Below are 115,343 nucleotides of genomic sequence, written 5' to 3'. Positions count from 1 at the left end.
TGCCAAGATACATATTATGTAGGAAATTTTAAGGGTATAGGTAAGGTTTATTCTCAGGTATTTATTGATAGCTATAGCAGAGTAGCTGATGCTAAACTATATACTGATAAAACAGCTTTAACTGCTGCTGATATGCTTAATGACCGCGTGTTACCATGGTATGAAACTCAAGGCATACAATACTTCGTATTCTGACAGATCGCGGGTCAGAATATAAGGGAAATATAGAGCATCATGCTTTTGAATTATTTCTAAGTATCGAAGGTATAGAACATACTATTACTAAAGCATATTCTCCTCAAACAAATGGTATGTGTGAACGTTTTAATAAAACTATGACACAAGAATTCTTTGATACAGCTATGCGGAAAAGGATCTACACTGATCTTGATGATTTACAATTAGATCTTGATATTTGGTTAGAGCATTTCAATAATGAGCGACCACATTCAGGAAAATATTGTTATGGTAAAACGCCTATGCAAACTTTTAAGGATAGTAAGAAATTAGCTATTGAAAAGAACAATGAAATCTTATATCTTGAATACTCATCTGACAGTCATAATTTATCAGATATTCAGATATAATTTTTATAGTGTCTGTAAGATCAAATCTTGACTTCTACACATAAGTAATATTTTAGCTTTACCTTTAATTGAGTTATCTATTCAGATTAGCAACCTTATGAATAAAAATGGTTATTTAGTGTTATCTGGTTTTCTTGACAATCAAATAGAAGAGGTTAGAAACGCTTATGAAAAAATAGGTTTTGAGATTAAAAAAGTAATTCATAAAAATTCTTGGATAATATTGATTGCAGTCTATTATAAATAATCATCATGTTTGACTTTTCTAACATATTTTAGTATAATACCTATCTTTGAAACAAATAGAAAAATTTAATTTATGAGTACTACGAAAAGCGATAATTATATCTCGGAACTAAGAAAAGTAATTTGGCCTATTGAAAGGTATGAAAATAAAAAGTTCTTACCAATGGCATTTATGATGTTTTGTATTTTACTGAATTACTCAACACTTCGTTCAATTAAAGACGGTTTTGTAGTAACTGATATAGGGGCTGAAGCAATAAGCTTCTTAAAAACTTATATAGTACTTCCTTCGGCGGTAATTGCTATGATAATTTACGTTAAACTATGCGATATTTTAAAGCAAGAAAACGTATTTTACGTAATTACTTCTTTTTTCCTAGTATATTTTGCACTATTTGCATTTGTTCTTTACCCTAATCCTGATTTAGTTCATCCAAATCCTGATACTACAGAATCTTTAAGTTTAGCTTATCCTAATTTTAAATGGTTTATAAGAATAGTAGGGAAATGGAGTTTTGCATCTTTCTATACTATTGCTGAGCTTTGGGGAACATTAATGCTAAGCTTATTATTCTGGCAATTTGCTAACCAAATTACTAAAACTGATGAAGCTAAACGTTTTTATTCGATGTTTGGATTGCTTGCTAATTTAGCATTGCCTGTAACTTCCATTATTATAGGTTATTTCTTACATGAAAAAACCCAAATAGTAGCAGAGCATTTAAAGTTTACCCCATTATTTGTTATTATGATAATAAGCAGTTTGGCTGTAATACTTACGTATAGATGGATGAATAAAAATGTATTAACAGATCCTAAACTTTATGACCCTACTCTTGTAAAAGGGAAAAAGGCTAAAGCTAAGATGTCGTTAATAGAGAGCTTTAAGATGATCTTTACTTCTAAATATGTAGGTTATATTGCATTACTACTTATTGCTTATGGAGTTTCTGTAAATCTAGTTGAAGGTGTTTGGAAATCAAAGTTAAAAGAATTACACCCGACAAAAGAAGCTTATACTATGTATATGGGGCAGTTTCAAGCTTATCAAGGTTGGGTTGCTATAGCCTTTATGATTATAGGAAGTAATATTTTAAGGAAAGTATCTTGGTTAACTGCTGCGATGATTACGCCTTTAATGATGCTAATTACTGGTATTGCGTTTTTTGCGTTTATCTTTTTTGATAGTGTAATTGCTATGTATCTAACAGGTATTTTAGCATCAGGTCCTTTAGCACTTGCGGTTATGATCGGTACAATTCAAAATGTTTTAAGTAAAGGTGTGAAATATTCTTTATTTGATGCTACTAAAAATATGGCTTATATTCCACTTGATAAAGATTTACGAGTCAAGGGACAAGCTGCCGTTGAAGTTATTGGTGGAAGATTCGGTAAATCAGGCGGTGCTATTATTCAATCCACTTTCTTTATTTTATTTCCAGCATTAGGCTTTGTAGAAGCAACACCATTTTTTGCTTCTATATTCTTTGTGATAGTAATATTATGGGTCTACGCTGTTAAAGGGTTAAATAAAGAATATCAAGTTTTAGTGAATATCATTGAAAAATAGTATCAATATAAGAAAATAGGTTTTTAGAGGCTTGTTTTCTTTGTAATTATAGGATTTATGATATGAGAAGTACAAAATCTGAAGTTAAGATTCCAAGAACACCATATGTTAAGAAATACAACAGTTGGCGAATAAGGGTTTTGTACTCTATCATTATAGGTTATGCAACTTTTTATTTTTGTCGTCAAAATTTTAATATAGCAACACCGGCTATTAGAGAATATTTTGATGTTACAAAAACTCAAATTGGTTGGATATTAACTGCTTCTTCCATAATGTATGGAGTTAGTAAATTTTGTAACGGATTTATCAGTGATAAAACTAATGCTCGGATATTTATGGTTCTGGGTCTTCTGTTCGTTGGTATTATCACTATTCTAATAGGTTTTTCAGATTCTTTATTCCTTATTGGTATTTTGTGGATAGCAAGTAATTGGTTTCAATCAATGGGTTGGCCTCCTGCTACAAAAATGTTGACTCATTGGTTTGCTTCTAAAGAGCTTGGAACTAAATGGGCAATGGGAACAACTTCTAACCAAATAGGTGGTGCTCTTGCTATGGTGAGCTGTGGTTACCTAATTGATAAGTTTGGTTGGAGATCTGCTTTTTTTGTACCTGGGGTGGTTGCTTGTGTAGTATCAATTTTTTTATATAATAGACTTCGCAATTCTCCAAAAGAAGTAGGTTTGTCTACAGTTGAAGAATATAAAAACTACCCTCCTGAATTAATAAGTGATTATGGTACATTGCCAACTACTGAATTACTTAAAATAGTATTTTGCAATAAGTTAATATGGTATGTTTGTTTAGCAAACATGTTTGTATATATAATACGTTTAGGAGTAATTTATTGGGCACCCACATTTTTAAAGGATTTACAAGGTATAAGTCTTTTAAATGCCGGTTTACAAATAGGTTTGTATGAAATGATAAGTATTCCAGGAGCATTAATAGCGGGCTTTTTATCAGATAAATTATTTCAAGGAAGACGAGGTCCTGTAAGTACAATATGTATGCTAGCACTTAGTTTATTGCTAATCTTATTTTGGAAGCTTCCTATCCAAAGCGAGTTGCTAAGTATAATAATTCTTTCTCTTGTTGGTTTTTTTGTCTCAGGTCCACAACTACTTGTAGGTATTGCTGCGGCTGATTTTAGTACTCGCGGGGCTGTTGGTACAGCTAACGGATTATCAGGTTTGTTTGGTTATTTAGGAGCAGCAATTGCAGGAGTTGGTGTTGGATGGATAAGTGATAATTATGGATGGGACGGAGTATTTATATTTTTTAGTATTTCTGCTCTTTTAGGAAGTAGCTTATTCGCTTTAACATGGAATCGTTCGGCAAAGAAATAAATTTAATAATTATATAAATAGGTTAAAATGACAATACAATATACTTTCTCAATGATCAAGCCTGATGCTATTAAAAGGAATAAAATAGGGCAAATTAATACTTACTTAGAAAATGCTGGATTAAAAATAGTAGCTCAAAAAATGACAATTTTAACTAAATATGAAGCAGAATGTTTCTATGATGAACATAGAGCAAGACCATTTTTTGATAGTTTAGTTGAATATATTACTTCAGGTCCTGTAATACTGCAAGTTCTTAAAGGTATGGACGCTATAACTTTAAACCGTAAAGTTATGGGAGCAACTAATCCAGCAGAAGCTGAAGTTGGAACTATTAGAAAGGATATAGGTGAATCAATTGAAGCTAATAGTATTCATGGTTCTGATAGTGAAAATAGTGCAAAAAGAGAAATTAAGTTTTTCTTTAAAAAATCTGAAATTATAGAATAATTAATGCAAAAATATGACGTAATAGTGATAGGAGGTGGGCATGCTGGTGTCGAAGCTGCTGCCGCCTCCGCACGTCTTGGAGTTTCTACTCTATTAATTACGCCAAAACCAGAAAATTTGGGTGAAATGTCCTGTAATCCTGCAATTGGTGGAATTGCAAAAGGTACATTAGTTAAGGAAATTGATGCACTTGATGGATTAATGGGATATGTTATAGATCAAGCTGGTATACACTATAAAATGCTTAATGAAACTAGAGGACCAGCAGTTTGGGGACCTAGAGCACAAGCCGATAGAAAGCTTTATAAAAAAGCAATGTATCGAGTACTAACAAACTACCCAAATTTAGAAATACTATATGCAAAAGTAGAAGATATTGAGATTAAATCTTCAGAAATAAAAGCAGTTATCTTAAATAATGGTAGTAAAATACCGTGTCAAAAAATTATATTAACTACAGGTACATTTTTATCAGGGCTAATTCATATTGGATCAAAAAAAATCCCTGCTGGTAGAGTAGATGAAGAACCATCTTATGGGTTATCAAATACCTTAAAGAGAGTAGGTTTTAAACTTTCTCGATTAAAAACAGGAACACCTCCAAGAATTGATGGACGTACTATTGATTGCAGTAAAGTAGAATCACAACCCGGAGATAAAGTACCTAGACCTTTTTCAGAATTAACTAATACTGTAAATGTTCCTCAAATAAATTGTTTTGTAACAAAAACTACTATAGAAACGCATGATATTATCCGAGCAAATCTTGATAAATCCGCAATGTATTCTGGTCAAATAGAAGGAAAAGGTCCACGTTATTGTCCTTCTATAGAAGACAAAATAGTTAGATTTAGTACAAAATCAGAGCATCGTATTTTTTTAGAGCCTGAAGGGTTAGATGACCATACAATTTATCCAAACGGAATTTCTACTTCTTTACCTGAAGAAGTACAAAGTCAATTAATAAAAACTATCCCAGGCTTAGAGAATGTAATAATTTTACGTCCAGGTTATGCTATAGAATATGATTATGTTGATCCACGTGAAATAAATAGTACGCTAGAAACAAAAAAAATAACAGGTCTGTATTTTGCAGGTCAAATTAATGGTACTACAGGATATGAAGAAGCAGCAGGGCAAGGTATAGTAGCAGGCATTAATGCTGCTCTAGCTGTAAAAAATCAACAGCCTTTTGTATTAACAAGAGCAAATAGTTATATTGGAGTAATGATAGATGATTTAACGTCGTTTGGAACTTTGGAGCCATATCGTATGTTTACTTCGCGTTCAGAATATAGATTATCTATAAGAGCAGATAATGCTGATTTACGTTTGACAGAGATGGGAATAAGTATTGGTGTTATATCTGAAAAGCGTAAAGAAATATTTACGACAAAATGTAAAAATATAGAAAGTACAAAATCATTATTAAATATTTTATCTTTAACTACTAGTAAACTCGCTAAAATTGGGATTCAAGTTGCACAGGATGGTGCACATAAAACAGTGTTAGATTTATTTAAAATACCTAATTTTGATGTTGAACAAGCTATTAAAGTTTTTCCTGTACTTAAAGATATAGATAATAATATTTTACAACTACTTTATATTGAAGCTAAATATGCTTCATATTTAGCCAGGCAATATGCAGACATTAATTTATTCCAAAGTGAAGAGGCTCATTTAATTCCTAAAAATATTGACTATTTTAAAATACCAAGTATTTCATTAGAAATACAAGAAAAACTTTCTTATCATAAACCCATTACTATTGTTGCAGCACGACGAATTTCTGGTGTTACTCCTGCTGCAATTACTGCTATTATAATTTATCTGAAGACTAAATATAATGATAGAAGTTCCACATGAAGTAATTGAAAAATTACAAATTTTTCAGGAATTAGTACAAAAGTGGAGTAAAGCTATTAACCTTATATCAGAAAATAGTACGCAAAATTTTTGGAAACGTCATATATTAGATTCCTTGCAATTAATACAGTATATTAACGATAAAGAAATACATTTAGTTGATATAGGAAGTGGAGCAGGTTTTCCAGGTATAATATTATCTATCGCTGGAGTAGCAAAGACAAGTTTAATAGAAGCTGATTTACGTAAATGCATCTTTTTAGAGAAAGCAGCAAAAATATCAAATAATAATATACAAATAATTAATCAAAGAATTGAAAAAACAGAAATAAGATGTAATATATTAACCTGTAGAGCTTTTTCTAATTTAAATACAATATTTGATTGCACAAAAAATATCTCGGTGCAAAATAAATTTTTGCTTCCAAAAGGAAAAAGCTATTTATCTGAAATAAAAGAAGCTAAAAAAAATGGTTATTTAATTGTTTAATAAACCAAAGTATAACTTCAAAAGAAAGTAGAATTTTAGAAATTAGCGACTTAACAAAAATAATATGACTGTAAAAGTAATTTCTGTAGTTAATCAAAAAGGAGGGGTAGCTAAAACTACTACTACTGTAAATTTAGCTACTGCTCTTGCAGCTATGGATAAAAAAGTTTTGGTAATAGACCTTGACCCTCAGGGCAATAGTAGTACTGGTTTTGGTGTTAGTCAACAACAACGAAAAAATACTATATATCAAGCATTAACAAATATAATCAAATTAAAAGATACAATAATCTTTACTAATATTCCAAATTTAGAAATAATAACCTCAAATACTAATTTATCTGCTGCTGAACTAGATTTAATAGAATTAGAAGAACGAGAATATATTTTAATGAAGTTATTAGAAGAAATAAAATTATCATATGATTATATAATTATTGATTGTCCTCCTTCATTAAATTTACTAACAATAAATGCTTTAGTTGCAGGCGATGAGGTATTAATTCCAATGCAATGTGATTTTTATTCTTTAGAAGGGTTAAGCCACTTGCTAAAGACAGTTGAAATTGTAGAAAAAAGATTAAACCCTAAGATAAAGATTGCAGGCATATTATTTACAATGTATGATAGGCGTAACCGTTTAACTGAGCAAGTAGAAGAGGATGTAAGAAGTTGTTTAGGAGAATTAGTGTTCAAAACTGTAATTCCTAGAAACATTAAATTATCTGAAGCTCCTTCATATGGAAAACCTGCTATTATATATGATTATAAATGTGCAGGGGCAGTGGCGTATATGGAACTTACAAAAGAAATTTTGGGAAGATATAATGAAAAATAAAGGGTTAGGTAGAGGCTTGTCTTCATTATTAGGTGAAGAGGTTATATCTATAGAAAAAGAAAATTTAGAAATAGTACAAATCGTAAATATTGATAGAATAAAACCAAATGAAAATCAGCCTAGAAAGCATTTTGAATATGATAAAATAAAAGAATTATCGGATTCTATATTAAATAATGGTTTACTACAGCCTATTATTATTGATAATAGTTTTCAGATTATAGCAGGTGAAAGACGCTGGCGTGCATGTAAATTAGCAAAAATTTCTGAGATACCAGTAATTATAAAAAATTTAGATCCTAAAGAGAGTATGGAAATAGCATTAATTGAGAACATACAAAGATCGGATTTAACAGTCATGGAAGAAGCTCGAGGCTTTAAATATTTGGTGGAAAATTTTGGTTACACGGCAGAAAAGCTAGCAGAAAGACTTGGTAAAAGCCGTAGTCATATAGCTAATTTGTTGAGGCTCAATAATTTACCACAATCTATCCAAAAAAAATTAGATGAAGATACACTTAGTATGGGTCATGCTAGATGCTTAATAAATCATGAGCATGCAGAAGTAATAGCAAATCATGTTATAGATAATGATTTAAATGTACGTCAAACAGAGGAACTAGTAAGACAATGGTCTCAAAATGAATATACGAAGTATCCTGATAATAATAAGCTAGGAAAACGTCTTTTTAAACAAAGAACAGAAAATGACGACTTGCAGTCATTAGTAAAAGTTTTGTCAGAAAAATTTAATATAAAAGTGACAATAGAGAATTATTCTTTAGGAGGAAAGTTAATATTTCATTATAAAGATTTAAAAGAATTAGATAAAATTTTGTTAGAGTTAAGTTAATACAAGGAAATAAATAATTTATGTCATCTCAATATATTTATGAAATAAATGGTTTAAGCAAAACTATAAACGGTAAAAAAATTTTAAAAGAAACAAATTTATCTTTTTTACCAAGTGCTAAAATTGGAATAATAGGACCAAATGGAGTAGGTAAGTCTACTTTATTAAAAATTATGGCAGGTATAGATAAGGAATTTGATGGTAAAGCAATGGCAGCACTAAATATAAAAGTAGGCTATTTACCTCAAGAACCGCATCTTAATCCAAATAAAAATGTATTTAATAATATCATGGAAGGTCTGCATGAGAAAAAGAAACTTATCGATGAATTTAATGAAATAAGTAATAAGCTAGCTACTGAAATTTCTGATGAAGAAATGAATCAACTTTTTAATAAACAGGCAGAATTACAAGAAAAAATAGATAATTGTGATGCGTGGGATTTAGAGCGGGAAATAGAAATTGCAATGCTAGCATTGCGTTGCCCATCAAAAGAGGCAAATATTAATGAAATTTCTGGAGGAGAAAAAAGAAGAGTTGCTTTATGTAAACTTCTTTTAGAGAAACCTGATATGTTATTACTTGATGAGCCGACAAATCATTTAGATGCAGAGTCAGTTTCTTGGCTTGAGAACTATCTTAAAGAATATAAAGGTACTGTAATAGTTATTACACATGATCGCTATTTTTTAGATAATGTTACAGAATGGATATTAGAAATAGATAGAGGTCATTGTGTACCGTGGGAGTCAAATTATAGTTCGTGGTTGGAACAAAAACAAGAAAAATTGGCTCTAGAAAGTAAAGAAGAAGACGTTAGAAAAAAACAATTAAATCGTGAGCTAGAATGGATTCGTCAAACTCCAAAAGCAAGGCAGTCTAAAAATAAAGCTCGTATTACTGCTTATCAAGAGTTGTTAAACAAACAGCAGGAACAAAAAAGTGATCCTACTCAAATAATTGTACCTAATGGTCCGCGTCTTGGTGATTTAGTTATTGAAGCAGAACATATAGCCAAAAAATACAATGATAAAATGCTCTTATCGGATTTTAGTTTTAAAGTTCCACGTGGAGCGATTGTAGGAATAATTGGACCAAATGGTGCAGGTAAAACTACATTATTTAATATTATTACAGGTAAAGTAGAACCTGATAAAGGCTCTATTAAAATTGGTTCAACAGTAAAATTAGGATATGTTGACCAATCGCGTGATCATTTGGATGGTAATAAAACTGTTTGGGAAGAAATTGCAGAAGGATTAGATGAATTGCAGCTTGGTAGCAGAATAGTTAAAAGTAGAGCATATTGTGCAGCTTTTAACTTTAGAGGAGGTGATCAGCAAAAGAAAGTTGGACAGCTTTCTGGAGGAGAGCGTAACAGAGTGCATTTAGCAAAATTATTAAAAGAAGGGGCAAATGTTATATTGTTAGATGAACCATCTAATGACTTAGATATTGACACGTTAAGAGCTCTTGAAGATGCAATTTTAGATTTCGCAGGTTGTGTATTAGTAATTAGTCATGACAGGTGGTTTTTAGATAGGATAGCTACTCACATTATTGCGTATGATATAAAAGGTAATGCCACTTGGTTTGAAGGAAATTATCAGGATTATCACGAGTATATGTTAAAAATAAACGGAGAAAATACTTTAAATCCAAAATATAAGCACAAAAAATTAATTTAAATATGTCACTAACACAAACATTAATAGTTTTTTTTATAGGATTGTTTGTAATAAAACCTGATGATATCCCGATGCTTATTAGGCAAATAAAACAAATCAAATCTTATTTTAGTAATGTTGGTTCATCAGAAGTGGAACAATTAAATTTCTACATACAAAAAATTATTAGTATAGAGGGATACTATGATGGTGACTATAATTTAGCTGCAATGAAAGAAAAGTATAATAAATTAGTCAAATCAGTTATAAATAATGATTTAAACAATATTAATGTGTAATAGTTGAGATTTTATCTTACATTTAGTAAAATAAATTAATTATTAAATGGAGATAAGAAATGAACTTAAATCAAAAAATAATAAAGCCAAAATTAGGATTACTAGAACTCGCTAAGAGTCTTGGTAGCATATCATCAGCATGTAAAGCGATGGGCTATAGCAGAGATAGTTATTACAGATTTAAAGAACTGTATGAAACTGGTGGTGAAGAAGCGTTGTATGAAATTAGTCGAAGAAAGCCAATAATAGCCAATAGAGTTGATCCAGCGATAGAGAAGGCAGTAATGGATATGGCAATAGAATATCCAGCATATGGTCAGCTAAGAGTATCAAATGAGCTTAAGAAGAGCGGTATACTTGTATCACCTGGAGGAGTGAGATCAATTTGGTTACGTAATGATTTAAACAATATCAATAAAAGGCTTAAAGCATTAGAAGCAAGGATGGCTCAGGATGGTATTGTACTTACTGAATCTCAGTTACAAGTACTAGAGAAACGACGTAGCGAAAAAGAAGCCCATGGCGAGATTGAGACACAGCATCCAGGTTATCTAGGATGCCAAGATACATATTATGTAGGAAATTTTAAGGGTATAGGTAAGGTTTATTCTCAGGTATTTATTGATAGCTATAGCAGAGTAGCTGATGCTAAACTATATACTGATAAAACAGCTTTAACTGCTGCTGATATGCTTAATGACCGCGTGTTACCATGGTATGAAACTCAAGGCATACAATACTTCGTATTCTGACAGATCGCGGGTCAGAATATAAGGGAAATATAGAGCATCATGCTTTTGAATTATTTCTAAGTATCGAAGGTATAGAACATACTATTACTAAAGCATATTCTCCTCAAACAAATGGTATGTGTGAACGTTTTAATAAAACTATGACACAAGAATTCTTTGATACAGCTATGCGGAAAAGGATCTACACTGATCTTGATGATCTACAATTAGATCTTGATATTTGGTTAGAGCATTTCAATAATGAGCGACCACATTCAGGAAAATATTGTTATGGTAAAACGCCTATGCAAACTTTTAAGGATAGTAAGAAATTAGCTATTGAAAAGAACAATGAAATCTTATATCTTGAATACTCATCTGACAGTCATAATTTATCAGATATTCAGATATAATTTTTATAGTGTCTGTAAGATCAAATCTTGACTTCTACAATTAATGAATAATACAGTTCAACATTTTTTGGTTCATTTTATCTATTACTTAAAGCTGCATTGCAAATAAGATAAAATTATTATATAATTCCTTAAAACAATACCAATGGTTATTTTATATTATGTTAGACATACTTCTTTTTGTACATATTACTATCGCAATATTATTGATTATAGTTATTCTAATGCAACGTAGCGGTTCAGATGGAATTAGCAGTATAAGCGGTGGAGGAAATATGGGAGTGATCAGTGCTAAAACAGCAAATAATTTTCTTACTAAGAGCACTGTAATACTTGCGTCATTATTTTTAATAAATGCAATAATACTTGCTAATCTTTCTTCTCAGAAGAAACCGGATTTAGTATCTAAAATCAATGAAATTGAAGAAAATCAAGTAGATAATAGTCTGCCTATAGCTAAATAAATTGAAATAAAAAATTATGCAAAAAATAATAAAGTTAAAAGATTTAAAAATAGGCAATAATTTACCTTTTACTTTGATTGCTGGACCCTGTCAAATTGAGGGGCTAGATCACGCTTTGTTTATGGCAGAAGAACTTATTAAATTAACTACTAAACTTAATATTTCATTTATATATAAGTCTTCTTTTGATAAAGCTAATAGAACTTCTATAAACGGTGCTAGAGGTCCTGGAATTGATAAAGGATTGGAAGTTTTAGCAGAAGTAAAAAGAGCATTCAACTGCCCTATAGTTACTGATGTTCATAGTGAAAATCAATGTGCTGAGGTAGCTAAAATAGTTGATATGTTACAAATCCCAGCATTTTTGTGCAGGCAAACAGATTTACTTCAGGCAGCAGCTGTAACCGGAAAAATAGTAAATGTTAAAAAGGGACAGTTTCTAGCTCCTTGGGATATGAAAAATGTACACAAGAAATTAGAATCGTTTGGAGCAAAAGACATATTATTAACAGAGCGTGGTACATGTTTTGGTTATACTAATTTAGTATCCGATATGCGTAGTCTTGCGGTAATGGCTGAACTAAATGCTCCTATAATTTTTGATGCTACTCATTCTGTGCAGCAACCTGGTGGGCTTGGAGGAAGCACTGGAGGAGAGCGTAAATATGTAGAATTGCTTGCAAAAGCTGCGGTTGCAGTAGGGATTGCTGGTCTTTATATGGAAGTACACCAAGATCCGGATAATGCTCCAAGCGATGGTCCATGCATGATTAGGTTAGATAATTTAGAGCGTGTCCTTACAAAGCTCAAAAAATATGATGAAATTACTAAAGAAAAACAGTAATGATAACCTACAAAGAATTTGAGAATGTTCAGCTACATTCAGGAACAATTACTAAAGTAGAAGAGTTTCCAAGAGCCAAAAAGCCGGCATTTAAAGTTTGGGCTGATTTTTGGTAAAGAAATCGGAATTTTGCAAACATCCGCACAAATAACAAAGCATTATACCTCTCAAGAATTAATAGGCAAATCCATAGTCGGCTGTGTAAATTTAGGAGAAAAGAATATTGCTGGCTTCTTATCTCAATTTTTATTAATAGGGTTTCCTGATTCTAATAATGATATATGTTTAATCACGATTGATCCTAAAGTACCTAATGGTCAAAAATTGTGTTAAAACTTAAAACCCTCCTCAAATTAATCGTATTCATTAGTATATTTTTGTTTATTTATATTTTGCAATGGCAAAGTCCTAAAGTAAATAATGAGGTAGCTGAAGATATAGGAAAGTGTTTATATAAAAGCAATTATAAGAGTCTTGAACTAAATTCTTTGCAAGGGAAATTTAACGTTTCCTATATCCCAAATGCCGAAAAAAATTGTTTTAATCCTTCTTTTCCTATTATTCATATTAAGCTTAAGCAAGAGCATAATGCTTGGCTTCAGATCGTTCACACTGATTCTTTAGATAAAAAATTACAAAAATTTATAGATACTAATGTAGAATTACATGCAATAGTTGAGATTTTATCTTACATTTAGTAAAATAAATTAATTATTAAATGGAGATAAGAAATGAACTTAAATCAAAAAATAATAAAGCCAAAATTAGGATTACTAGAACTCGCTAAGAGTCTTGGTAGCATATCATCAGCATGTAAAGCGATGGGCTATAGCAGAGATAGTTATTACAGATTTAAAGAACTGTATGAAACTGGTGGTGAAGAAGCGTTGTATGAAATTAGTCGAAGAAAGCCAATAATAGCCAATAGAGTTGATCCAGTGATAGAGAAGGCAGTAATGGATATGGCAATAGAATATCCAGCATATGGTCAGCTAAGAGTATCAAATGAGCTTAAGAAGAGCGGTATACTTGTATCACCTGGAGGAGTGAGATCAATTTGGTTACGTAATGATTTAAACAATATCAATAAAAGGCTTAAAGCATTAGAAGCAAGGATGGCTCAGGATGGTATTGTACTTACTGAATCTCAGTTACAAGTACTAGAGAAACGACGTAGCGAAAAAGAAGCCCATGGCGAGATTGAGACACAGCATCCAGGTTATCTAGGATGCCAAGATACATATTATGTAGGAAATTTTAAGGGTATAGGTAAGGTTTATTCTCAGGTATTTATTGATAGCTATAGCAGAGTGACTAACGAATATTAGAATTCCCTATGACGAATATTAAAATTACCTATTTTTGAGTAAAAAATATTGTCTAGTGTATTATATTATTATCCTCCAATTTTATAGTTAATTTTTTTTCTTTTGCTGTAGCGATTCTATAACTTTCAGTATTCAGTTCAAGAATTGAAGAATGGTGAACCAATCTGTCAATGGCTGCTGATGTAGTCATTTCGTCTTTAAAAATGGAATTCCATTTTGCAAAAACTAAATTGCTAGTAATTAATACACTACGCATCTCATAACGTTCAGCTAATAAGGTAAATAAAACATCAGTTTCCTCACGATTATATGGTACATATGATATATCATCAATTATCAATATTTCAAAATAATCGAATTTTTTAATAATTTGCTTAAGTTTTAAACTAAGCTTTGCTTCTAGTAATTGTTGAACCAAATTAGCTGCTGTTGTATATAATACACGCCTACCGGCAAGACACCACTCACGTGCTAAACCTATACTAAGATGACTTTTGCCAGTACCAGGATTACCAAAAATAAGTATATTTTCATAGCGATCCATAAATTCTCCTTGTGCAAGATATTGGATCTTAGTTGACGATAATCCTGGGATACGCTTAATATCAAAGTTGCTTAATAACTTATCTCGAGAGAGTTTTGCTTGCTTTAGCAATCTGGCGATACGTTGCTGATGTCTATGTTCTAACTCACGTATGGCTAACTCTTGTAGATAATCTATATATGTTTTCTTTTCTTGCTCAAAGCTTTCTGCAACTGATTTATAGCATGATGCAAAAGTAGGTAAACAAAGGTTCTTGAGTAAATTATTTAGCGGTTGCGGAGTTATTATCTTTTTACTCATGCGACCTCCATTGTTTTAAAGCAATGTAATTGATCATATTCGGACAGTACTGGTTGATTAATTTTTACTGAACAAACAGTTTTAGTCTGACTATTTAGTAAATCTGTAATATGATCAATTATTGGTTCAATCTTCTCTTCTACTAGCATTTCTAATGCAGCAACTACATTCAATTCTCCATACATTTTTGCTAATTGTAATATTTTAAGATATATTTTATGCCCCTTATATGGATATATAGATATCAGCTGGTCATATACCTGACGAAATATAGCACGTGGAAATAAAGCTTCATAATATTGATATTGGGCAAATGCTCCAGGTTTACGTACTAAACTATCAATGATATGTCTATAATCAATAACATAGCCATTGCTGATTCTAAACATTTTTTGTAAACATTTGTTACCATAGTAAAGCTCTATTTCTTCAGAATAAATATAAGCTTTTAAAGTATAACCTATTAAGCGACTAGGCACAGAATAAGCTACAGATAAAATACTAACTGTACTGCTTGGGTTAACACGTACTGATAATATTGTAGGTGCATTCCATTTCCTGATTGGTAACTCTTTTAAATAAACTAATTCTTCAGCTAATTTTTCTTTTCTACAGCTATTGCGCTTTTCTTTAATTTGTGTAAGGAATAATTCATAAGCTTTTAAATCAACAAAATTACGTGATCCACGTAATAGCAAATGTTGATTCACTGCTTGCTTAAATGTATCATGACTTTTTTCAACAGAACCATTTTCATGACTGACACCGGGATTATTTCGCGATGGTGCAACATCGTAATAACCAAGCAATTCTTGCCATTTTTCTGTAAATTGTCTACTATTACCACATTGCTTGGTAGCTGCACTTAAATTATCTGTACGATGCTCTGGTAAAACTCCACCTAACTCCCATACAGCTTTTTCAAACCCTGATGCTAATGTATCAAAACTTTCACTATGGCATATGCTGAAAGTTTCCCAACATGAATAAGGCAATATAAAATGAAATAGTAAATGAGAATATGGTTTCCCATCAATACAAATACCTAATTGATTCATATTGGTCCAATCAGACTGGCTTTGTTTGCCAGGAAGAATATTTTGTAAAAAGATGACTGGCTTATCCTTACCATGTTCAGCTCTCCATTGTTTCAACCTTTTCTGCAAACAGCGTAATTGCTTTCCATTATAATTTCCATGATACTTTTCTGTCAAATATGCTAATATGGTAGTTGCTTGCAACTCCGGTGCTGATCCTAGCATTGATTCTATTTCATCCCAGTGCTTAACAAATGGATCCTTACGTGTCCTATATTTACGTACTGTTCGTAATTCGCTTGGATACTTATTAACACCTAAATATTTACGTGCTGTTTTTACACTCATACCTGCTTTTGCAGCAGAAATTATCTGATTATATTTTTTGATCTTTTGCATTAAAATACCTACTTGTTTATTTGTACATGTCATCAGTAATTCTCGAATAATAAATAAATCTTAAAAAGAAATTTTTATTCGATATTACTGTCCATAGTTACTTCTTTTTTATAGGTAATTTTAATGTTCGTTGAGGGTATTTCTAATATTCGTTAGTCAGCAGAGTAGCTGATGCTAAACTATATACTGATAAAACAGCTTTAATTGCTGCTGATATGCTTAATGACCGCGTGTTACCATGGTATGAAACTCAAGGCATACAATACTTCGTATTCTGACAGATCGCGGGTCAGAATATAAGGGAAATATAGAGCATCATGCTTTTGAATTATTTCTAAGTATCGAAGGTATAGAACATACTATTACTAAAGCATATTCTCCTCAAACAAATGGTATGTGTGAACGTTTTAATAAAACTATGACACAAGAATTCTTTGATACAGCTATGCGGAAAAGGATCTACACTGATCTTGATGATTTACAATTAGATCTTGATATTTGGTTAGAGCATTTCAATAATGAGCGACCACATTCAGGAAAATATTGTTATGGTAAAACGCCTATGCAAACTTTTAAGGATAGTAAGAAATTAGCTATTGAAAAGAACAATGAAATCTTATATCTTGAATACTCATCTGACAGTCATAATTTATCAGATATTCAGATATAATTTTTATAGTGTCTGTAAGATCAAATCTTGACTTCTACAAATTACATCCTTTTTATACTTTGGAGCAGGATTTCTACGATGCTCCTTTATGGTCTTATACACTTTTTTCTAAGCCGTTAACTTATTGGTCTGCCCATACTTATGCAGTAAAAGTAGATCATCAAAATAAAACTATTAAAGTTATTGGAGGAATTAAATGAGGATTTAAGTTAAATTATTTCTCTATTAAGCCTCAAATGATTTTACCTTCAAGTCTTGATGCTAATGATTGGCTGAAAGATGTAGAAATATTTAAGCAAGCTTTAGCAGGTTATAAAATAGATTAAGGACCGTTTAATGAAGAAATAAAGATAGGTATTATATATTTATAGGTATAATATGCAAGAGTTAGACCTAGAGCAGTACCAATAACTATAATACGAAATTTTGCAGGGCTAAAAATTAAAGCAACAATTCCAAGAACTATTGCTATTTTTACTATATCTGATGTCGTATAAGCTCTATTATTTATGGCATAAACATTAAAACTTATACTTAAAATCGTTAGTATAAATAATAAATTTTTAAACATATTATACCTCAATAGGACCGGTAGTTAAGCCGTTTATAAACTGCTTTAAGTAAGGATTATTACTATTACGCATTTCGTCTTTGCTACCATACCACTTAATTTTTCCTTGATAAATCATTGCTATTTCTTTAGCTGTTTTTTCAGCACTAATCATATCATGAGTTATAGTAATTGTAGTTGCTCCTAGCTCTTCTTGGATTTTTATAATCAGCTCATTAATAACATTCGCCATTATAGGATCAAGTCCTGTTGTTGGTTCGTCAAGGAATAAAATCGATGGAGTGCTACAAATTGCTCGTGCAAGTGCTACTCTTTTTTGCATGCCTCCTGATAATTCTGATGGATATAACTCAAGAATTCTAGGTGATAAACCTACTGAGTTAAGTTTTGCTCCGGCAAGATCGTTCTTTTCTTTTTTAGATAATTTATTAGTATCAAAAGTAATATTATCGCGTACATTTAAAGAATCAAAAAGAGCACCACCTTGGAATAAAAATCCAATATCTTTTATAACCTCAAACCTTTTTTTGCTTGAAATATCTTGAATTTCTGCATTATCAATAAAGATTTTACCTTGATCAGGCTTAATTAACCCTATTATATTTTTAATTAGGACCGACTTACCGCTACCTGAACCGCCTAAAATGACTAAAGAGCTACCTTTTTTAACATCTAAATCTATTCCGTCTAATACTTTATGGCTATTAAAAGACTTGTATAACGATCGAATCTTAATTTTTATTTCTTCTACACTCATATCTTTTTTATACTTTAAAAAATAATTCGGTTATTAAGTAGTTACTAATTAGGATTAAAATGGAAGAATTTACTACTGCTGAAGTAGTTGCTCTTCCAACACCTTTAGCTCCTTTACCTGAATAATAACCACTATAGCAACTTATTATAGAAATAATAAAGCCAAAAACTCCAGCTTTAACAAGACCAGATATTACATCTATTGGCTCTAAATATTGAAAAGTACTAGTTAAATAAGTGCTGCTGTTAAAGTCAAGCTTATATACGCCAACTAAGTAACCTCCCATAACCCCGATTACATCGCCGATTAAAACTAGACAAGGCATAGTAATAATAGCTGCAATTACTCTTGGGAAAACGAGATATTTAATAGAATCTGTAGATAGAGTATATAAAGCATCTACTTGTTCGGTAACTCTCATAGTACCTATTTCCGCTGCAATTGATGCTCCTACTCTTCCTGCTACCATTAACCCCGCAAGCACTGGTCCAAGTTCCCTAGTTAAGGATAGCACTACTACAGTTGCGATAGAACTTTCAGCAGAAAAACGAGAAAATCCTGTATAACTCTGTAATGCCAATACTGCACCTGAGAAAAAGGTAGTCATGGCAACAACAGGCAGCGAATAAAAGCCAATAAATAATAATTGTTTGATAATTAAACTAAAATATAAAGGTGGTCTTATAATGCTAGTAATGGCAGCTAAGCTAAATATAGAAAATTTGCCGATACTTTGTGCTAGTTTTATGGTGCGTTCACCAATAGAATTAGCTATATTTAATAACATGTGTATTATTCATTTTTATATTTTAAATTATTAATGTTATTTTAGCTGTCATGCCGTGGACAAGCAACTAGACGACAATAAGGTTATAACATTATCAAGTGTAAATTCTCTTATATCTATTACCAAGGCTAGTTAATATCTCATATCCTATAGTACCTATAATATCTGCTATTTTATCAGGAGTGCAATTATTTCCAATAATTTCTATTTCTTGTCCTAGAAAAATATCCGAGGATGGTAGATCGGTAACATCAATATTGACTAAATCCATTGATATTCGTCCTATTATTGGGACGTTGCGACCATTAATAAATACTGTACCTTGATTACTAAAATTACGACTAAATCCATCAGCATAGCCAAAAGGCAGAGTCGCGATTAAACTATCACGCTTGGTTGTAAAAGTCATATTATAGCCGATACGACTCCCATATGTCAATTTTTGTAAGTGAATTATAGGTGCTTTTAATGTTACAGGGTTTTGCATCGGATTGGGTTTGTTATGGTTTAAAGGATTTAAACCATATAAAGCAGCACCAGGTCTTACTAGATTAAAATGATAATCTTTCCCTAAAAATATACCGCCAGAATTAGCAAGACTTGCTTTAGCAGTTGGGAAATATTCCAAATAAGCTTTAAATTTGTTCAGTTGCTCTAGGTTATAAGGGTTATCGCTATCCTCAGAAGCTGATAAATGGCTTATGATATATTCCACATTCAACCCTTTTAACAAATCACGATTATTAATTAGCTGTTCTATCTCATTATGGTTTAGCCCAAGGCGATTAATACCAGTATTAAAATGCAGGTAGCAAGGTAGTAATTGATTTTTTAGACTACTAAATTTTTGCCAAATCTTGATTTGGTTTAAGTTATTTAGAACAGGTATTAAATTAACTTCTATAAGTTCTAAAGCATCATGTTCAAATACGCCGTTAAGAATAAGAATATTTACTTCGTTGCCTATAGCTTTACGCAAAATAATTCCCTCATTGCTTGAGGCAACAAAAAAATATCGGCAATTTTCTTCTAGCAAGGCTTTAGTAATTTCTATTGCACCGAGTCCATAAGAGTTAGCTTTAACTGCCGCTCCTACTTCAGTCATTTCACAAATATTTTTTAATAAACGATAATTAGCTTTTATAGCTGACAAATTTATTTCAAGAGTGCATAAACTCATATTATATTTTTTAACTCTTTTACTAAGACAGGTAGTATAGGTATTATATGAAATTTAGAAGATAAGTCATCTGTTTCTATAGTATCGGTAATAAAAATACAGTCTAATACTGCTGTAGAAGTCAAGATTTGATCTTACAGACACTATAAAAATTATATCTGAATATCTGATAAATTATGACTGTCAGATGAGTATTCAAGATATAAGATTTCATTGTTCTTTTCAATAGCTAATTTCTTACTATCCTTAAAAGTTTGCATAGGCGTTTTACCATAACAATATTTTCCTGAATGTGGTCGCTCATTATTGAAATGCTCTAACCAAATATCAAGATCTAATTGTAAATCATCAAGATCAGTGTAGATCTTTTTCCGCATAGCTGTATCAAAGAATTCTTGTGTCATAGTTTTATTAAAACGTTCACACATACCATTTGTTTGAGGAGAATATGCTTTAGTAATAGTATGTTCTATACCTTCGATACTTAGAAATAATTCAAAAGCATGATGCTCTATATTTCCCTTATATTCTGACCCGCGATCTGTCAGAATACGAAGTATTGTATGCCTTGAGTTTCATACCATGGTAACACGCGGTCATTAAGCATATCAGCAGCAGTTAAAGCTGTTTTATCAGTATATAGTTTAGCATCAGCTACTCTGCTATAGCTATCAATAAATACCTGAGAATAAACCTTACCTATACCCTTAAAATTTCCTACATAATATGTATCTTGGCATCCTAGATAACCTGGATGCTGTGTCTCAATCTCGCCATGGGCTTCTTTTTCGCTACGTCGTTTCTCTAGTACTTGTAACTGAGATTCAGTAAGTACAATACCATCCTGAGCCATCCTTGCTTCTAATGCTTTAAGCCTTTTATTGATATTGTTTAAATCATTACGTAACCAAATTGATCTCACTCCTCCAGGTGATACAAGTATACCGCTCTTCTTAAGCTCATTTGATACTCTTAGCTGACCATATGCTGGATATTCTATTGCCATATCCATTACTGCCTTCTCTATCGCTGGATCAACTCTATTGGCTATTATTGGCTTTCTTCGACTAATTTCATACAACGCTTCTTCACCACCAGTTTCATACAGTTCTTTAAATCTGTAATAACTATCTCTGCTATAGCCCATCGCTTTACATGCTGATGATATGCTACCAAGACTCTTAGCGAGTTCTAGTAATCCTAATTTTGGCTTTATTATTTTTTGATTTAAGTTCATTTCTTATCTCCATTTAATAATTAATTTATTTTACTAAATGTAAGATAAAATCTCAACTATTGCATATATAACTTCTTGAAAGTACAGCATGCGTAATAAAAGCATTGACCGATAAAGCTCCGTGTTGCTTTAAGAAATTGGCAGCTTTATAAATAGTTTCACCGCTATCGATAATATCATCAATTAATATACAATTTTTGCCCTCAACATTACCTGCTATAGATATCATATTACAATTATTGTTTATATCCCTTTCTTTAATTATATAAGCTACATCTATGCTTAACAAGTTTCTAATGGCTTCTACCTTATGTATGCTTCCTTTATCGGGTGCAACTATAATACAATTTTTATAATTTTGCAAAAATGGTAAGTATAATTCGATAGGTTTGAGATTAGAAATAGGGAGGTTAAAAAGTTTTTCTATTTTGTCAGAATGCAAATCAATGGTAATTAAATGAGTTACTCCTAGTTTTTCTAGAAAATTAGCTATTAATTGTGCTGGCATAGCAGCTTGATTTGATGCTTTATCTTGCCTTGCATAACCAAAATAAGGCATCACTAAAATTATTTTATTTGCTCCTGCTTTTTTTTGCAGTATCTACAAGTAAAAATAGCTCAATTAAACGATTATTAACAGGTTTTGAAGTAGATTGTACTATGATGATATCTTCATTATGTAGCGATTCTTGAATTTCTACCTTTATTTCTGAATCATTAAAACAAGTGATTTTAGGTTCAATATACTTGATGTTTAACGTTATAGCTAAACGTGTTGCAAGTAGCTTATTACTACTGCCGGCTATTATTTTCATGTTAAGTTAGTTATAATGCAAATAGCGAATTATTAAATAATCCGCTATTTGGTTAGAAATTTTTATTTTATGGTTAGCAAATTACGAAAGTACTTGTTTATTAGGAATAATTATATAAAAAGTGGAAGTCGTTTTCCACCTTTTATATTCAGATTTTAAATATTTAATGTTACTATGAGATGCTTCTATGTGATAGCCAGGATCGGCATTACCTATTTCTACTACTCCGCCATTTTCATGGACTTTATATGTTAAATAATTATAATGCCCACTATTTACCGGTAAAACATATAATTCATTGTGATAAGCAATTAGTGCAGGATAACTCGGATTATGACAAACTACAGGTTGATTAGGTACAGCTAATTTTACTAATTTACCACTTATATCATAGTTAACTTGAAGATAAGCAGTATCATCTGCACGTATTTTTTCACCATTAGGACAATTTAGCTCAAATCTTAGCTCAAATTTTTCTCCTGGTTATGGTACTCGGAATAGTAAATGATTTATATTTTGTTACCTCAATAATTTTTTTATCATTAAATTTATATTTCAGCATAGTATTTATAGTGTCTTCTTGTACTTCACCATAATATTTATTTTGTTTATTAATAAGAGGTCTAATCTTATGGTCCTCGGTATTAACAGTATTACTATAGGTTTAATAATAACTTTGGTTTTATCTCCTGCATCCGTAACAACTTCTTCTGTTGTGCTAGTAGTTAATTTATAAGCACTTGTTAATAGCTCGCTAGCTGATCTACTCTTTTTAATTCCTTTTCCAATCCATTCTTTTACTTTTTCTCTTTTAGAAAATGTAGGGCTTTCTTGAGATTCAGTAAGTGTAGGACCATATTCAGGAGCTTTTTCTATAATATTTCCTTGGTTATCGGTATTTACAATTTCTACTTCTCCTTTATGCAATTTACGAGCATTTATTACTGTTTTACCTGCTATCTTTCCTCCATCCACAGCCATTTTCCCGCCTGCTATAGCAGCTTTTCCAGCAAACTTTACTCCTTGATATGCTGCATAACATCCGATTACTATTAATGTCCCAAGTAGTTCTCCATCATCACTACCAGATGAAGATTTATTTCTCTGCCTACTATGCTGCTCATCAGCAGCGTAGATTTTTGCTCTTTCTCTTTCTTGTTCGCGATGATTTTCCCATTGTGCTGCACTCCACATAAAATATCCTCTATTTATAGTTAAGTAGAGCTATTTAATCATTTAACAATCAAAAGTCAAATATTATTTTTAGAAATTCTACTTATCGTTATATTTGTGGGAAAAATTTTGTAATTATTTGGAGATATTCATCAAGTATTTTTTGATTTCTTTCAACAAATTTTAGTGAATTTTTTTGATAGTTTTTTAACTCTATAGAATTACTAGGATCAAGCAAATATTCCAGTGTATTTAATAACTCTTGATCGTTTCTGATTTGAATAGCTGCTTTACTTTGCAACACACCTTTAGCAATATCAGTGTTTTTACTCATGTCAGGACCAAAGATAATACAATTAGAAAAGTGTGCCGCTTCTAAAATATTATGCCCGCCTTGTTTGAAAGAGCCGCCAATGAATGAAATTGATGCTACAGAGAAAAATAAACCCATTTCACCGAATTTATCAACTATATAAAGATCATCGGTTAAAACAGGTAAGTCATTCTGTGATTTAGCAGTAGCTAATAAATCTTGTGCTATGCAGTTATCAAGAATTGATTTAATACGCTCAGGATGTCTCGGGATTAAGATAATATAGCAGTCTGTAACTTGTTTTTTTAAGTTTTTTATAATAGGTAAAATAATTTCCTCATCTTCCGGATGAGTACTAGCAAATACAATAACTCGCTTGTCTTTTAGATGTTCACTCAGCTTTACAAGCTCTTCTTGATTAACCGGAAGCTTTTCATTGGCAAATTTAATATTACCTAGATTAGTTGTGTTTGATATTCTAAGCTCATTAAATTTTTGTAAATCCCGTTCACTTTGCACAATAACTTTACTAAAATTTTTAACAATAAGCTGAAAAAAGCCTTTTCTTTTTTTCCAAGATTCAAAGGATTTATCGGACATACGAGCATTCACAAGTAGTAATTTACACTCTTTTGCTGCTTCATTGATAGTAGCGGGCCATAATTCCGATTCTATGAAAATACCTAAGTTAGGTTGCCAGTTTTTTAAAAATATTTTAGTGAAAATAATATTATCTATTGGAAGTAGCTGATGAATAGCTATTTTAGGTAATTTGCTACTTAATATTTTAGCGGAAGATTGTGTCCAAGAAGTAACTAAAAAACGGATATCAGGATAACGCTTACTTATATTATCAACTAAATTTAAAGCAATCATAGATTCGCCGACGCTAGCCGCATGAATCCAAACTAAAAATCTATTATCTTGCCTATGTTTACCGATGGCAAAACGCTCCTTAACACGTCTTATATCTTCTTTGCCTATTAATAAGCGAATGAAGATTATAATAAAATAAATAGGTAACAACAAAAAACTTAAAAAGTAATATAAACGCATCATTTTATTAAGTTCTCAGTTAAATTAACTAAATATTTTTCAAGATTCATATGATTTTGTACCTTATTATCTGTCAGTTTTAAAGGTGACCCTACTATTATTTTAATCGTACCAAATGGCAAAGGTATTATTAGCTTATCCCAGCTTTTTAACCTAAAACATCTGGAAGTAGTGCTAACGATAGGAATTAGTTTTTTGTTGTATTTATAAGCAATTTCGGTAATTCCGCTATTTACTTTATATACAGGACCTTTAGGACCATCGGGCGTAATTATTACATTTGCACCTTGAGAAAGCTTTTCGATAATACTCCGTAATGCTCCAAGCGGATTTTTATTGCTAGAGCCGACTATAACTTTGCAGCTAAATTTACCGACTAAATCATTTAAAATCTTGCCATCTAAATGCGGAGATATTAATGCGTAGACATCTCTATGTCCTTTAAACATAGCAGGACTCAATGCAAGCATATTATGCCAAAAAGCAAAAATTGCTCCTTGTTCGTTTAAAAACTTTTCTTTATTGCCATTGTCGTAAAATATAAATTTTTGTTTTGAAGTGAAATAAACAAACCGCAAATACCAATATAGTAAAATAGTAATTAAACTGAGTATAAATTTGTTACGTTTTAAAAATTTTTTAAAAGCTTCACGCATTGATTTTTTATTAGTTTAGTAGTTGTAACGTCATTGCGAGGAAAATTATAAAGTAATTTGACGAAGCAATCTCAGGAAGTTCGATAAGATTGTCGCGTCGATGTTACACATCTCCTCGAAATGACGCTATAGAATTACAAGCCCTTTCAATTCTCAAACAAGCCTCTTCCAACTCTTCCATAGAAGTAGCATAAGAAATCCTGAAATACCCCTCTAATCCGAAAGCAATGCCTGGTACTACGGCAACTTTTGCTTCTTCGAGTAAATATTCACCAAAACCGTTACTATTATTAATTACTTTGCCTGATTTAGTTTTAGCTCCAAAAATCTTATCGCATTTAATAAATAAGTAAAAAGCTCCCTCAGGTTTATAACATTCAAAATATTTCACTCTTTGTAGAATCGACAAAGCAAGATCACGTTTTTTCTCAAAATTTAAAGCATTTTGCACAATATAACCTTGCACGCCATTTAGTGCCTCAACAGCTGCTGCTTGGCTTATTGAGCAGGGGTTTGAAGTACTTTGTGACTGAATAATAGTCATAGCTTTGATTAAAGCTTTCGAACCTGCACCATAACCTATACGCCAACCTGTCATAGAATATGCTTTTGATACTCCGTTAACAGTAAATATCCGATCTTTTAAATCAGGTGCTATTTCTGCTAAAGTATAAAATTTAAAACCATCAAAAGTAATATGCTCATAAATATCATCAGACATGACGTTTACATGCGGATGCTTTTTTAAAATCTCAGCAATATTTTCTAACTCTGAATGGCTATAGCTTGCACCTGTCGGATTGCTAGGCGAATTAATAATAAGCCATTTTGTTTTAGGCGTAATTAACTGCTCTAAAGCCTTACCACTTAGTTTAAAGTTACTTTCAATACCGCAATTTGCAAAAACCGGAGTACCTTCAGCAAGTAAAACCATATCTGGATAAGATACCCAATAAGGAGCAGGAATAATAACCTCATCACCTTTATTTAAAGATGCCATAAATAGATTATATATAACTTGCTTGCCACCGGTGCTAACTATTATTTCATCAAGATCATAATCTATATTGTTTTCTCGCTTAAATTTAGCCTTTATTGCTTCTTTTAAAGCTGGCATCCCTTCAACATTCGTATATTTAGTAAACCCATCTTTAATAGCTTTGATAGCCGCTTCTTTAATATTATTAGGTGTATCAAAATCAGGCTCACCTGCCCCAAGTGCAATAATATCAATGCCCGCTCTTTTAAGATCAAGCGTTTTCCTAACAACTGCAAGCGTTGTAGATGGTTTTATAGCATTTAATCGAGTAGAAATAATTGACATAACGTTAGTCCGTACTTAGGATTATTATTTGGTTTTTTATTATAGGCTTATGGCTTAAACTCCCATATTGTCATTCCGTGGCTTGTCCACGGAATCATATAGACAATAAAAATACTAATAATTATTAGTTATTTTACCAGATCTAATTTCCAAGCCACGGAATAACACACTGCTGGGAATGACATTAAACACTTTTCCAAAAGAAATAATATATTAACTTCATCAATATTAAAATTATTTTATTTAAAAATTTATAAAGATATGCTTTATTATATTGGATAATATTTAATTTAAAAATAGCTATGCTTAGTAAAATAAAGGATAAAATCAAACATTTTTGCTTAACGATAATAAATATACCAAATTTTATTAAAAACAAAATTCTAGAATTTAAAAAATATTTAAATGATTGTAAATATAAAATGAATCATTTAAGTGAAACCAATTATGAGCTTGGACTTGAACATTTATATAGAGGTAATTTAAACGATGCGTTACTTAGATTTAAATTAGTTGATAACTTTTTTAGTCCTAATGATTCTAGAGTATATTACCAATTAGGTTGGACTTATTTTTTAAAAAATGACTATCCAAAAGCCATAAAATATTTAGAAAAATCAAATGAAAAATATAAAACAATTTTTATAAATTTTTTAAAAAATTATAAAAATGCTACCGAAATACCTGTGGAAATTTGGGTAAAATACAGGGACTTAACTGCAAAAAATTATCCAAGTATTTTTAACAATGATAAAAATATTCATTTGCCTTATAGATTTATAAATGAGAGCTTGAAGCAAATAACTGACCTGCCAGATGATTATTCTATCCTAGAACTTGGTAGTAATATAGGACTTGTCGGATACGAATTAGAAAAGCGTTTTCCGGAGAGCTTTACTTTAACAGCTGTAGAAATTTCTAATTTAATGAATGATATTCAAGAAGAATATTATGCCAACCTTAAAATTTATGATCAGATATATAATGTTTCCATAAGTGAATTTCTAAAACAAAATTCAAATAAATTTGATATTATTTTAAGCTTTTGTGGATTAACTTTTACTAAAGATCTTTCTGCATATTTCAATGTAATATATTCATCGCTTAATAAAGATGGGTATTTTTCTCTTTGTTTACCTACTAATCCTAATACGCACTTTTCAGTAAAACGTAAAGAATTTATTTTTAATTTAAATGAAATAAATAATTTTTTACAAAAAAATAATTTTGTTATATTAACTTCTGAAGAAATAATACTAGCAGAAAATAATAAATACGGTATTATTGTATGTAAGAAGCTATCTGTAGATATATCTTAACGCTAATTAAATTCTTTTTTGCTACAAATTATAAGATTTTTTTGAAATATGAATAACTATTCCTTCAAAAATCTTATTAATTTTCGCTAAAAAAGCTCTTTAATTATCAATCAAAATATATCTACAGATAGCTTCTATAAGAAAACTGAAAATAAATCATGAGAACACTAATTATACTTTCGATTATCATATGTTCATTATTCGCAAAAGCTGATCTTGAATATGTGGACGATGACATATACAACTATAATGGTAGCAGTAATATTAATGGTTGCCGAGAAGTTTACGATCCATACGAAAAATTTAACCGTAAAATATTTGCGTTTAACTCAGTGTTAGATTATATATTCTTACGTCCTTTAGCTGTTGGGTATAAAAATCTTACAAATGATTATATGAAAGCAAGGGTTAATAGTTTTGTTGGTAATATTGATATGCCTCTTACTACTGTAAATTACGGGTTGCAGCTTAATTACGATAAGACTATGAAAAGCTTATGGCGATTCATTATTAACACTACGCTTGGTGTTGGTGGGTTATTTGATGTGGCTAGTAAAGTAGGGCTGACATCAGATCGTCAGACTTTTGGTAATACTCTTGCACATTATGGAGTAGGTCCAGGTCCTTATTTGGTGTTACCGATAATAGGTAGTACTAATGCAAGGGATATGACTGACCCAATATTTACTAATTATGCACTTAATCCTTTAATGTATTATACCCATAAAGATTTTGAATTAAGTGTTTTAGCGATTAGTAAAATAAATGATAGATATAATGTATTATCATTTAGTGATTATGTTATGAAGAATTCGTTAGACCCTTATGCTACTATCAGATCGGCATTACACCAAGCTCGTGAAGCATCTGTTCAATATCCCAAAAACTTTAAATGCCCTAACCTAAAAACATAAATTTTAATTAAAAGAGGTTCTTATGCAAAAAATTATTACTAGCTTATTTTTATTGATTTTTACATTTTCATCTTATGCAGACGATAATGCACCTGCGGGTTTAAATGATTATGTTACTAACTTAGTAAATGAAGCTTCTACTACCTTAAACAACCCTAACTTATCCCAAGATGTAAAAGTTGCCAAAGCACGTGAACTAATGCATAATAATCTAGATTTTGATTGGATGGCTAGGTATACATTAGGACGTAATGGGGTGCAAACTTTATCTAATGAACAAATTGCAAAGTTTACAGAAGTTTATTCTAAATATGTTACTAAAGCTTATACTGATCTGATAAAAGATTACAAAGGTGAAAAACCTCAAGTAACAGGAGTACGTGTTTTAAGCCCAAAAGATTCTATGGTTAGCATGAATATTAATAATAAAGGACAAGATATTAAAGTAGAATATTTAGTGCGTAAAATGGAAAATGGAAAATTTAAAGTTTCCGACGTTATTACAGAAGGTGTAAGTCTTATCGGTGCTCAACAACAAGATTTTACTTCGACTTTAAAAGACCAAGGTTTTGATGCTTTAGTACAAAGCCTACAAAGCCGTTCTTAAAAATTCGTCTATGCGTTCTTGCATAGATCAGTTTTCCTCTTGTCAACCCGTGGCTTGACCACGGGGTTCAGCTAAAAAATACTAATAAGATTAGTATTTTTTATTATTTATAGAAATAACATTTGAAAATATAGCCTTTAAAAATTGGGGTGTTCTACTTTCATTAATAGCTTTTTGGTGGTATTTCGTTATTATATAATTATCGTGTGGTTTTGCATAATTATCCTCATTAGTAATTTGAAAATTACCATTTTGTTTAATTAACTCTACTACTTCCTCAAAATAATTTTCAATATCAGAAGCAAAGATCAAGCTACCTTTATTTTTTAGTTTAGTTTGTAGAATCGTTAAGCGTTCTTTATTCAAAATACGTTTCTTTTTCTGCCTATTTTTTATCCATGGATCGGGAAATAAAATATAAATTCCGTCTAATCTATTATCCGGTAAATCATGTAATATAAAATCTAGATTGTTAGGAAATAACAAAAAATTTGTAATATTTTGCTCTTCTGCAAGTTTTAAAACATTTGCAACGCCGTTTAAATATACTTCCACACCGATAAAAAGCTTATCCGGATTCATTTTAGCTTGATTGATGAAATGCTCGCCCATGCCGAAGCCAATCTCTAGAAATATACTCGTTGAACTTGAAAAATTGGCTACGTCCTCTTTGTAAGTCCTCAGATGCTCACGTATTTTTATACGCTCCGCTCCTCGGCTTACAGACTCCTTGCTCTTTTCCAAGTTGAACTTCGTATAATTACTTTTAATTTTACAGGAGTTATAATTTTCACCAATAAGCTTTTCTTTTGAAAATAAATATTTTGGCAGTTCGTTATCTAATAAATTTTGTTGTATTCCTGACAGGCTCTTCCCGATGCGTCTTGCATATGAGCGATTTAGCTGAATTAAAGATATTTCTATTACTCTATTATGTGATTGTAAATCTTGATGGATATTATCAATAATATAACCGTGATCTAAAAAGATTTGGCTAACTTGCTTTGCCTGCTTATAGCCTAGTTCTAATATAATTTTACCATTTTGCTTTAAGAATTTTTTAGCATTCTCTGCAATAATTCTATAGCCCTGCAAACCATCTTCTTCGGCGAATAAAGCAATATATGGCTCATAATTTATTGTCTCTATTGCCATTTCTGATTTTTCGGTCTCAGATATATAAGGTGGGTTGCTAATAATCAAATCAAATTTTCTCTTTTCAACGTTCTCAAACCAATTACTGTGAATAATCTTTAAGCGATCTGCTACGTTGTGCTTTACTGCATTACTTCTAGCAACCTCTATCGCATCAAAGCTTATATCGGTTGCAGTTACTTGACTATTTGGTAGCTCAAGCAATAGACTAATAGCAATACAGCCGCTTCCTGTACCGAGCTCGAGGATTCTTGTATATTCGTCATTGCGAGAAGACACTATAGGTGTCGACGAAGCAATCTCAGGCAGAATTCTCGAGATTGCCACGCTCCTTGCAGTCGCTCGCAATGACGATTTTATACATACTTCAACCAATAACTCCGTATCACTTCTTGGAATTAGTACATGTTTATTAACGATGAACTCATGTGAGTAGAATTCTTTTGTCCCTAAAATATAAGCTATCGGCTCGTGCTTTAGCCTTCTTTCTAATGCTTTTTCGAAAGTTTCTATTTCTAGCTGGTTTAGTTGTTTTTCAGGATTAGCAACCAGATATTCATGAGGTTTATTTATAGCATGCTGCAATAAAATTCGTGTTTCTAATTGCGATGATTTAATGCCTACTTTATTTAATTTATAAGCTCCTTCGTTAAGAAACTCTTGTATAGAATATTGCATGGAAATTATTTTCTACCTAGATTTTTCATCTCTAGAATATCCTCTACGCTACCTAAAGGAACTTGTTTTTTAAGCTCAATAAATTTATGCAATGTATTGGCAGCTATAATTTCCTCCATATCATCAGGCAAATCGCAAGAAAATTCCATAACTTCGTTACTGGTTGGATGAGTAAAGCTTAAGTACCAAGAATGCAGGGCTTGGCGTTTAAAATTAACTAATTTTGCTTTTAGTTCCGAGGGTGAATGATTAATTTTTCGATCGTTATTGCCGTATGTTTGATCACCAACCACCGAGTGCTTTAGGTTGCTTAGCTGCACTCTAATCTGATGAGTTCTGCCGGTAGCAAGCTTACATTCTACCATACTAATACTACCTCCATAAAATAGTTCTAGAGTTTTGTAGTAGGTCACGGCCTCTTTCCCGCCATATTTTAATATTGTCATTTTTTGCCGATCGCTTCGACTACGACCTATATTATTCTTAATAGTTCCCTCTAGCGGATTAATTACGTCCCAAACTAAAGCCTTATATTTCCGTACGACCTGCCTTTGTTCAATCTGATTGGCAAGCAACATATGTGCCTTATTATTTTTAGCAACTACCATCAAGCCTGTTGTGTCCTTATCTAAACGATGCACTATGCCAGGTCTTTCTGATGAGCCGATATCAGATAAATTTCTTGTGTGGTGGAGTAGGGCATTAACAAGCGTATCGTCATGATGTCCTGCTCCTGGGTGGACAGTCATACCGGCAGCTTTGTTGATAACTATTAAATCTTCATCTTCATAAACTATATCAAGTTTTATATCAGCTGCCTCTATTGTTAACTCTTCTGGTTCTTTGAAAGAAAATAATATAATATCATTCTCCTTGACCAAAATATCAGAATCGAGAATAATCACATTGTTAATTTGTACACAGGAACTTTTAATTGCTTTTTGGATTTGATTCCTTGATACATTTTCAAGAAGCTGAGATAAAGCTTTATCAAGCCTTAAGCCAGATAGTTCGATAGGTACGGAGTATTTTAACATATTTTATTTAAGATAATGAATGATACATTTAAATGGTTAAATGCAATCGGTATTGAATATTATTGCTCAGAGCATCCGCCAAAATTAAAAGCAAGCGATAATACCAAACCGGTTGAAAAATCACAAGCAAAACCTATGCTTCAAAAAGAAATTGAGTTCAATATGAATGATAAAACGCATGATAATATAAGTCTTGCAAGATCACTTGCCGATAAAGCTAATAATATAGCAGAACTAAAAGAATCTCTACTAAATTTTAACGGCTGTGAACTTAAGAAACTTGCTACTAATACTGTTTTTGGTGATGGTAATCCGGCAGCTAAGATTATGTTAATAGGTGAAGCTCCTGGCAGTAATGAGGATTTAAAAGGTATACCCTTTTGCGGTGAAAGTGGTAATTTACTTGATAATATGCTGCGTGTAATCGGGATTTCACGAAAAGATAATGCTTATATTACCAATACAGTGTTTTGGCGTCCACCTGCCAACAGGCAGCCGACTTTAGAGGAAGTTGACGTTTGTAGACCTTTTGTTGAGAAGCATATTGCTTTAGTTAACCCAAAACTCATTATTTTAGTCGGTAGTACCGCTGCAACTAGTCTACTTGGGAAAAATGCCGGTATTACCAAAATTAGACAAGAATATTATTTTTACACCAATAAATATCTAACCGCTCCTATCCAGACTACGGCAATTTTCCACCCTGCCTATTTACTTCGACAACCTAGCCAAAAACGCACCTCTTGGTATGATTTGCTGAAGATCAAAGAGTATCTTGAAAGTAAGAATTTGGTAACTGGTTAATTTTAGTTGCTTTATACTAATTGGTGTGTATATTCAACCTTTGATTACAAATGTGTCATCTATTTGCTTTACCACGAGGGCACTGTTGCGTGGTTTCGATGTCATTCCTGCGAAAGCAGGAATCCAGGAAAAAAAAGCATAAATACAGCAAATTTTTAAGATTAAAAGCTTAGGTTATCTTGCTTTATACTAGATTCCTGCTTTCGTAGGAATGACATCCAGGACGTTTTTTGATCCACGCAGGCAATGCCATCACGGGATGACAATAATAACAATAATAGTTAATATGACAAAAAACGATTTTATAAGTTATAAAGGTTATTTTGGCTCGGTGCATTTTAATGCTTCGGAAGAAATATTTTTTGGTAAAATAGAATTTATAAGAGATTTAGTAAGTTACGAAGCCTCAGATGCTAAAACTTTAATAAAATCATTTCATGAAGCCGTGGATAGTTATCTAGAAGATTGTAATATATTAGGTAAAACCCCAGATAAACCGTTTAAAGGCAGTTTTAATGTTAGAATTGATCCTGAGTTACATAAAGAAGTAAGTTTATATGCTATGCAGCATGGTGATAGTTTAAACGGAATAGTTAAAAAAGCTTTAAACGAATATATAAAATGTTAGTTGCTTACTATAAAAAGTATGATAAGTAATGCATAATTTAACAAATTTATTAAAATAATATAATACTAACTCGGGTTTATTAATTGATGAATTTCTTAAACAAAAATATAAAGAAAAAGAGAACCATAAAATGTGGCTTAACAAAGAAATTCAGGTAGGCTTAGATCAAGCAGCTCAGGGTAAATTAGTTTCTTGGGGAAAAAGTTCGACAGGATATTAAGCAGCTTTATTTGGAGCAAAAAATACCTAAATAATAATCCAGTTCTTGATTGACTTTTTGGTGTTTATATATAGAATCTTAAACGAAATAGCTCATGCTATTTTGGGGCGTAAGAACCTCTTAATCAACGTGGTATTATATCAACCATAGAATGGTATAATCTCGACTTTATTATGGTCGAGGTTATAATAGTCATGTCCAAGGTTTAAACCCAAAAACTATTATGACTGTCGTTGATGGTTTTCTTACTTCCCCGATGATTGTGTTCGAGAAGTCAAGAGAATATTTTATATTGGTTTTGCCAAGGTCGTTTGTTTTTAACAATGTTATTGACAATTATTACTATTTTTCTCATTACTGCAGTAAGAGCTAATTTTTTAGCTTTTCCCTTTTCTACAAGTCTTTTATAAAAAGGTTTAACTGCGGGATTACATCTTACAGATGTAACAGCAACCATATATAATGCCGCCCGTACCGTTTTCCTACCACCTTTAGTTTTTGCTTTAAATCTTGTTTTACCGCTTTCCTTACAGTGAGGTGCTACTCCTACTAAAGAAGCAATTTGTTTACAATTTAAATTACCAAGCTCTGGCAACTCTGTAATTAAGGTTATTGCTATAATCGAGCCAATATCCGGGATAGTAATAAGTAAATTATATATTTCTTTATAACTTTCTATATTTAAAATATGATATAATATAAGCTTTTCCACTTCTTCTTTTTGATCATTAAGTAAATTAATAACACTATTTATACTATTAATTATTTTTTGATTAGTAACTCTACGTAAGCGATTGCGTTCAGATACTATCATAGTAATTAGTTGGTTACGTCTAGCTGTAAGCTCTTTTAATTCTTTTTCTATTTCATTCGCCACTTTTCTAGATTCAGGATTCATTTTTTCTGCAAATAATGCTAACATTTGTGCATCAATAGTATCGGTTTTGGTAAACTTACCTCTCATAGTTCTAAACGCTGATGTAAAATAAGGATTAACTACTGAGACTAAATATCCAACTTTTTGTAAAGTATTTGCTGCTTCATATTCAAGTCTTCCGGTAGCTTCAATTACAATTTTAGCAATATTATAATCCGCTATATATTCGACTAGCTCATTAATTCCTTTTTGGTTGTTATCAAAAACTTTATATTTATTCAACGGGTGTAACCATATATCTAAAGTATCCTCAGATACATCTATACCTATAAAAATATTCTTTGTCATGTTTTCTCTCCTGTTCTATGTACGAGCTAAGGGGTTATTCACGATCAACCATTAAGATCAAGTGAATAACCCCTTGCTCTATTGATTGTTCGGAACCAAAGGAAGTAAGGAGTAACATATCGGGGCACGGTTCATTAATTATAATTATATTAATAACCTGACCACCATCGTTACCTCCTTACAATATCTAAAACTATGCATCATTTTAGATACTTATTAAATACATAAACCACCATGAATGTTTTGTGGTGGTTAAAACTTGAGCAATTTAAGTTTATATTCATTGGGGACACATGCTTGATACCAAAAAAATAATAATCTTCCTTACACCTATCTCAAATTCTAAAAATCGTAAACGCCACAGAGAGCTTATAAATAATTACTGTTAGCAAAATAATTTCCAAATATCAAAGATCATAGAGCAAAATTCATTTCATCATACTTATATACGCAAATTAATTGATGAAATAAGAAACGAGCCTAAAGGGACGTTTACTATTCTAATTGAGGATATAATACTAAACGATCCAAATAGTATAATTTTTACCTCAAGCCTTGGAACTTTATATTTGTTTGGGTTTATTCATACAGAAATATATAAAAAATCTTTCCAAGAGATAAAATTATATGATGGTATAATTTGTAATAGTTGAGATTTTATCTTACATTTAGTAAAATAAATTAATTATTAAATGGAGATAAGAAATGAACTTAAATCAAAAAATAATAAAGCCAAAATTAGGATTACTAGAACTCGCTAAGAGTCTTGGTAGCATATCATCAGCATGTAAAGCGATGGGCTATAGCAGAGATAGTTATTACAGATTTAAAGAACTGTATGAAACTGGTGGTGAAGAAGCGTTGTATGAAATTAGTCGAAGAAAGCCAATAATAGCCAATAGAGTTGATCCAGTGATAGAGAAGGCAGTAATGGATATGGCAATAGAATATCCAGCATATGGTCAGCTAAGAGTATCAAATGAGCTTAAGAAGAGCGGTATACTTGTATCACCTGGAGGAGTGAGATCAATTTGGTTACGTAATGATTTAAACAATATCAATAAAAGGCTTAAAGCATTAGAAGCAAGGATGGCTCAGGATGGTATTGTACTTACTGAATCTCAGTTACAAGTACTAGAGAAACGACGTAGCGAAAAAGAAGCCCATGGCGAGATTGAGACACAGCATCCAGGTTATCTAGGATGCCAAGATACATATTATGTAGGAAATTTTAAGGGTATAGGTAAGGTTTATTCTCAGGTATTTATTGATAGCTATAGCAGAGTAGCTGATGCTAAACTATATACTGATAAAACAGCTTTAATTGCTGCTGATATGCTTAATGACCGCGTGTTACCATGGTATGAAACTCAAGGCATACAATACTTCGTATTCTGACAGATCGCGGGTCAGAATATAAGGGAAATATAGAGCATCATGCTTTTGAATTATTTCTAAGTATCGAAGGTATAGAACATACTATTACTAAAGCATATTCTCCTCAAACAAATGGTATGTGTGAACGTTTTAATAAAACTATGACACAAGAATTCTTTGATACAGCTATGCGGAAAAGGATCTACACTGATCTTGATGATTTACAATTAGATCTTGATATTTGGTTAGAGCATTTCAATAATGAGCGACCACATTCAGGAAAATATTGTTATGGTAAAACGCCTATGCAAACTTTTAAGGATAGTAAGAAATTAGCTATTGAAAAGAACAATGAAATCTTATATCTTGAATACTCATCTGACAGTCATAATTTATCAGATATTCAGATATAATTTTTATAGTGCCTGTAAGATCAAATCTTGACTTCTACAAGTATTGCGGCTTTTAGTTTATACTATACTTTAGAATCCCATAAAGACAAAAATAATTTCTCATTTTCTTAAAGTAGGTTTATACTTCTAGTATATAACAACATTAAGGGTGTATATGACCAGTGAAAATAATAATACAGAATTTGCTGAATTAAAGATTAGAGATAAAATATTCAAATTACCTATATTAAAGGCAAGTATTGGGCAGGATGTAATTGATATTAGTAAAGTATATTCTGAAGCGGATTGCTTTACTTACGATCCGGGTTTTATGTCTACTGCTTCGTGTAGATCAACTATAACTTATATAGATGGCGATCAAGGGATTTTGCGGCATCGTGGTTATGATATAAAAGATTTAGCCGAAAAAAGCGACTTTTTAGAGGTGGCATATTTATTGATTTATGGAGAATTACCAAATAGTAAGCAGTATAATGATTTTACTAAAAAGGTTGCTCATCATGCGTTAGTTAATGAAAGATTACATTATTTGTTCCAAACGTTTTGCAGCTCTTCGCATCCTATGGCTATTATGCTTGCGGCAGTTGGTTCTCTTTCTGCATTTTATCCTGATTTACTGAATTTCTTTAAAGAAGCAGATTATGAGCTTACAGCTATTAGAATGATAGCTAAAATCCCAACTATTGCGGCTATGTCTTATAAATATTCTATAGGTCAACCCTTTGTCTATCCTGATAATTCTTTAGATTTTACCGAAAACTTTTTGCATATGATGTTTGCAACACCTTGTGAGAAATATAAAGTAAATCCGGTGGTAAAGAATGCCTTAAACAAGATATTTATTTTACATGCTGATCATGAGCAAAATGCTTCTACTTCAACAGTTAGAATTGCTGGCTCTTCGGGGGCTAATCCTTTTGCGTGTGTCAGCACTGGTATTGCATCGCTTTGGGGACCTGCTCATGGTGGAGCTAATGAAGCCGTGATAAATATGCTGAAAGAAATAGGCAGTGTAGAGAACATTCCTAAATATATCGCTAAAGCTAAAGATAAAAATGATAATTTTAGGCTAATGGGTTTTGGTCATCGTGTATATAAAAATTATGACCCACGGGCGGCAGTACTTAAAGAAACCTGCAAAGAGGTGTTAAAAGAACTTGGGCAGCTAGATAATAATCCGTTATTACAAATTGCTATAGAGCTTGAAGCAATCGCTCTTAAAGATGAGTATTTTATTGAGAGAAAATTATATCCAAACGTTGATTTTTATTCAGGTATTATTTATAAAGCGATGGGTATACCTCCGCAGATGTTCACAGTGCTTTTTGCCACAGCAAGAACAGTAGGCTGGATGGCACAATGGAAAGAAATGCATGAAGATCCAGAGCAAAAAATCAGTAGACCAAGGCAGCTTTATACCGGTCAAGTTCATCGAGAATATAAGACTATTAAAGAGAGATAAATTTTGATATAATGTGTTTTTAAACAGCGTATCGTCATTGCGAAGAGTAGAGAACGTTTTTACATGTCTTCTATGTCATTCCCGCGAAGGCGGGAATCTAGAAAAATAAACATACAAACAATAGTAAGATTTACATTAAAAGCTCGATTTCTCTCGCTTTATGCTGGATCCCGTGGACAAGCCACGGGATGACACAACAATACAACAACACCAAGATATAATAAAGAACATATGAATTTTATTGATGAAGTTAAGATATATATAAAAGGTGGAAATGGCGGCAATGGTTGCGTTAGTTTTCATCGTGAAAAATTTATTGACCGAGGTGGTCCTGATGGTGGTGACGGCGGACGTGGTGGTAGTATTATTTTTAGAAGCAATCACCATCTCAATACGCTAGTAAATTATAGATATAAGCAGCATTTTATCGCAGATAGTGGTGAAAATGGTAAAGGCTCAAATAAAAGCGGTAAATCTGGTAAATCTCTAACTCTTGATGTGCCGATCGGTACGCAAATTTTTGCAGAAGATAGCGATATATTACTACATGATTTTACTGAAGATGATCAGACTTTTGAAATAATTAAAGGCGGAAATGGTGGTCTTGGCAATAGCCATTTCAAAACATCCGTCAATCAAGCACCAAGACGTAGAACAGAGGGAGAATTTGCTGAAGAAATGTGGATTCAGTTAAGCCTAAAGCTTCTTTCCGATGTTGGGCTTGTTGGTCTTCCTAATGCCGGTAAGTCTACCTTTTTATCAGTGGTATCGGCAGCTAAACCTAAAATCGCCGATTATCCATTTACTACTTTAGTGCCGAATCTTGGAGTAGTGTATATTGATGATGAAGAGTTTGTTATAGCTGATATTCCAGGCTTAATAGAGGGAGCTAGTCAAGGGCATGGTTTGGGTGATAAATGCCTAAAGCATATTGAAAGATGTAACGTGCTGATTCATTTAATAGATGGCAGTAGTGAGGACGTTGTGGCTGATTATAATATAGTACGCACGGAACTTGAATCTTATTCAGATTATTTAAAAGATAAAACCCAAATTATTTGCCTTAACAAAATCGATGTTTTAACTGATGAGGAAATAGAAGCAAAAATAACTGAGTTACAAAAAATCACCGGTAAAGAAATTTTCCCTATCTCTACCTATACCAATACTGGTATCACAAAAATAATCAAACTAGCCCTTCAGACTATTAAGGATTAGTACGTTTATATGTCATTCCTGCGAAAGTAGGAATCCAGCATTCTAGTTGTCATCCCGTGGACAAGCAACTAGGTGACAACAAACTTTCCTCGCAATGACACCTTTCTAATTCTTGTTGTAAATTTACTTATTTATGAAAATTTTTTTAAGTAGTGTTAATATTTATTTATTCAACTTACAGATCAAAGATGATTTTATTTGTAATGGTAAATATTTTAGAGTTAATGCCATGTATAAATTGATGACTAGTTTTATTGGAAGTCCTAAGCAAGAACATAAAACAGAAATAGAGAAAACAGTAAATAATATAGACGAATTTCCAGAATATTTTAATTATTTATTTAGCAAAGAAAAAAATAAGGATGATACAGCTCAGTCTAGGATAGAAAATATTAATATTAGAAAGATATTAACTCCTGAATCAATATCTCATAAACCTCCAGCAAACAAAGATGTTATTAATTATTTATTTAATAATTTTCGTAATAAGTTTAATAAAAAATTAGAAAAACCAGCTGGTGCTATTGAAAAATTTATTTCTGCTACATCTTTTGAGTTTAGTTATAATTCCTCAATAAAAGAAGATAGAGAACTTTTAGCAGACTGCTTAAGGAATAATATAACTATTGAAAAAGTAGTGTTAAAATATTGTAATTTTGATGATGGAGATGCGAGATATTTTGCAAATATTTTCTGGTATAATGATAAGATACGGCATCTATCTTTAGCAGACAATGAAAAAATAACTGCGTTTGGAATCAAAACTTTATTAAATATAAAAGAATACAATAAAGTATTACAAGAATTACTAGTTCATCTCCCAAATCAATATAAAAATCGTATTGAGTTTTATTCTATAGAGAATACTTCAGATAAATTTCGGATAAGTAATAATAACGGAATAAATATTTTTGATAAAGAAGCCATAAATGCTTATCTAAAAAAATTACAAGAAAAAAATTTAGACTATACTATTGAAAGTAAAAATTTATGAGTTAATACAACACGTTCTGCGTTAGAAGAGAAAGTACATAAGAATGCTGGGATACTTTTTAGGCTTATTACGGAAAGTTATAATGAAATTATCGGGAGAGGAAATTTAGATAAAGTATTGATGTTATTTGGACTAGAAGAAGTGGGAAAAACAGTAATTGGGTGTCAATTAAGCGATTCTACAGATGCAGAAAAATTTACAGTAACAGAATTAAATAAATTAAAACCTATAGATTCTGAATATTACAAAAAGATAAGGCATAGCCAAATCATCGACAATAATCCAAATAATCAAAGCAATCAAAACAACCCAGTTAACCCAGATAATACAAATAAAGAAGATGATTATAAGCGTGTTAATAATTTTTTAAATAAAGATTTGGCAATAAATATTATGGAATGCTCTGGTATACATGGCGGGGCAATAAATCAAGTGCAAGAAATTTTAGACTTATATTCTTATTGGCAAATAATTAAATTGGCAGCAAAAATTAAATTTGGAATAATTATCACAGATAATAGTACGAAGCCAATAATTACTTATACTATAAACGAATTTATCAAGTTTTTTAAAAATGAAACTAATGAATTAACTAAAGAAGTTCAAGAAGATCTCAACGATGCATTATTTTATATAGTAAATCTTGCAACTGAGTGTGGAACAAAAGAAAAAAAAAGATAATAAAGTTGTACAAATAAAAAAATATTTAGAAAATCTTATTAATTACTCAAAAGGTGCAGAGCAAAATTTTATAATATCACAGTTAATTAAATCTGTTCATTTATTCAAAAAAGCAACTTCTAAAGAGCCTTTTTCTGAGTCACTGAATTTTAAGGATTTATTAGAAACAGATAAATGGTGGGGATTAAAAGAAGTATATATAAGCCCTATTTCGTATAAAAACAATGTAATAGAATTACCAGAAGTTTTATCTAAAATGATAAATGATAATATTGCGGTAATAGGTAAAATTATCATAAAGTTTTTTGAAGCTAATAAAGAGTTTATAGAGAATCCTATTTTTTCGTTTTTTAGGCTTGATCTACAACAAGAATTAGCTTCAGAAATGTTTTCTAAGCATTATGATTTGCTAAAAAGCTATAGCTTAATGCGATAAGGTAGTGACTTTTTTAAGAGCATAGTAAACCGCATCAAAAAAGTGCTCAAAATTATAAACAGTTTTTCTTATTTCGTTCTTGATTTTAAACCAGTAATGCTCAATAGGATTTAAATCAGGAGAGTAAGTTGGTAAAAATAAAATACTGCAACCAACAGATTCAATTAACGTTTTCACTTTTGTACTTTTATGAAAATTAATATTATCCATTACTACTATCTGACCAGGCTTTAACTCTTTGATCAATATCTCTTGTACATAAGTTTCAAAAATGTCCTTATTACATGTCCCATCAAATATTATTGGGACAATAATATCTTTGGCAGACACCCCAGCAATCATACTAATCCGTGATTTATGTTGATAGACCCTTTCACCATAACATCTTTGACCGATAATGCTCCACCCGTGTTCTCTACAGCTATTATCTTCTATCCCAGATTCATCGATAAATACTAAATCTTGTTTGTCTATAGTTTTTAGTTTCAATATAAACTCATTCCTTAGACCAACATCTCTTTTGGGATGAAGAAAAGTTTTTTTTATAACTATAACCTAATTTATTAAGCAATCTTGATATCGTACTTGCAGATACTTTTTGACTCCAGTTGTTAGCTAGTTCCATGGTGGTTTTATCAAAATTTAATTCTATAAATTTTTTAAATCCTTCTATGTCTCTTATTATTCTACGATGTCCTGTATGATAACCACTTTTTGCTTTGATATCGCCGGTTTGTTTCTTTAATTTTTTCCATTCTATTATAGTCTTCCTACTAATAGAGTATATCTCAGAAGTCTCTTTTATTGTTTTACCATCTGTTAAACTTTTTATTACTCGTATTCTTAAATCGTATGAATATGCCTTTGCCATAAGTTTTTCATTTAGTATAATCTAACTCATACTCTAAGTCACTATCTTATCGCATTAAGCTATATCTACCAAAAACAATATTACCAGAAGCAATAAGCCCTATAAAAGTAGTTAATAAAAAAAACTTTTCCAGCATTACAAGAAATAAAAGAATTGAAAGATGTTTATAATAACAACATTAATGAGCATTTTAAAATGATTCCTGCATTTCTGGAAATTATAAGGAAGTTTTATAATATAAAAGGGACTGCTACTAATGAAAAATAAAACCTTTTTCAAGAAAAATTAGGAAATTATGTATATTTTATAAAGCAGCAATTGGAAGCTCTATCATTCTGCAAAAAACTCTTCCCTCACTCCGCAACATTTGAACCACTTAAAAAAGCTGTTGATATTGCAGGAAAAATTTTAATTGACGTAGATTTGTTAAGTAAGGCTATTTTAGATATAAAATTAGAACCTTATAATGTTACTAATAACAGAGAAAATAATCAACAGCAATTTGATTATTATAAAGAAGTACTAAGTTGGCTTAATGATTTTAGTGCAGGAAAATTTTCAAAAACAGAACAATATAGTGCTAATTTTACTGCTAATGTAATGAAAGCTAAATCTCATTATTTTTTAGGTGTGTTATATGAAAATAATATTGATCTTGTTGGCAGTACTAACGTTGAAGATAAATATTTAGGCATATCATATAAAAATAATAATTGGCTTGCTGCAAATGAGAAAAAGCTATATTCGCTTTTAGCAATTAGAGAATATATTTAAGCTTTAAAAATAGAACTAAAAGAATATTGTGAAAATACAAAAGCTGAAAAAGATTATAGTTTTATGTATGGTTCTGGAGGGTGGAAAATTACTTTTCCTGTTATTTGTTCAAAGATAGGTAATTTACTTTTAAACTTAGGTAAATCTTATTATAGCACAAATCAAAGTGAGCACTCCATTCCTTTAATTTTGGAAGCCATAAAATATTTTATGATAAGCGTAAATTTGAGGTATATTGAAGCATGCGACACAATTCTTACAGAAATTTTTGATAAACAACCAAGAGATATAAAGGATAAATTACAAAAACAATTATGCGAATTTTTAGGAGAATATTTATTAAAATTAGGTTTATTCAAAAAAGCAGAGTATAAATTTCAAGAAGCCCAGGGGCTCACTAACGATAGTAAAGAGCAAATAGAACTAGAAGTAAAAATTAAGGAAATTAGAGGGATAGAGTCAAATCTTTCTTTCCTTAAAGCTAAATGTGAAAAAGGTGAGTTCGAAGACCTTAGTATATTTAAAGAGAAAACCTTAGGAAAGTTATTTTTGGTAGGAACTAAAAAGTTGCTTAATAATTTTACTAAAATACCTCAAGAACCGCAATATAAAGATCTATATGATGAAATTGATCCACCACAACCACAAGCAGTGCTTCAGCCAGAGCCACAACCGCAGCCGCAACAAGCACCAGAGCCACAGGCACCAAATCCACCAGTAAATGAGAATGTATAGCTTAATGCGATAAGATAGTGACTTAGAGTATGAGTTAGATTATACTAAATGAAAAACTTATGGCAAAGGCATATTCATACGATTTAAGAATACGAGTAATAAAAAGTTTAACAGATGGTAAAACAATAAAAGAGACTTCTGAGATATACTCTATTAGTAGGAAGACTATAATAGAATGGAAAAAATTAAAGAAACAAACCGGCGATATCAAAGCAAAAAGTGGTTATCATACAGGACATCGTAGAATAATAAGAGACATAGAAGGATTTAAAAAATTTATAGAATTAAATTTTGATAAAACCACCATGGAACTAGCTAACAACTGGAGTCAAAAAGTATCTGCAAGTACGATATCAAGATTGCTTAATAAATTAGGTTATAGTTATAAAAAAAACTTTTCTTCATCCCAAAAGAGATGTTGGTCTAAGGAATGAGTTTATATTGAAACTAAAAACTATAGACAAACAAGATTTAGTATTTATCGATGAATCTGGGATAGAAGATAATAGCTGTAGAGAACACGGGTGGAGCATTATCGGTCAAAGATGTTATGGTGAAAGGGTCTATCAACATAAATCACGGATTAGTATGATTGCTGGGGTGTCTGCCAAAGATATTATTGCCCCAATAATATTTGATGGGACATGTAATAAGGACATTTTTGAAACTTATGTACAAGAGATATTGATCAAAGAGTTAAAGCCTGGTCAGATAGTAGTAATGGATAATATTAATTTTCATAAAAGTACAAAAGTGAAAACGTTAATTGAATCTGTTGGTTGCAGTATTTTATTTTTACCAACTTACTCTCCTGATTTAAATCCTATTGAGCATTACTGGTTTAAAATCAAGAACGAAATAAGAAAAACTGTTTATAATTTTGAGCACTTTTTTGATGCGGTTTACTATGCTCTTAAAAAAGTTACTACCTTATCGCATTAAGCTATACCACCAATTAATCAAAGCGAAGTTGATTGTTTAGGAGGCAATAACGAAATACAGAGTCATATAACTTGAAAACCACTCTTTGTGTCATGCGGTGGGGACATTATTGCGTGGAACAGTTTTCCAGTTGTCATCTAGCTCACTTGTAGCGGGATCCAGTTAAAAATACTAATAATATATTTTAGCTATATTCTTTTACGTGTAAATAAATATAATCCTATTGATAAAATAAAGAATATATTCAAGTAACAAGCAGTAATAAAAGCTAAATTTTTTGAAGCAAAGTTTTGTAGTGTAAAGTGAGCAGAAGTAGCTATTAATACTGATAAAGCAGCAAATAATATCGGCATGAAAGTTGTTTTTTTACTATAAGGATATTTTAAGAAAACTGCCAATGCTAAAAATGGTAATACAAAATTATATAAAGGCCAAATGATTCGTTGATGGGCTTCGGCAATTAATTTAATTTTTTTCATAGGGTTTAGATCAATAGGAGGTGCAAGCAATTCGTCAATATAATATTCATTTGCTTCTTTATTATGTGTTGTTCTTTGTGATATTAACGGATTATCATTTTGTAGCTTTATCATCAATGAATCAAAAGTTAGCTGCGTTATATTCCCATTTATATCATATTCTTGCCTACTACCCTTACTAAGCTCAAAAATAGGATCATTCTCGTATATATCAAGTATTCCAGAATTTGCAAATACTACGGATGGGTTATCAGTATTGCGGTTATCAAATATGATTACTCCTTTCATAACATTCCCTACAGATTTTTTATCTATATAAACAGTAATATCTTTTGTTATTTTGTTAAAAGTCTTTTCCTCAATCATACTTGATATATAGTTATTCTTTATAAAGCTTAAACGTGATTTTAAATTTATATGAGATAAAGGCATGATGGTAGAAGATATGTAATAAGCAAGTAATGCAACTATCAATGCTACATATAAAGCAGGTAGTGCTAATTGTAGGTTACCTACTCCCGAAGTTTGTAATATAATTAATTGTCCCTCAATTTTTAGGTTATTATAAATATAAATTATTGTAATAACTGTTATGATAGGTAATAAAATAAATAGTAAGGTAGGTAGGACTAAAATTATTAAACTCAGGAAATCCATAACTTTTATACCTTTGTCAAATAAATATAAAAGCTTTAATACTTGAGTAATCCATACCAAGCTAGTCATTGAAAAAGTAATGACTATAAGCAGAGGTAGGATATTTTTTATAAAATATTTTCGATATAGTAACATATATTTATTCCAAATGTGTGTCGTCCCATGACTTAATCGCCGGCATTGCGAGGAGGCATTGTTGCGTGGATCAATTTTTCCTCTGTCATCCCGCGAGCTTGTAGCGGGAACCAGCTTAAAATACTAAAATTGTTAGTGTTAAGATTTGCTTTTCTGGATATCGTGGTCAAGCCACGGTATGACTACCTTAGGGCGTTTTTTGATCCACGCAACAATGCTTTGCAAGGAGCCGTAGCGACGTGGCAATCTCGTGAAGCAAAACTCCTGAGATTGCACACGTACAAAACTTACAGTTTTTCCTCGCAATGACTAAGAATAAACCGACCCACCCACTTTATTACATTATTTTTAAAAATTCGGTAAATTAGCTTACCAATTAATATTGTTATAAGTCCGGTTATAATACCATAAATTATGTCGCTTGGATAGTGCATAGCAAGACTAATGCGAGATAAAGATACTAATATAATAACACAAATCATTAATATTTTAACTGGTAATTTAATATAATTCCAAATAAAATACGTTACTAAAACGCTAAGTGCCGTATGGCTACTTGGAAAACTCGATAAACATCTTTCACTTGTAGTATTTAATATAGTGATAAAACTTCCTTCATGGAGGCTGCAATAAGGGCGTGGTAAATTAACAGTAAATTTAAGAGCAGTAAAGACCAAACCAAATATGCCGTATATTATCCCAACTTCGACTAATTTATTATAATTATGCCAAAATTTATTTTGTCGCTCATTATCATTTTTAATTTTCTTTAGTTGAATATAAAGATATATACAGTATAAAATATATATAATGGCAAAATTAGCGATATTAAAACAAAAAGAAATTATTCTTAAAAAGTAAGCAAATAGCCCAATATTAGTAATTTTATTTAAAAATAAGAATATTTCTTGATTTAAGCCGCAAAAATTATAAAAAACTTCAAACATTATTTTATTAGTTTATGTTACAAGTAACAATACTGGGCTGCGGAGCATCTATAGGCGTACCGGTTATCGGATGCGATTGCTCTGTATGTCTATCAGATTCAAAGTACAATAAAAGAACTAGATCAGCAATATATATCAACGATGAAAATAGTCAAATATTAGTTGATTTTGGTTTTGATATTAAACATCAACTAATAAGAGAAAAGGTAAATAAACTTGATTGTGCGATATTAACGCATTATCATTCTGATCACGTTAATGGAATTGATGATTTACGAATATTTTCTTTTATGGAAAAAAAGGCACTAGAAATCTATACAGACGAGAGTACTGCGGCAAATTTACATAAGAAATTTGACTATTTATTTAATTCTGATTTATTTGTACAAGGTCAGATATTTGAAACTAAACAAGTTAATTTTTCTGACAAGATTAAGATTAACACAATTGAAATACAATTTTTTAGGCAAAATCATGGTCCTATTGATAGTTTAGGTTTACGGATAGGTGATTTTGTGTATTCGCCTGATGTTATTAATTTCCCGCCAGAGTCAGAAAAATTTTTGCAAAATATAAAAGTATGGATTTTAGATTGTATGGATTTTACTTCAAATAAAAACCATGCAGGGCTTGATAAGGTCTTAGAGTGGCAAGAGAAATATAAACCAGAGCAAATATTATTGACAAATATGCGGCATACTATAGATTATCATGAAATTATAAAAATACTTCCAGATAATGCTAAGCCACTTTATGATGGTTATAAATTTAATATATGATTATTTTAGAAAAAGTCTGTAAGCGTTACGGCAAAAATTACGGAATAAAAAATATAGATTTAAGTTTTACTGCTAAAGAAACCACTGTAATAATTGGTCCGTCAGGAGGTGGTAAAACTACTTTGTTACGTGTTTTAAATAATTTAGAAGAGCCAACTAGTGGAACTTTGCTTGTAGATGGCAAAAAGCTATTGCCAAAAGATAGAAGAAAATTGCGGCTAAAAGTTGGGATGGTTTTTCAGAATTTTAATCTCTTTCCGCATTTAAGCGTGGGTGATAATCTGATTTATACACCGGTGAATGTTTTAAAAATTCCAAAAGATGAAGCTATATCAAAAGCAAAGGAATTGCTTGAAAAGTTTAAGCTAAGCCAGAAGTTTAACTCGTATCCCGCAAATCTATCAGGTGGGCAGAAGCAGCGTATTGCAATAGCAAGGGCTTTAATGATGAAGCCGGAAATTTTATTGTTTGATGAGCCAACTTCAGCGTTAGATCCTGAAAATATTAAGGATGTGATCGAGAATATTAATTTACTAAAAGAGCAGATGAGTATGGTAGTAGTAACCCATCACTTAAAATTTGCCAAACTAATAGCTAATCGTATTATTTTTATGGATCAAGGACAGATTTTAGCAAATCAGCCGGCACAAGAGTTTTTTAACAAACCAGCTTCTCATAGGGCTAGGTTGTTTTTAGAAAATATCGGGGATTTTTTATAAAGAAGTGCATTTCTGCACCTCCTTATGGAAAAGAATAAATCAAAAAGTATCAAAAATAAAAGGTGACTTCCACTTTTTATATTAATTGTTATACTTTCAATATGGACAGAAAATACATAAAACTTATATTTATAATTTGCAGTACTATATTCGTAACTGGCTTAGCATACAAATATATCAATCAGCACTATCCAAAGTTTTTTAAAGAGCCACAGAATATCGGAAGTTTTTGTGCGTCGTTATTAATATTATTTAGTGTAATTTATAGCACTATAAGTCAAAATGAAATACGTAAATTTTGCTTGCAGTTAGCAGCTTGGGCAGCAGTTTTTTTAGTTATAATTATCGGTTATGCTTTTAGATTTGAGCTAAATTATGCTTACCAAAGAGTAGCATCAGTGTTGATTCCATCATATAATTGGTCTACAGAAGCTGGCGAAATAATCATAGCTCGTAGTGGAGATGGACATTTTTATATTGATGCTGATGTGAATAATGTTAAGATAAGCTTCATGGTTGATACTGGAGCAAGTGATGTAGCTTTAACAAAAGAAGATGCTCAAAAATTAGGATTTGATCTAACTCAGTTAAAATATACTAGAACCTATCTAACTGCTAATGGTGAGAATAAAGCTGCTCCTATAAAATTAGATAGTGTAGTAATCGGTAAAGAATTTAAGAATGTTAGTGGACATATCGGACTTGGTGATCTTGATGTTTCTCTTCTTGGTATGTCAGTACTTGAACGCTTTAAAGGCTTTAGAATTGACAAGGATCTACTAATTTTGAATTACTAGAATAAAGCTTATTTAAAGCCTATAGTCCTCAAACTAATGGAATATGTGAACGATCCCACAAAACTATGCAGAAAAAATTTCATCATATTTATCCCGTAAAAAGTTTTATTCCACCTTATAAGAATTACAAATTGATATAGATAATTGGCATTGAACATGAGAATATTAGTAATTGGAGCTAACGGCTTTATTTGATCATATATTACTGCTGCATTATTAAAAAGTAATTATAAAGTAGTATGTGCCGTTAGGGATATTGAATCCACTAGAAAAAATTCCCTACTACAGAAATTATACATTGTGATTTTAATACAGCTCTTAGCCCTCAAGATTGGATAAATAAATTAGAGAAAATAGATATAGTTATTAATGCCTCAGGTGTATTAACGTCTAGTCGTGCTAATAATATTGAAAATGTTCATGTTAATGGTCCAAAAGCTCTATTTAAGGCTTGCACTATTACTAACGTAAAAAGAATTATTCATATTTCAGCTCTTGGAATAGATGATGAAAAAAACACTGCTTATGCTTTAACCAAAAAAGTAACAGAAAGATATTTACAAAAATTAGAAAATATAGATTGGGTAGTTTTACAACCTTCTCTCATTTATGCGAACGGTTGCTATGGTGGTACATCATTATTTAGGGCTTTAGCAACATTACCGTATTTTATTCCTCTAATAGGTGAAGGTTTACAACAATTTCAACCTATCCATATTTAAGATCTAACGAAAGTAATCATTCATTGTGTAGAAAGAAAAGGAAAAATTTGTAGATTATTAAAAATAGTTGGACCTGATATAGTTACTATGAAGGACATCTTGATTGAATTTAGAAGATGGCTTGGGGTCGAACCTGCAAGACTGATAAAAATTCCTTTAATATTCATTAAAATAGCCTCTAAGTTAGGGGATTTTTAGGCTCTGTCCAAATAAGTGTGTAAATTTCCCAAAGGTTATATAAAAGAAAATATAACAAAAAGAGAAATTACAATGATAGAGAAACAAAATGCTGCAATGGATCAAGCGATAGATTTATTGATCAATAATGATACAGACGTATCAACTTTATTTGCGTAGGATGGTTTATTAAAAGAACTGACCAAGCGTCTTGTAGAGAGAGCTTTACAGTCTGAGATGAATAATCATTTAGGATATAGCAAGTATAATGTGTAGAAGTCAAGATTTGATCTTACAGACACTATAAAAATTATATCTGAATATCTGATAAATTATGACTGTCAGATGAGTATTCAAGATATAAGATTTCATTGTTCTTTTCAATAGCTAATTTCTTACTATCCTTAAAAGTTTGCATAGGCATTTTACCATAACAATATTTTCCTGAATGTGGTCGCTCATTATTGAAATGCTCTAACCAAATATCAAGATCTAATTGTAAATCATCAAGATCAGTGTAGATCCTTTTCCGCATAGCTGTATCAAAGAATTCTTGTGTCATAGTTTTATTAAAACGTTCACACATACCATTTGTTTGAGGAGAATATGCTTTAGTAATAGTATGTTCTATACCTTCGATACTTAGAAATAATTCAAAAGCATGATGCTCTATATTTCCCTTATATTCTGACCCGCGATCTGTCAGAATACGAAGTATTGTATGCCTTGAGTTTCATACCATGGTAACACGCGGTCATTAAGCATATCAGCAGCAGTTAAAGCTGTTTTATCAGTATATAGTTTAGCATCAGCTACTCTGCTATAGCTATCAATAAATACCTGAGAATAAACCTTACCTATACCCTTAAAATTTCCTACATAATATGTATCTTGGCATCCTAGATAACCTGGATGCTGTGTCTCAATCTCGCCATGGGCTTCTTTTTCGCTACGTCGTTTCTCTAGTACTTGTAACTGAGATTCAGTAAGTACAATACCATCCTGAGCCATCCTTGCTTCTAATGCTTTAAGCCTTTTATTGATATTGTTTAAATCATTACGTAACCAAATTGATCTCACTCCTCCAGGTGATACAAGTATACCGCTCTTCTTAAGCTCATTTGATACTCTTAGCTGACCATATGCTGGATATTCTATTGCCATATCCATTACTGCCTTCTCTATCACTGGATCAACTCTATTGGCTATTATTGGCTTTCTTCGACTAATTTCATACAACGCTTCTTCACCACCAGTTTCATACAGTTCTTTAAATCTGTAATAACTATCTCTGCTATAGCCCATCGCTTTACATGCTGATGATATGCTACCAAGACTCTTAGCGAGTTCTAGTAATCCTAATTTTGGCTTTATTATTTTTTGATTTAAGTTCATTTCTTATCTCCATTTAATAATTAATTTATTTTACTAAATGTAAGATCAAATCTCAACTATTACATATAATATGTTACTTCAACCTAATATTGCCAATAAAAATGATTTTATTGATTTTACTTCTATAATTCCTAGAAACTTGCAGCAAGGTCTTACAATAGAACCTTTAACCGTACAATCTATATGGCATGCTAGGCTTTATTTTCTAAAACCTATAATAAAAATTGCCTTAGGGTTATTTTGGATAATGACAGGAATTATTTCAAGTATTTTTGCTTATGATGCTAGCAAGCAAATTATAATATCACTGGGTTTTAATAAGCAAATAGCACCTTACATATTATATGGAAGCTGCTTTATGGATATTATTCTGGGAATTTTACTAATTATCAAGAATAAAATAAGCAGTATATGTAGTTTACAAATTTTACTAATATTATCTTATACTTCACTATTAACGTATCTTAAGCCAATATTATGGTTGGATCCTCTCGGTCCAATACTGAAAAATATTCCGATAATATTACTTACTTTAGTAATAATGGCTATAGAAAGAGATAAATAATGTTATATCTTTTTATAAAAACTATTCATATTATTAGCTCTACTATTTTATTTGGTACTGGCATTGGCACTGCTTTTTTTATAATCTTTTGCTGGCACACCCTTATCTGACAGTCTGTTAACAATAAGCTTTATCAAAAGATACTATATTTATCCGTTTTGTTATTTTAATCAAGAGCTTTAACATTATTCTTTTGATTCAGTTGAATCTGCTTTTTTTTCTTGCTCTTGTTTCTCTGAACTCTTCATTAAGTCCCTTGCCTTGCCTAATAATGATTCAGGATGGTCTAGTGCCTCCTTAGCGGTGTCTAATATTTTTTGTGTTGTATAGCTTAATGCGATAAGATAGTGACTTAGAGTATGAGTTAGATTATACTAAATGAAAAACTTATGGCAAAGGCATATTCATACGATTTAAGAATACGAGTAATAAAAAGTTTAACAGATGGTAAAACAATAAAAGAGACTTCTGAGATATACTCTATTAGTAGGAAGACTATAATAGAATGGAAAAAATTAAAGAAACAAACCGGCGATATCAAAGCAAAAAGTGGTTATCATACAGGACATCGTAGAATAATAAGAGACATAGAGGGATTTAAAAAATTTATAGAATTAAATTTTGATAAAACCACCATGGAACTAGCTAACAACTGGAGTCAAAAAGTATCTGCAAGTACGATATCAAGATTGCTTAATAAATTAGGTTATAGTTATAAAAAAAACTTTTCTTCATCCCAAAAGAGATGTTGGTCTAAGGAATGAGTTTATATTGAAACTAAAAACTATAGACAAACAAGATTTAGTATTTATCGATGAATCTGGGATAGAAGATAATAGCTGTAGAGAACACGGGTGGAGCATTATCGGTCAAAGATGTTATGGTGAAAGGGTCTATCAATATAAATCACGGATTAGTATGATTGCTGGGGTGTCTGCCAAAGATATTATTGCCCCAATAATATTTGATGGGACATGTAATAAGGACATTTTTGAAACTTATGTACAAGAGATATTGATCAAAGAGTTAAAGCCTGGTCAGATAGTAGTAATGGATAATATTAATTTTCATAAAAGTACAAAAGTGAAAACGTTAATTGAATCTGTTGGTTGCAGTATTTTATTTTTACCAACTTACTCTCCTGATTTAAATCCTATTGAGCATTACTGGTTTAAAATCAAGAACGAAATAAGAAAAACTGTTTCTAATTTTGAGCACTTTTTTGATGCGGTTTACTATGCTCTTAAAAAAGTCACTACCTTATCGCATTAAGCTATATTTATTAAATTTTTTGCTCCTTCTAATAATGATTCTTTTGAATCATTTTCTGATTCAGACATAATATTTCTCCTTTGTTAGTTTGTTTTATGATATTAACAAAATATTTTTTAAATTCTAGGTAGAAATATTAAATAGAGTTAGCAATTATAAAAAAATATTTAAATTGTGTTAAATAAGTGATGTGTATTTAATCAGAAAGTCTACTAGTAATTTGCACTATATAGTAAATGAAAACGTGCTATGTCATTCCTGTGGAGGCATTGTTGCGTGGTTCCGATGTCATTCTTAGCTAAAAGCAGGAATCCAGGAAAAAAAGCATAAATACAGCAATAATATGTGCTACTTTTAAAAGCAAGAAATATACTTCTCTATCATGCGAGTAACGGAGCGTTCTAGTTCTACACCTAGTTGTGGATAATCAGCAAAACTAAACCACTTTAGTTCATGTGACTCATTGTTTTTTATGAAATTATCATTATCTATTATTTTTAATAAAAAACGTATATCATAATGATAGTGTGAAGATTCTTTGGAGGTTTGAGGAATATAATGAACATCTATATCAAAAATATTATTACTTACAGCTTCAATCTCATTAATTCCTGACTCTTCTTGTGCTTCTCTAGTTGCTTCAGCTAATATATTATCACTTTCACAATGCCCACCAAGTTGTTGCCATTTATTAAACTTCTTATGATTCATCAATAGAAACTTAGTTTGATCATGATTAAGCAAAAAAGCCGAAGCAGTAAAATGCCCTGCAACGTCATTCAAAAAGCTTGATACAAGCGAATTTTTTGATATTTGCCTTTGCTCACGTACCTTTGTACGCTCCGCAGGCTCATCTTCAAATTTATCTTGTCTGAAGCTTTTTGAATTTAGCTGCATTTTTAAGTCACTTCTAACCAAATTTAAGTGCTTATCCAAAAACTCTAGCATTTTTTCTTTAGAAATGATTTCTTCAGGATGGATACTGTTATAGTTTTGTAATAAAGATTTAAGCTGATTTAGCACGCTTTAAACCTTTCTTAAGCGTAATCTTGACTTGTTTTAAGGAACGTGGGTTAGCATCTGTCACCTCAATTTCAATATTTTCTGAAACATTTATTTTAGTACCCACAGCGGGAACATTGCCCATTTTCGTAAGCACTAAACCGCCTATGGTATCAAACTCATCATCATCGTCTTTTAGTTTCTCGCCGATTATCTCTTCAAGCACCTCAACTTCAACACGTGCGTTTGAAATAATTGTTGAATTATTAATGACCTTATAGTTATCATACTCTGATTTCTGATCATGTTCATCATCGATTCGTCCAACTAATGCTTCCATAACATCTTCAATCGTAACTAAGCCATCAGTACCGCCATACTCGTCAATAACTATAGCAATATGGGTTTTCTCACGACGCATTTTTGCAAGCAAATCTAATAGCTTCATAGAGGGAGCAGCAATTATATGCTTACGTATTAGCTTTTTTAAGCGAAAATTTTGTTTTGTAACTAATGCTTTAAATAGATCTTTGATATGAATAAAACCAACTATACTATCCAAAGTACCATCATATATCAGAGTTCTGGTATGCGGAATTTTTACCTTAATAGATTCGTTTAATTCTTCTATATTTGTAGTAAGTTTTATTGCTGCAATATCAGAGCGTGGTACCATTATATCTTCAGTGGTTTTACCTTTTAATTTTAACAAATTAGCTAAAATATTACGTTCATCTAAAGTCATTTTCTGACTATTAGTTTTTAAACGTTTTATAACGCTAAAGAAATCATCCGCTACTCTATTTGAAAATAAAGATTTTATCGGTGAGAATAATTTTCGTAAGTGAAAAATTGACTTATTATCGTGATTCTTTTTATTGTCATCTTCTTTTTTTGAAGATTTTAACATAAATTTTTTTATTTAGTTAATAAATAGGGAGAGGATATACCAAAATGTGCTAATATTTCGATTTCTAGATTTTCCATGATATTTGTTTCTGTGTCATTTTGATGATCGAATCCAATTAAATGTAAAATACTATGTATTAAAAGGTGAATAAAGTGATTCTCAAAAGTTTTTTGTTGCTCGTATGATTCATTATATATTACATCATAGCAAAATGCTATATCCCCTAAATGCATATAATCAGAATCCCCTAAATTTTCAAGGATAATAGGCTGATTACTAGATGCTATCTTATTACCGCTAAAACGTAAATCTTGCCAATTTAATTCATTGGCAGGAAAAGAAAGAACGTTAGTTGCTTTTTCTATATTACGGAATTGCTTATTTAAGGTCAATATTTCTTCGTTATTTGTTAGCAAAATCGATAGTTCGAATTGTTTTATTTCACTAAAATTATCAAATTGTGATAAGGTTTTTTGAGTAATTTTTTTAATCAAAGCCTTATTTATTTGCTTATGCTCACGCCATTTATTGTAGTTTTTTATAATCTCTACGTTTATCATTATTTTATTTTTTGTCGTCATTGCGAGAAAAAACTGTAAGTTTTGACGAAGCAATCTCAGGAACTTATACTGTTTTATAAGATTGCCACGTCAAGGCTTCGCCTTTCCTCGGAATGACGATGCCTATAATTTTCTTTTAACTTTTCAAAATCCTCGTCAGCATGGTATGAAGAGCGGGTTAGGGGGCTTGCAGAAACCATCAAAAATCCTTTTGTGCGTGCTACTCGCTCTAAATATTTAAATTCTTCGGGCGTAACATATTTTGCTACTTCGGCATGATTCTTCGTAGGTTGCAGATACTGCCCAATAGTTAGGAAGTCAACCTTTGCCTCCCTTAAATCGTCCATAACTTGTACTACTTCGCTGATTTCTTCTCCAAGCCCTACCATCATACCGGATTTTGTAAAAACTTCCGGTGATAATTTCTTGATGTTATGGAGTAAGCTTAGAGAGTTGTAGTATCTTGCACCTGGTCTAATTGTTTTATATAAAGACGGAACAGTCTCAACATTATGGTTAAAAATATCAGATTTTGCGTTTGCTATTATTTCCGCCGCTCCATCTTTTCTTAAAAAGTCAGGTGTTAAAATCTCGATTGTGGTATTTGGTGAAGATTTACGAATTTCACTAATACACTCCGCAAAATGCGTAGCTCCTCCGTCTTCTAAATCATCACGATCAACCGAAGTAATCACCACGTGCTTAAGACCTAGCTTTTGCACTGCCTCAGCTAGCCTTTGCGGTTCATGCGGGTCAAGCAAATCCGGTCTGCCGGTTTTAACGTTACAAAATCTGCAAGCTCTGGTACAGACAGAGCCTAAAATCATCACAGTTGCATGTTTTTTTGACCAGCATTCACCGATATTAGGGCAAGCAGCTTCCTCGCACACAGTATTTAATTTTAGATTTTTGATTAAATCTTTTGTATTATAATACTCTGAAGAATTAGGAGCTTTAACCTTAATCCAATCAGGTCTTTTTAAATCAGCCATAAAATGGAAATAATTTAATTAATTTTGTTACTTCGCTTAATACTTTCTGCTCGGCTTTGCTATTATCTTCGCTATTCTTTAAGCCATCTAAAATATCAGCTATTAAATGACCAACTAATACAAAATCTTTTTCCTTAAATCCTCTAGTAGTGCAGGCTGGTGTACCAAGCCTAATACCTGAAGTAATAAAAGGAGAAGTTTCATCAAAAGGAATAGCATTTTTATTGCAAGTAATACCTGCTCTATCTAAAGAATTAGCAGCAATTTTACCGGTAATGCCGTCTTTTCGTAAATCCACTAGCACAATATGATTATCAGTGCCACCTGTTAATATATCATATCCTCGCTCTTGCAAGCTATTAGCTAGTGCCTTAGCATTACTTATAACTTGTTTTATATAGCTTTTATATTCCGGCTGCAAGCTTTCTAAAAATGCTATAGCTTTTGCTGCTATTATATGCATTAATGGACCACCTTGCAGACCAGGAAATAAAGCAGAATTTATTTTTTTGCCTATCTCTTCATCGTTAGACAAAATTAAACCACCCCTTGGTCCTCTAAGCGTTTTGTGAGTAGTTGAAGTAACAATATGAGCGTGCGGAATAGGGCTTTGATGCTCACCTGCCGCAACTAGCCCTGCAATATGAGCGATATCAGCCATGAGATACGCCCCTACCTTATCGGCTATCTCTCTGAATTTAGCAAAATCAAGGTTGCGTGGATATGCAGAAAAGCCGGCTATGAGCAATTTTGGCTTATGTAAAACCGCTAAACGGAGAGCTTCGTCATAATCAATTAAATAAGTCTCTTTATCCACACTATACGAAACTGCATTAAACCACTTACCTGACATATTAGCAGCTGAGCCGTGTGTTAAATGTCCGCCGCTATCTAAGGACATACCAAGCACAGTATCGCCTGGCTGCATTAAAGCAAGATATACGGCTTGATTTGCTTGCGAACCTGAATGAGGTTGCACGTTGGCATATTTACAGTTAAATAGCTTTTTTGCTCGTTCTATCGCCAAATTTTCAGCTTTGTCTACTTCTTCACAGCCATTATAAAAACGCTTACCTGAATATCCTTCAGCATATTTATTAGTCAGGACTGATCCTTGAGCTTCAAGCACCGCAGGGCTTACGAAATTTTCCGAAGCAATAAGCTCAATCACACTATTTTGACGGTTTTTTTCATGCTTAATTATTTCATAAATTTCTTTATCTATTTCTTGTAGTTCGTTATTAAAAATGTTCATTTATCCTCATGTATTTTTTGGTCTTGTTTATGATTCCTATGTTATTCCTGTATAGATATGAGTCAATTCTACTCCTGTCATCCCGTGATTTATTCACGGGATCCAGTTAAAAATACTAATAAAATTAGTATTTTTTATTATTTTCTGGATCTAGTTCCCAAGCCACGGTATGACACCGAGGACGTTTTTTGATCCACGCGGGCAATGCACCACGGGATGACAATAAAAAATTCTGAGATTGCCACGCAGCTTACGGCTGTTTGCGATGACATCCATTTACAAAATTAACAGTGATCTCAATCCCTCTACCATCTATTGAATGGGCAAGCCTAGTTAATTTATGCCTGCTATGAGGTATATGATATTTGGATAAATAGTGCGAGGCGTTATACATTTCATTAACGCTTACCACATCATCTAGCTCTCCATGAATCAAACATATAGGCGTAAGTTTATTATTAATCTCAACAGGTGGAATTAATGCACCTGAAAAACCTATGGTAGCATAAAACAGCTCTTTCTGAATGAGAGTTAAATATAGCCCGATCATAGTGCCTTGCGAAAATCCAATAATTATCGTATCTTTATTGGTTAAAGTTAGTTCTTCTTGTTTTTGTTTTATTATATCTTCTAGCTTAGAAATATTTTTTACAAGAAGCTTAGATATAATATCAGGGTTACGATCCTGCAAACTAAACCATTGTCTGCCATATGGAGCCATATCATAAGGCTCGATGCCGTGCGGCGAAATAAAATGACAATCAGGCAAATTATTTTTAATATAAGGTACTAACCCTATTAGATCATGACCATCTGAGCCAACACCGTGCAGTAATACTACTAATTTTTTTGCCGGCTGCTTTATACTTGCTATTTCAGGATATTCAAAGTTTTTGTTCATGATTCAAATTCGACATACCGCGACTTGATCGCAATATCTTTTTAAATTATTTCTAGATACCGCAATCAAGTTGCGGTATGAAAATATTATTTCAGCATCTTTTCTAATTCACCACTACTATATAATTCTGATACGATATCGCAACCTCCGACTAATTCACCATTAATATATAATTGTGGGAATGTTGACCAATCACTAAAAACTTTTAAAGACTCACGTAATTCAGGGTCTGATAAAACATCGATATTATGAAATTTCGTTCCTAGCTTAGTCAAAATAGCAACTACTCTACCGGAAAATCCACACATAGGGGCTTCCTTAGTGCCTTTCATGAACAACACTACTTTATTATTTTTTATTTCATTTTCTATAAATTTAAAACTTTTATTTTCTGACATTAAAAACCTAATATATAAGATAAGATTATTTATTCTTAGTATTATACACCATGCAAGCACAGATAGTTAATAAAATTTTTGAGGTTTTTAGTAAGAATAACGAAAACCCAAAAACCGAGTTAGTTTATAAAAATGATTTTACCTTATTAGTAGCGGTAATATTATCAGCTCAAGCAACAGATGTGTCAGTAAATTTAGCCACTAAATCTTTGTTTGAAATTTATGATACACCGGAAAAAATTTTAGGGCTTGGTGAAGAGGGTTTAAAAAAAAACATAAAATCTATTGGGTTATTTAATAGCAAAGCAAAAAATGTTATTGCCTTATGTCAAATATTGATAAGCAATTATAACAGCAAAGTACCGAATAACTTTGAGGAGTTAGTTAAATTGCCTGGTGTTGGAAGAAAAACCGCAAATGTTGTGTTAAACTGTTTATTTGGCTTACCAACAATGGCAGTTGATACGCATGTATTTAGAGTAGCGAAGAGAATAGGGTTTGCTAAAGGTAATACTCCTGAAGTAGTGGAAAAAGAGCTACTGCAAATTATTGATGGAAAATGGCTAAGCCATGCTCATCATTGGTTAATTCTGCACGGCAGATATATATGCAAAGCAAGAAAGCCCGACTGTGATATCTGCCCTATCAGAGAATATTGTGAGTATTATAAATTAACGACTAGATGACGCCTATGATTTAACTAAATCTATTATTTTTTGGAAAACCCATAGGTGGTAATTTACCGGTGCTGCCTCGTTTGCCTAAAAATGCAATAATATTCTTCTCAAGTTTCACTTTCCCGTTACTATTCCAGCTTAAGCCATCTTCCCTATTAAATATTTTAATATCTAAAAGCTTTGCATTTTTAAACTTTTGCAGCGTTACGCCTTGTCCCTTTTTCATTTCAGGTATTTCGTCGAGATTAAACACCAAAAGCTTACGACTTTCACCAATGCAAGCAACACTATCACCATTAACTGGCAAACAAGCTATACATGTATGACCGCTTGGCACATTCATAATTTGCTTACCTGTTTTTGTTTGAGCCATTACCTCGTTTGAATTAACAACAAACCCTTTACCTATGCTACTTGCAAGTAATAAAAGTTGGTCAGATTTATAAACTAAAATCTCAGTAATATCATTATTGCCTATATCTACAAGTAGCTTTATAGACTCACCCGTACCTTTACCTTTAGAAATATTATCGGCAAGGAGGGTAAAAAATCTTCCCTCTGAGCTGATTATCAATATTTTATCGGTTGTGTAAGCTTCTAAGATAAACTTTTCTGCATCCCCCTCTTTATATTTAATACTTGATAAATCATTATTATGACCTTTTAGCGAACGCACCCATCCCATTTTTGAACATATAATTGTGATCGGTTCTTTAGTAATAAAAGCCGTTATGTCAACTACTTGATTCGTCAGTGTCACTTCTTCAAAACTAGTTCGTCTTGCCCCTATCGCAGTGTTTAAGCCAAATTTAGCCTGCACAGCTTTTATTTCTTTTTTGACGACTTTCCATAACTCTTTTGGATTATTTAAGATTTCCTCAAGTATTGCTTGTTGCTTTTGCAAATTACTATGTTCAGCTATAATTTCTTGCTCTTCAAGTTTACGAAGCGAACGTAGGCGAGTATTTAATATTGCCTCTACCTGAATTTCGGTTAGTTTAAACCGCTCAATCATTATCGCTTTTGGCTCATCCTCTTCACGGATAATTTTAATAATCTCATCAAGGTTTAGATAAGCTATTCTAAGTCCTTCTAGAATTTCTAAACGATGCTTTATTTTATTTAAAAGATAAGTCGATCTACGGGTAATAATATTTTGTCTATGGCTTAAGAACTCTTGCAGAACTTCTAAAATATTCATTACTTTCGGTACGTTATTACTACCGATGACATTCATATTTAGCTGAATTCGGCTCTCTAAATTCGTTAGCTTAAATAGAGACTCCATCACTATTTGCGGGTCGCAGCTACGATCTCTTGGCTCGATAACAAGCCTGATAATATCAGTTGACTCATCCCTGATATTACTAACAAGTGGTATTTTTTTATCCTTAAGTAATATCGCAATTTGCTCTATAAGCTTTGACTTCTGAACTTGATAAGGTATTTCGGTTACAACTATCTGATAAGTACCATAGCTTAGCTCTTCTTTTTCCCATCTAGCCCTTACCCTAAAGCTACCGCGTCCCGTCATATAGGCACTAGTGATAACATCAGTTTTATCAATAATTATACCGCCAGTCGGAAAATCAGGTCCTTTAATGAAATTCATCATGTCGCTAATTTCAGATTTTGGATGATCGATTAAATGCATTAAAGCATCGCAAAGCTCATGCAAATTATGCGGTGGGATATTAGTTGCCATACCGACCGCTATCCCCTCCGAGCCGTTAGCAAGCAGATTCGGAAAGCTTGCCGGCATTATGACCGGCTCTAAATCAGAATCGTCATATGTCGGGCGGAAATCTACCGTATCCTTGTCGATATCTTCCATAAGAAGCGTACATATTTCCGTCATACGTGATTCGGTGTAACGCATTGCTGCCGCATTATCGCCATCGATAGAGCCAAAATTACCCTGTCCGTCAATTAAAGGATAGCGGAGCGAAAAATGTTGAGCAAGACGCACTAAAGTATCATATACCGCAACGTCACCGTGTGGGTGATATTTACCAATTACGTCACCGACTACCCTTGCACATTTCTTATAGCCCGAATTCGGTTCAAGTCTTAGCTGCAACATTGCGTACAATAATCTGCGATGTACAGGCTTTAACCCATCACGTACGTCAGGAAGTGAACGTGACATAATCGTTGACAATGCATAAGCAAGATAACGCTCAGATAAAGCACTACCAAAGTCAATATTTTCTATTTTAGCTTCTTTCATAATTGTAACAATCTTTGCGGTGTCCTATTGTTAATATTTGAATAGTAATACCTTCGATCTGATAAATTACTCTATAATCACCTACTCTTAAAGAACGACAATTTTTAAAGTTATATCTTAAAGGTTTGCCAAACTTTACTGGATCAAGAAGTAGTTTTTCATCAATAGCAGACTTTATAATAATTCTGATAGGAGAAGAAAGTCTTGGAGCATCTTTAAATTTAACATGATCAGAATAAATAATATTATACATATTATTTCCAAAAATCTTCGTGCTTTATCCAATGTTTAGTTTCTTCCAATCTTTTATCTGCTAGTCTTGAAAAATACATATCTTCTTCTAGATCAAGACTATCCATAATAAGCTTTTTTGCTATTTTAGAAGAAGATAATTTATTAATTTTTGCCAAATTTGTAATGTCATCAAAAGTTTTTTCATCCAAAGAAACTAACAATCTTTTAGCTGTCATAAATTACCATAATTTGTGTGAACATTATTAAACATAGTATCACATTTGATACATTTATTCAATTTCAATTTTGTATTATTATTTCAACACACAGCTTTGCTTATTCTGTGCCAGTTTCTTACAGACTGCTTTCGCTTGACTCAGATTATCATAATTACCGGCTAATATTAAATAGAAAAATTTTCCATCGTCACATTTAACTTTTTGAGTAGTAATAACAGCATTTTTTAGAATTTTTGGAAATTTCTTTTTTATTCTCTCACCTTCATTTATTGCATCTGCTTCCGATTTTACTGAACCAAGCTGCACTTTATAACTATTAAGGTTATTATAACTTTTTATATTTTTATTGCTATCTGTACTTTCTTTATCACGTTTTATTATATTTAAATCTGTCTCATCTTTTTGTGAAGCATTATTTGGTTCTATTAAAGAAAGCAGATTTGATATGTCATCCGAAGAATCTATATCAAAAGGGTCATCATTTTGATTGCGTGAATTTATATTAACAGGCTTTTCAGGTTCAGGAAGAAGTTTTGCATTTTTAAGGTTGGTATTTTTAGAAATAAGGTTGTCATATATAGTACTATGCACCGCAGACGACATAATATCTTCTGCTTTAGAGGGTTTTATTTTTGTAGGTAGTTCGTCTGCATAAATAGTAATTACTGGCTTACTATCTTGGTAATATTGATAAGCAAAATAAATAGCAGCAACGCTTATTAAAACTCCTAGACATATTTTAGTAAAAATATTATTGATCATAATTAATTAGTAAATGATAAAGTAGGTACAGGTAGACGAAGCTCAATTTGGAAAAGAGCAAGGAGTCTAAAGCCCTCGGAACGGAGCGTATACTTAATACGTGAACACCGCAGATCTTATAAGACGACGTAGCCAATTTTTGAAATTCATCGAGTATACAGTTACATCCTTTCCATCGGTTCTACACCTATAACCTCAAGACCACTAGCGATAATTTTTTGTATGGCTTTGGCAAGAGCAAGACGTGCTGTTGTTAACTCTACATTATTTTCTATTATGAACCTGTAATCGTTATTTTCCTTACCAAAGTTCCATAAAGCATGAAATTTTGAAGCTAGATTTATCAAATAAAACGCTACTCTGTGCGGTTCAAAATATTTTGCTGCTGTTTCCAAAGTTTTCGTCCAGCTAGCTAAGAGCTTTATTATCTCAATCTCTTCTTCCGATGATAATAGCGATAAATCATATGTGCCAGCTTCAAAGCTATTATAAGATTGCGGAATCGTTTCCATAGCTTTCGATAATATCGATAGCGTTCTAACATGTGCATATTGGACATAAAATATAGGGTTTTCTTTAGATTGTTCTTTTACTTTTACTAGGTCAAAATCAAGCGTTTTGTTATTTTCTCTTGTTAACATTATAAACCTTATAATGTCTTTGCCTACTTCATTATTTACGTCTTGCACACTAGCAAAAGTTCCAAGACGCTTTGACATCTTAACTGGCATACCATTTTCAACAAAATTTACTAATTGGCAGATTTTAACATCAACTTTAACCTGCTCTTTGCCTAGAGCTTTAACAATAGCTTCGATTCTTTTGACATACCCGCTATGATCGGCACCAAGTACATAAATTAAGTGATTTGCTCCTCTATCTATTTTATCTTTTGCATATGCAAGATCGGAGGCAAAATATGTCCAACTTCCATCGGCTTTTTTTATCGGACGATCTTGATCATCACCATATTTAGTAGATTTAAATAATTCTTGAGTTCTGTTTTCCCATTCTGCGTGGACCTTACCTTTAGGAGCAGGCAGGCTACCTTCATAGATTAGCCCCATATCAGTTAGTAATTTAACAGTTTTTTCTATCTCGCCATTATCGTGTAATGTCTGCTCAGAAAAGAATATATCGTGCTTGACACCCAGCTCTTTTAAATCTTCTTTATTTAAATCTAGCATTTTTTGGATAGCAAAATTTTTAACTATTCTAAACCTTTCCGGCTCATCCATACTTAATAATTTATCACCATATTCTTTAGCTAAAGCTTGCCCGACAGGAATTAAATACTCTCCTGGATATAACCCATCAGTAATAATAATTTTTTCGCCTAAAGCTTCCCTATAACGTAATATTACTGTACTTACTAAATCATTTATTTGTGAACCTGCATCGTTAACATAATATTCTTTTGTAACAGGATATCCTACTTTTTTTAAGATATTAGCAAGTACGTCCCCATATACCGCACCTCTTGCATGTCCTATATGCATCGGTCCGGTTGGATTAGCTGAAACATACTCAATATTAATGTTTTTGTTTTTATCTATGTCAATTTCAAAAAATTTAGATTCGTTTTGTAAAATATCTTCAATTGCAGTGTGCCAGCTATCGGCTTTGATAGTAAAATTAATAAACCCTGGTCCTGCTATTTCTATGCTTGCGATATATGGTAGTTCATTAAGAATTTCTTTGAATTTTAACGCAACTTCACGAGGAGGAATGTTTTCTTTGGCAGCAATAATCATTGCGATATTACTTGATAAATCGCCGTTAAAGCTATCTTTTGGGGTTTCAATACTAGCATTATTTGCTATTTCAGAATTATTATATAACTGCGTACTTGCAGTAATTATGTCGTGTTTTAGTTTGTTAAATATATTCATGATTAAATGTTATTGAAATTTAAAGAGCAAAGTTGGTTATATTCTTGAATAGCAAAGCGGTCAGTCATACCAGCTATATAATCGGCAATAATTCTAGCTTTACTATTTGGATCGTTAGAATCTATTTGTATCTTCCAATTAACAGGCAGTAAGTTAACATCCTCCATATAAACCTTAAATAAGCCTTGCACGATCTTAGTACATTTAAAGCTGATTGCGGTATTTCTATTACTTTTATAAACCCGCTCATGTAGAAATTTTTTAATCTCTTTAATACGCTCATTAGTTTTTTCCGTAAAATCGACTATTTGATAATTTAAGTTGCGTATTTCATCTATATGAGTAATTTTTTCTTTCTTTATATTAGTTTTAGTTTGCCATAATAAATCGGTAATTAGTTCATGCATTAGTTTGCGTACTACTTCATAGATCAAGCAAGAGGAGCTTATATTCTTATATTTTGATTTAAGTTCAAAAACCTGCTGATCAATATATTTAAGTTCAGCAAGATTATTAAAATCGATAATTTTAGCACCGATACTATCCTCCAAATCATGCGAAATATAGCTAATATCGTCGGCAAGTGCTGCTATTTGAGCTTCAGCAGAAGCGTAAGTATTAAGCTCTAAATCATTTTGGCTATTATACTCGGCTATATACTCGTTTACCTCACCGCTTATAGGACCATTATGCTTTACTATACCTTCTAAAACTTCCCAAGTAAGATTTACCCCTCTATAAGCAGCATATCTTTTTTCGAGTAAGGTTAATATTTTTAGAGATTGAGCATTATGAGAAAAGCCATTATGCTCTTTCATGCACTCATTCAAAGCTCTCTCTCCTGCATGACCAAAGGGCGTATGTCCCAGATCATGAGCAAGTGCTATAGTCTCGGCTAAATCACTTGACAGATTTAAAGTATTAGCAATCGAACGAGCAACTGTTGAGACTTCTAAAGAATGAGTTAGCCTATTTCTATAATGATCGCCCTCATGATTAATAAAAACCTGAGTTTTATACTGCAAACGCCTGAATGCATTAGTATGGATGATACGATCACGATCCCGCTCAAATTCATTGCGGTAAGAAGTCGGTATTTCCCTGTATAATCTTCCTCTGCTTTTAAGCGGATCAGAAGCATATGAAGCTAGCATTGTTAACCTTTATTTGGTTTCTATCACTTTACGATTTGTTTGGTGTTATTGTATAGCTCAATTTTTCCATGTCATCCCGTGGCGGCATTGCCCGCGTGGATCGAAAAACGCCCTCGGTATCCAGAAAATAATAAAAAATACTAATTTTATTAGTATTTTTAACTGGATCCCGTGAATAAATCACGGGATGACAGGGGAGAATGATCCACACGGGCAATGCCGCCACGGGATGACACCGATTCTATAAAATCAAGCCTAACCCTAATTTTTTGAGAGCGTTCAGGTAATTCGGTTTCCATTTAGATATTTATTTCTTGGGTTCGTAGTCAAGTTAGTATTGTATGGCTCATTTTCCCGTCATTGCGAGGATATGCATAGCATCGATGCGGCAATCTCATAAAGTAGTATAATATTCCCGAGATTGCCACGCTCCTTGCAGTCGCTCGCAATGACGATCTAGTATCCACCTTGAAAAAATACAAAATATTAGGTATATTATACAATTTATAAGATTTTTACAAGGTTATTTTAGTGACAATCACAATTACCGATAGAGCTTTTGAGCGAGTAAGTGAATTAATAGAATTAGAAAAAAATAAAGATTTAGTGCTACGAGTATCCGTTGATAGTGGTGGTTGCTCTGGGCTAATGTATAATTACGAACTAGTTTCCAAAGATACTATAGAAAAAGACGATTATGTTTTTACTAAATATAATGCTACTGTTATTATCGATCCTATTTCTCAAAAATTTATGCTAGATTGTACTCTTGATTTTATAGAAGAGCTAGGCAGTTCATATTTCAATGTCAGTAACCCACAAGCTAAAGCGAAATGCGGTTGCGGTAATTCTTTTGCGGTGTAATGTTATCCAGTGGGTTGTTGTATAGATCAAGAATCGTCATTGCGAGGAAGGCATTATTGCAATCTCAGGAATTTTATACTACCTCATGAGATTGCCGCGTCGAAACTTGCAGTTTCTCCTCGCAATGACTTTTATTAGAACTTAAGTTTTGTACCGATTAAACCAAGAGTACCTTTAGTTTTCTTATTAGGAGCTTCAGGATAATATACTGGCTTACCTTTTGCTTGGAAATGTGAAATTTCTGCATATGGTAATAAACCTGGCATAATTTTATACTCCGTAGCTACAGTTATAGTATCAATAGTATTTTTATATCTTGAAGATTTAAAATAGCTAAGGCTTGTTTTAATAGGACCTTGACCATAAGCGACAGCTCCGTTGTAATAATAAGTATTACGACCATTTTTGTGGTATTCAGGAGTTGTTAAACTTTTTCCTAAGCTACCATAAGAAGCACCGCATGAGAAATTACCATATGTAAAAACTGCACCAAGATTATAAGCTTTTAAGTTAGATAGTTTATAAGTATTTAATAGTTTATAAGTATTTAATACTGTATATGTTGTACCTATTCCTTTAGAACGAACAGCAAGGCGAGCAGGTTTACCATATTCACCGGTAACAGATAATTTTAAATCTGCATCTTCACCTAGTGCATGCTCATAAGTTAAACCACCAGATACTGAATCTGTAACATTTTGATTAATAGTAATAGCTTCGTCGTTTTCTACGATGTTACGCTTTATGCCAGTGCGGACATTAGTAGTGCCAGTAATTGAATTATCAAATATGACATTATTTATATTTTTATTACCACCTGTGTTAGCAGAATCAGGAGTATAAGATATACCGGCTTGAAAACCTTTCATTTTAGGGGTGTAGAAGCTGATCTTTCTAGTTGCCTCAGCTTTAACATTAAATTCATCAAAATTGTTAGAAAATGATTCTATATAAAAGCTAGGACCGGTATCAAAATCGGGTTTTAATTTGTTATATTGCATGTATTGACTACCAACGTTAATATATCTCCAATATCCACCTGATCCAGCAGCTACTTGACCACCAGTAATACGAAGTTTATTACCTGCATCATAAGGAGAACCTAGTTCTACTTTACCATAACTAGTTTCAATAAAGATGTGAGAACCATTATAAGATGTAGATGTTTTTGATCTTGTAGTAGGTTGTAATACTATTTTAACCCCACCTATTACATCATTTATAGTTTTAGTTATAGTAGCCGCAAATGCTGCCTCTGTATAAAACGCTGTTTTTTTCCTATTATCACTTAAATTTTCATATTCACCTAAACGATTTTGATTCGAAAAACCACTTTCAAATAGATAAAAACCTTCTAATTTTATTTCAGTATCGGAGTTAGAAATAACAGGAGTTGTACTTCCTGATGCAAAACTGGTAGTAGATGCAAGACCGATAATACTTGCTAATAATAACTTTTTCATTTTAAAACCTCATATATTTAGTGAAACTATATGCTATAATTAAGGTTGTTATGTTATAGCGGCTAAATTAATTTATGCTGAATATAATATAATTTTTAAAACTTACAATAAATAAACATATTTTAATTTGTAATTATTTATTTATAGATGTATAATGTTGTATTATTACAACTTATATTATCAAAGTGGCTTAAAGTTAAAGCAATTACAATTTTAAATAAACATAATTACTTTGTATTAAAAATAATTATCAGTTATATTTTATAGTTTATTAACTAAATAATAAATTTATTATGCCTATAATGTCGGATAAATGGATAAGGGAAGCCGTTATAAATCATAAAATGATTGAGCATTTTGCAGAAAAGCAAGTAAGAATTAAAGATTCAGAAAAGATTATTTCATACGGTTTATCTTCTTATGGTTATGATGCTAGAGTATCAAATGAGTTTAAAATATTTACAAATATAAACTCTACTATGGTTGATCCTAAAAATTTTGATAAATATAATTTAGTTGATAGAGAAGTGGATGTATGCATTATCCCGCCTAATAGCTTTGCACTTGGAAGAACTGTAGAATATTTTAAAATACCACGTGATGTATTAGTTATTTGTGTCGGTAAATCTACTTATGCAAGATGCGGTATAATAGTAAATGTTACGCCTCTAGAACCAGAATGGGAGGGGCATGTAACGCTAGAGTTTTCAAATACTACACCGCTGCCGGCTAAGATTTATGCAAATGAGGGGGCTTGTCAATTTTTATTTTTAAAAGGTGATCAAATTTGCGACTTATCTTATGCAGATCGTCAAGGAAAATATATGAAACAATTAGGTGTAACTCTACCATTAACATAATTGTTACTTTTTTTTGTTGCAAGATACATGTAAATTATTTTATATAAAAGCATGTTAATTTTTACTTTAAGATAACATAAAGTATAATTTTTTATAATATATTTAATAACAATTTTTCTTAATAAAGGATTTTATGAGTACAATAAATACCGATGCAAGCGAGGCGATGCCTCATATTTCTGTTAATGTACAATATATAAAAGACCTCTCTCTTGAGAATCCTGATGCTCCATCTTCCTTGGCAGCTTTAGAACATAGACCTCAAATTGATTTGTCTCTTGATATAAATATCACTAACCTATCAGAAGAAAATTTTTATGAAGTTGAATTAAATATTGAAGCAGTAGCAAGAAACGAGAAATATAAACTATTTCAAGTAGAGCTAAAATATGCAGGTGTATTTAACCTAATTAATATTACTTCTGATCAGCATCAAATTTTGCTATCAGTCCATTGTCCGGCAATGATATTTCCATTCGCTAGAAAAATTATAGCAAGTTGTACCCAAGATGCGGGATTTCAACCTTTAATGATTGATCCGATAGATTTTGGAGCTTTATATCATAAGAAAATGTCTGAGCATCAGAACTAAAAACCGCTTAATTATTATGAAATCTTACCTTTTACTTAATTAATTGGCATGATTTTTAAATCACAAATATACTTTAATAGTAAAAATTTTATCAATATAATTAAAAATTCTTTACTTACGTTGCTAATAAATGTATAAAGCACTAATAAAAAATTATAATTTATTTAACAATAATTAACTGTAATTAAATTATAGCACGAACATAAAAATTGAATTTTAGGAGAAAATAAAATGAGAGTTTTATTAATTGAAGATGAACCAGAAATGGCTAATCTAATTGAGCTGACTTTAGCTTCAGAAGGAATAGTTTGCGATAAAGTTTCGGTTGGTTTAGAAGGTTTAAGGCTAGGTAAACTTGGTCGATATGATCTAATGATTTTAGATTTAATGTTACCTGATATTAATGGTTTCGAAATATTACTAAGATTGCGTGCAGCAAAGATAAAAACCCCTATCTTAATCTTATCTAGCTTAACTGATACAGATCAAAAAATTACTGGGTTTTCTTCAGGGGCTGATGACTATTTAACCAAACCATTTGTTAGGGAAGAACTAATCGCTAGAATTAAAGCTATAGTTAGACGTTCTAAAGGGCATGCTGCATCAGTATTTAGATTTGATAAAGTCAGTGTAAATTTAGATACTAGAAGCGTTGAAATTGATGGTAAAAAAGTACATTTAACCAATAAAGAATATGCTATTTTAGAGCTATTAATATTGCGTAGAGGGACAATTTTAACTAAAGAGATGTTCTTAAATCATTTATATAGTAGTCTTGATGAGCCTGAAATGAAGATTATCGATGTATTTATCTGTAAATTGCGTAAGAAATTAAGCGATGCTGCTGGTGGTAAAGACTATATAGATACAGTTTGGGGACGTGGTTATATGTTAAAAGAGTATGATGAGAATGGACATAAGGAAGCTTTAGCCCAAGGAGCATAATGTATTTTCATTTAGAAATAGGTGTTGTTGCGTGAATACTGAATCGTCATTGCGAGCAGCTGTAGGCTGCGTAGTAATCTCATGAAGTGGTATAAAATTCCTGAGATTGCCGTATCAATGCTACGCATCTCCTCGCAATGACAAAAAAACTTTTCATTTACTCTAATATATTATGACATTATCTAATTCCGCTCTTGGAAAAAAAAGTACTTATAAAGATACTTACGATCCAACTTTATTATTTAAAATCCCACGCATAGATAATCGTAAAGAATTAGGCTTTGTTAATGATAAGCTTCCATTTTATGGTGTAGATATTTGGAATGCTTATGAGCTATCTTGGCTTGATAAAAAAGGTAAGCCGTGCGTTTCGATCTTTACCTTTTTTGTGCCAACAACTTCTTCTCATATCGTAGAATCTAAATCAGTAAAATTATATCTTAATTCTTTTAATAATTTCGTTGTTGATTCCATCGATGAGTTAAAAAGAATTATTTTGCAGGATTTAAGTAAGTCTACACATGCCGAAGTGACAGGAGAAATATTTCCTATAAATACAAAGATAGAATTTGGTAGCCCAAGCGGTGTCAATATTGATGATTTAGATATAGAGTGTGATAGCCCTGATTTACCTGATAATAGCTTAGTCAAATGCGAGAATGCTATTGTAGAAGAGGAACTTAACTCTAATTTACTAAAATCAAACTGTTTAGTAACGGGGCAACCGGATTGGGGAACAATAATAATAAAATATAAAGGAAAAAAGTTAAAACACGATGCACTTTTAAAATATTTGGTATCTTTTAGAAATTGTAATGAATTTGCCGAACAATGTGCAGAGCGTATTTTTACTGATATCAAAAATGCTATAAATCCAGAATTTCTTTCTATCTATATAATATATACAAGACGAGGTGGAGTAGATATTTGCCCTTATCGTACAACTGATTCAAACTATACTCTACCGAGTTCTAAAAGACTAATTAGGCAGTGATATACCTGTTTAATTGAAAAATTGGCACAAAGTTTTATAAGTACTCCGGTACCTAACTATGATACCGGACAATTTTATTATTATAAGTATGTTAAGCGGCTTCAAATCGTCATTGTGAGTAATACTAATAATTATACTTTATCCATTAAATTCTTAGCTATGTCAGTTTCTGAGAGATTATTATTTTTGGTTGAGTGAAAATATTCTGAAACGAGTTTAACAACTTCATCAGAAAATTCATCTTGTAATTCTTTACTTGCTAATAATTTTTGACTTTCAATTAATTTAATAGTTTCAATTTTCTTATGCTCTAAAAATTCTTCAATTTCTTTAGTTTTTTCTTGAACTATTTTTTCTGTGATTTCGTTATTTTCTTTTGTCATTTGAAGTTGCAAAGCTTCTAAATTTTTTATTTGCTCTTCAGTTTGTTCAAATAATAATTTTGCATCATCTTTTAGTTTTTTAGCTTTTAGAACTCTCTCTTGTACTTCTAAAATTTTCGTATCTAAAGATTTTAAAATTGCTTTTTTTGCTGGTCTATAAATTAAGCACACAAAAATTATAAAACTAATAGCAAGCCAAAAGCTTTCGTCTAGAAAATGCATTATTATTGTATTTTATATTTTTTAGTAAGTTTATATCTGCTTTATTGCCAGTGATTTTTTCGATAATACTAGCAGCAAGAGTTATAGTTGCATCTACGTTACTAGTTCTAAACTTTTCTGCAACTAATTTTATATCTTTAATATTTTGATTTATTAGCTTTTTTAGGTTTTGTTCTAAATTACTTTTTTTAATCAAAAATTCTGCTTCTAAAGAATCTATTTTTTCTTTTTTTAACCTATCTATTTCAGTACTTATTCTTGTTATTTCTTCATTGTAGTATTTATTTAACTTTTCGATTTCTAAAGCTAATTCATCGGCTTTTGCAATATTATCCTGAATATTGGATTGTCTATTATTTAAAACTCTTTCAATTTTAGGAACTATAAATTTGTAGACAAAAATATATAATAAGCTAAAAGTAACTATTAGCCAAAAAATTTGTGAATAATATGTATTAATATCAAATTGAGGCATATTATTTAAAAGCAAATTTTAGGAAAAAATAAGTAGCATTGCAATTACAAAAGAAAAAAGCCCCATTGCTTCAGCAAGACCTGCACCAATAAGTGCCATTCTCTGAAGCTGTTCGGTAGCTGAAGGATTTCTAGCTATTGAACTAAGTAGTGAACTAAATATATTACTGACGCCTAAAGCTGCACCAAGCATTCCGATAGCCATACAACCAACACCGATGAACTTTAAAGAAACCATATCCATAAAAAAACTCAATTAATTAATTAAAAAATTCTAGTGTAAATTAACTGCATCATTAAGATATACACAAGATAAAATAGTAAAAATATAAGCCTGAAGAATTGCAACAAAAATTTCAAACCCAATTAATATAACCATAAGAGGTATTGGTAGAAATTTCAAGTAAATCATCAATGTTACAACAAAGCTAGCAATTACTTTTAATAAAATATGACCTGCCATCATATTTGCCGCAAGCCTTAGGGATAAACTAGCCGGTCTTGCTAGATATGTAAATAATTCAATTATGATCATTAGTGGAGCAAGCCATAAAGGCGTACCATGAGGCAAGAAAAGAGAAAGAAAATGCATGCCGTGCTTTACAAAGCCAACTATAGTCACCATTAAAAATACTAGAATTGCTAAAGCAAAAGTAATAATGATATGGCTGGTAACAGTAAACCCATAAGGTATCATGCCAAATAAATTACAAAATAAAATAAAAACAAATAGCATAAAAATTATAGGAATAAATTTGCGTCCTTCGCTGCCTACATTCTGATTTAGCATATCAGTTACAAGATTATAGATTATTTCACCACTTATTTGTAATCTTGATGGAACTAACTTAGAGTTTGAAAAAGCTAAGTAAAAATAAGTTGAAGCTAAAACACTAGCAAGTAGCATATAGGCAGCTGAATTAGTAAAGCTGATATCGAAATCCATAACTCTGATTTCTATTAGTTTTTTTATATCAAATTGTACTAAAGGATTATGAAGCATTTTGTTATTTCTTACTGATTAGTCTTTGCCTGACTATATTAAATCCTGCTATAATTCCGATTATAGTAAATATAATAATAAATAAAGGTTTAGAATGGAAGAATTTATCAGTTAATAAACCAATAACAAACCCTATCATTGTTCCGGAAACTAAGTCTATAGCTATAGTAAACGGACTTATTTCCTGTTGCAAGTTAGAATTAGAGGTTTTACCAGTTTTTAACTCATTAATTCTTGTTTTAATATCTTTTAATTTATCATTATTCACTATAAATCTATTTTATTTTTTGATTCTTCTATGGCTTTATCTATTGCTGCTGAAATACTATTTATACTATAATTATCAGTTTGTACTCCGTTAACAAAGAAAGAAGGAGTGCCTATAAATTTTGGTGCTTTTGTTATAAAATTAGTGTTAGCAATTAAGGTTTCAGTAATTCTATCATCGCTCAAACATTTTTTGTACTCTTCTGGAGTAACGCCACCAAGCTGACCTATATCAGTTAATAACTCTCTATATTTATTGCTAACTGACCATTTATCTTGTTGCTTTAACATAATATCATGAAATAGCATAAAGCTATTTAAGTCACCTTTACAACGTGCTAAAATAGAAGCATCTAAATCTTGTTTAGTAGCAATAAATTCTCTAGTAACATATGCTATTTTATTAGTGTCTATATATTTTTGTTTGAGTTCAGGAAAAATTGTAGAGTGATAATAAGCACAATGTGGGCAAGTAGGAGAGAAATATTCCACTACAACTATTTTAGAGTCTTTATTCCCAAGAACCATGTCATTTTCATCAATTTTAAAAGTAACCTTAAAAGTTTTTACTTCAGGCTTTTGCTCTATTTGTTCTTTCACAACCGGAGTTATTACAGCTGGAGTTGTTATTTCGGTGGTTTGACTATTGTTTTCATCTGAAGTTGAAGCTTGAGCCGGAGTTGTAGATTCAGATAGTTCTTGCTCCACTACTTTCTCTTCTGAGCAACCACTCAAAAGCAATAGAAATATTAACGTAATAAAACTATTTCGCATAATTTAACCCTTTATAATATTGATTTAACAATACAATAAGGTTTTATTTACTTTATTTCAACAGTAAATAAATTTGTCATATAAAATTATCTGCTTTATCATTTGTGCAAAATGTGCTATGCTAGTCAGGATAATAGTCTAACATTGTATTCTTAAGCACTAAGAATTACCACGGAGGAATTAATAATGGCAAATATAGTACAATCCGAAGATAAAACAGAACAACAAAAATCTGAGTTTAAAATAGGACAAAGAATTGTTTATCCTGCACACGGAGTAGGTGAAATTACAAATATAGAGAACCATACTATCGCAGGTACTGAGATAAAGGTATATGTAATCTCTTTTCCTCAAGATAAAATGACTCTAAAAGTACCAGTTAGTAGAGCTACAGTTGTAGGGCTTAGAGCAGTTGCAAGCAAAAAAGATCTAGATTTAATATATTCTACACTTCAAGGTAAGCCGAAACAGGGTAATAGAATGTGGAGCAGAAGAGCTCAAGAATATGAAGGAAAGATTAACTCAGGTAATATTGTAGCAGTTGCTGAGGTATTACGTGACTTACACAAAAATGTTGATAATGATCGCTCTTACAGTGAAAGAACTCTTTATGAAGCAGCTCTAAATAGACTTGCAGGTGAACTTGCTATCCTTGAAAACATAGATTCAGCTGAAGCTATTAATAAGTTAGTAGAAGTATTACGCGAAAAGCTCGTAGCATAGTATACTCGTTTTATTTGGAAAATTGGCTATGTCGTCTTTGTAATCCTCAGATGCTCACGTACTTTTGTACGCTCCGCTCCTCGGCTTATAGACTCCATGCTCTTTTTCAAATAAAACTCCGTCTAAAATTTTTATTTCCTAGAGATAATTTAATACTTCAAGATTTGGTATGTCAAATTTCAGCATACTGTAACCGCTTTGTTTGGCTTCTGGGTCTTATAAGTATCTGTGATATGCTCGGATAGAGATTGAAAAATTGGTAATGTCATTTTTATAATCCATTGTCATACTTATGGTTTGGAAACTGGATCTAGCACAAAGTCAGATAAATCGAGCTTATAGTCTCAAAATGTTAAATAATCAAACCATATTAAATAGTGAAGAAGAAACAAAAAATTTTGCTAGGGCTTTTGCTGCAACCTTAAAACCTAATAATATTGTATTATTAAATGGTGATCTTGGAGTAGGCAAAACATTTTTTTGTCGTGAAATTATTAAACATTTCTGTGGTGACAATACCTCAATTATAAGCCCAACCTTTAACTTATTACAAACATATAAAGCCCCTCATTTTACTATCTATCATTATGATCTTTATCGTCTAAAATCGCCTGAAGAAATTTATGAATTAGGACTTGAAGAGGCATTAGGTGGTAATTTAACATTAATAGAATGGTCTGAAATTATTAAACACCTCCTACCTATGCCTTTAATGGAGGTAAATCTAGAATTATTAGATGATGATAAACGTTTATGTAATATAACTAGCGTGTATTAGATTTGTTACTTTCTTGTTTTTTTAAATTTGGTCCTATATTAGGACTAGACTGTTTTTTTGTAAAATGAGAGTCTAGTGTTTTTTTAATATCGTCGAGAGTTTTTTTAGAAGCTTCTGCTTCAATATATCTTTTATAAGCTTTTTCATGAGGTCTTTTAGCTTCTTCCATCTCTTGTTGACGATGAGCTGCTTTAATATCTCTTTGAGCTATATTTTCTTTTAAAAGGTTTTTATATATGTCATTTACTTTTAAATTTTTTATTTCTGCATTATCGCTTTTGGCATAATGTTTGATTGATTTTGGTAAATCTTCTTTATTCTCAATCATCAACTTTATAATAGGTGCCTTGATTATTGGATCTATCCTAAAATCTTCTATACACTTCTTTTTCCATTTATTAAATATTTCATTATCATCACTGCTTTTATCAAGACAATTTGAAAAATGTCTTTTGACCGGTTCTATTAGTTCTTTAGTTAAAGGTAAATCAATATCATTTAAGCTTTCTTTAAAAAGCTTAAGCCATAAGTTTTGGCTTCTTTCTTTACCTAACTCTTCTGAATATTGGTTTGCTGTTTCATTTAATAATTGTTGTTTCGTCAAAATATTAAAGCCTTGATCTCTAAAATTAGAAATATGATTTTTCATATTAAGGCTAGTATTAGTAGGATTCTGTAGAAGTTTTTCTTGTTCTTGCTGGTCAACTATTTTAGTTTGTTGATCTAATAATTTTCCTTGCTGACTTAATAATTCTTTAATTTTTTTTAACGACTTCTGCATACTCAACTTTAAGATCGTTAAACTTTTGAGTCAGTTTATTATCTTCTTCTTTTTTCAAATTAGTTTGAGTCATATCAAACTTTTTTTTCTGAAGCTGAATGTATTTTTCCAAAGCTGGTTCAAAATCTTTTATATCCTCTTGTTTTATTAATTTTTCAATTCCTGCTGTTTTTAGCATATCGGAATAAGAATTGTTTGAAATAAATTCATAAAATTCCCTAAATTCTTTTGTTGAAATATTATCTCGTAAAGTCTCACGTAGGGCTCTTGTACTACAATTATTATATTGCTGTTCTTTTACTTGTATATAGTAAATTAAGTTGAGGTTTGAGTATAGGGATGATATATATAAAGGAAAATGCCAAGATCATATAGTCAAGATTTTAGAAAAAGAGTTATAGGATATGTAGAAAGAGGTAATAGCTGCAATAGCACTGCGATAAGATTTGAAATAGCAGCAAACACAGTAAGGAATTGGTATAAGAGATATAAGTCCGAAGGACATTATTTAGCAAGAAGAATAGGAGGCAAAAAAGGACGGGTAACAAGTCAAGATGTTGAGTTGTACGTGAGTTCTAATCCTAATTTCACATTATTAGAAATGGGTACGTATTTTAATATGAGTTCTGTGGGTGCGTATTATTGGTTAAAGCAACTAGGTTTTAGCTATAAAAAAAAGACTTTTCCTACTTGGAAGCAAGTCAAGAAAAGCGAGATAAGTACCAAGAGGTCATAAAAGATACACCAATAGAACATCTTGTATATATTGATGAAAGTGGTATTGAGATAAATATCTGCAAAGATAGAGGATGGGGCAAAAAAAGCGAAAAACTTATTGGTAAAAAAAGCGGTAAATATTACAACAGAACAAATATCATAGCTGGTTATGTTAATAAAGAGTGTATAGCACCGATGATATTTAATGGAACATGTAATAGACAATTATTTGAAAGTTGGGTTGGAGAATTTTTAATAAAAGAGCTAAAACCTGGACAAGTTGTAGTGATGGATAACGCTGCTTTCCATAAGTCTCAAAGGACCAAAGAACTAATAGAATCAGTAGGTTGTAGGATAATATTCTTACCACCTTACTCCCCTGATCTAAATCCAATAGAGAAATTTTGGGTCAATATGAAGCGATGGATTAAAGCTACAATTACTCAATTTGATCAATTATATAATGCTTTAATTCAATTCTTTAATACGCAAACTTCAACTTAATTTACCATATCACTAAAATTTTCTAATTCTTTATGATCACCATCGTGTGAAGCCATATATAGTTGTATTAATGCTTTATAGCCTGGCACAGACATATAGCTTAATGCGATAAGATAGTGACTTAGAGTATGAGTTAGATTATACTAAATGAAAAACTTATGGCAAAGGCATATTCATACGATTTAAGAATACGAGTAATAAAAAGTTTAACAGATGGTAAAACAATAAAAGAGACTTCTGAGATATACTCTATTAGTAGGAAGACTATAATAGAATGGAAAAAATTAAAGAAACAAACCGGCGATATCAAAGCAAAAAGTGGTTATCATACAGGACATCGTAGAATAATAAGAGACATAGAGGGATTTAAAAAATTTATAGAATTAAATTTTGATAAAACCACCATGGAACTAGCTAACAACTGGAGTCAAAAAGTATCTGCAAGTACGATATCAAGATTGCTTAATAAATTAGGTTATAGTTATAAAAAAAACTTTTCTTCATCCCAAAAGAGATGTTGGTCTAAGGAATGAGTTTATATTGAAACTAAAAACTATAGACAAACAAGATTTAGTATTTATCGATGAATCTGGGATAGAAGATAATAGCTGTAGAGAACACGGGTGGAGCATTATCGGTCAAAGATGTTATGGTGAAAGGGTCTATCAATATAAATCACGGATTAGTATGATTGCTGGGGTGTCTGCCAAAGATATTATTGCCCCAATAATATTTGATGGGACATGTAATAAGGACATTTTTGAAACTTATGTACAAGAGATATTGATCAAAGAGTTAAAGCCTGGTCAGATAGTAGTAATGGATAATATTAATTTTCATAAAAGTACAAAAGTGAAAACGTTAATTGAATCTGTTGGTTGCAGTATTTTATTTTTACCAACTTACTCTCCTGATTTAAATCCTATTGAGCATTACTGGTTTAAAATCAAGAACGAAATAAGAAAAACTGTTTATAATTTTGAGCACTTTTTTGATGCGGTTTACTATGCTCTTAAAAAAGTCACTACCTTATCGCATTAAGCTATAGTAGGTTGAGTTCCCTGGTATTTCTGTATTTTTTGTTATATCATCAAAATTTTTATAACTATCTATCTGATCGTAATATTGGACTAGTTTTATTTCATATTCATTTTGTTCTACTAGTTCTTTTAATTCTATTTTGGTTAATTTTGTCATATAAGTAATAATTATTATTTCAGTTTATATAACATAAAACCTAAATAAAGTTAATTATTAATTGCACCAAAAATATAACTATAACTTAAACTTGAAAAACTATTGTATTTTTACATATTTAAGTTAAATAAGTTTATTATAACATATAATAATTATATAAAACAATTGCGAATGTAGGAAGAAAAGCAAATGAAGTAATAAAGATATTCAAGGGATAAATATTGAAAAGAAATTAACAATATCAAAGTTTATTGATTTCTTACAAATTCTTCGTTATTTGGTATAGAGCTTGATGCTGAAAAAGATAAAAGTTTTTTCTAGAAAAATTGAGTTATAATTATAAACTGTGGAGTAAAAATTTTTTTTGATGTATATGATAATGCTGCTTGTGAACTGGAGTTATAGTAAACTGATTTAAATGCATATAGCAGGTTGTTCATCGTTTCGCCTATTAGTATATGTTCTACTCTCACGCCTGTTACAAAATTCAACTAAGTTTACTATAGTGATAAGAAATACAAATATAAAAGTTTGGCTTATCCTGGCTCACGCAATCAAATCGGGGTTGTTACATGAATCGCTTATATCATTCTCACAGAAGTAGGGTAGTGTTAAGGAAAAATAAACTTTATTAGTATGTTTCCCGTCATTGCAAGAAGAATTACAAAGTAATTCGGCAAAGCAATCTAGTAAAATGCATAGCATTTTTTATTATTTTTCTAGATTGCTATGTCGCTTCGCTCCTCGCAATGACGATTTTAATAATATTACAATTTTATGCGAAAATATTATTATACTTCTGCGGGAAAGACATTGTACGTAATGCAATAAAAACGGATATTGCATAAAAAAGGTAAGTATTTAGCCTTTTATCACAGCTGCTACTTCATCGGCAAAGTTTTTTTCTTCCTGCTCTATACCCTCACCAAGTTCATATCTGATAAACTTAGTAACTTGGATTTCTGCACCAAGTTCTTTAGAAGCATTTTTGATTACTTCAGCAACAGTTAATTTATTATCAAATAAGAAATTTTGCTGTAATAGTACAACTTCAGCAAAGAATTTACGAATTCTTCCTTCAACCATTTTTTCGATGATATTGTCAGGCTTACCTTCTTCTTTTGATTTCTCAAAGAATACTTTTCTCTCTCGTTCTACAAGGGCTTGATCTAAACCAGAATCATCTATACTTTGTGGGTTATTTCCTGCCACGTGAACAGCGATTTGCTTAGCTAAAGCTTCTAATCTTGCTGTATCTTTTGCACTTGATTGTAGACCTACTAATACAGAAATTTTACCTAAGTTTGGTACAACTTCATTATGTACATAAGAGCCAATCGCTCCTTCGGATACTTTAAGTACTTCCATACGGCGTAGTGTTAAGTTTTCACCTATTGTAGCAATATTTTCTACAATGTCTTCTTCTACTGATTTGCCGTTTGGCATTTTAGCTGCTTTTAGTTCTTCTATATCTTTAACATTTATTGCAAGATTAGCAATATTTGTAACCAGACTTTGGAATTGCTCATTTCTTGCGACAAAATCGGTTTCAGAATTTATTTCAACAACAACTCCGGTTAATCCGTTAACTTTAGAAGCTGTTAAACCTTCAGCAGCAATACGTCCAGCTTTCTTTGCAGCAGCAGCAAGACCTTTTTTACGTAAAAAGTCAACAGCTTCTTCAAGATTGCCTTTAGTCTCGATTAAGGCTTTTTTACAATCCATCATTCCGGCGCCAGTTTTTTCTCTGAGCTCTCTAACGTCACTAGCACTTATATTTACTTCACTCATATTTTACCTATCTCTATAATTAATTATACTTTTTAAAAAATTGCAATTTTGTCGGATGGCTTGGTTTTTCCGTCATTGCGAGAGAAAACTGTAAGTTTTGACGAAGCAATCCAGTTAAAAATACTATGAGCTAGCATTTTTTATTATTTTTTCTAGATTGCCACGCAAGTACTTTGGCTGCTCGCAATGATGATATATAACAATCCCAAGAATATTTAGTTTTTATCTTCATCAGCATCACTTAATGCTTGCTCAAATTCTGTATTTGCTTCTTCATTGATATTTTTTGTTTTAGAGAACTTTTTAGCTTGTTTTAATTTAGAAACATTTTTAGGAGCTAAATTTTTATCGCCATGTTCTTGGATACTACCTAAATCGACTCCTGAAGCTTTCATTGATTCTTCTAAACCTTGTAGTGCAGCATCAGCAAATAAACTACAATAAAACCTAATTGATCTTATTGCATCATCATTACCTGGAATTGGATAATCTATATGGTCAGGATTAGAATTAGTATCCACAACAGCCACGATAGGTATATTAAGCCTTACAGCTTCACTAATTGCAATATGTTCTTTATTAGTATCGATAATTACTATTAAATCTGGCTTAGAATGTAGCTCTCTGATTCCAGCAAGTGATAGAAGTAATTTATCTTTCTTGCGGTTCATATCAAGTATTTCTTTCTTAGTATAACCGATGCAAGCTTCTTCATTTTCTAAAGTTTGTTCTAATTTATTTAATTTTTCTATAGAACCTGAAATAGTTTTCCAGTTAGTTAGCATTCCGCCAAGCCATCTATGATTTACATAGTATTGTCCGCATTTTTCAGCATATTCTGCTATAATATTGCTTGCTTGTATTTTTGTACTTACAAATAATACTTTGCCATCATTTTTTACAGTTTCATATATTGCATTTAAAGCGACATTCATTAAAGATGCTGTTTGTCTTAAATCAATTATATGTACCTCATCACGCTCACCATATATATAAGGTGCCATTTTAGGATTCCAACGTGAAGTCTTATGACCAAAATGCACGCCGGCATCTAATAAATCTTTAACGTTAACTGGTGGTATTTTTGACATTTATTTCTCCTGAGTATTGTTAGTTTATACCTCCGTAAGATGTATACTAAGGTAGAATTTCAAAAATTGGCTGCGTCGACTTTGTAAGTTCTCTGGTACGAAACTATATTAAGTAGCTGCTTCCGTTCCTCGGCTTACATTCTCTTTGCTCTTTTTGAAATTGACCCTCGTCTACTTATTCACTATTTATTTTAATAAACTAACATTTATCTTACGTGTGAATTTGCTTAAAAATATAAGCCTACAAATTATATACCTATATTCCATAATTTACAAGCCCTTATTATTTCCTCCATATAGTAGTGCCATCAGGCTTATCTTCTAAAATAATTTTTTCATTTAATAATTTATTACGAATTTGATCAGCTAATTGCCAATTTTTTTGCTTTTTTGCTTCTAAGCGTTCATTAATAAGATTATTTATATAATTTTCGTCTACATCTTTATTAAACCATTCATGAGGTGTTTCATTCATTAATCCAATAAAATTAGCACAAGCAATAAGATTAGAGGCATTAGATATCTTTTCTTCGTCGTTTGTAGCTGTAAAAATAGCTTTGGCATAGTCGTTAATTATTTTAATAGCAAGCGTACTATTCATATCGTCAAGCAGTGCTTCCATGAAATTATTTGGTAAGTGATCTATCCCCCGCATGTTTATATTTTGGACAGCTCTATACCAATAATCTAGAGTTTTTTTAGCATCTTCTATAGCCTTATTGTTATAATCAAGAGGACGCCTATAATGAGTACTTAATAAAAATAATCTCACTATCTCTCCTTTAATTTGTTTATCCATTAAATCCCTGACAGTAATAAAATTACCAAGAGATTTACTCATTTTTTCGCCGTTAACCGTTAAAAAACCATTATGAACCCAGTATTTTGCGTAATTGGAATCTGGAAATGCACATCTACTTTGTGCGATCTCGTTAGTATGATGCGGAAATATTAAATCAGCACCACCGCCATGAATATCAAAGTTTTTACCTAAATATTTATAGCTCATTGCTGAACACTCAATATGCCATCCGGGACGTCCTAGTCCCCATGGGCTTTTGAAGTTCATATTTGCATCTTCATCTGGTTTCGCTGGTTTCCATAAAACGAAATCCTGCGGATGCTTTTTAGTTTTACTATTTTCTACCCGTACACCCTCAAACATATCTTCTAATTTTCGGTTAGATAGTTCCGTATAATTAGGAGCTGATAAAACATCAAAATAAACATGATCATCTGCAATATATGCATGCCCAGATTTAATTAGCTTTTCTATTATTTCGATCATTACATCAATATGCTGTGTAGCCTTTGGTTCTATAGTAGGCGGTAAACAAAATAGATATTCCATATTCGTATGAAATTCTTTTGTAACTTTGTCTGTTAAATCATTAATGCTAATGCCTGAGGTTGCTGCTCTCTCAATTATCTTGTCATCTACATCGGTAATATTCCGTACATATTTTACAGATTTAGCTTCAAATATTTCTATAAGTATGCGGTAGAGTAAATCATATACTACCACCGATCTACTATTGCCTATATGTGGGTTATCATAAACAGTAGGTCCGCAGACATACATTTTTACATTAGTCTTATCTTGAGGTTTAAAAAGTTCTTTGTTTTGGGTGATGGTGCTAAATAAGTAAATTTGCATAAGGTTTGCCCTATTTATAAAAAATTAAATTTTATCTTATTGTGAGGCTTTTTAGCCATAGTATAACTGAAAAATCTAATAGTTAATAAGAATTAATAAATTTCGTTGACTCTAGTTAATGAAAATTATATAATTCCCCTCTTTTAAATTAAAATTAATGAGATAAACCTAGATGAGTCTAACATATAAACTAAAATCTAAATTGTTAGAATACTCTTTCATTGTTGCCATATCAATAAATTTATTGACAATTAATTCAGGAATATTATTGCTTACTTTGAATAATAAAGCAGAGGCTGGAACTCCACCGCCACCGCCACCGCCACCGCCACCGCCACCGCCACCGCCACCGCCACCGCCACCGCCACCGCCACCGCCACCACCACCGCCACCACCGCCACCACCACCACCACCGCCACCGCCACCACCACCGCCACCACCACCACCACCGCCACCACCACCACCACCACCACCGGTAACTCCAACGCCTACTATTGATCCTAAATCAGCAGCAAAAGATATTAAGGATGAATTAGGTGGAGAATTTAGTACAACAGATTTTTTTAGTAGCTTAAAAAGGAAAACTAAAAAGCAGACTAATAATTATGGTTTTAAACTTGATGCTGAAGCAGAAACAAGGATCCTATTAAATCTACTTTTAGGAGATTTTTATGATGCTAAAAAACGCTTATCAGTAGTAAAAGATGTAGTAAACAATAAGAATTTATCATTTGATTCTAAAGTAGATTTACTAGAAAGAATAAACTCAGCTAAAGGAGTTTATACCAAAGGTGCTAATGGTGATATACAGGTAGATCCAATTTTTAATAGCTCTAGTAGTAACTCAACGTATATTTCTAATTTTAATCCAAATTATAAATATATAATTTTGTATAGTACGCCAACAGAGATTTTAGAAAAAGATCTCACCCATGAAATTATTGATATTATTAAAGGTTTTGAAAAAGATTCTAAAGGAAATTCTTATAGGAATTTTGATGCAACAAAACTTAAGCAAATAGAACAAGAAAGAGTTTATAATTTAATAAAATCAGAAGCTGAATCATTAATAAAATCAGCTTATGGTAATAATATAGAGTATAATGACTATTATAATAATAATATAAGTGATAATAGTTATGAAAAATATTTTACAAAATATGAAAAAGACGTAATAACTAAAGCTTTAGGTTATAAACGTGCCTATGAAGAAAAAACAGTATTATACAAGAGAGAGGTAGATAAACTAGATAGATCAACCTTAAATGACGAAGAATACATTAAAAAATGTGAAGAAATACTTGAAAAAATTGGAGAAAGTAGTTGGGACAGTTATCAAGTTTCTAAACCTGGTAGTAACAGTAAAATAAATTATGAAGATTACGAAAAACTAGTGGTAAATGAAGCAAAAAAACGAGCTGTAATCGCAAGGTTTTTAATAGAAGATAATAATAAAATAAAAGGAAAAAGATTAAAAATAGTAAAAGAAGATGGTTCTGAAGAATATATAGATAATATAGAATTTAATTTAATAGGGGCTGAAAATAATTGGAATTTAACACCAGCAAATATACCACTTTCTCAAGTAATGAAAAATACAAATAATTTATCTGAAAATGAAAGAATCAAAGAATTATTAGCTCGAATTGAATTTTTAGAAAATAACATTAATAACTTAGATATACTTAATGAGCTTGAAGATGCAAAAAGACAATTAGATGAATTAAAAAGTAAAAAAATTACTGGATTATTTGCTTTAAATAATAATGGTGAAAATGCATCAATATCTTTTGATCAAAGTTTGATAGATATATTTAAAATTTTAAAAGAGATCCCAGATTTTGTTAATATAATAAGAACACATCCCGATTTATTTCCAACTATATTTAATGATCCTAATGTTCTAGCATTTCTAGAGAAATGTCCACCAGAAGATTATGAGAATATAATAATAGAGCTAAGTTTATTAGATTCAAAATCTCAAAACCTAGAATCTTTAATTGTAAAAAAACAAATATCTGAAGAAGTTACTTTGCATAATCAAGTGGCTTCTATTACTAATAAACCTATTCATATGGGTATTCATGGTAGATTGTTGTTGCCTAATGCTGCGATTGCTGGTGGTGATGAAGAGGATGTAATAAACAGAGGAGTATGGATCAGTGGTTTATACGGAGTAAGCAATCAAAAAGCATGGAGAAGCATACCGAAATATAAAGGATGCACTAGCGGTGTAACTATCGGTATGGATACAGAGCTTAGTAACAGCTCTGACGTAATAGGTATGGCTTATTCAAGAATTGAGTCGCATTTTAATATAATAAGAGGTTTGCTAAGACCGCACTTAATGGACATTTATTTAGTGTCTATGGTTTAAAAGAATTACCGAAAAACTTTTCATTGCAAGCTATAGCATCTGTTGGTCATAATTATATTAAAAATAAAGCCACAACTGCTAATAATATTATTAGTAAATATCAAAATAATAACTTTAATTTTGAAGCATTATTAAATTACAAGTATCGTACAAATTATGATTTATACTTAATACCAAATATTGGATTAAAATACGATTATTCAAGAAGTAGTGGTTATAAAGGAAATAATTTTGTACAAAAATTAATGATTCAAAAGAAGTCAAATCGTCTATTAACAACTAGTTTAGGTGGTAAGGTAGAATTTAAATCGATAAAGATTTTAAATGATATAACGCTGATGCCAAGCTTGTATGGGAGTATAGAAAATCATTTTTATAATAAAGATACAAAAGTTAGTGCTAAGGCAATTTTAAATGATCAAATAATAAAAGAGAAGATTATTCTATCAAAACAGCCTAAATTTGGTTATAATATTGGAGGTAATGTCCTTTTGACGAAGAAGAATGTGAACACTCCACGGGGCAAGCCCCGTGGTATCTGTGTCGACCTATAGGTCGAGTACAAGCTGTGCTTGCCCCATATCCTCCTGCCCCTGATGCTCTATATATCGTTTTATTATATGCTCATTAATTCCAACAGTTGACACGAAATATCCATCTGACCAGACTCCATCAATACCCCAATAAGCCTTCCTTATATATTCAAATTTCTTTTTTAATAATCTACCAGTTATAGATTTTATTGTCCTCACCACATCACTAACTCTCACCTTTGGTGGTATAGATAGATGCATGTGAATATGATCTATATCATGATTTATCGTCAATAGTTTTATCTCAGGTATATTTCCCCACACCTGCTTAAGTATTGCTTCAAAATACCCAAAACTCCCAGCATTGAATATTTTCCGCCTATATTTACTCACTAACACCAAATGATACTCACATTGGTAAGCACAGTGACCTTGTTTTCTAATCTGCATACATCACCATAGCAGAAAGATATGGGGAGCACTACATCCACGGGGCAAGCCCCGTGGTTTTTATGTGCGTATAAATGTAATATTTGAGTATAATCATTATACCCATAAAAAATATAAAAGCCGTCAAGGGGTAGTGAAGTTAAAAGTTAATTTGTAGAACAAATATAGATAAAGAGATAAGGCTTCATTCTCTTTATCTATTTGAATTTAAGTAAGTAATGTTAGTAATTACTTCTTGACAGTATAAAAGTATTACTTTATATTTTTTATCTATTATATAAGTCAAAGTTTGATAGGTTAAGCTTATGTCTCGTAAATGTGAACTCACTGGAGTGGGTGTTCTATATGGCAATAATGTATCGCATTCACAGCGTAAAACTAGAAGGCGTTTTGAGCCTAATTTAAGATCGGTTAAGTTTATAAGTGATATAACAACCGCAGAATATAGATTATCAGTTAGTGCTAGATGTATAAGTTCAGTTGAAAAAGCTGGCGGGTTTGATGCATATATGTTAAAAGCTAATAATGATGCTTTATCCACTACAGCTAAAGCTATTAAGAAAAAAATAATTCAGACTAAGGTGGCAAAATCATTATGAAAAATGGGATACATCCAGACTATAAAAAGTTTTTAATTAAGGTTGGAAGTGATGTTTTTGAAACAATGTCAACTCATCCTGTAGGTGAGATTTTAATGGATGTTGATTTCAGAAAACACCCAGCATGGAATAAAGATATTGGAAATGTAGTAAATCAGTCTAACAAAAGCGTTAGTGATTTTAATAAAAGATTCTCCGGTCTTTCTTTCGGTAGTCAAAAAAAAGAAGCTAGTTAAGATCGTCATTGCGAGGAGATGCATTGTAGAGGGTGGAGGCAATTTCAAAAATTCTGCTTTATGAGGTTACCACGCTTATTTCATTTGCGTAGTTTATGATGTTAGAGATTAGTTTGCTCTAATCATTTATGTCATCAATCTTTGTTTACAACATTAATAAACAAAGTAATCAATTTTCTATTATTGCGGGGTGGAGCAGCTCGGTAGCTCGTCAGGCTCATAACCTGAAGGTCGTTGGTTCAAATCCAGCCCCCGCTACCATATTTTTATTTCAATTTTTTTATTGTTACCTTGTGGTAAAATTGTTGTGTAGAACGGTTTGGCTTTGCCCGCCTAGATCATTTTCCCCTGTCATCCCGTGATTTATGAACTAGATCCAATTAAAAATACTAATAAAATCAGTATTTTTTATTATTTTTTGGATCTAGTTTCCAAGCCACAGGAGGCATTGTTGCGTGGATCAAAAAAGTCCTGGATGTCATTCCTGCGAAAGCAGGAATCTAGTATAAAGCGAGATAACCTAAGCTTTTAATTTTAAAAATTTGCTGTATTTATGCTTTTTTTCCTGGATTCCTGCTTTCGTAGGAATGACATCGGAATCACGCAGGCAATGCCGCCACAGGATGACAACGACTACGTTTTTCAATCTACGCAAGCAAGCCTTAAGTCGGAATGACATAGAATAATAATTGCCCGATACTATTGGCAATCTTATGGAGTAATACAACATTCTTAAGATTGCTTCGTTGAAACTTACAGTTTCTTTTCGCAATGACGGAGAAACTGATCCACGCCGGCAATCGTGCTACAGGATAACACAGGACATATAATATAGGTTGCAAAATTATGATTGATGAAAAAGTAATTAATAAAAAAGTAGTAGGTAATAATAAGCTTTTTCGTCATCAAGCCAAATTTGTAGCTGGTGCTATGGATATAAAGCAACTTCCTAATTTTGCGTTGCCACAAGTCGCTTTTGTCGGTAAATCGAATGTTGGTAAATCAAGCTTAATAAATACTATATGTAATAACAAAAACCTTGCTAAAGTTTCTAATACCCCGGGGCGTACTAGGCAAATTAATTTTTTTAATCTTGTAGATAAACTTATAATAGTTGACCTACCAGGTTATGGTTTTGCAGAAGTTCCAAATCAAGTTAAAGAGCAGTGGGAAATATTAATTAATCATTACTTACGCAATAGTGACAATCTAAAATTAGTTAACTTATTGATAGATTCAAGAAGGGGAATTAAGGAAAACGATAAAAAAGTAGCAGAGTTATTACTTGCAAATCAGCGAGATTTTCAAATTATTTTTACAAAATCTGATAAAGCTACGGATCGTAAAAACCTTAACCTAGAAGCACAGAATTTTCTTGCAACTTTAAACTACTCATGTAATCTTATTTATGTAAGTAGTAGGAGTAAAGAAGGTGCAGGAGAACTTAAAACTAGTTTGGCAAAATGCATCAAACTTGAAAAGTAAAGAAATAGATAATATTTCTGAATTAGGCGGCATTACTATAATTAGGGATATAATCACATGTAGTAATGAGCTTAGAAATCAAGCGATAGTTCTAAAGTTACCAATCAATATTATTATTAATGAGAAGTTATTTGCTTCTTTTATAGAATCTATCAAACTGCTTGAGATGTGCGGTGCTAAAATCTATATAATACATGACCAGATAGATTTAGGAAATCTATCTTTAATATCACAATTAGATAAAAATTTCAGTAAAAAATTTAATAAAGTAAGTGAAAATAGTTCCGTAGATAATCCTATTATTATGGAAATATTATCAAATTATGTCAACAAGCTTATAGTGACAAAACTTAATAATAAAGGTTGTTATGCGGTTGGTATTTCAGGGAAAGATGCAAATTTACTACAAGCAAGAAAATCAAAATTATCAAATAGAAGAGTTGCAAATCGTGACGTTATAGATATTGGCTTTGTAAGCGAGCCTATTATAGTTAATCCAGAAATTCTATTAAATTTTGAAGATAGTAATATTATACCTGTGATAACTCCTTTCGCTAATGATGACCAAGAAAAGACCCATTTACTAAATGTTAATTTAACTGCTGCAACAATTGCTGTTACTTTAGGAGCAGAACATCTAATATTTCCATATGAAATGTCCCAGATATTTAGAGGATTTCAGTATAATATGAAAATACAAAATGCTAATTTATTAAAATCAATGCTAAATGATAGTAATCACTATTTAGAAGAAGAATTAATTAAAATAGCAATTAAGGTGATTGAAAGTGTAGGTAATAATGTACATTTTGTTAATAGTAAAATACCAAACTCAATATTATTAACTATGTTTGCAAATAAAAATATAAATTTATATTAATAATTTTTAAGTTTATGTTTATTATTGAATAAAAAATATAAAAGAGGAAAAGTATATGGCAGGAACATTAGCAACCGATCTTTTATTTGTAGGGCTAACTAGACCGCCCATGATATTCGGTGTGAGTATTAAATTTGCGGCGTTAAATATGATCATGACTATGATAGTATTTATTTGGAATAACGGCATTATGATTTTATTCATTGCAGCAGGTCTACATTTAATAGCCTATATTATATGCTTTAAAGAGCCACGATTTATAGAATTATATTTAAATAAGATGTCAAGAACTAGCCAATGTCCTAATAAATTTTATTATGGGGCAAATTCATACGGAATTTGAATTTGATGGCATTTCGTAGTTTGTCTACAGAGTCTAGATTTTATTGTCACCCCGTGACTTGATCACGGGGTCTTATGTTATAGATTCCGTCTTAAGATACCACAGGTACAAGCCACAGTATGACATCATAAGAACCAAAAATCAAAATAGTTAAATTAGGTTATGTAATGAAGTTATTTAGAACTAGAGCCGCTAAAGAATTAAGGTCTAAACAAGATAGACCTACTTCACATTTTATCCCTTATAAATGTCATTGGGATAGTAATACCATTTTAACTAAAGATAATTCGCTTTTACAAGTTATTAAAATAAACGGCTTTTCTTTTGAAACAGCCGATGATGAAGATTTAGATATTAAAAAGAATATACGGAATGCCTTACTTAAAAACATGGCTTCAGGAAATATTGTGGTATATTTCCATACTATCAGAAGACGTAAAGCAGTAATATTTGATGACACAGAATTTACTTATGATCCTACTGTAAAAGTACCAAATGATTTTATTACGTATCTCGGAGCAGAATGGCGTAAAAAACACGCAGGTGCTAGATCATTTTTTAATGAATTATATGTCAGTATTTTATACAAGCCTGATACTGGTGGTGCTGCTATAGTTGAGTATTTTTTAAAGAAGCTTAGACAAAAATCTAATAAAAATGCTTGGGAAAATGACATGAAAGAGATGAAAGACAATCTCCAAGAAATATCAAACAGAATAGTTAATACATTTAGAAGTTATGGGGCTAGGATTCTTGGAGTTCGTAAAACTCCTACAGGTAATTATTGTGAAATGCTAGAATTTCTCTCATCTTTGGTTAATTGCGGCGACTCACCAGGTCCAGTAGCAGTACCGCGTGGTACTATTGATGAATATTTACCAACACATCGCTTGTTTTTTGAGTCTCGTACTATTGAGACAAGAAGTTCGATTGGAACTAAATATGCTGGAATAATAAGTATTCTTGAATATGGACCTAATACTTCTGCAGGGATTTTTGATGGATTTTTGCAAATGCCATTTGAGTTTGTGATGACTCAAAGTTTTATATTTGCTAACAGAACCGTAGCAATTGGTAAAATGCAATTACAGCAAAATAGAATGATACAGGCAGGTGATAAGGCTACTTCACAAATTGCTGAAATATCAACAGCACTTGATATGGCAACTAGTGGTGATATTGGTTTTGGAGAACATCATCTATCACTTTTATGTTCTGCAAATAGTATTAAAGCTTTAGAAGATATATTATCAATGGCATCTGTTGAACTTTCTAATTCAGGAATTCAGCCTGTTAGAGAAAAAATTAACATGGAACCTAGCTATTGGGGACAGCTTCCAGGAAATATGGAGTATATAGTTCGTACATCCACTATAAATACCCTTAATATGGCTAGTTTTGCCTCTCAACATAACTATCCTATTGGAAAAGTGCGAGATAACCATTGGGGCGAATATGTCACAGTGCTCGATACAACTTCAGGTACTCCGTTCTATTTTAATTTCCATGTAAGAGATGTTGGGCATACTTTAATCATAGGTCCGACTGGTGCCGGTAAAACTGTTCTTATGAATTTCTTATGTGCTGAAGCACAAAAATTCAAACCACGTATGTTCTTTTTTGATAAAGATCGTGGTGCTGAAATATTTATCAGAGCTTTAAACGGTGTTTATACAATTATAGATCCAGGTTTAAAATGTAACTTTAACCCATTGCAGCTTGAAGACACTAGTGAAAATAGAACGTTTATTTTAGAATGGTTAAGGGTTCTTGTAACTTCTAATGGTGAGAGTATAACAGCACAAGATAATAAGATATTATCGCAAGCAGTGAGTGGTAATTTTAGGCTGGAGAAAAAAGATAGACGGCTTAGTAATGTAGTAGCGTTTCTTGGCATCGATACACCAGATAGTATAGCAAGTAGAATTGCGATGTGGGTTGGAAATGGCTCTCACGCTAAAGTATTCGATAACGAAATAGATGATATTGATTTGCAAAAAGCTAGGGTATTTGGTTTTGATATGACTGAATTACTTAAAGACCCAACAAGCCTTGCTCCGGTGTTGTTGTATATTTTTCATCGTATAAATATTTCTTTGGATGGACAAAAAACTATGATAGTACTTGATGAGGCTTGGGCTTTAATTGATAATCCAGTATTTGCTCCTAAAATCAAAGATTGGTTAAAAGTGTTGAGAAAACTAAATACTTTTGTTATATTTGCTACTCAAAGCGTAGAAGATGCAGCAAAAAGTAGAATTAGTGATACGTTAATTCAGCAGACGGCTACGCAAATCTTCCTGCCTAACCTTAAAGCTACCGATATTTATCGTAGTGCTTTTATGTTAAGTCAGAGAGAATATGTTTTAATTAAAACTACCGATCCTACAACACGTTACTTTTTGATAAAACAAGGAGTAGATGCAGTAGTTGCTAAAGTAAATTTAGACGGTATGAATAATATAATTAGTGTTTTATCGGGTAGAGTGGAAACTGTTATACTACTCGATCAAATTAGAGAAAAATACGGGAATGATCCGGAAAAATGGTTGCCTATATTCTATGAAGCAGTTAAGACATTGTAGATTTAATGTATTATGGTTACTTGTTGTTGTAAGCCTAAAAAATCGTCATTGCGAGCGACTAAAAGGAGCGTGGCAATCCAGAAGAAATAATAAAAAAATGCTAAAATTAGAATTTTTTACTGGATTGCTTCGTCAAAATTTTCAATTTTTCCTCGCAATGACGTTTATCACATACGAGGGCAAGTAATTAGCCATGAAATTATTTCCTTGTACTTTACTTAAAATTCTAATAGTCAGTTTTATCCTCAATTTTGGAATTACAAGCAAATCATATGCCGATGATACTCTTGATACTATCGTCAATACACTACAAAATTTAACCTGTGAAACACAAGGAGTCGGCGACTTATTACGTACCGAATTTTCTCAAACCTGTATTGTCGCTCCATTTTTTACTTTTGCTATAATGAATCTTGTATCTCCTGTTTTATACATGAATACATTTTTAAAGCTTAGAATAAATGATAATGAATTATTTGGTACACAATTCCCAGGAGGGCAATGTACGCGTGAAAACAGAGCTGACCCCAATGATCTTAAATTAACTTTTAGTTTATGTAGTAATTTAAAACTTGCAGGGGTAAGAGCAAAAGCAGTTGTAGATTCAGCACTTGCCATTGCTAAGGCTGTATTAACCGGCACTGATCCATGGGATGATATAAAGGAAGCTTGGAAAAACAATAAAGCAGATTATTATAATACATATACCCAAAAGCCCGAAGATAGTGGTACAATGTGGGATTTAGGAGTGCCGATTTTTTGGAAAGTTGTTCAAGATAATGATCGTATATGCGTTGGGACATATGGTTTTACGGGTGTAGTACCAGTAGGATGTAAATATATAAAAGAGCCATTTCCAAAATCTATGTATAATAGCTTTATGGATGTAAACGATACAAATTTTATTGACGATCCCAATAATAAAGCTGTTGATCCTTTAGCGTTAGTTTCTTGTAGTGCAGCAGGTGGAGGATGCTATCAAAAAGCTTATAATGCTTCAAGAACTGCGGTAGTTATGACTTCTCCGCTTATAGAATGCATAAGACAAATGATCGCAAGGTTATTAATTAGTCAAGATGTGTGTAGCTTTGATGATGTAAACTCAGTAGTTAATTCAGCTTCAAGGAAGACTAGTGCTTTATTCCAGTTCCAGGTAGGAATGTATAGAATAGTTACGGCTTTCTTAACTTTATATGTTATGCTTTTTGGTGCTAAGATACTTCTTTCAGGTCAAGTTCCACCAAAAAATGAGTATATAAACTTTATATTGAAAATAATATTTGTAACTTATTTTTCAATAGGGTTGAACATAACACCCGGTAGTACTTCCCCTTATGATCGTATGGATGGGATGATTCAATGGGCATTTCCTTTCTTGCTTAATGGTATAAACGGATTAGCAAGTTGGGTTATGAATGCTGCACCATCTGGGCTATGTAAATTTAATGGTCCGGATATTTCATATGATAATAGTGTTGCATATATTGCCTTATGGGACGCATTAGATTGTCGTGTAGCCCATTATTTGGGGTTAGATATGTTGTCTACGCTATTAGTAGAAAATACTTATAAAAGCCATAATTTTGCAAATTTTGACTTTTTTAGCTTTAGTGCTCCTCCATATATCTACTTACTAATACCCGCTATAATATCTGGTAATATGATGTTAGTATCACTAGCTCTTGCCTATCCGTTGCTTGTGATCTCAGTTGCTGCCTTTATGGTTAATGCCACTGTTATGTGTATGGTATCTATAGTAATACTTGGTATTTTAGCACCTCTTTTCGTGCCAATGTTTTTATTTGACTATACACGAGGTTATTTTGATAGTTGGGTTAAGCTAATGATTTCATTTTTGCTTCAGCCTATGGTAGTAGTTACTTTTATGATTACTATGTTTGCGGTTTATGATTTTGGTTTTTATGGAAAATGCCAATATGAAAGTAAATTGATCCATAATAGTGTGGAAAGTGCCCTACAAGGACAAACTTTTAAAAGGGATGTTTTAGTATTTTTTGTTGATAATGATTGGACTAAATATAGTAAGGATGACGCAGCTAGTTGTCAAAATAGCTTAGGCTATATGTTAAATAATCCGATTTCAACAGCTTTTAACTTTGCCAAAGACAGTGTAGAACAAATAGTAGGAAGTAAGCCGAATGAGACTTGTGATCCAAAGGCAGCAGATGCAGATACTAAATGTAATCCAAAGCCAGGAGATAGTAGTACAAGTAGTTTCCTTTCTAAATTCCAGTTTTTATCAGGAGTAATTTTAGGTCCTGGAATGTTCTTTGTTTCTCCTAAGGTACTTTTTGAGAAGATTAAAGATATTTTACTTGCTCTAGTTACAGCCTGTTTTACCTTATATTTAATGTATAATTTTAGTAGTCAGTTAGCTAATTTTGCAGCAGATATGACGGAAGGGGTAGCTCTTAGCAGTGTTGCCATAAAACCACAAGCGATATTTAAGACCGCAATGGCAGGGCTTGCTGCTGCAGGTGCTGCAACCAAAGGTCTTGACCAATTCGCTACCAAAGGTGGTGGCGGTGGTGATTTACTCAGCACTAAAGGTGGAAGAGCCGGTGATTTAGTAAAAGGTAGCGGCGGGGGCGGTGGTAGTGAAGGAGGTGATTCTTTCACATCAGGTGGTCTTATAGAACCTTCTAGTACGGCTGCAACTCCATCTTCTGCACTAAGTTCTGTTGGTAAAAGTGTAGGCGGTACAGCAGCACCAAGTAGTGCTTCTGAAGAAATGCTTGATACTAGCTTTAGTAATAGAAAACCTATAGAAGCACCTGTGTCTCAACCAACGACAGTTTCAACGCAAATTGATACTGCTATTAAAACTGAGCCACCGAAAGTAAGTGCAGCAGAAGTTGTAAGAAGTACTGCCGAAGATAAGTTTGAAGATTTATCAGGTAAGCTTAATGTTACAAAAGAAATTAAAGAAGCTGTACCTGAATCTCAAAAAGAAGAACAAAAAGAACCAAGAGTAAAACATACTACTGAGGTAGAACCGGAACTTAATCTAGATGAAAATCTTGGAGTTACACGTACTATCAGAGGGCTCGATAAGGATAGAAAATTTACCGAACAAGAAAGTCATGAGTTAAAGATAGGTGAGGTAGGATACGTAAAGCAAGAGATGAGAAATGCTCAAATTCGTGATAGAAGAGCAGCGTTTGAGAAAGAAACGGAAGAGTTATATCGTAGTGGGGGAGGTAGAGCAAAAGATAAAGCGACCGAGCGAAATGATGGAACGATTGAAAATAGAAGCAAGAAAATAGATAGCGGTTCCGATGAAAATCCTTAATATTATAAAAATTATTATTGTCGTTTGTTTGGAAGGTTTTGCTTTAACTAGTTTTGCCGGCTTTGGAGATTCTTGTGCCTCGTTGCCGACTACTACAGATGGGTATTTAGAATCTGATACGGCGTATGGTTACATAATTCGTAGTATTGATATGAAAGCAACCGGAGGGAATTGTGATGCAAGCAAGCCGGGTATAACTTTTTGCTTTAAGAATAAAGATGGCAGTAGTGATCCTTGTACTATGTATACTTTAAATCAAGGTGATTCTAAAAAAATTAGCGATTTAAGCAAAGATAATAATCCCGATCTTGGTGCAAATCCTATATTAAAAAATATAATCTTAACAGTTCAAACATGGCAAAATGACATATGTTTGCTTATGCCAACGTCAAGAGGACCAATGCCGGTGGCATGTAAAGCATTAGGTAACACTCCACCTACTCCTCCCCCTGATGATCCTAGCTGTAGTAATATAGGGCAAAGTTGCTATACTGGAGCAAATTATAGTCAATCATTAATTAACTTTTCCGGTCTTGCTGTCCAGTGTTTAAAAGAAACTCTTGATAAAATATTTTTTGTGGGAAATAATTGCGGTTCACAAGATCAAAGTTCTGAAATAATTAATCTTACTGCTTTTCCTACCTTTCAAGGATATTTAAAAAATGCTATTGGAGCTGCCCTGATTCTGTACGTAATGTTTTTTGCATTTAATATGGTGCTTAATAAAGAATATGGCAATCCAGATAAAATAGCCCTTTTTATAATAAAACTTTTATTTGTTACTTATTTTTCTATAGGGCTTGGTCCTCTAAATTTTAGTAGCGGTCAGCCAACTCAAGAGAATGGTATGTTAAAATACGGACTACCTCTTTTAACGGGAATAGCACCGGAATTTGCACAAATTATTTTTAATGCTGCGGGTTCAAAAGGATTATGTGTATTTGATACTTCAAAATACCAAAGTGGTTATCAATTTTATGCTTTATGGGATTCTATAGATTGTCGTATAGGTTATTATCTTGGTTTAGATTTACTTTATAATGTAGATAAAAACGATATATTGAAAAGTTTTGCACGTGGTGATGGTGGTAATAGTAGCGGCAGTATATCTATTCCAAATCTTGGAGATCCTGATAAAAATAGCCCAAATGCTTTAACTTCAGTAGGGTCTTTAAGGTTCTTTACTGTTATGTTTGGTTTCTTCATGGCAGGAAACGTCATTATTCTTATAAGTGGTTTAGTATTTGCAGTAATATTCCTTTCTATACTTTTATATTTTATCACGCATTATTTAGTTTGTATGATTACTATTTATGTAATGACATATGTTTCACCAATATTTATCCCTATGATGTTATTTAATCGTACAAAAGGTTATTTCGATGGATGGCTAAAAGTATCTTTATCATGTGCATTACAACCAGCTGTAGTAGCAGGCTTTATAGCGTTATTAATTACCATGTATGATTCGGCAATATTTAAAAATTGTGAGTTCCTAAGGTATGATTACGAAAAAAATAATATAAAATTTAGTACTTTTGAGCTGAGATTGCCAGCTAATGGTGCAGCGGTATGTGAAGAAAGCTTTGGATATAAAATGCTAAATTATTATGCTGGTAAAGGTTGGGAAGAGCATTTAGTCATACTTTTCCCTATAAAATCAATTGCTAAAGATGTTGTGTCTATTCTTGCAGAGTTGTTGTGCGTTTTGGTATTTTCAGTGATTTTCTATTATTTCTCTAAATCGATAAGTCAGTTTGCTGCTGATTTAACTAATGGTCCAAAAATGGATGCGGTAACGGCAAGTCCAACTAAAATTGTTGATTTAGTAAAGCAAGGAGCAGCTTTTATTAAGGATGCCGCACAAGCAACGCAAGGTAAACCTCCGAGCGGTGGTGATATGCCAGGCGATGGAGGAAGTAAACGTTCAGAAGGACAAAAAAATGATGATTCATTTATCTCAAGCGGAGGAAATAGCAGCGGCGATTCACTATCATCGGGTGGAGGTAAATAAGGTAATATGCAAAGTAACTTAATAAAAGTTTTAGGTGTGCTTGCTATAGTAGCAACCCTTGTTTGCTTCGTTTTTGCAGCACTTGGAATGATAGGAGCAGTAAGTGTTGGTAATGGTTGTTATATGAGGTATGCTCCAGGTGGTAAAGGTGGTTCAGATTCTATAACTAGTACAATTACTCTTAATGCTAATGCTAATTATGTTAATACCTCTACAATGTTACCAGATGGTACTATGCAGCTTACTCCTGATCCTGCTCATTATGGTGAGTGGTTAAATACCCAAGTAGAAGTAACAGATAAGCAAGCAGTATCATTGCAAGTAGTTGGTCAGATTAGTTTATGTCTTGCTTATGTGCCAAAAGATAATTTGCAATTTACTGAAAGTACAAGACCAGGCAAGTCTAATTTGGACGATAATGGCAAGATGATTCCTATTCCTCGTGTTACAGACGTTAATAAACCGCCGCTTTCCTTGATAATGGACGCAAAAAATAATGAGTGGCGTAATATTACTGAAATGTATGCTAATGATAGAATATTAGTTTCGGTGACGCCTAAATATTCTCCTGGTGCAGATGGAACAGCAGGGGTTATGGATGCTTTTAAAGGCACTAACGTTACGGCTGATTGTTCACAAGGTAAAACTGCTTATGATCCGATTTGTGGAAGATACTCTATTTACTCAGGACCATATGTAAATGCTTGTGAATTAAAGCAAAATTATTGGCAAGGTAATAAAAAGCAAAAATGTCCAAATGGTTGCGTTTGGGGAGCGATAGACTGGTGTTATACGGCTTCCTTAGCTTTGTGTACTTACTATTATGTATGCGATTCTCTGCCTGCTTGGATAAATAATTATGGAACAATGCCTGAACCTTATAAGGATGATGGCACTTTTACTTTTAGTTGGGCAAGTAATACTGGGGGTATATTTATTGATTATACTAATCTTCAATGTTCTAATAATGCTAATATTCCGCCAAATGGTAAATGTCCTGATAGTGTAGATAATCGTAGTCCTAAGGATAAAGATTATATAGGTGGATCTGGATGTACTTCAGGCGTATGTAATGTAGGGGAATTTCAGTCACAACGAAGATTTTGGTATACGTCAGATGGTAATGGTAGTAAAGGACCAACAGGCTTAATATGGCAAATAAGTAATACGAGTAACGTAGATTCAACCCTACTTTCTGAACTACAATTTGCTGAATTTGTAACAGCTTCAGATCAGCCTACCGAATATGGTAATGAATATAAAGTAATATATAATATACCATTTAATAGTAATATTGATAAAGGCTATTTACAATATAGGCTCTGGTGTCCAACTTCTCAGAATGCAAGTAAAAATACTGGTGGTTATGTTATGAACATCAAACAAACTAAATGCTATAGAGAAAATGGCAATAGTATAACTGATGTTTTTACTAATCGTGGTCAGGTACAATATTTAGTAATACCAAGTGCAGAAAATCCAAATACCAGCGGTAAGAATTATTCGCCTGGAGCTGCTATAGTAGATAGTGATGGTAAAGCTAATTTTAATGCAGCTGGTGAAGGATATCTATGGATGAAAGTCCTAAACGATCCGAATGATTATAAAGATAGTGAGGGTAGTTATAAAGTACATTTTTCAACTTCTCAGCAAGTAGGAAGCTTTACTATTAAAGTAATGAACCCTTTACTGCAATTATTTAAAGGTAAAGTTAAAGGAGCTACTGAATCTATTTTCCAAAATATAGTATGTTATGGAAGAAATGGAGATACTTCTTCTTGTACCAACTTTTTTAATTATATTAAAGCACTTCTAATTCTTTATGTTATGGTTTACGGGGCAATGTTCTTACTAGGCTTTACAAAAATAAACCAAAAAGATTTAGTAGTGAGAATAGTAAAAATAGGTATTGTTAGTGGACTTATGAATGGTAATACGTTTGAGTTTTTTAATAATTATCTATTTGATACTATTGCTAACTTTTCCGATGAAATTATTTCTAATATGAGCGGATATAGCTTATTTACTACCACTAATACTGTTTCAAATCCTTTCATGTTTTTAGATGCAGTAATGAGTAGAATATTGTTTAGTCAAACATTTATGGCACAGTTACTTGCGTTACTATCTTTAGGTCTTAGCGGTATTATATATTTTATCATTACTGTTATTGCAGTAATGATTGTAATTATAACGGCATTTAGAGCAGCTGCTGTTTATATTATGGCATTTATGGCAACTTGTATACTAATTGGTATAGCACCTATATTTATTAGCTTCTTATTATTTGATTTTACCAGGTATTTATTTGATAATTGGGTTAGATTCACAATTAGATATATGATTGAGCCGGTAATTTTAATGGCAGGTATTATCGTGCTGACTCAATTGTTTACGATATATTTAGATTTTGTGTTAGGTTATAGCGTTTGCTGGAAATGTGCATTACCTATAAAAATTCCGTTTATCGGTACTATTTTACCGGTTGCATTACTTAATGTACCAATCTTTTGTATAAACTGGTTTGCACCTTGGGGCATGGATTATATGTCCGGTATGATGGGTGTGAATATGCAAAATATAGTTGCATTAGTTATTATAGCTTATGGTATGTATGGTTATGTTGATTTTTCTGGTAATATGGTGGCAAAACTAACAAGTGCTGCTGGTCCTTCAGCTACTAGTATGGGTGGTGCAATGTCAGGTGCCGCAGAACAAGGAGCGTTGAGCCAAGTAGGTATGGATAAAAATACAAGAGAAGGTATTACCGGTAGAGCCAAAGGACGGTTAAAGCAACGTAATGAAACTTTAAAGCAAGCTGAGAAAACTAGAAAAAATGCACCAAAAGAAGAGTCGCCTAAAGCGGAAATACCGAAATAAAAAATTATGAAAATTATTAAGAGTTTAATTTTATTAGTTTTGTTTGTGGCATCGCCTGCCAAAGGTGATGATTTTGCTTGGATGTCAAGTGGACTTAGCGGTCTTAAAAATATATTTGGTTGTTTAGAAGTACCTAAATTTACAAGTTTCCAAGAGGGTAAAATAGGTATTAGTTTATCGACTGCTGGAAATTGGCAATCAACAGGTAATACAGTTGAAAAAGGTAAGCTGCTTAAGATTAAGTGGTCTACTGCAGGTCTTACCCCAGAGCCCCGAAAATATTTAGTATTATATAGAATTGATCCAAGGTTTAGTGTTCCGCAAGTCTTTATAAAAACTTATAATTATAAAAACTCGCAATTTGAAGTTGCAGGATTCCCAGGTTTTAGTACAGCAAATGATGGTGTTATACCTCCTGATAAAAACCTTGATGCATTATCATTTACTAAAATGAATAATTATGTTAACTACTTCAATTATGCTAATGGTAATCCAAAAATCCAGGTTAATGCCGGTGATATAGTAAATATTAGCCTAGCTGATAAAGATGATTTTTTTAATCCAAGTACACCAAAAACTCCAAGTACCTTAGATAATATACTAGCTAAAGAACTCGATAGTTCTGTATTTGCTGCTTCTGCTCTTTATACTGAAAGTAATCTAGGTAATTTTGAAAATAGGATAATTTACTCAAGTGCAGAGCAAGTTTGTAATATTATAGATGCTCAAAGAGCAACTTTATGTACTGGTACAGGTTCGGCTACAAAATATACTAATGTTAGTAATGGTGCATTAGTTGGTAAGCCAATGGCTGTAAGAGCATTACAAAATTTTATGAGCATAATTAACTCTTGCCCTGCTAATTCTAATTTAAATGCTAGCCCTGCTTGTTATTATGATCAAGGTAGAGGAATGGTTATTAAAATAGGTGGACAAGTTATTAAAAATCGTGATCAAAGCTTTGTTAATAATGATAATACCCAGAATGGTTTTATGTATTATCAAGCAACTAGTGGTGGTGCTATGGATTTTAGTAGTGATTGGCAGCCTACCGGTATGTTTAATAATTCTTTTTCAATGAATGATTGGAGTAGAAATTTTTCTAATTATAATGATTTTGCAACTTATATAACTAAAGGTAATTGGGCAACTAATTTTTTATATTTTGGTCGTTATGCAATGATTGTTGAGATAGGTAACGGCACAAACACTATTAGCCCTGGTGATCAACAAAATATAACTTTAGAGTATTTAATAACAGCTGATAGTACATTACCTAGTTCATCTACTCCTGGCACTAGCGTCGGTTATGATTTTTCAGGAGATGCACCACAAGATGGATATTTATGGTTAAGAGTAAAAACTCCTAATAGTAATATACAGGGAACAATTAGTGTAGATTACGCTAATTATACTGGTACAACTTGGTTTTCAAATATAGTTTATAATGGTGCAATTAAACCTATTACAGATAAATTTAGAAAATATAGCGAGGATTTTTATTTTAAATTAGTTGCAAATTCTGCAATACAAAATATAGCTAAAACCGCATTAACGCTTTACGTTACTATATTTGGTTTAATGTTTGTTTTGGGGGCTTTGAAATTAACTGCTGTAGAAGTAGTAACTCGTATATTTAAAATAACTATAGTAGCTATTTTGCTTAGACCTGAAAGTTGGAATTTCTTTAATAACAATTTCTTTAGTGCATTTATTAATGGCATAGATTTCTTTGCAACGAATGTTGTAGGTGCTACAAGCTCTAAATCTAATATTTTTGGTTTTATTGATCCTATATTTGATAAATATACTAATGGTAGGATTTGGGGTTTACTGTTTATTCAGCTATTACAAATACATAATGGCTTAGCATTTATTGCTATTATAACCATCTACTCGCTTATCACCTATTTTAGAGCAATACTCGAGGTGATTATAGGTTATGTTATAGCCTTTATAGGCTTGACAGTTATGATTTCATTAGCACCATTTTTTATAATATTAATGTTGTTTGAAAAAACAAAAACTATGTTTGATAATTGGATATCGATTTTATTTAGCTATGTAGTGCAGCCAACAATATTATTAATTTTCTTTTTATTAATAGATCAAATTTTATCAGAACAGCTATTAAAAGTAATTGTTAGAGCTTGTTGGGATACGCTCATCCCAATCAAAATAGGGCTTGATTTATCGAATCTTGGTATTCCATTAAATTTCTCTTTCACTTTACCATTTTTACCAGGAATACCTTTTTTCGTTCCGCAAGTTCCAGATATTACTAGTGCTAACATTTTAACGAATGACACTAATACATTTTTAGTATTATTCACTACAGCTTTATTATTTTATTCATATTGTCTAATGTCATATGGTCTAGTAAGTTTTGTAACCATAGTTGTTGGAATGTTAACGCAAGTTACTCCTGCACGAATAGAAGGTAATTATCAACCACGTGCTAACTCTACAGATTCCATTATGAAAGATATAGGTGCGGTGACAGCCCCGATTAAAAAAGCTGCTCTTGCTCCAGCACGTGTTTTTAAAGATAAGGTAATTGATCAGAATTATGAAGCTAGAAAGCCGCAAGGTGGTGGGGAGCATACAGGTAAGTTTTTTCAAAATCGTAATGATGTGAAACCTGAGCAGACAAAAGAAGAGAAGGATTAATGTCATTGTTAAATGTCATATTGTGGACAAGCCGCAGTATGACAGTAAAAAAGTAAAAATTAAATAAATGAACAGAAATATTTTTATTACATTATTAATATCGTTATTAGCACTGTCGGGGTGCAGCGGGGATACTTGTATCGATCCGGATGATTTTGGTTTTATAAAATTTAATATTTCTTCTAGATATGATCCATCTGAAGTTACTTCAAGACAAGAGGGAGATCAGGTAGCACCATGGCGGGATAGTGCTTATAGGGTAAATGGTTATCCTTTAACTGTTATGGTAAGACCTTGGGATTATATGTCTGGGGATAGAAATACTTCGGGAATATTATCAGCATGGTGTCCATGGTATGGGCAGCAGAATAATTTTACTACCTTAGCTGAGTTTTGTGTTAGACTGCGACCATGTCAATTTACTGACGGTAAGATGTGTCCAACTCCTACGCCAAGAGATGCACCTATTAATAATGCTCCTTGTATACTTACAAACGGAGTAGGGCTTTATTTTTTAATTGCTGATAAAGGTTCTAATCCTAATATGTCGCCAGATTCACAGCGTAGTCCAAAAGGTATAACGCAGCATTTAGGCGAACCAGTTACAAACCAAAATTATGAATTTTATAGTATTAGTAGTACTGGAAAGTTTTTACAAGCCGGTGGTATAAATTACCAATATGGTTGTACTACCCTACCTTGCGATCAAGCTTCAAATTATGCTCAATCTTCTCTATATTTTAAAATTTTAGACAAGTTTTATGATGATAATAGTGGACAATATAGGGTAGTCATAAAATCCGGAGTTAGTGATACAAGACCTGATCCGCTACAGTTTTTAACAAATTTAATAAAGAACGAGTTATTTGGTACTAGTGATAAAGACCCTGGAATTATAAGGCAAACTTATCAGCAAATAATTGAAACACCTGGCTATAGATTGAGTGTTTCAGCTCTTTTAACCCTTTATATAATGTTTACTGGATTTTCCTTTTTAATAGGAAACATAAACATGACTCATGTTGAGCTGGTAGTTAGAATACTAAAAGTCAGTGTAGTTTCAATATTGTTAAGTACAAGTAAAGCTTGGACATTTTTCCATGATTATTTATTTGTATTTTTTGTTGAAGGGGTAGAGCAGATACTGCAAATAATCAATGAAGCTTCTGCTACAGGTCCTGGCTCTCAAAGTTTACTAGGATTGCTTATTTCTCCTCAAACGTTATCTAAATTATTTTCTCTATTATTTGTAGATCCTCTTGGATTCATTTACATTATACTCTATTTAATAGCTTTATATTTTATTTTCTTACTTATATTCAAGGCTACAATTATCTATCTAACAGCTTTAATAACCATTGGTATGATTATAACAATGGCACCGATATTTATTTGTTTTATGTTATTTAATATAACTAGATCATTATTTGAAAATTGGTTAAGGCAATTAATATCATATGCTATACAACCTATAATTTTATTTGTCGGTATTGCTTTTATTTCTATGATTATCAGGACCGAAGTATATTCAACACTTGGTTTTGCTGTATGTAAGAAAGATTTTCCTGATTTAGGACCTATAAATCAAATTTTTGGTAGTTTTACAGAAGATTTAGATTCAAGTATTGGTAATTCAATATTTTATTGGTGGTTTCCAGTACCAATGAAAGGGGGAATTGATAATTTTACTCAAGCAAATATATTAGTCCCTGAGGATTATACCAAATCTGATGATACTAAGTGTTTAGCATATCAATGTATAGATAAACGTTATATTCAATTACCGTTTTTAGATTTAGTTAAAGATGCAAATAGAATTAGTAACTTTATAAATGGTAAATTCGTCCAACTTGATGGCTTGTTATTAATATTTGTTTCTATTTATTTGCTTAGTAAATTTAATGAGACTGCTATATCAACGGCTAGTTTTATTGCTGGTACTTCGGGTAATTTAACAGAGATGCAAGCGGTTAACCAGCAATCTTACAATTCTATTATGAAACAGGTTAATAGACCGATAAATTATGCAACAGGAGTTATTAGTAAGCCGATAAACCGAATACAAGAGCAAACGAGTATGTTTTTTGCTGAAAAATATCAAGATCTGATGATGGGTAGGCTTGAAAATAAAGCCCTCAGTTCTTCGGCTAACAAAGCAGTGCAAAATGAAGTTAAAAGAAAATATGGTATAGATTATAAAGATGTTAATATGGAAGCCGGAGCAGATTATAAAAACGGCATTTCTAAATTGTTAGATAATAAGGCATTTTTACCGAAAGGTGGAGATTTGGATGTAAGGAAACTAGCAACTATGAATTTTGCACGGCTTCGAGATGAATTTGCCAAAAATAAATATGGTGCAAAAAATTATAGCTCTTTAACTAGTGAACAAAAACTAGAGCTTGATAAATTCATGAAATCCGATTTAGGTGAGAAAGGTAAATCAGCAAAAAGCCTACGTGAGCTTGCAAGTGATGCAAGCTTTACTAGAGATTATCAAGACGCTTATAAATATGCCCACAAAGAAATGTCAGGACGAGGAGTCGGATTATTTGGTAAAAATATAGGAGTACTTAGAAGCTGGCAAGAAATGGAAAATCGCGTAAAAACTAAACGTGAATTAAAAGAACAAAAACGTGTAGCTATAGGTGAGAAAATATATGCTGGCTATACAGGATTAAAAAGAGAAGCTCTTACTGCAATAGTTGGTAAAGATTTACGTGATAAATATGAGGGTAATTTAACTAGTGCTGAATGGCATGACTTTGATTATAACGATCCACAGCTTAGAACTTATAGTGAAAGTCTAAAAGATGACGAAAGAGCACGAGAAGTTAAAGAGCTTCAAATGCAGATTAATAAAGAAACGCTTGCTGTTCAAGAAGATATATTATCGCCTGAATATTTAGCAAGATTAAAGAGACCAAGTGATGTAGAATATTATCAGGAATTAGGTCAAAGAAAGCTTATTCATGAAGTGCGTGATAGATTATCTGAAGGAAGTGATCCAGTGATAATGGGTGATAGATTTATGCAAGAAAAAGCTACAGATGATCAAATGCGGACTATGATAGATAATGCTCATCAAAAACATGCAGAATTTATAGATCAAGATCGATATACTCGTCGTCAAGAGCATTACGATATTATGCATGAAAAAGCTCAAGAAAATATCGACAGAACTTATAAAGAGATTAAAGATCATTTCAAAAGAGATGATATTAAGCTTGAGGAAATGCCAGCTTTAATAGCACAATATGAAAGAGAGAAACCAATAGAATCTTTTGATAGTAAGACAGAGCCTTCTCTAGATAAAAGGATTGAAGAAGCAGTTAGTAACTTTAATATCAATGCTAAAAATTATGAATATAGTGCATCGGTGCTTAATAATATAGAAGAAAGAAAGCAGGCTATTACTGATGAAGTAAATACTCAAATTGATCGAATTAATAAATATAGAGAAAATGCTAAAATGCCGAAATACCAGAAACCAGTAGAAAATTCAGGAAGAAAGCTCAGAAAATTAGAAGACCATTTGAGAAATATGAAGTAAAATTCTTATCATTGTGAAAAGGTTATATAATAATTGGCAAAGAAATTTAGGCTCTGTGGACATTTCTAAAAAGATTTAATTTTTGCCTAAAATACCTTAGGAATGTCTATAGAACTTAGTAAAATGCATAATTTAGTTTTGCTTCTACTTGCAATGACGAACTATATTATTTTTTATTCTTACGCTTCAATTAAATTAAATCATAATTGTCCTGATAATTTATAATCCTCAGTAATATCTGTAGAATCAAAAATTGGTAAGTCAAATAACAGTGTTTCTTCAAAGTTAATAGATAATGGTTCTATTATGCTTTCTGTTTCACTTACCTCAGCTAATAAATAACCCGTTGTTTCATAAATTTTCTTAATAGTATTTTGTGAATCGTCAAGAATTTTGCTTGTTAATTGCTGCTTTTCATAAAAAGTATTTATAACTTTTTCAACTTGCTTTAATATTTCATAAATAAGAAAAGCATTCGTAGCTATACCCTTAATTTTAAAATTTGTAAGATCTATTTTAGATGCTTTCAATAATATTACTTTTATTATATAGCTTAATGCGATAAGATAGTGACTTAGAGTATGAGTTAGATTATACTAAATGAAAAACTTATGGCAAAGGCATATTCATACGATTTAAGAATACGAGTAATAAAAAGTTTAACAGATGGTAAAACAATAAAAGAGACTTCTGAGATATACTCTATTAGTAGGAAGACTATAATAGAATGGAAAAAATTAAAGAAACAAACCGGCGATATCAAAGCAAAAAGTGGTTATCATACAGGACATCGTAGAATAATAAGAGACATAGAGGGATTTAAAAAATTTATAGAATTAAATTTTGATAAAACCACCATGGAACTAGCTAACAACTGGAGTCAAAAAGTATCTGCAAGTACGATATCAAGATTGCTTAATAAATTAGGTTATAGTTATAAAAAAAACTTTTCTTCATCCCAAAAGAGATGTTGGTCTAAGGAATGAGTTTATATTGAAACTAAAAACTATAGACAAACAAGATTTAGTATTTATCGATGAATCTGGGATAGAAGATAATAGCTGTAGAGAACACGGGTGGAGCATTATCGGTCAAAGATGTTATGGTGAAAGGGTCTATCAACATAAATCACGGATTAGTATGATTGCTGGGGTGTCTGCCAAAGATATTATTGCCCCAATAATATTTGATGGGACATGTAATAAGGACATTTTTGAAACTTATGTACAAGAGATATTGATCAAAGAGTTAAAGCCTGGTCAGATAGTAGTAATGGATAATATTAATTTTCATAAAAGTACAAAAGTGAAAACGTTAATTGAATCTGTTGGTTGCAGTATTTTATTTTTACCAACTTACTCTCCTGATTTAAATCCTATTGAGCATTACTGGTTTAAAATCAAGAACGAAATAAGAAAAACTGTTTCTAATTTTGAGCACTTTTTTGATGCGGTTTACTATGCTCTTGAAAAAGTCACTACCTTATCGCATTAAGCTATACTATAATATGTTGGTGTATTAGATAATTTAAAGATATAACTTAGTGCGGATTGAGCGAATGTTATTGCTTTAGAAAAACTATTACAAGCTTTATATATATTCCCGTAATCTTTATTTTTCATAAGCTTACCTCCTTCTATATAAAATCTACCATATTTTATGGTAATTGTATTAGTAAATTTAGGGGGGTCAACTTCTATATTTCTTCTAAACTCCATCTAGCTTTAGGACAGAAATTTAAAGGCGTAAATAACCTATTATTATAACGCTCAAGTCCGGCATAAGCAATCATCGCAGCATTATCAGTACATAGCGTTGTGGGCGGATAAATAAGCTTATAACCATGTATTTTGCTACAATTACTTAATACTTCTTGCAAATATTTATTAGCAGCCACCCCGCCGGCTATTACTATATTTTTATTAGAATTATTTATTAGCTGTTCATAAGCCTTAATAGCAGTTAACACTTTGTTGCTTAAAATTTCCCCTACAGTAAACTGAAAACTTGCTGCTATATCGTTAATTATAGTATCGTTAATCTCTTGTAAACTCATTATCAGAGTACGCACTGCCGTTTTAAGTCCTGAGAAAGACATATTACAATCGCCGCTATTAATAATCGGTTTTGGGAATTTATATTTGTAAGGATCACCCAGCTTTGCCATTTTTTCAATTTTAGGACCACCTGGGAAAGGCAAGTCAAGCATCTTAACCACTTTATCAAAAGCCTCACCTACTGCATCGTCTATAGTACTACCAAGAATCTTATATTTTCCAAGCCCAAGTACTGCTACAAATTGACAATGCCCACCGGAAGCTAATAAAAGCAAATATGGATATGGGATGTTATCGGTTAATCTTGCAGTTAATGCGTGTCCTTCTAAATGATTTACTGCAATAAAAGGCTTACTTAAAACGCTAGAGAGGGACTTTGCAAACATTGAGCCAACTATAACGCCGCCAATTAAACCAGGTCCTGAAGTGGCAGCTATTGCCGTAATTTCATCTAAGCTAGTATTGCTTTCAAGTAAAGCCTGCTTCATAGCTTTTTCGAGATTAGCTAAATGAGAACGTGCAGCTATTTCCGGCACTACTCCCTTATAGTCTGCATGTTCTGTATTTTGTGATATGACTATATTCGATAAGATTTTCCTATCTTCAGTTATTATAGAAACACTAGTATCATCACAACTCGATTCAATTCCTAAAATTTTTTTCATTTGAGTTTTTGTAAAAAAGTCATTTTAAAATTTTTATTTACTTCAAAATCCTTAATTGCTTGCTTTAATCTCTGAGCATTTTTAGAGCTTTTTAGCAAATATAAAGTTTCTTTTTCAGCCTTAGAATGTTTATTTGATTTTATAGATTTTTTCATTTTAATATGTAATTTATAAAAAAATAATAACAATAATTTTTCTATTTAAATAAAACAATTTAATATACGCTCCGCAATCTCGCTTGCAAATTTAATGTCTGAACCTTATTGTTTTTTGCTATAGCCAATTTTTGAAGTTTATCACGTAGTAAAATCAAAGTCTTTACCTAAGGCAATATACTTCCTAATACGGCTCATAAGGTTTTGGAAATATGTAAGATTGTGCCAAGTCATTAGCATCGCTCCAAGTATCTCACCTATTCTAACTAAATGATGCAAATAGGCCTTGCTATAATTTTTGCAAGCAGGGCAAAGGCAATCAGTTTCCAAAGGCTCATTATCTTCAGCATATTTACTATTGCGGATATTTACTGTGCCGTATTTTGTAAAAGCCTGACCATTACGACCTGACCGAGTCGGGATTACGCAGTCAAACATATCTACCCCTCTGCTGACTGCCCCAATAATATCAGTAGGTTTACCGACCCCCATCAAATATCTAGGTTTATTTTGCGGTAGAAAATCAGGGGTGTAATCAAGAACTTTAAACATAAGTTCTTGCCCCTCCCCAACAGCAAGTCCGCCTATAGCATACCCTTCAAAATCAAGCTCTATTAAATCTTTAGCCGATTGCTCACGTAATTCTTCATAAACACTTCCTTGAATAATACCGAACTGTGCATAACCATCTTGCTTGACAAACGCCTCTCTTGATCTATGTGCCCATCTAGTTGTGAGCTGCATAGAGGTTTTGACCTCCTCAAACGTTGCAGGATAAGGCGTACATTCGTCAAAAGCCATGGTAATAGTGCTGCCAAGCAGATGTTGTATCTCGGTAGAATGTTCAGGCGTCAGCAAATATTTATCACCATTAATATGTGAGTTAAAACTTACTCCCTCTTCGGTTATCTTGCATAATTTTGATAGCGACATTACTTGAAACCCACCAGAATCGGTTAGTATTGGCTTATTCCAATTCATAAATTTATGCAAACCACCGAGTTTAGCAATACGTTCAGCACTTGGTTGTAGCATTAAGTGGTAGGTGTTACCAAGTAGAATATCGCTACCGGTCTTAGCTACCGATTCAGGTAGCATTGCTTTAACTGTTCCTCTTGTTCCGACTGGCATAAAAGCAGGCGTACGAATATTGCCGTGAGCAGTAGTAATAATCCCGCTTCTTGCTTTTTTATGTTGATTATGAATATCAAAGGAAAATTTTGACACTAATAGCTGCCCTTTTATTTTAAGTATTAAAGACAGCATTTTAGCATAATATAGATTATAGATAAAGATTTATTGCCTATGTGGGTTGTTTCCCTCTTATTACAAGAAAAAATTAATGTTGTTGGATGATTCAGTTCAATCCTTGTCATGCCGTGGTGGCATTACCCTAGTGAATCATTTTTTCCGTCTGAGCTAAGGAAATTATGAAGTAATTGTAGGTACGCAATCCAGCTAAAAAATGCTAATTTATAGTATTTTTTATTATTTTTCCTGGATTGCCACATTCGCTTCGCTCATTCGCAATGACGACTTGGTATCCACGTAACAACCCCATCACGGAATAGAATCGATTCATATTACAACGCTTTCTTGCAATAAGCAATGCAGGGTAAAAATACTTATACGCAAATAGCGAGTGATCTAACAAGTTCAATGATTATTTTTCTAACATCTGGATTCTGTATTTTAGTAAACGCTCTAGTTAATGATAGGATTTCTCTTTCTAAAGTTCTAGTTAAGTCTTCTCTATTAAAAGGAATATTATATTCATACTCCGCATCTTCTTCAGTCACGTTACTTAAGAGATTTCCGCCTATTTCGTTAGATAAATATTAAGTTTCATTATCAAAAATATTATCATCAATATTTAATTTTTCTTCTTCGGAAATAGAAGCGTTGAAAAAATGCTTTAACGGCGTATTTAAAACTTTTGCTAAAACATATAATCTACTTACTGGTATAGTACTTATTCCCTCTTCATATTTTTTTATTTGAATAGCACTAATGTCTAAAGTTTCGCCGAGTTCTTTTTGACTAAGACCTATTGCAATACGACGTTGCTTTAAGCGTTCACTTGCGAATTTATCTATAGCTTAATGCGATAAGATAGTGACTTAGAGTATGAGTTAGATTATACTAAATGAAAAACTTATGGCAAAGGCATATTCATACGATTTAAGAATACGAGTAATAAAAAGTTTAACAGATGGTAAAACAATAAAAGAGACTTCTGAGATATACTCTATTAGTAGGAAGACTATAATAGAATGGAAAAAATTAAAGAAACAAACCGGCGATATCAAAGCAAAAAGTGGTTATCATACAGGACATCGTAGAATAATAAGAGACATAGAGGGATTTAAAAAATTTATAGAATTAAATTTTGATAAACCACCATGGAACTAGCTAACAACTGGAGTCAAAAAGTATCTGCAAGTACGATATCAAGATTGCTTAATAAATTAGGTTATAGTTATAAAAAAAACTTTTCTTCATCCCAAAAGAGATGTTGGTCTAAGGAATGAGTTTATATTGAAACTAAAAACTATAGACAAACAAGATTTAGTATTTATCGATGAATCTGGGATAGAAGATAATAGCTGTAGAGAACACGGGTGGAGCATTATCGGTCAAAGATGTTATGGTGAAAGGGTCTATCAATATAAATCACGGATTAGTATGATTGCTGGGGTGTCTGCCAAAGATATTATTGCCCCAATAATATTTGATGGGACATGTAATAAGGACATTTTTGAAACTTATGTACAAGAGATATTGATCAAAGAGTTAAAGCCTGGTCAGATAGTAGTAATGGATAATATTAATTTTCATAAAAGTACAAAAGTGAAAACGTTAATTGAACCTGTTGGTTGCAGTATTTTATTTTTACCAACTTACTCTCCTGATTTAAATCCTATTGAGCATTACTGGTTTAAAATCAAGAACGAAATAAGAAAAACTGTTTCTAATTTTGAGCACTTTTTTGATGCGGTTTACTATGCTCTTGAAAAAGTCACTACCTTATCGCATTAAGCTATATGTGTTTTATTGTATTCATAATTAATAATAGGCTTAATATTAAAAATTGGTTATTACAATGTATATTCAACTTTGAATATACATTGTACACACAGCACACATTTAATCAAGCAACTTTATTAAAAATTTAATACAATTACACTAATTCCTTGATTTAATAAGCTTTTTGTCCAATAAATAATTAACTAAAAATATCAAAAATATGATTAACAGAATAGTAATATTTCCAAATCTCGAAGAAATTGTGGGAGAATCTAATTTTT

The 115,343-nt window shown here is 31.8% G+C and carries 110 protein-coding genes, 1 tRNA gene and 11 pseudogenes (2 of these 122 only partly in view); 68 read left to right on the top strand and 54 right to left on the bottom strand.

What is annotated here, in order from left to right:
• From ACICQC_RS09405 to ACICQC_RS09325, 17 genes and pseudogenes are all read left to right on the top strand, one after another.
• Positions 1 to 587, top strand: a pseudogene (locus ACICQC_RS09405) (IS481 family transposase) (it extends 498 nt beyond the left edge of the window).
• A 97-nt stretch (positions 588 to 684) separates the two neighbouring features.
• Positions 685 to 834: a 50S ribosomal protein L11 methyltransferase gene (locus ACICQC_RS09400; protein ID WP_395476832.1), complete on the top strand. Its 150-nt coding sequence runs from the start codon at positions 685 to 687 to the stop codon at positions 832 to 834.
• A 72-nt stretch (positions 835 to 906) separates the two neighbouring features.
• Positions 907 to 2,403 (top strand): ATP/ADP exchange transporter Tlc1, encoded by a 1,497-nt coding sequence (gene tlc1, locus ACICQC_RS09395; RefSeq protein ID WP_395476831.1) that lies wholly within the window; start codon positions 907 to 909, stop codon positions 2,401 to 2,403.
• Positions 2,404 to 2,465: 62 nt separating this feature from the next.
• Positions 2,466 to 3,755, top strand: a complete 1,290-nt coding sequence (locus ACICQC_RS09390; RefSeq protein WP_395476830.1) for an MFS transporter — start codon at positions 2,466 to 2,468, stop codon at positions 3,753 to 3,755.
• A 27-nt stretch (positions 3,756 to 3,782) separates the two neighbouring features.
• The gene (gene ndk / locus ACICQC_RS09385; RefSeq protein ID WP_395476829.1) at positions 3,783 to 4,205 is read left to right on the top strand and encodes a nucleoside-diphosphate kinase; all 423 of its coding nucleotides are present in this window, start codon (positions 3,783 to 3,785) and stop codon (positions 4,203 to 4,205) included.
• 3 nt (positions 4,206 to 4,208) lie between these two features.
• The gene (mnmG, locus tag ACICQC_RS09380) at positions 4,209 to 6,074 is read left to right on the top strand and encodes a tRNA uridine-5-carboxymethylaminomethyl(34) synthesis enzyme MnmG (RefSeq protein WP_395476828.1); all 1,866 of its coding nucleotides are present in this window, start codon (positions 4,209 to 4,211) and stop codon (positions 6,072 to 6,074) included.
• Positions 6,055 to 6,632: pseudogene (gene rsmG / locus ACICQC_RS09375) on the top strand (16S rRNA (guanine(527)-N(7))-methyltransferase RsmG). The gene mnmG and the pseudogene rsmG overlap by 20 nt, the downstream one beginning before the upstream one ends.
• Positions 6,629 to 7,402 (top strand): ParA family protein, encoded by a 774-nt coding sequence (locus ACICQC_RS09370; protein WP_395476827.1) that lies wholly within the window; start codon positions 6,629 to 6,631, stop codon positions 7,400 to 7,402. Before rsmG ends, ACICQC_RS09370 begins: the two are co-directional and overlap by 4 nt.
• Positions 7,389 to 8,255, top strand: a complete 867-nt coding sequence (locus ACICQC_RS09365) for a ParB/RepB/Spo0J family partition protein (protein ID WP_395477710.1) — start codon at positions 7,389 to 7,391, stop codon at positions 8,253 to 8,255. Before ACICQC_RS09370 ends, ACICQC_RS09365 begins: the two co-directional genes overlap by 14 nt.
• A gap of 20 nt (positions 8,256 to 8,275) precedes the next feature.
• Entirely contained in the window at positions 8,276 to 9,943 is a 1,668-nt protein-coding gene (gene ettA, locus ACICQC_RS09360) for an energy-dependent translational throttle protein EttA (RefSeq protein WP_395476826.1), read from the top strand.
• A gap of 2 nt (positions 9,944 to 9,945) precedes the next feature.
• Positions 9,946 to 10,221, top strand: a complete 276-nt coding sequence (locus tag ACICQC_RS09355; protein WP_395476825.1) for a DUF2672 domain-containing protein — start codon at positions 9,946 to 9,948, stop codon at positions 10,219 to 10,221.
• Positions 10,222 to 10,280: 59 nt separating this feature from the next.
• A pseudogene (locus tag ACICQC_RS09350) lies at positions 10,281 to 11,365 on the top strand (IS481 family transposase).
• A gap of 161 nt (positions 11,366 to 11,526) precedes the next feature.
• Positions 11,527 to 11,829 (top strand): preprotein translocase subunit SecG, encoded by a 303-nt coding sequence (secG, locus tag ACICQC_RS09345; RefSeq protein ID WP_011477996.1) that lies wholly within the window; start codon positions 11,527 to 11,529, stop codon positions 11,827 to 11,829.
• A gap of 16 nt (positions 11,830 to 11,845) precedes the next feature.
• Positions 11,846 to 12,673: a 3-deoxy-8-phosphooctulonate synthase gene (gene kdsA, locus ACICQC_RS09340; RefSeq protein ID WP_395476824.1), complete on the top strand. Its 828-nt coding sequence runs from the start codon at positions 11,846 to 11,848 to the stop codon at positions 12,671 to 12,673.
• Positions 12,674 to 12,802: 129 nt separating this feature from the next.
• Positions 12,803 to 13,006, top strand: coding sequence for a hypothetical protein (locus tag ACICQC_RS09335; protein WP_395476823.1), 204 nt, complete (start codon positions 12,803 to 12,805; stop codon positions 13,004 to 13,006).
• Between the two features lie 44 nt (positions 13,007 to 13,050).
• The gene (locus ACICQC_RS09330) at positions 13,051 to 13,371 is read left to right on the top strand and encodes a hypothetical protein (RefSeq protein WP_395476822.1); all 321 of its coding nucleotides are present in this window, start codon (positions 13,051 to 13,053) and stop codon (positions 13,369 to 13,371) included.
• A gap of 33 nt (positions 13,372 to 13,404) precedes the next feature.
• Positions 13,405 to 13,986, top strand: a pseudogene (locus ACICQC_RS09325) (helix-turn-helix domain-containing protein); the annotation flags it as partial.
• Positions 13,987 to 14,053: 67 nt separating this feature from the next.
• Here ACICQC_RS09325 and istB read toward each other — a convergent pair.
• Both istB and istA read right to left on the bottom strand, forming a co-directional pair.
• Positions 14,054 to 14,845 carry an IS21-like element helper ATPase IstB gene (gene istB, locus ACICQC_RS09320; protein ID WP_395476338.1) on the bottom strand — a complete coding sequence of 264 codons (792 nt, stop codon included), beginning with the start codon at positions 14,843 to 14,845 and terminating at the stop codon, positions 14,054 to 14,056.
• Entirely contained in the window at positions 14,842 to 16,314 is a 1,473-nt protein-coding gene (istA, locus tag ACICQC_RS09315) for an IS21 family transposase (protein ID WP_395476339.1), read from the bottom strand. The genes istB and istA overlap by 4 nt, the downstream gene beginning before the upstream one ends.
• Positions 16,315 to 16,439: 125 nt before the next feature.
• On the opposite strand from istA, the pseudogene ACICQC_RS09310 reads away from it, so the two are divergent.
• Positions 16,440 to 16,951, top strand: a pseudogene (locus ACICQC_RS09310) (integrase core domain-containing protein); the annotation flags it as partial.
• Positions 16,952 to 17,273: 322 nt separating this feature from the next.
• Here ACICQC_RS09310 and ACICQC_RS09305 read toward each other — a convergent pair.
• From ACICQC_RS09305 to ACICQC_RS09255, 11 genes and pseudogenes are all read right to left on the bottom strand, one after another.
• On the bottom strand, positions 17,274 to 17,522 hold the full coding sequence (locus tag ACICQC_RS09305; RefSeq protein WP_395476821.1) for a DUF5510 family protein: 249 nt from the start codon (positions 17,520 to 17,522) through the stop codon (positions 17,274 to 17,276).
• A 1-nt stretch (position 17,523) separates the two neighbouring features.
• A complete protein-coding gene (locus ACICQC_RS09300) occupies positions 17,524 to 18,279 on the bottom strand; it encodes an ABC transporter ATP-binding protein (RefSeq protein WP_395476820.1) in 756 nt (251 codons plus the stop codon).
• A gap of 7 nt (positions 18,280 to 18,286) precedes the next feature.
• A complete protein-coding gene (locus ACICQC_RS09295) occupies positions 18,287 to 19,066 on the bottom strand; it encodes an MlaE family ABC transporter permease (RefSeq protein ID WP_395476819.1) in 780 nt (259 codons plus the stop codon).
• Positions 19,067 to 19,160: 94 nt separating this feature from the next.
• On the bottom strand, positions 19,161 to 20,246 hold the full coding sequence (locus ACICQC_RS09290) for an alanine racemase (protein WP_395476818.1): 1,086 nt from the start codon (positions 20,244 to 20,246) through the stop codon (positions 19,161 to 19,163).
• Positions 20,247 to 20,398: 152 nt separating this feature from the next.
• Positions 20,399 to 21,483, bottom strand: a pseudogene (locus tag ACICQC_RS09285) (IS481 family transposase).
• Between the two features lie 52 nt (positions 21,484 to 21,535).
• The gene (prs, locus tag ACICQC_RS09280; RefSeq protein WP_395477709.1) at positions 21,536 to 22,042 is read right to left on the bottom strand and encodes a ribose-phosphate diphosphokinase; all 507 of its coding nucleotides are present in this window, start codon (positions 22,040 to 22,042) and stop codon (positions 21,536 to 21,538) included.
• 13 nt (positions 22,043 to 22,055) lie between these two features.
• Positions 22,056 to 22,298, bottom strand: coding sequence for a ribose-phosphate pyrophosphokinase-like domain-containing protein (locus ACICQC_RS09275; protein ID WP_395476817.1), 243 nt, complete (start codon positions 22,296 to 22,298; stop codon positions 22,056 to 22,058).
• Between the two features lie 567 nt (positions 22,299 to 22,865).
• The gene (locus tag ACICQC_RS09270) at positions 22,866 to 23,492 is read right to left on the bottom strand and encodes a hypothetical protein (protein WP_395476816.1); all 627 of its coding nucleotides are present in this window, start codon (positions 23,490 to 23,492) and stop codon (positions 22,866 to 22,868) included.
• 88 nt (positions 23,493 to 23,580) lie between these two features.
• A complete protein-coding gene (waaA, locus tag ACICQC_RS09265) occupies positions 23,581 to 24,843 on the bottom strand; it encodes a lipid IV(A) 3-deoxy-D-manno-octulosonic acid transferase (RefSeq protein ID WP_395476815.1) in 1,263 nt (420 codons plus the stop codon).
• Positions 24,840 to 25,496, bottom strand: coding sequence for a lysophospholipid acyltransferase family protein (locus ACICQC_RS09260; protein WP_395476814.1), 657 nt, complete (start codon positions 25,494 to 25,496; stop codon positions 24,840 to 24,842). Before ACICQC_RS09260 ends, waaA begins: the two co-directional genes overlap by 4 nt.
• Before the next feature lie 103 nt (positions 25,497 to 25,599).
• Positions 25,600 to 26,820 (bottom strand): pyridoxal phosphate-dependent aminotransferase, encoded by a 1,221-nt coding sequence (locus ACICQC_RS09255; RefSeq protein WP_395476813.1) that lies wholly within the window; start codon positions 26,818 to 26,820, stop codon positions 25,600 to 25,602.
• A 302-nt stretch (positions 26,821 to 27,122) separates the two neighbouring features.
• Between ACICQC_RS09255 and ACICQC_RS09250 the strand changes: the two genes are divergently transcribed.
• From ACICQC_RS09250 to ACICQC_RS09240, 3 genes are all read left to right on the top strand, one after another.
• On the top strand, positions 27,123 to 28,139 hold the full coding sequence (locus tag ACICQC_RS09250) for a methyltransferase domain-containing protein (protein WP_395476812.1): 1,017 nt from the start codon (positions 27,123 to 27,125) through the stop codon (positions 28,137 to 28,139).
• A 158-nt stretch (positions 28,140 to 28,297) separates the two neighbouring features.
• Positions 28,298 to 29,053 carry a VacJ family lipoprotein gene (locus ACICQC_RS09245; protein WP_395476811.1) on the top strand — a complete coding sequence of 252 codons (756 nt, stop codon included), beginning with the start codon at positions 28,298 to 28,300 and terminating at the stop codon, positions 29,051 to 29,053.
• Positions 29,054 to 29,075: 22 nt separating this feature from the next.
• Positions 29,076 to 29,660 carry a phospholipid-binding protein MlaC gene (locus tag ACICQC_RS09240; RefSeq protein ID WP_395476809.1) on the top strand — a complete coding sequence of 195 codons (585 nt, stop codon included), beginning with the start codon at positions 29,076 to 29,078 and terminating at the stop codon, positions 29,658 to 29,660.
• Between the two features lie 90 nt (positions 29,661 to 29,750).
• Here ACICQC_RS09240 and trmB read toward each other — a convergent pair whose 3' ends face one another.
• Together trmB and ACICQC_RS09230 are read right to left on the bottom strand one after the other, a co-directional pair.
• Entirely contained in the window at positions 29,751 to 31,493 is a 1,743-nt protein-coding gene (trmB, locus tag ACICQC_RS09235; protein WP_395476808.1) for a bifunctional peptide chain release factor N(5)-glutamine methyltransferase PrmC/tRNA (guanosine(46)-N7)-methyltransferase TrmB, read from the bottom strand.
• Positions 31,494 to 31,498: 5 nt separating this feature from the next.
• On the bottom strand, positions 31,499 to 32,530 hold the full coding sequence (locus ACICQC_RS09230; protein WP_395476807.1) for an RluA family pseudouridine synthase: 1,032 nt from the start codon (positions 32,528 to 32,530) through the stop codon (positions 31,499 to 31,501).
• Between the two features lie 15 nt (positions 32,531 to 32,545).
• Here ACICQC_RS09230 and ACICQC_RS09225 point away from each other — a divergent pair, with 15 nt between their 5' ends.
• Together ACICQC_RS09225 and ACICQC_RS09220 are read left to right on the top strand one after the other, a co-directional pair.
• Entirely contained in the window at positions 32,546 to 33,334 is a 789-nt protein-coding gene (locus tag ACICQC_RS09225; protein WP_395476806.1) for a uracil-DNA glycosylase family protein, read from the top strand.
• Between the two features lie 286 nt (positions 33,335 to 33,620).
• Positions 33,621 to 33,962 carry a type II toxin-antitoxin system HicB family antitoxin gene (locus tag ACICQC_RS09220; RefSeq protein WP_395476805.1) on the top strand — a complete coding sequence of 114 codons (342 nt, stop codon included), beginning with the start codon at positions 33,621 to 33,623 and terminating at the stop codon, positions 33,960 to 33,962.
• A 494-nt stretch (positions 33,963 to 34,456) separates the two neighbouring features.
• On the opposite strand, the gene ACICQC_RS09215 is transcribed toward ACICQC_RS09220, so the two are convergent.
• Entirely contained in the window at positions 34,457 to 35,407 is a 951-nt protein-coding gene (locus ACICQC_RS09215) for an IS110 family transposase (protein WP_395476804.1), read from the bottom strand.
• A 705-nt stretch (positions 35,408 to 36,112) separates the two neighbouring features.
• Here ACICQC_RS09215 and ACICQC_RS09210 point away from each other — a divergent pair.
• The 6 genes and pseudogenes from ACICQC_RS09210 to ACICQC_RS09180 all read left to right on the top strand — a co-directional run bounded on the left by ACICQC_RS09210 (position 36,113) and on the right by ACICQC_RS09180 (position 41,988).
• Positions 36,113 to 37,197 (top strand): annotated as a pseudogene (locus ACICQC_RS09210) (IS481 family transposase).
• Positions 37,198 to 37,351: 154 nt separating this feature from the next.
• Positions 37,352 to 38,659, top strand: a complete 1,308-nt coding sequence (locus ACICQC_RS09205) for a citrate synthase (protein WP_395476803.1) — start codon at positions 37,352 to 37,354, stop codon at positions 38,657 to 38,659.
• Positions 38,660 to 38,890: 231 nt separating this feature from the next.
• Entirely contained in the window at positions 38,891 to 39,877 is a 987-nt protein-coding gene (gene obgE, locus ACICQC_RS09195) for a GTPase ObgE (protein ID WP_395476802.1), read from the top strand.
• Between the two features lie 133 nt (positions 39,878 to 40,010).
• On the top strand, positions 40,011 to 40,871 hold the full coding sequence (locus ACICQC_RS09190) for a hypothetical protein (RefSeq protein ID WP_395476800.1): 861 nt from the start codon (positions 40,011 to 40,013) through the stop codon (positions 40,869 to 40,871).
• 117 nt (positions 40,872 to 40,988) lie between these two features.
• Positions 40,989 to 41,552 (top strand): hypothetical protein, encoded by a 564-nt coding sequence (locus tag ACICQC_RS09185; protein WP_395476799.1) that lies wholly within the window; start codon positions 40,989 to 40,991, stop codon positions 41,550 to 41,552.
• A complete protein-coding gene (locus ACICQC_RS09180; RefSeq protein ID WP_395476797.1) occupies positions 41,527 to 41,988 on the top strand; it encodes a hypothetical protein in 462 nt (153 codons plus the stop codon). Before ACICQC_RS09185 ends, ACICQC_RS09180 begins: the two co-directional genes overlap by 26 nt.
• On the opposite strand, the gene ACICQC_RS09175 is transcribed toward ACICQC_RS09180, so the two are convergent.
• Positions 41,977 to 42,859, bottom strand: a protein-coding gene (locus tag ACICQC_RS09175) for an IS630 family transposase (protein ID WP_395476795.1) whose coding sequence is annotated in 2 segments (ribosomal slippage) — positions 41,977 to 42,531 and positions 42,533 to 42,859 — 882 coding nt in all. Because the reading frame shifts where the segments join, the coding sequence is not laid out codon by codon here. The two genes, ACICQC_RS09180 and ACICQC_RS09175, sit on opposite strands and share 12 nt — an antisense overlap.
• A gap of 318 nt (positions 42,860 to 43,177) precedes the next feature.
• On the opposite strand from ACICQC_RS09175, the gene ACICQC_RS09170 reads away from it, so the two are divergent.
• The 3 genes from ACICQC_RS09170 to ACICQC_RS09160 all read left to right on the top strand — a co-directional run bounded on the left by ACICQC_RS09170 (position 43,178) and on the right by ACICQC_RS09160 (position 45,310).
• The gene (locus ACICQC_RS09170; protein ID WP_395476794.1) at positions 43,178 to 43,633 is read left to right on the top strand and encodes a hypothetical protein; all 456 of its coding nucleotides are present in this window, start codon (positions 43,178 to 43,180) and stop codon (positions 43,631 to 43,633) included.
• Positions 43,634 to 43,696: 63 nt separating this feature from the next.
• Positions 43,697 to 44,368, top strand: coding sequence for a hypothetical protein (locus ACICQC_RS09165; RefSeq protein ID WP_395476792.1), 672 nt, complete (start codon positions 43,697 to 43,699; stop codon positions 44,366 to 44,368).
• 59 nt (positions 44,369 to 44,427) lie between these two features.
• Positions 44,428 to 45,310 (top strand): IS630 family transposase gene (locus tag ACICQC_RS09160; RefSeq protein WP_395476791.1). Its coding sequence is split into 2 segments (ribosomal slippage): positions 44,428 to 44,754 and positions 44,756 to 45,310, totalling 882 coding nucleotides; the frame shifts between segments, so codons are not numbered across the junction.
• Positions 45,311 to 45,498: 188 nt separating this feature from the next.
• Here the strand turns inward: ACICQC_RS09160 and ACICQC_RS09155 are convergent.
• Positions 45,499 to 46,581 (bottom strand): LptF/LptG family permease, encoded by a 1,083-nt coding sequence (locus ACICQC_RS09155; RefSeq protein ID WP_395476790.1) that lies wholly within the window; start codon positions 46,579 to 46,581, stop codon positions 45,499 to 45,501.
• Positions 46,582 to 46,868: 287 nt separating this feature from the next.
• Positions 46,869 to 47,528, bottom strand: coding sequence for a phosphatase PAP2 family protein (locus tag ACICQC_RS09150; protein WP_395476788.1), 660 nt, complete (start codon positions 47,526 to 47,528; stop codon positions 46,869 to 46,871).
• A gap of 14 nt (positions 47,529 to 47,542) precedes the next feature.
• Between ACICQC_RS09150 and ACICQC_RS09145 the strand changes: the two genes are divergently transcribed.
• The 6 genes and pseudogenes from ACICQC_RS09145 (at position 47,543) to ACICQC_RS09120 (ending at position 50,902) form a co-directional block, all read left to right on the top strand.
• Positions 47,543 to 48,307, top strand: a complete 765-nt coding sequence (locus ACICQC_RS09145; RefSeq protein WP_395476787.1) for an MBL fold metallo-hydrolase — start codon at positions 47,543 to 47,545, stop codon at positions 48,305 to 48,307.
• Positions 48,304 to 49,026, top strand: a complete 723-nt coding sequence (locus ACICQC_RS09140) for an amino acid ABC transporter ATP-binding protein (protein WP_395476786.1) — start codon at positions 48,304 to 48,306, stop codon at positions 49,024 to 49,026. Before ACICQC_RS09145 ends, ACICQC_RS09140 begins: the two co-directional genes overlap by 4 nt.
• A gap of 101 nt (positions 49,027 to 49,127) precedes the next feature.
• On the top strand, positions 49,128 to 49,823 hold the full coding sequence (locus ACICQC_RS09135) for a TIGR02281 family clan AA aspartic protease (RefSeq protein ID WP_395477707.1): 696 nt from the start codon (positions 49,128 to 49,130) through the stop codon (positions 49,821 to 49,823).
• A 14-nt stretch (positions 49,824 to 49,837) separates the two neighbouring features.
• Positions 49,838 to 49,941: pseudogene (locus tag ACICQC_RS09130) on the top strand (IS481 family transposase); the annotation flags it as partial.
• 172 nt (positions 49,942 to 50,113) lie between these two features.
• Positions 50,114 to 50,545, top strand: a complete 432-nt coding sequence (locus ACICQC_RS09125; protein ID WP_395477706.1) for an NAD(P)H-binding protein — start codon at positions 50,114 to 50,116, stop codon at positions 50,543 to 50,545.
• Between the two features lie 213 nt (positions 50,546 to 50,758).
• Entirely contained in the window at positions 50,759 to 50,902 is a 144-nt protein-coding gene (locus ACICQC_RS09120) for a hypothetical protein (RefSeq protein WP_395476784.1), read from the top strand.
• A gap of 130 nt (positions 50,903 to 51,032) precedes the next feature.
• Here ACICQC_RS09120 and ACICQC_RS09115 read toward each other — a convergent pair.
• Positions 51,033 to 52,117 (bottom strand): annotated as a pseudogene (locus ACICQC_RS09115) (IS481 family transposase).
• A 70-nt stretch (positions 52,118 to 52,187) separates the two neighbouring features.
• On the opposite strand from ACICQC_RS09115, the gene ACICQC_RS09110 reads away from it, so the two are divergent.
• The 3 genes from ACICQC_RS09110 (at position 52,188) to ACICQC_RS09100 (ending at position 53,954) form a co-directional block, all read left to right on the top strand.
• Positions 52,188 to 52,682 (top strand): DoxX-like family protein, encoded by a 495-nt coding sequence (locus ACICQC_RS09110; RefSeq protein WP_395476783.1) that lies wholly within the window; start codon positions 52,188 to 52,190, stop codon positions 52,680 to 52,682.
• Entirely contained in the window at positions 52,682 to 52,792 is a 111-nt protein-coding gene (locus ACICQC_RS09105) for a DUF2269 family protein (protein ID WP_395476782.1), read from the top strand. The genes ACICQC_RS09110 and ACICQC_RS09105 overlap by 1 nt, the downstream gene beginning before the upstream one ends.
• 279 nt (positions 52,793 to 53,071) lie before the next feature.
• Positions 53,072 to 53,954 (top strand): IS630 family transposase gene (locus ACICQC_RS09100; protein WP_395476390.1). Its coding sequence is split into 2 segments (ribosomal slippage): positions 53,072 to 53,398 and positions 53,400 to 53,954, totalling 882 coding nucleotides; the frame shifts between segments, so codons are not numbered across the junction.
• 354 nt (positions 53,955 to 54,308) lie between these two features.
• Here the strand turns inward: ACICQC_RS09100 and ACICQC_RS09095 are convergent.
• The 7 genes from ACICQC_RS09095 to grxD form a co-directional block, all read right to left on the bottom strand.
• Complete coding sequence (locus ACICQC_RS09095) at positions 54,309 to 54,977, bottom strand: palindromic element RPE3 domain-containing protein (RefSeq protein WP_395476781.1); 669 nt, start codon at positions 54,975 to 54,977, stop codon at positions 54,309 to 54,311.
• Positions 54,961 to 55,866: a hemolysin C gene (gene tlyC / locus ACICQC_RS09090; RefSeq protein WP_395476780.1), complete on the bottom strand. Its 906-nt coding sequence runs from the start codon at positions 55,864 to 55,866 to the stop codon at positions 54,961 to 54,963. The genes ACICQC_RS09095 and tlyC overlap by 17 nt, the downstream gene beginning before the upstream one ends.
• A gap of 8 nt (positions 55,867 to 55,874) precedes the next feature.
• Entirely contained in the window at positions 55,875 to 56,426 is a 552-nt protein-coding gene (gene ybeY / locus ACICQC_RS09085) for an rRNA maturation RNase YbeY (RefSeq protein ID WP_395476779.1), read from the bottom strand.
• Between the two features lie 74 nt (positions 56,427 to 56,500).
• Entirely contained in the window at positions 56,501 to 57,418 is a 918-nt protein-coding gene (gene lipA / locus ACICQC_RS09080) for a lipoyl synthase (RefSeq protein WP_395476778.1), read from the bottom strand.
• Positions 57,411 to 58,673, bottom strand: a complete 1,263-nt coding sequence (gene glyA / locus ACICQC_RS09075) for a serine hydroxymethyltransferase (protein ID WP_395476777.1) — start codon at positions 58,671 to 58,673, stop codon at positions 57,411 to 57,413. The genes lipA and glyA overlap by 8 nt, the downstream gene beginning before the upstream one ends.
• Positions 58,674 to 58,923: 250 nt before the next feature.
• Complete coding sequence (locus tag ACICQC_RS09070) at positions 58,924 to 59,574, bottom strand: dienelactone hydrolase family protein (RefSeq protein WP_395476776.1); 651 nt, start codon at positions 59,572 to 59,574, stop codon at positions 58,924 to 58,926.
• Positions 59,575 to 59,660: 86 nt separating this feature from the next.
• Complete coding sequence (gene grxD / locus ACICQC_RS09065) at positions 59,661 to 59,972, bottom strand: Grx4 family monothiol glutaredoxin (RefSeq protein ID WP_395476775.1); 312 nt, start codon at positions 59,970 to 59,972, stop codon at positions 59,661 to 59,663.
• A gap of 50 nt (positions 59,973 to 60,022) precedes the next feature.
• Here grxD and nth point away from each other — a divergent pair, with 50 nt between their 5' ends.
• Positions 60,023 to 60,658 (top strand): endonuclease III, encoded by a 636-nt coding sequence (gene nth, locus ACICQC_RS09060; protein ID WP_395476773.1) that lies wholly within the window; start codon positions 60,023 to 60,025, stop codon positions 60,656 to 60,658.
• Between the two features lie 10 nt (positions 60,659 to 60,668).
• Here nth and parC read toward each other — a convergent pair whose 3' ends face one another.
• The 6 genes from parC to ACICQC_RS09030 form a co-directional block, all read right to left on the bottom strand.
• Positions 60,669 to 62,879: a DNA topoisomerase IV subunit A gene (parC, locus tag ACICQC_RS09055; RefSeq protein WP_395476772.1), complete on the bottom strand. Its 2,211-nt coding sequence runs from the start codon at positions 62,877 to 62,879 to the stop codon at positions 60,669 to 60,671.
• Positions 62,866 to 63,132: a type II toxin-antitoxin system RelE/ParE family toxin gene (locus ACICQC_RS09050; RefSeq protein WP_395476771.1), complete on the bottom strand. Its 267-nt coding sequence runs from the start codon at positions 63,130 to 63,132 to the stop codon at positions 62,866 to 62,868. The genes parC and ACICQC_RS09050 overlap by 14 nt, the downstream gene beginning before the upstream one ends.
• A gap of 1 nt (position 63,133) precedes the next feature.
• Positions 63,134 to 63,349: a hypothetical protein gene (locus ACICQC_RS09045; RefSeq protein ID WP_395476770.1), complete on the bottom strand. Its 216-nt coding sequence runs from the start codon at positions 63,347 to 63,349 to the stop codon at positions 63,134 to 63,136.
• A 78-nt stretch (positions 63,350 to 63,427) separates the two neighbouring features.
• The gene (locus tag ACICQC_RS09040; RefSeq protein ID WP_395476769.1) at positions 63,428 to 64,114 is read right to left on the bottom strand and encodes an SPOR domain-containing protein; all 687 of its coding nucleotides are present in this window, start codon (positions 64,112 to 64,114) and stop codon (positions 63,428 to 63,430) included.
• A gap of 161 nt (positions 64,115 to 64,275) precedes the next feature.
• Complete coding sequence (gene argS, locus ACICQC_RS09035; RefSeq protein ID WP_395476768.1) at positions 64,276 to 66,006, bottom strand: arginine--tRNA ligase; 1,731 nt, start codon at positions 66,004 to 66,006, stop codon at positions 64,276 to 64,278.
• A gap of 2 nt (positions 66,007 to 66,008) precedes the next feature.
• Positions 66,009 to 67,160, bottom strand: coding sequence for a deoxyguanosinetriphosphate triphosphohydrolase (locus ACICQC_RS09030; RefSeq protein ID WP_395476767.1), 1,152 nt, complete (start codon positions 67,158 to 67,160; stop codon positions 66,009 to 66,011).
• Positions 67,161 to 67,691: 531 nt separating this feature from the next.
• On the opposite strand from ACICQC_RS09030, the gene ACICQC_RS09025 reads away from it, so the two are divergent.
• Positions 67,692 to 68,024, top strand: a complete 333-nt coding sequence (locus ACICQC_RS09025) for an iron-sulfur cluster assembly accessory protein (protein ID WP_395476766.1) — start codon at positions 67,692 to 67,694, stop codon at positions 68,022 to 68,024.
• Positions 68,025 to 68,158: 134 nt separating this feature from the next.
• Here the strand turns inward: ACICQC_RS09025 and ACICQC_RS09020 are convergent, their stop codons facing one another.
• Entirely contained in the window at positions 68,159 to 69,487 is a 1,329-nt protein-coding gene (locus ACICQC_RS09020) for a porin (protein WP_395476765.1), read from the bottom strand.
• 293 nt (positions 69,488 to 69,780) lie between these two features.
• Here ACICQC_RS09020 and dcd point away from each other — a divergent pair, with 293 nt between their 5' ends.
• The 4 genes from dcd (at position 69,781) to queF (ending at position 72,878) form a co-directional block, all read left to right on the top strand.
• Complete coding sequence (gene dcd, locus ACICQC_RS09015; protein ID WP_395476764.1) at positions 69,781 to 70,347, top strand: dCTP deaminase; 567 nt, start codon at positions 69,781 to 69,783, stop codon at positions 70,345 to 70,347.
• 133 nt (positions 70,348 to 70,480) lie between these two features.
• Positions 70,481 to 70,939 (top strand): protein-export chaperone SecB, encoded by a 459-nt coding sequence (secB, locus tag ACICQC_RS09010; RefSeq protein ID WP_395476763.1) that lies wholly within the window; start codon positions 70,481 to 70,483, stop codon positions 70,937 to 70,939.
• Between the two features lie 231 nt (positions 70,940 to 71,170).
• The gene (gene ctrA / locus ACICQC_RS09005) at positions 71,171 to 71,884 is read left to right on the top strand and encodes a response regulator transcription factor CtrA (protein ID WP_011477946.1); all 714 of its coding nucleotides are present in this window, start codon (positions 71,171 to 71,173) and stop codon (positions 71,882 to 71,884) included.
• Positions 71,885 to 72,056: 172 nt separating this feature from the next.
• Positions 72,057 to 72,878, top strand: coding sequence for an NADPH-dependent 7-cyano-7-deazaguanine reductase QueF (queF, locus tag ACICQC_RS09000; RefSeq protein ID WP_395476762.1), 822 nt, complete (start codon positions 72,057 to 72,059; stop codon positions 72,876 to 72,878).
• 131 nt (positions 72,879 to 73,009) lie between these two features.
• Here the strand turns inward: queF and ACICQC_RS08995 are convergent, their stop codons facing one another.
• The 6 genes from ACICQC_RS08995 to ACICQC_RS08970 are packed head-to-tail and all read right to left on the bottom strand — an operon-like array spanning position 73,010 to position 76,001.
• Entirely contained in the window at positions 73,010 to 73,483 is a 474-nt protein-coding gene (locus tag ACICQC_RS08995; protein WP_395476761.1) for a F0F1 ATP synthase subunit B, read from the bottom strand.
• On the bottom strand, positions 73,446 to 73,958 hold the full coding sequence (locus ACICQC_RS08990; RefSeq protein WP_395476760.1) for an ATP F0F1 synthase subunit B': 513 nt from the start codon (positions 73,956 to 73,958) through the stop codon (positions 73,446 to 73,448). Before ACICQC_RS08990 ends, ACICQC_RS08995 begins: the two co-directional genes overlap by 38 nt.
• A gap of 18 nt (positions 73,959 to 73,976) precedes the next feature.
• Positions 73,977 to 74,201, bottom strand: coding sequence for a F0F1 ATP synthase subunit C (locus ACICQC_RS08985; protein ID WP_395476759.1), 225 nt, complete (start codon positions 74,199 to 74,201; stop codon positions 73,977 to 73,979).
• 30 nt (positions 74,202 to 74,231) lie between these two features.
• Positions 74,232 to 74,960 (bottom strand): F0F1 ATP synthase subunit A, encoded by a 729-nt coding sequence (locus tag ACICQC_RS08980; RefSeq protein WP_395476758.1) that lies wholly within the window; start codon positions 74,958 to 74,960, stop codon positions 74,232 to 74,234.
• A gap of 4 nt (positions 74,961 to 74,964) precedes the next feature.
• Complete coding sequence (locus tag ACICQC_RS08975) at positions 74,965 to 75,228, bottom strand: AtpZ/AtpI family protein (RefSeq protein ID WP_395476757.1); 264 nt, start codon at positions 75,226 to 75,228, stop codon at positions 74,965 to 74,967.
• Positions 75,228 to 76,001, bottom strand: a complete 774-nt coding sequence (locus tag ACICQC_RS08970) for a DsbA family protein (RefSeq protein WP_395476756.1) — start codon at positions 75,999 to 76,001, stop codon at positions 75,228 to 75,230. Before ACICQC_RS08970 ends, ACICQC_RS08975 begins: the two co-directional genes overlap by 1 nt.
• Before the next feature lie 186 nt (positions 76,002 to 76,187).
• On the opposite strand from ACICQC_RS08970, the gene ACICQC_RS08965 reads away from it, so the two are divergent.
• Together ACICQC_RS08965 and tsaE are read left to right on the top strand one after the other, a co-directional pair.
• Entirely contained in the window at positions 76,188 to 76,724 is a 537-nt protein-coding gene (locus ACICQC_RS08965; protein ID WP_395476755.1) for a CarD family transcriptional regulator, read from the top strand.
• Positions 76,725 to 77,073: 349 nt separating this feature from the next.
• The gene (tsaE, locus tag ACICQC_RS08955; protein WP_395476754.1) at positions 77,074 to 77,502 is read left to right on the top strand and encodes a tRNA (adenosine(37)-N6)-threonylcarbamoyltransferase complex ATPase subunit type 1 TsaE; all 429 of its coding nucleotides are present in this window, start codon (positions 77,074 to 77,076) and stop codon (positions 77,500 to 77,502) included.
• On the opposite strand, the gene ACICQC_RS08950 is transcribed toward tsaE, so the two are convergent.
• Both ACICQC_RS08950 and ACICQC_RS08945 read right to left on the bottom strand, forming a co-directional pair.
• The gene (locus ACICQC_RS08950; RefSeq protein ID WP_395476752.1) at positions 77,489 to 78,283 is read right to left on the bottom strand and encodes a hypothetical protein; all 795 of its coding nucleotides are present in this window, start codon (positions 78,281 to 78,283) and stop codon (positions 77,489 to 77,491) included. The two genes, tsaE and ACICQC_RS08950, sit on opposite strands and share 14 nt — an antisense overlap.
• Complete coding sequence (locus ACICQC_RS08945) at positions 78,258 to 78,461, bottom strand: hypothetical protein (RefSeq protein ID WP_395476750.1); 204 nt, start codon at positions 78,459 to 78,461, stop codon at positions 78,258 to 78,260. The genes ACICQC_RS08950 and ACICQC_RS08945 overlap by 26 nt, the downstream gene beginning before the upstream one ends.
• A gap of 180 nt (positions 78,462 to 78,641) precedes the next feature.
• On the opposite strand from ACICQC_RS08945, the gene ACICQC_RS08940 reads away from it, so the two are divergent.
• The 3 genes from ACICQC_RS08940 to ACICQC_RS08930 all read left to right on the top strand — a co-directional run bounded on the left by ACICQC_RS08940 (position 78,642) and on the right by ACICQC_RS08930 (position 80,545).
• Entirely contained in the window at positions 78,642 to 79,019 is a 378-nt protein-coding gene (locus ACICQC_RS08940; RefSeq protein ID WP_395476240.1) for an IS630 transposase-related protein, read from the top strand.
• Positions 78,974 to 79,504, top strand: a complete 531-nt coding sequence (locus ACICQC_RS08935) for an IS630 family transposase (RefSeq protein ID WP_395476458.1) — start codon at positions 78,974 to 78,976, stop codon at positions 79,502 to 79,504. Before ACICQC_RS08940 ends, ACICQC_RS08935 begins: the two co-directional genes overlap by 46 nt.
• Positions 79,505 to 79,662: 158 nt before the next feature.
• A protein-coding gene (locus tag ACICQC_RS08930) for an IS630 family transposase (RefSeq protein ID WP_395476749.1) occupies positions 79,663 to 80,545 on the top strand; the annotation gives its coding sequence in 2 pieces (ribosomal slippage) (positions 79,663 to 79,989 and positions 79,991 to 80,545; 882 coding nt in all).
• Here ACICQC_RS08930 and ACICQC_RS08925 read toward each other — a convergent pair.
• The 4 genes from ACICQC_RS08925 to cysS all read right to left on the bottom strand — a co-directional run bounded on the left by ACICQC_RS08925 (position 80,534) and on the right by cysS (position 85,240).
• Positions 80,534 to 80,701 carry a hypothetical protein gene (locus ACICQC_RS08925; RefSeq protein ID WP_395476748.1) on the bottom strand — a complete coding sequence of 56 codons (168 nt, stop codon included), beginning with the start codon at positions 80,699 to 80,701 and terminating at the stop codon, positions 80,534 to 80,536. The genes ACICQC_RS08930 and ACICQC_RS08925 overlap by 12 nt on opposite strands.
• A gap of 861 nt (positions 80,702 to 81,562) precedes the next feature.
• Positions 81,563 to 82,492, bottom strand: coding sequence for a translation elongation factor Ts (gene tsf / locus ACICQC_RS08920; RefSeq protein WP_395476747.1), 930 nt, complete (start codon positions 82,490 to 82,492; stop codon positions 81,563 to 81,565).
• Positions 82,493 to 82,707: 215 nt separating this feature from the next.
• On the bottom strand, positions 82,708 to 83,583 hold the full coding sequence (gene rpsB, locus ACICQC_RS08915) for a 30S ribosomal protein S2 (RefSeq protein WP_395476746.1): 876 nt from the start codon (positions 83,581 to 83,583) through the stop codon (positions 82,708 to 82,710).
• A gap of 283 nt (positions 83,584 to 83,866) precedes the next feature.
• Positions 83,867 to 85,240: a cysteine--tRNA ligase gene (cysS, locus tag ACICQC_RS08910; protein ID WP_395476745.1), complete on the bottom strand. Its 1,374-nt coding sequence runs from the start codon at positions 85,238 to 85,240 to the stop codon at positions 83,867 to 83,869.
• Between the two features lie 172 nt (positions 85,241 to 85,412).
• Here cysS and ACICQC_RS08905 point away from each other — a divergent pair, with 172 nt between their 5' ends.
• On the top strand, positions 85,413 to 87,617 hold the full coding sequence (locus tag ACICQC_RS08905; RefSeq protein ID WP_395476744.1) for an autotransporter outer membrane beta-barrel domain-containing protein: 2,205 nt from the start codon (positions 85,413 to 85,415) through the stop codon (positions 87,615 to 87,617).
• Between the two features lie 8 nt (positions 87,618 to 87,625).
• Positions 87,626 to 88,171, top strand: a pseudogene (locus ACICQC_RS08900) (autotransporter outer membrane beta-barrel domain-containing protein); the annotation flags it as partial.
• Here ACICQC_RS08900 and tnpA read toward each other — a convergent pair.
• The gene (tnpA, locus tag ACICQC_RS08895) at positions 88,166 to 88,600 is read right to left on the bottom strand and encodes an IS200/IS605 family transposase (protein WP_395476676.1); all 435 of its coding nucleotides are present in this window, start codon (positions 88,598 to 88,600) and stop codon (positions 88,166 to 88,168) included. The pseudogene ACICQC_RS08900 and the gene tnpA sit on opposite strands and share 6 nt — an antisense overlap.
• Positions 88,601 to 88,905: 305 nt before the next feature.
• On the opposite strand from tnpA, the gene rpmB reads away from it, so the two are divergent.
• The 12 genes from rpmB (at position 88,906) to ACICQC_RS08835 (ending at position 109,158) form a co-directional block, all read left to right on the top strand.
• Positions 88,906 to 89,199 carry a 50S ribosomal protein L28 gene (gene rpmB, locus ACICQC_RS08890; RefSeq protein WP_341788463.1) on the top strand — a complete coding sequence of 98 codons (294 nt, stop codon included), beginning with the start codon at positions 88,906 to 88,908 and terminating at the stop codon, positions 89,197 to 89,199.
• Positions 89,196 to 89,435, top strand: a complete 240-nt coding sequence (gene rpmE, locus ACICQC_RS08885) for a 50S ribosomal protein L31 (RefSeq protein WP_395476743.1) — start codon at positions 89,196 to 89,198, stop codon at positions 89,433 to 89,435. Before rpmB ends, rpmE begins: the two co-directional genes overlap by 4 nt.
• A 184-nt stretch (positions 89,436 to 89,619) precedes the next feature.
• A tRNA-Met gene (locus ACICQC_RS08880) sits at positions 89,620 to 89,696 on the top strand.
• A gap of 585 nt (positions 89,697 to 90,281) precedes the next feature.
• On the top strand, positions 90,282 to 90,920 hold the full coding sequence (gene yihA, locus ACICQC_RS08875) for a ribosome biogenesis GTP-binding protein YihA/YsxC (protein WP_395476742.1): 639 nt from the start codon (positions 90,282 to 90,284) through the stop codon (positions 90,918 to 90,920).
• Positions 90,868 to 91,800 carry an acetylglutamate kinase gene (locus ACICQC_RS08870; protein WP_395476741.1) on the top strand — a complete coding sequence of 311 codons (933 nt, stop codon included), beginning with the start codon at positions 90,868 to 90,870 and terminating at the stop codon, positions 91,798 to 91,800. The genes yihA and ACICQC_RS08870 overlap by 53 nt, the downstream gene beginning before the upstream one ends.
• 55 nt (positions 91,801 to 91,855) lie before the next feature.
• Positions 91,856 to 92,143, top strand: a complete 288-nt coding sequence (locus tag ACICQC_RS08865) for a type IV secretion system protein VirB3 (RefSeq protein WP_395476740.1) — start codon at positions 91,856 to 91,858, stop codon at positions 92,141 to 92,143.
• 167 nt (positions 92,144 to 92,310) lie between these two features.
• Complete coding sequence (locus ACICQC_RS08860; RefSeq protein ID WP_395476739.1) at positions 92,311 to 94,728, top strand: VirB4 family type IV secretion/conjugal transfer ATPase; 2,418 nt, start codon at positions 92,311 to 92,313, stop codon at positions 94,726 to 94,728.
• Between the two features lie 193 nt (positions 94,729 to 94,921).
• Positions 94,922 to 98,041 carry a type IV secretion system protein gene (locus ACICQC_RS08855; RefSeq protein ID WP_395476738.1) on the top strand — a complete coding sequence of 1,040 codons (3,120 nt, stop codon included), beginning with the start codon at positions 94,922 to 94,924 and terminating at the stop codon, positions 98,039 to 98,041.
• On the top strand, positions 98,028 to 100,055 hold the full coding sequence (locus ACICQC_RS08850; protein WP_395476737.1) for a type IV secretion system protein: 2,028 nt from the start codon (positions 98,028 to 98,030) through the stop codon (positions 100,053 to 100,055). The genes ACICQC_RS08855 and ACICQC_RS08850 overlap by 14 nt, the downstream gene beginning before the upstream one ends.
• A gap of 6 nt (positions 100,056 to 100,061) precedes the next feature.
• Positions 100,062 to 102,935, top strand: a complete 2,874-nt coding sequence (locus ACICQC_RS08845) for a type IV secretion system protein (protein ID WP_395476736.1) — start codon at positions 100,062 to 100,064, stop codon at positions 102,933 to 102,935.
• A 6-nt stretch (positions 102,936 to 102,941) separates the two neighbouring features.
• Positions 102,942 to 105,605, top strand: a complete 2,664-nt coding sequence (locus tag ACICQC_RS08840) for a type IV secretion system protein (protein ID WP_395476735.1) — start codon at positions 102,942 to 102,944, stop codon at positions 105,603 to 105,605.
• Between the two features lie 67 nt (positions 105,606 to 105,672).
• Positions 105,673 to 109,158, top strand: coding sequence for a type IV secretion system protein (locus ACICQC_RS08835; RefSeq protein WP_395476733.1), 3,486 nt, complete (start codon positions 105,673 to 105,675; stop codon positions 109,156 to 109,158).
• Positions 109,159 to 109,358: 200 nt separating this feature from the next.
• Here the strand turns inward: ACICQC_RS08835 and ACICQC_RS08830 are convergent, their stop codons facing one another.
• Positions 109,359 to 109,688: a DUF5424 family protein gene (locus tag ACICQC_RS08830; RefSeq protein WP_395476732.1), complete on the bottom strand. Its 330-nt coding sequence runs from the start codon at positions 109,686 to 109,688 to the stop codon at positions 109,359 to 109,361.
• Positions 109,689 to 109,769: 81 nt separating this feature from the next.
• Here ACICQC_RS08830 and ACICQC_RS08825 point away from each other — a divergent pair.
• Positions 109,770 to 110,652 (top strand): IS630 family transposase gene (locus ACICQC_RS08825; RefSeq protein ID WP_395476242.1). Its coding sequence is split into 2 segments (ribosomal slippage): positions 109,770 to 110,096 and positions 110,098 to 110,652, totalling 882 coding nucleotides; the frame shifts between segments, so codons are not numbered across the junction.
• Between the two features lie 202 nt (positions 110,653 to 110,854).
• Here ACICQC_RS08825 and tsaD read toward each other — a convergent pair.
• From tsaD to ACICQC_RS08800, 5 genes are all read right to left on the bottom strand, one after another.
• Complete coding sequence (tsaD, locus tag ACICQC_RS08820; protein WP_395476731.1) at positions 110,855 to 111,880, bottom strand: tRNA (adenosine(37)-N6)-threonylcarbamoyltransferase complex transferase subunit TsaD; 1,026 nt, start codon at positions 111,878 to 111,880, stop codon at positions 110,855 to 110,857.
• Positions 111,877 to 112,035: a hypothetical protein gene (locus ACICQC_RS08815; RefSeq protein WP_395476730.1), complete on the bottom strand. Its 159-nt coding sequence runs from the start codon at positions 112,033 to 112,035 to the stop codon at positions 111,877 to 111,879. Before ACICQC_RS08815 ends, tsaD begins: the two co-directional genes overlap by 4 nt.
• 141 nt (positions 112,036 to 112,176) lie before the next feature.
• Entirely contained in the window at positions 112,177 to 113,262 is a 1,086-nt protein-coding gene (tgt, locus tag ACICQC_RS08810) for a tRNA guanosine(34) transglycosylase Tgt (protein WP_395477704.1), read from the bottom strand.
• Positions 113,263 to 113,660: 398 nt separating this feature from the next.
• Positions 113,661 to 113,834, bottom strand: coding sequence for a hypothetical protein (locus tag ACICQC_RS08805; RefSeq protein ID WP_395476729.1), 174 nt, complete (start codon positions 113,832 to 113,834; stop codon positions 113,661 to 113,663).
• A gap of 39 nt (positions 113,835 to 113,873) precedes the next feature.
• Positions 113,874 to 114,047 (bottom strand): hypothetical protein, encoded by a 174-nt coding sequence (locus ACICQC_RS08800; RefSeq protein WP_395477703.1) that lies wholly within the window; start codon positions 114,045 to 114,047, stop codon positions 113,874 to 113,876.
• Positions 114,048 to 114,192: 145 nt separating this feature from the next.
• Here ACICQC_RS08800 and ACICQC_RS08795 point away from each other — a divergent pair.
• Positions 114,193 to 115,074 (top strand): annotated as a pseudogene (locus ACICQC_RS08795) (IS630 family transposase).
• 147 nt (positions 115,075 to 115,221) lie between these two features.
• On the opposite strand, the gene lnt reads toward ACICQC_RS08795, so the two are convergent.
• Positions 115,222 to 115,343, bottom strand: the 3' end of a protein-coding gene (gene lnt / locus ACICQC_RS08790) for an apolipoprotein N-acyltransferase (RefSeq protein ID WP_395476728.1). Its footprint extends 1,474 nt past the window's final position; only the last 122 of its 1,596 coding nucleotides appear in the window; the start codon falls outside the window, past its right edge — the gene reads right to left on this strand; its stop codon occupies positions 115,222 to 115,224.

Source organism: Rickettsia endosymbiont of Pantilius tunicatus, assembly GCF_964291875.1.
Classification (GTDB): Bacteria; Pseudomonadota; Alphaproteobacteria; order Rickettsiales; family Rickettsiaceae; genus Rickettsia.
The sequence above is the reverse complement of the archived record's forward strand: the minus strand, read 5'-3'. Positions and strand labels throughout refer to the sequence as shown.

Excerpts from the sequence above, each read along its gene's own strand:
- ACICQC_RS09400 (WP_395476832.1), top strand. The coding sequence starts at position 685 with ATGAATAAAAATGGTTATTTAGTGTTATCTGGTTTTCTTGACAATCAA.
- tlc1 (WP_395476831.1), top strand. The coding sequence starts at position 907 with ATGAGTACTACGAAAAGCGATAATTATATCTCGGAACTAAGAAAAGTA.
- ACICQC_RS09390 (WP_395476830.1), top strand. The coding sequence starts at position 2,466 with ATGAGAAGTACAAAATCTGAAGTTAAGATTCCAAGAACACCATATGTT.
- ndk (WP_395476829.1), top strand. The coding sequence starts at position 3,783 with ATGACAATACAATATACTTTCTCAATGATCAAGCCTGATGCTATTAAA.
- mnmG (WP_395476828.1), top strand. The coding sequence starts at position 4,209 with ATGCAAAAATATGACGTAATAGTGATAGGAGGTGGGCATGCTGGTGTC.
- ACICQC_RS09370 (WP_395476827.1), top strand. The coding sequence starts at position 6,629 with ATGACTGTAAAAGTAATTTCTGTAGTTAATCAAAAAGGAGGGGTAGCT.
- ettA (WP_395476826.1), top strand. The coding sequence starts at position 8,276 with ATGTCATCTCAATATATTTATGAAATAAATGGTTTAAGCAAAACTATA.
- ACICQC_RS09355 (WP_395476825.1), top strand. The coding sequence starts at position 9,946 with ATGTCACTAACACAAACATTAATAGTTTTTTTTATAGGATTGTTTGTA.
- secG (WP_011477996.1), top strand. The coding sequence starts at position 11,527 with ATGTTAGACATACTTCTTTTTGTACATATTACTATCGCAATATTATTG.
- kdsA (WP_395476824.1), top strand. The coding sequence starts at position 11,846 with ATGCAAAAAATAATAAAGTTAAAAGATTTAAAAATAGGCAATAATTTA.
- istB (WP_395476338.1), bottom strand. The coding sequence starts at position 14,845 with ATGAGTAAAAAGATAATAACTCCGCAACCGCTAAATAATTTACTCAAG.
- istA (WP_395476339.1), bottom strand. The coding sequence starts at position 16,314 with ATGACATGTACAAATAAACAAGTAGGTATTTTAATGCAAAAGATCAAA.
- ACICQC_RS09305 (WP_395476821.1), bottom strand. The coding sequence starts at position 17,522 with ATGTTTAAAAATTTATTATTTATACTAACGATTTTAAGTATAAGTTTT.
- ACICQC_RS09300 (WP_395476820.1), bottom strand. The coding sequence starts at position 18,279 with ATGAGTGTAGAAGAAATAAAAATTAAGATTCGATCGTTATACAAGTCT.
- ACICQC_RS09295 (WP_395476819.1), bottom strand. The coding sequence starts at position 19,066 with ATGTTATTAAATATAGCTAATTCTATTGGTGAACGCACCATAAAACTA.
- ACICQC_RS09290 (WP_395476818.1), bottom strand. The coding sequence starts at position 20,246 with ATGAGTTTATGCACTCTTGAAATAAATTTGTCAGCTATAAAAGCTAAT.
- prs (WP_395477709.1), bottom strand. The coding sequence starts at position 22,042 with ATGCCTTATTTTGGTTATGCAAGGCAAGATAAAGCATCAAATCAAGCT.
- ACICQC_RS09275 (WP_395476817.1), bottom strand. The coding sequence starts at position 22,298 with ATGAAAATAATAGCCGGCAGTAGTAATAAGCTACTTGCAACACGTTTA.
- ACICQC_RS09270 (WP_395476816.1), bottom strand. The coding sequence starts at position 23,492 with ATGTGGAGTGCAGCACAATGGGAAAATCATCGCGAACAAGAAAGAGAA.
- waaA (WP_395476815.1), bottom strand. The coding sequence starts at position 24,843 with ATGATGCGTTTATATTACTTTTTAAGTTTTTTGTTGTTACCTATTTAT.
- ACICQC_RS09260 (WP_395476814.1), bottom strand. The coding sequence starts at position 25,496 with ATGCGTGAAGCTTTTAAAAAATTTTTAAAACGTAACAAATTTATACTC.
- ACICQC_RS09255 (WP_395476813.1), bottom strand. The coding sequence starts at position 26,820 with ATGTCAATTATTTCTACTCGATTAAATGCTATAAAACCATCTACAACG.
- ACICQC_RS09250 (WP_395476812.1), top strand. The coding sequence starts at position 27,123 with ATGCTTAGTAAAATAAAGGATAAAATCAAACATTTTTGCTTAACGATA.
- ACICQC_RS09245 (WP_395476811.1), top strand. The coding sequence starts at position 28,298 with ATGAGAACACTAATTATACTTTCGATTATCATATGTTCATTATTCGCA.
- ACICQC_RS09240 (WP_395476809.1), top strand. The coding sequence starts at position 29,076 with ATGCAAAAAATTATTACTAGCTTATTTTTATTGATTTTTACATTTTCA.
- trmB (WP_395476808.1), bottom strand. The coding sequence starts at position 31,493 with ATGCAATATTCTATACAAGAGTTTCTTAACGAAGGAGCTTATAAATTA.
- ACICQC_RS09230 (WP_395476807.1), bottom strand. The coding sequence starts at position 32,530 with ATGTTAAAATACTCCGTACCTATCGAACTATCTGGCTTAAGGCTTGAT.
- ACICQC_RS09225 (WP_395476806.1), top strand. The coding sequence starts at position 32,546 with ATGAATGATACATTTAAATGGTTAAATGCAATCGGTATTGAATATTAT.
- ACICQC_RS09220 (WP_395476805.1), top strand. The coding sequence starts at position 33,621 with ATGACAAAAAACGATTTTATAAGTTATAAAGGTTATTTTGGCTCGGTG.
- ACICQC_RS09215 (WP_395476804.1), bottom strand. The coding sequence starts at position 35,407 with ATGACAAAGAATATTTTTATAGGTATAGATGTATCTGAGGATACTTTA.
- ACICQC_RS09205 (WP_395476803.1), top strand. The coding sequence starts at position 37,352 with ATGACCAGTGAAAATAATAATACAGAATTTGCTGAATTAAAGATTAGA.
- obgE (WP_395476802.1), top strand. The coding sequence starts at position 38,891 with ATGAATTTTATTGATGAAGTTAAGATATATATAAAAGGTGGAAATGGC.
- ACICQC_RS09190 (WP_395476800.1), top strand. The coding sequence starts at position 40,011 with ATGAAAATTTTTTTAAGTAGTGTTAATATTTATTTATTCAACTTACAG.
- ACICQC_RS09165 (WP_395476792.1), top strand. The coding sequence starts at position 43,697 with ATGTATGGTTCTGGAGGGTGGAAAATTACTTTTCCTGTTATTTGTTCA.
- ACICQC_RS09155 (WP_395476790.1), bottom strand. The coding sequence starts at position 46,581 with ATGTTACTATATCGAAAATATTTTATAAAAAATATCCTACCTCTGCTT.
- ACICQC_RS09150 (WP_395476788.1), bottom strand. The coding sequence starts at position 47,528 with ATGTTTGAAGTTTTTTATAATTTTTGCGGCTTAAATCAAGAAATATTC.
- ACICQC_RS09145 (WP_395476787.1), top strand. The coding sequence starts at position 47,543 with ATGTTACAAGTAACAATACTGGGCTGCGGAGCATCTATAGGCGTACCG.
- ACICQC_RS09140 (WP_395476786.1), top strand. The coding sequence starts at position 48,304 with ATGATTATTTTAGAAAAAGTCTGTAAGCGTTACGGCAAAAATTACGGA.
- ACICQC_RS09135 (WP_395477707.1), top strand. The coding sequence starts at position 49,128 with ATGGACAGAAAATACATAAAACTTATATTTATAATTTGCAGTACTATA.
- ACICQC_RS09110 (WP_395476783.1), top strand. The coding sequence starts at position 52,188 with ATGTTACTTCAACCTAATATTGCCAATAAAAATGATTTTATTGATTTT.
- ACICQC_RS09105 (WP_395476782.1), top strand. The coding sequence starts at position 52,682 with ATGTTATATCTTTTTATAAAAACTATTCATATTATTAGCTCTACTATT.
- tlyC (WP_395476780.1), bottom strand. The coding sequence starts at position 55,866 with ATGTTAAAATCTTCAAAAAAAGAAGATGACAATAAAAAGAATCACGAT.
- ybeY (WP_395476779.1), bottom strand. The coding sequence starts at position 56,426 with ATGATAAACGTAGAGATTATAAAAAACTACAATAAATGGCGTGAGCAT.
- lipA (WP_395476778.1), bottom strand. The coding sequence starts at position 57,418 with ATGGCTGATTTAAAAAGACCTGATTGGATTAAGGTTAAAGCTCCTAAT.
- glyA (WP_395476777.1), bottom strand. The coding sequence starts at position 58,673 with ATGAACATTTTTAATAACGAACTACAAGAAATAGATAAAGAAATTTAT.
- ACICQC_RS09070 (WP_395476776.1), bottom strand. The coding sequence starts at position 59,574 with ATGAACAAAAACTTTGAATATCCTGAAATAGCAAGTATAAAGCAGCCG.
- grxD (WP_395476775.1), bottom strand. The coding sequence starts at position 59,972 with ATGTCAGAAAATAAAAGTTTTAAATTTATAGAAAATGAAATAAAAAAT.
- nth (WP_395476773.1), top strand. The coding sequence starts at position 60,023 with ATGCAAGCACAGATAGTTAATAAAATTTTTGAGGTTTTTAGTAAGAAT.
- parC (WP_395476772.1), bottom strand. The coding sequence starts at position 62,879 with ATGAAAGAAGCTAAAATAGAAAATATTGACTTTGGTAGTGCTTTATCT.
- ACICQC_RS09050 (WP_395476771.1), bottom strand. The coding sequence starts at position 63,132 with ATGTATAATATTATTTATTCTGATCATGTTAAATTTAAAGATGCTCCA.
- ACICQC_RS09045 (WP_395476770.1), bottom strand. The coding sequence starts at position 63,349 with ATGACAGCTAAAAGATTGTTAGTTTCTTTGGATGAAAAAACTTTTGAT.
- ACICQC_RS09040 (WP_395476769.1), bottom strand. The coding sequence starts at position 64,114 with ATGATCAATAATATTTTTACTAAAATATGTCTAGGAGTTTTAATAAGC.
- argS (WP_395476768.1), bottom strand. The coding sequence starts at position 66,006 with ATGAATATATTTAACAAACTAAAACACGACATAATTACTGCAAGTACG.
- ACICQC_RS09030 (WP_395476767.1), bottom strand. The coding sequence starts at position 67,160 with ATGCTAGCTTCATATGCTTCTGATCCGCTTAAAAGCAGAGGAAGATTA.
- ACICQC_RS09020 (WP_395476765.1), bottom strand. The coding sequence starts at position 69,487 with ATGAAAAAGTTATTATTAGCAAGTATTATCGGTCTTGCATCTACTACC.
- dcd (WP_395476764.1), top strand. The coding sequence starts at position 69,781 with ATGCCTATAATGTCGGATAAATGGATAAGGGAAGCCGTTATAAATCAT.
- secB (WP_395476763.1), top strand. The coding sequence starts at position 70,481 with ATGAGTACAATAAATACCGATGCAAGCGAGGCGATGCCTCATATTTCT.
- ctrA (WP_011477946.1), top strand. The coding sequence starts at position 71,171 with ATGAGAGTTTTATTAATTGAAGATGAACCAGAAATGGCTAATCTAATT.
- queF (WP_395476762.1), top strand. The coding sequence starts at position 72,057 with ATGACATTATCTAATTCCGCTCTTGGAAAAAAAAGTACTTATAAAGAT.
- ACICQC_RS08995 (WP_395476761.1), bottom strand. The coding sequence starts at position 73,483 with ATGCATTTTCTAGACGAAAGCTTTTGGCTTGCTATTAGTTTTATAATT.
- ACICQC_RS08990 (WP_395476760.1), bottom strand. The coding sequence starts at position 73,958 with ATGCCTCAATTTGATATTAATACATATTATTCACAAATTTTTTGGCTA.
- ACICQC_RS08985 (WP_395476759.1), bottom strand. The coding sequence starts at position 74,201 with ATGGATATGGTTTCTTTAAAGTTCATCGGTGTTGGTTGTATGGCTATC.
- ACICQC_RS08980 (WP_395476758.1), bottom strand. The coding sequence starts at position 74,960 with ATGCTTCATAATCCTTTAGTACAATTTGATATAAAAAAACTAATAGAA.
- ACICQC_RS08970 (WP_395476756.1), bottom strand. The coding sequence starts at position 76,001 with ATGCGAAATAGTTTTATTACGTTAATATTTCTATTGCTTTTGAGTGGT.
- ACICQC_RS08965 (WP_395476755.1), top strand. The coding sequence starts at position 76,188 with ATGGCAAATATAGTACAATCCGAAGATAAAACAGAACAACAAAAATCT.
- tsaE (WP_395476754.1), top strand. The coding sequence starts at position 77,074 with ATGTTAAATAATCAAACCATATTAAATAGTGAAGAAGAAACAAAAAAT.
- ACICQC_RS08950 (WP_395476752.1), bottom strand. The coding sequence starts at position 78,283 with ATGCAGAAGTCGTTAAAAAAAATTAAAGAATTATTAAGTCAGCAAGGA.
- ACICQC_RS08945 (WP_395476750.1), bottom strand. The coding sequence starts at position 78,461 with ATGCTAAAAACAGCAGGAATTGAAAAATTAATAAAACAAGAGGATATA.
- ACICQC_RS08940 (WP_395476240.1), top strand. The coding sequence starts at position 78,642 with ATGCCAAGATCATATAGTCAAGATTTTAGAAAAAGAGTTATAGGATAT.
- ACICQC_RS08925 (WP_395476748.1), bottom strand. The coding sequence starts at position 80,701 with ATGACAAAATTAACCAAAATAGAATTAAAAGAACTAGTAGAACAAAAT.
- tsf (WP_395476747.1), bottom strand. The coding sequence starts at position 82,492 with ATGAGTGAAGTAAATATAAGTGCTAGTGACGTTAGAGAGCTCAGAGAA.
- rpsB (WP_395476746.1), bottom strand. The coding sequence starts at position 83,583 with ATGTCAAAAATACCACCAGTTAACGTTAAAGATTTATTAGATGCCGGC.
- cysS (WP_395476745.1), bottom strand. The coding sequence starts at position 85,240 with ATGCAAATTTACTTATTTAGCACCATCACCCAAAACAAAGAACTTTTT.
- ACICQC_RS08905 (WP_395476744.1), top strand. The coding sequence starts at position 85,413 with ATGAGTCTAACATATAAACTAAAATCTAAATTGTTAGAATACTCTTTC.
- tnpA (WP_395476676.1), bottom strand. The coding sequence starts at position 88,600 with ATGCAGATTAGAAAACAAGGTCACTGTGCTTACCAATGTGAGTATCAT.
- rpmB (WP_341788463.1), top strand. The coding sequence starts at position 88,906 with ATGTCTCGTAAATGTGAACTCACTGGAGTGGGTGTTCTATATGGCAAT.
- rpmE (WP_395476743.1), top strand. The coding sequence starts at position 89,196 with ATGAAAAATGGGATACATCCAGACTATAAAAAGTTTTTAATTAAGGTT.
- yihA (WP_395476742.1), top strand. The coding sequence starts at position 90,282 with ATGATTGATGAAAAAGTAATTAATAAAAAAGTAGTAGGTAATAATAAG.
- ACICQC_RS08865 (WP_395476740.1), top strand. The coding sequence starts at position 91,856 with ATGGCAGGAACATTAGCAACCGATCTTTTATTTGTAGGGCTAACTAGA.
- ACICQC_RS08860 (WP_395476739.1), top strand. The coding sequence starts at position 92,311 with ATGAAGTTATTTAGAACTAGAGCCGCTAAAGAATTAAGGTCTAAACAA.
- ACICQC_RS08855 (WP_395476738.1), top strand. The coding sequence starts at position 94,922 with ATGAAATTATTTCCTTGTACTTTACTTAAAATTCTAATAGTCAGTTTT.
- ACICQC_RS08850 (WP_395476737.1), top strand. The coding sequence starts at position 98,028 with ATGAAAATCCTTAATATTATAAAAATTATTATTGTCGTTTGTTTGGAA.
- ACICQC_RS08845 (WP_395476736.1), top strand. The coding sequence starts at position 100,062 with ATGCAAAGTAACTTAATAAAAGTTTTAGGTGTGCTTGCTATAGTAGCA.
- ACICQC_RS08840 (WP_395476735.1), top strand. The coding sequence starts at position 102,942 with ATGAAAATTATTAAGAGTTTAATTTTATTAGTTTTGTTTGTGGCATCG.
- ACICQC_RS08835 (WP_395476733.1), top strand. The coding sequence starts at position 105,673 with ATGAACAGAAATATTTTTATTACATTATTAATATCGTTATTAGCACTG.
- tsaD (WP_395476731.1), bottom strand. The coding sequence starts at position 111,880 with ATGAAAAAAATTTTAGGAATTGAATCGAGTTGTGATGATACTAGTGTT.
- ACICQC_RS08815 (WP_395476730.1), bottom strand. The coding sequence starts at position 112,035 with ATGAAAAAATCTATAAAATCAAATAAACATTCTAAGGCTGAAAAAGAA.